Raw genomic sequence first — 85,776 nt, forward strand, 5'->3', positions numbered from 1 at the left:
ACATCTGGATGCTCTGCATATTTTTCAAGTATTGCTTCTGCAGTAGGGAGAATTGGAATATTACTCCTGGTGTCGGTTTTAGTTCTTTTGGTTTTTATCCATTGTTCGCCATCGATACCAATAACAACATCATTTTTTGAAAGTTTCTTTACATCTGCATATGCTAACCCGGTGAAACAACTAAAGATAAAAATGTCTTTTACTTGGTCTAGCCTTTTAATCGAAATCTCTTTTTCAATCATTTTTTGGATTTCTTCTTTTGATAAAAACTCTCAATCGACAGTTTTTAATCTTGCTTTCCAATTAAAGAAAGGGTCTTTACTAATCCAATCGTGAGCATATGCTATGCGAATGATTTTTTTTAAATTAGTAATATATTTAATTGCAGTATTATGACTGCAATTTCTTTCAGTTTTTAAATAGTATTCAAAACCATTGATGAATTTATGGTCTACATCTTTAACAGGAATATCATCTAGATTGTATTCTAGTTTAATGAAATTTTGGATATGCTTTTTAGCGGTTCTATATCTTTCTGTAGTACCAGGAGCAAAATCTTTACCTACTAATTTTTCAACTTGATCATTATGATCTTGGAAGATTTTAAGAAGCATTTTGTGCTTTTCTTCTTTTCCATTATAAATATCTCTGATTTTTAAGGCAGAAATCGTCTTATTTTCACCTACTAATCTTTGATGAATCTTATGGATTTTATTTGTTATAATATCTATATAACGATTTAGCTCTTGTGCTTCTTTGGAGAAACCTTTTGCTTTACCTGCAGAGGAATTCCATCGATCTATATTAATTTTCCTTCTTATACTTAATTCTGCGCGCTTACTATTTACCGTAACACGTAGATATACGTTGGCTTTACCATTACAATCAGCTTTACTACGTTTGATATAAAAAAGAAGTGAGAAATAATTTTGCATAGGTGTCAGTTGTATATAACACACTAAATATACAAAAAATGTATTAAAAAATAAAACATAAACCCTTTAAAATCAGTGGCTTTATGTTGATTCGGTGTCAGTTGGGTATTTTAAAAAGTGACACCGATTACGCCTCTTTTTATTTGGTTTTTGATGGTTTTATTTGAAAAGTGTAGAAAATTAAAAAGCTGATAAACATAGTGTTTATCAGCTTTTAGTGAGATTTGTGATTCTCTCAGCGGAGAAAGAGGGATTCGAACCCCCGGACCTGTTACAGTCAACAGTTTTCAAGACTGCCGCATTCGACCACTCTGCCATTTCTCCAGGTCTGCATTGGCTTCCCAATTGCGGATGCAAATATAAGAAGCTTTTTCTATTTCAAAAAATAATTACTAACTTTTTTAATCATTTTTTTACGCTGTTAACCTATGAAGTTTATAACACTTTTATAATCAATTGTTTTAAGGTTGAAAGATGAGTTTTAAATTGATTATTATTTTTTTAGATAAATAAAAATACATATAAATAAGTCTATTTATAATAGAGATGTTTGCAAAATTATTAGTAAACATGTAAAATGAATGAATAGTTTTTTATAATAATAATCGTTACTTTTATGTAGATAAAGCTTTGTTTTTTCTTCTAAATAATTAACTTCGTTTAAAAATTATTATTATGTTTAATTCCTTCGGAAATATATTAAAATTAACAACTTTTGGGGAATCTCACGGAACAGCAATTGGTGGAATTATTGATGGATTTCCAGCAGGTTTAGAAATTGATTTAGAAGCAATCCAAAAGGAATTAGATAGACGTAAGCCAGGGCAATCTAAAATTGTAACACAACGTAAAGAGCCAGATACTGTTGAGTTTTTATCTGGTATTTTTGAAGGAAAAACGACTGGTGCTTCTATTGGGTTTGTAATTAAAAATACAAATCAAAAAAGTAAAGACTATAATCATAATACAAATGTGTACAGACCTTCGCATGCAGATTACACCTATGATAAAAAATATGGAATTCGCGATTATCGTGGAGGAGGAAGAACTTCCGCTAGGGAAACTGCCAATTGGGTAGTAGCAGGAGCGTTAGCAAAACAATTGATTGCTCATATTAATATTAATGCATTTACTTCTTCTGTGGGAGATATCTTTATTGATAAGCCATATCAAGAGCTAGACTTCACAAAAACTGAAAGTAATATAGTTCGTTGTCCTGATGAGGTTTCCGCCGAAAAAATGATTGATAAAATCACTCAAATAAGAAAAGCAGGAGATACCATAGGGGGAACAATTACATGTGTTGCTCAAAACATTCCTGTAGGATTGGGAGAGCCAATTTTTCATAAGCTTCACGCAGAATTAGGAAAAGCAATGCTTTCAATAAATGCAGTAAAAGGCTTTGAATTTGGTAGCGGATTTTGTGGGGCTAAAATGCAGGGTTCTGAGCATAATGATATTTTTAATGAAGATGGTACAACTCAGTCTAACTTATCTGGAGGAATCCAAGGAGGAATATCGAATGGAATGGATATTTATTTTAGAGTAGCGTTTAAACCAGTGGCTACCATTATGCAAAATCAACAAACAATAAATTCGAAAGGAGAATTAACAGAGATTCAAGGAAAAGGACGTCATGATCCATGTGTAGTGCCTAGAGCAGTTCCTGTAGTCGAGGCATTAACCGCTTTAGTGCTGGCAGATTTTTGGTTATTGAATAGAACTAGAAGAATATAAAAAAAAGCTCGCCATTGGCGAGCTTTTTTATGTCTTATTTTAATTGAAAATTACGCAATCATCGTAACAGGGTTTTCAATAAACGTTTTTAATGTTTGCAGAAATTGAGCACCTACAGCACCATCAACCGTTCTGTGATCACAAGCCAATGTTAACATCATGGTGTTACCCACTACAATTTGTCCGTTTTTAACAACAGGTTTTTCAACAATAGCACCTACCGATAAAATTGCAGAGTTAGGTTGGTTGATAATCGAGGTAAAACTCTCGATTCCAAACATTCCTAAATTAGAAACAGTAAACGTACTTCCTTGCATTTCTGTTGGAGAAATTTTCTTGTTTCTTGCTTTTCCTGCTAAATCACGAACGGAAGCTCCGATTTGAGTTAAACTTAAAGCGTCTGTATGTTTTACAACAGGTACCACTAAGCCTTCATCTACAGCAACGGCAACACCAACATGTATGTGACTATGGAATTTTGTGGTATTATCAGTCCAGCTAGTATTTACCTGTGGATGCTTTCTTAGCGCCATTGCACACGCTTTAACCACCATGTCGTTAAAAGAAACTTTAGTGTCTGGAATTGCATTTATTGTTTTGCGTGAAGCCATTGCATTGTCCATGTCAACTTCAATATTTAAATAGAAGTGAGGTGCAGTAAACTTAGAGTTACCTAAAGATTTTGCAATTGCCTTACGCATTTGAGAATTCTTAACTTCTTCCGTTTTTTCTTCGCCAGCAATAGCAAAACTAGTTACTAGAGATGGAGTAGAAGCAGAAGTTGTTACTGGAGCTGTTACTTTAGCTGCAGGTGTATAATTTTCTACGTCTTTTTTAACAATACGGCCGTTTTCACCAGAACCTTTAACTTCTGATAAGTTAATTCCTTTGTCTTTAGCAATTTTCTTAGCTAAGGGTGATGCAAAAACTCTTCCGCTAGCACTAATTGATGAAGTTGATTCTTCAACTACTTGTACAGTTTCTGGTTTTGTAACTTTCTCTGAAGCTGCTTCTGTTTTTTCAGATGGAGTAGCGGTAGCTACACTTCCACTTTTATGTGCTTCAATAAGAGTAGAAACATCTGTTCCTGCTTTACCAATAATAGCAAGTAAGCTATCTACAGGAGCGCTTTCTCCTTCTTGAACACCAATATGTAACAGAGTACCTTCGTTAAAAGATTCAAACTCCATAGTAGCTTTATCCGTTTCTATCTCTGCTAAAATATCTCCTTCTTCAATTTTATCTCCAACTTTTTTTAACCAAGAAGCTACGGTACCTTCCTCCATAGTATCACTTAAACGTGGCATGCTAACCATAATAGTTCCTTCTGGCACATCAGCAGTTTTTGAAGGAGTCTTTTCAGAAGCAACTTCATTTACGTTAGCACTATTATCTTCTTTTTTTGGTGTTGTATTTCCATTTAACAAAGCAGAAAAATCTTCACCTTCTTCGCCAATAATGGCTAATAAAGTATCTACTGGTGCCGTTTCACCTTCTTGAACTCCAATATGTAATAAAGTTCCTTCATGAAAAGATTCGAATTCCATAGTAGCTTTATCTGTTTCGATTTCGGCTAAAATATCTCCTTCTTCAACTTTGTCTCCAACTTTTTTTAACCAAGAAGCTACTACTCCTTCTTCCATCGTATCGCTTAAGCGAGGCATATTTATAACTGTAGCCATTGTTTACTTAGATTTTATGAATGGATAATCTTCTTGTTCGTATACCATGTCGTATAATTGATTTAATTCTGGATATGGAGACTCTTCTGCAAATTTCTCACATTCTTTTACTAAATCTTTAACTTCTTTATCTATAGCTTTAATTTCATCATCAGAAGCATATTTTTTCTCTTTAATAATGTCTAAAACTTGTGTGATTGGATCTATTTTTTTGTATTCTTCAACTTCGTCTTTTGTACGATAATGTTGCGCATCTGACATAGAGTGACCTCTATAACGGTACGTTTTCATTTCTAAGAAAGTTGGTCCGTCACCACGACGTGCACGTTGAATAGCTTCATCAACTGCTTCAGCAACTTTAATAGGATTCATTCCATCAACGGGTCCACAAGGCATTTCATATCCTAAACCTAACTTCCAAATATCGGTATGGTTAGCAGTTCTTTCTACAGATGTTCCCATTGCATAACCGTTATTTTCAACGATAAAAACTACAGGTAACTTCCAAGTCATAGCCATGTTAAATGTTTCATGCAATGATCCTTGACGAGCAGCTCCATCACCAAAACAACATAAAGTTACAGCATCATTTCCTTTATATTTATCTCCAAAAGCAATACCAGCTCCTAAAGGAATTTGTCCTCCAACGATACCATGTCCACCATAAAAACCGTGTTTTTTAGAAAAAATATGCATAGAACCTCCCATTCCTTGAGATGTTCCAGTAACTTTACCATATAATTCTGCCATAACACGTTTAGGATCTTCTCCCATACCTATTGGTTGTACGTGGTTACGATATGCAGTAATCATTTTGTCTTTAGAAAGATCCATAGCGTGTAGCGAACCCGCTAAAACAGCTTCTTGTCCGTTATATAAGTGTAAAAATCCTCTTACTTTTTGTTGAATATAAACAGCAGCAAGTTTGTCTTCAAACTTTCTCCAAAATAGCATATCTCTATACCAGTTAATGTAGGTCTCTTTGGTTATTTTTTTCATTCTGAATTGTTGTTGTTTGTGGTTGCTTATTAAAAATGCAAGTACAAAAATAACTGTTTTATGTAGAATAAAAAAAGAGGAATTAAGGAATTATCGTAAACGTTTTCGTTTATTTATCTATTCTAACAATTTGCGCTATTACTTTTGCTCCTTTAGCTAAGTACCACATGTCAGAAGCGACAATTTCTTTGTTGTCATCATAAATTGTGAAAGCTCCCGTATTTGGTCTTAATTTTCCCTCGTCAACTGCTAAAATTTCTATTTTATTAAAACCAATATCGAGCGGAATTGTAAAGAGTTTTATATCGTTTTTTAGAACATAATTTTTTACAATCATAGTTCCATTTTTATAAATAGTGATAACATCTCCATCAAATTTACCAAAGTCATAACTACTGATATTTATATTTTTTGATTTTGTATGAAAACTTCCTAAATCCATATCAATCATAGGGATTTCATAACTGAATCTCTCAGCATTTTTGTTAAAGTGCTGCCTAGCTATCATTTCAGGAGTAATAATGCCTTTGTTTTTTAAATCTTCTTCAGATTGTTTTTTTTGTTGCTCTTTTTTTAATTCTTTATTAGCATTTTTAAAACCTTTATCATTATTAAAATCTAATGATTTAGGTTTGTTTATCTCTGTAGCAGGTGCTTTAATAATTCCAATAGAAGAACCGTTAAGATTCCCTCCGTTAGAACCGTCAACTTGAGCGAATGTTTGAAAAGAAACTACGCTAATTATAAAAACGAATATAAAATATATTAACTTTTGCATCATAGGTGTTAAGATTAGCAAATATAATGCCGTTTACGGGTATTTTTCTTTAAGAACTGTTAATTTCTTATTGAACAGGAAAATCGAAATATGTTTTAGGAAAAGGTTCGTTTCGTAAGGTAAAATGCCACCATTCGTTTGCATAAGGTCTAAAGCCGTTAGCTAACATTGTTTTGCGAAGCAATTGACGGTTATCTTTTTGTTGTTTAGTAAGTTTATTATAACTTACATGCGATGCAATACCAAAGAAATCGTATGGGCTTCCCATGTCTAGCTCTTCTCTTGTTTTAGCATTAACAATAGTTAAATCTACTGAACTTCCTCTTGAGTGTCCCGATTTTGTTGAAATATAGCCTAACTTAAATAAATTTCGTTTGTTTAAGTTCGGATAATATTGCTGTTTGGTAAGTGTATCATTAGCTACTCTTGCCCATTTTACAAAGTGATTTACTGCTGTTTGCGGACGATATGCGTCAAAAACCTTTAAACTCAACCCTTTTTTTAGCAATTCGTCTTGCACTTTTTTTAATGCTTTGGCAGTTAGAGTAGAAGTAATTAAAACGTTTTCTTCATATCCTTCTACTGGAATTCCTACAAAATTATTGTGCGAACAGTATCGTAATTCTTGCTGAATAGTAGGAGCAATGTCTTTTACATATGAAAATCCTTTAGGTAATTTTTGAGCATTTACTGATGAAATTATCAGTAGAAAATAGAAAGAATAAATACTAAAGTTCATTTTGTAAATGTATCGAAATTATTTTTTATTAAAGTTTATTATACTTCCATAAAATGTTGTGGTAAAAGGGTACTTTTTTATATATCACTACCTATATACATAGTTGCAGAATCTTCGATATAAACTATGGGATTAAATGAATTGTAAAAAGTACTTCGTACGTTTTTAAGAGACGATGATAAACTGGAAATTTTGGTGGTGAATTCTAACGGGTAACTAGGTTTGTTATAAACAGTTATTAAGTCATTATATTTATCAATATTTAATAACATTCTATTCGTGAGTTGTCCGAATCTCATTCTAATCGATTGTACTTTATACATATAAGTTTCAATATCTCCTAACCAAGAATCATCTTTATTTATTTCTAATTTTGCAATTTTAGTATTAATTGCTTTTCTACAATTTTCTTTATAATCATCTCTTTTATTTTCAAGGGTCTCAGTTAAATAACTGTTTAAGAATTCTTCATAAGATAAATCATAATATTTTAGTTGAGTTTTTAAAAGGTTTAAATTCTCTGACTTTAGTTGCTCCAATTCTTTGTTAATCAATTTCCATTCATAATCTATAATTGACTTTTGTTGTTCAAATTGACTAATCATATTTAACAAATTAATCATTTCTGGGGTCTTATTTTTTAGCTCTTTGTATCTATTGCCAATAGAACTAAATACAGAAGTTAATCCAGAAGTTATGGTCTGAGAAATTGAACCATAAATTGGCACTTTGTTTGAAATATCTGAAACAATATTTATAGAGTTATTTATTAAGGTAATAACTTCACTTGAACTCTTCTTTTTTTTATACCATTTATCATATTCTACTTTCCAACTTCTAAAAGCATTATATTTACTAACATCTCCAATTTCTCCAAGATTATTAAAAAAAGTTTGGGATTTTAAAAATAAATCTGCCGGTTTTATATCTCTTTGTATACTTAAGAGCTCAGTTAATGCCAGTTGCCCATTTAATCTGATTTTAGTTTTAGGTTTCTCTTCAAGTTTTTTTAGTCTTTGTTCTAAGGCTATTTGTAGTTTTTTTAGTCCATCAACTTTTTTTGTATTTCCACTTACATTACTAAGTTTTAACCTCAAACTATCTATAAACTTATCATTTGCATTTAATTCATTAGATATTTTACCAAGTTCTGTATCCCTTTCAATTTTAATTTGGTCAGATATTGATTTCTCTTCTTGACTAAATGAAGTAACGACATGTAAAGTAAAAAGGAGTAAAAAAAATAATTTAATTTTCATATGGATTAATTAAAGGTTTTTACTGTTTAGCATCAGCTATTATAAAAGTTTAAAAGAATAAAATATAGATTTTATGCTAACAACGAATTTAGAAGAAATTAATTTTAGAAACAAACTAAATCAAAAAGTGTAAGAATAATATAAAGTATAAAAGACTAAAGTTACTTTTAAAACTTTTATAAAGTAAGTTAAGACTTATAAAAAAACATTGTAATCAGTTTGTTAGATGATATTTATCATTTAAAATATAGAAATTAGTAATGATATTTGAATCAAATTCAAAAACATTATTGATATGACTACGAAAGACAATACTCAGTTTGCAGACAAAGTTATAGAAACACTTAGAAAAGCAGCTACTGAAATAGAAGAGTTTCAAGTACAAGCTGCGTTAGGAAAAGCAGAAGCAGAAGATAAGTATGAGGAACTTAAAAAGAAGTTTGATTTATTTATCCACGATAGTAAATTTAAAATGAAAGAAGGAAAAGAAAAAATGGATGGTGTTAATACTAAGTTAGATGAACTTCGTGTACAATTAGCTCTTGGAAAAGCAGAAAGTTTAGATGCTTTTAAAGCTCAAAAGAAAAAACTGCTTTTAAAACTTCATGAATTGGAAGTAGAAATAAAAACCAACGAAACATTAAATAGAATGTATGCGTTTGTGTTGTTAGAAATTGAAAAATTTAGAGTTAATCTGGAAGTTATAGAACAAAAATTTGGAGAAGGGAAAAAAGAATCTAAAACTTCTTTTGAAAAAGGAAAAAAAGAGTTCAATCAATTTATTGATAATTTTAAAAATAAATATGGAAAGAAAAAAGAAACTAAATGGGAACATTTTCAAGGTGAAATTTCTGAAGCATTTGATCATTTAAAACATGCTTTTACCAAACCTTAATGTTTAAAACCCATTTAAAAAAGCACAGTTAATTAACTGTGCTTTTTTAGTTGTCTTTAATTTAAAAAGACTCACACATAAAAAATAGGAGGGAGGTTTAATTTTTACATATTATCATAATCTCCTTTTCCAAGGTTTCTTATCATTCCATAAGCAAGTATAATGGTTATAATTATACAAAGAATGCCTATAAGAGAATAACCTTTCCATAAAGGTTCAATTTCTGAAATAATAAATAAAGCAGCACTTACGATTAAAGCAGCCATTATAAAAGCAGTAACAAGCTGTTTTGTTACACGTTGTAGTGTATGAACCATTGGATCTATGCCTTTGTGAGTAAGATCAACTTTTACTTCTCCACTATTAATTTTACGGATGGCATTTTTTAAATCTCTAGGAAACTCTTCCATGTAATTTCCTAATTCATAAAATGAATTAACTGTTTTCTCACCAATTTTAAGAGGATTGAATTTCTTAGCTACACTACTTAATAAGTATGGACGTACAAGCACAAGTTGATCTAGTTTTGGATCTAGTTTTTGGAGAACACCTTCGATAGTAACTAAAGATCTTGCAAAAAGATAAAAATGAGTTGGTACTTTTAAATTGTGAGCAATAATTATATCCTTTAGCTCTAGCATTAAAGTACTCAATTCATTTTTGTGAATTGATCTTACAGAGTGTTTTTCAACAAATTCATTAATATCAAATTCTAAATTCCGAATGTTATCGATAGCTTTATAATTAGATAATCGTTGTAAAGCTTTGATGATTTTATTTACATCCTTTCTAGTAATAGCTAAGAACAATTGACCGAATATTTCGATGTCTCTTGGTAAAATACTTCCCATCATACCAAAATCTAAATAACAAATATGTCCGTTAGATTGTACTAATAGATTACCAGGATGAGGATCTGCATGAAAAAAACCGTATTCAAAAATTTGTTTAAAAAAACTTTTAGCTAGTCTTTTTGCAATAACCTTAGTGTCAAAACCTTTTTCTTCTAATTTTTTTATGTTGTCAATTTTAATACCATCCATAAGTTCTAAAGCAAGTACTTTAGCAGTAGTGTAGTTTTGGTAAACTTTTGGAGCATTGGCAAATTGATCTATACTTTCATCTTGCTTAATATTGTTGTAAAAACGTTGAACGTTTACTGATTCGTGAATAAAATCGAGTTCTTTTAGTATAGAGTCTTCGAAATTTTTAACCAAACCAATTGGGTCAAAACTTTTTAAAGAAGGAATTCGTTTTTCTAAGACTTCAGCAATGCTATACATTACCTTTATGTCTTCAATAATGATTTCTTTAATTCCCGGACGCTGTATTTTTAAAGCAACACGTTTTCCTGATTTTAGAGTTACGACATGAACTTGAGCCATGGATGCTGAAGCGAAAGGGTTTGGGTCAAACCAAGCAAATAAATTTTCTGCGCTGTCTTTTAATTCAGTTTCTACCACATTTTTTGCATCACTATTAAGCATTGGAGGTACCTTGTCTTGTAGTTTTTCTAATTCAGCAACTAACTCGAGAGGAATTAAATCTGGATGACTACTTAAAATTTGTCCAAATTTTATGAAAGTAGGTCCGAGTTCTTCGCAAACCAAACGCATCTTTGCCCATTTGGAATGCATGGTAGCATGTTTTCTTGAAGCTTTGGGAATAAGATGTCTAAAAAAGGATACTCTTTTATTTTTTTCTAGATAATAAACCAAGTCTTCAAACCCGTATTTAACCAAAACTGCTAAAATTTGATTATATCTAGTAACCGATCTATATCTGCGCCCAACTTCAGAAAAAATACTCATATTATTTGTTGTTTTCTAGTTTGTTTAACCTAGCTTCTAATAAAGCAATAGCCATATCTGCTTTTTCTAATTTTTCATTTAGAGCTTTAATTTCATCTACATGAGCGATGTTTACTTTTTTGTAAAAAGTAATAACCATTTCCTCTATTTTTTGCTCTAGCTCATCTTTTACTTGACTTGTTTTAAGAATAAGTTTATCTATAAATTCTAGCTCATTACCATCTTCATTTACTATAGGATCTGAAGCAGCTTTATTTATGTTCTCTTTTCCTTTTTCGGCTAATTCATTAAATCGATCTATTAAATGAGAGTCTTTAGCGAAATAATAAAGACTAGAGGATAAGGTGAGTAGTTCTAATAACGTTTTAGTTTTCATACATAAAATATTTAGCTTTAAACAAATATATTGTTGAAGTGTCGTTTTTAATATGATATTAATCATGTTAACCTATTGGGTAGTTTTGGGTAAAAAAATGAATTAATATTTACAAAAAATAAAAAGTGAACTCAAATGAGTTCACTTTTTTGCTGGTTTTAGGATGTATTTCGCTATCTTCAATGATATGAGTTCGTTTTAATAACTTATATCAGGCGATAGCGAAGTTATTAGAATTTAATTTAAGAATCAAACTAAATTTATTGCACAAAAAAAAGCCAAAGTCGTAAAACGACTTTGACCAAGTAAACCAAGTATTAGTTTCATTAGAGTTAGCTAACTAATAAAAACTAATCTTTTCAAGTGTATTTCAACTTATATTTTAATGTAGACTAATCACTTTCGTTATTTTCCAATAAATATCTTGTTTTTTCCAAACCACAATAAATTTACTGGGAATTGATTTTGCATCGGGTTCTTGTTTGTTGTAAAATTTGTGGTATCCAATTTCTATTGCTCCGTACTCTTTTATTGGGTATACTTCAATACTTCCTTTAATTAAACTACGAGTAACTTTACCACAAATGTTCTTTTCTATAGATTTTAAAATGTCTTCTTTTGAAGTAAAAAGGCCTCCTTTATCATGAAAAAATTCTAAAGTATCGTCGTAAATTTCAGCTTGTGTTTTCATATCGCAATGGTTGTAAGCATTAAAATAAATGCTATCCATTTTTACAATTTCATTATACAGATTATTGTCTATTGGTTTGTAAGGTTGTATTTCTTCTACTTGCCCGTTCATAATCCAAGAAGTCAAAAGTGCGTACAGAAAGAGTAAGAACTTAAAGAAGAAATTACCTTTAAAGAATTCGAAAAATTCACTCATAGTTAGTTTTTTTAGTTGATCAATAATTGTTTTACCAAATTCTAAAGGCTACAGAGCCATCTTCGTTATAATTTCTTACAAATCCGTGTTCACCATTATTTATCGATATAATTTTCTCTGTTTTACCAGAAAAACCGTCATTACAATTTACCTTTAATAAGTAATTTTTAATTTTTCCATCATCATAAAATTCAGATTCAGAAAAATCGAGATCAATATTCTTTTTGTTTTTAAACCAGTTAGCTAGTTTTTGTAACTCTCTTTTAGTGGTGCTTTTATTAATAATTAACTCAGCTTTGGCATCGTTAATAGTACTGTTAAATAAAAAGCTAACGTCGTTATCATTGTTAGAATCATTATCATCGTTCGAATTCCAATCGTTATTATGGTCTTCTTTATCATCACAATCCATACATTCAAATCCTTTAGAAGTCATTTTAAAATGGTGGTTTGCCATGTTGCTATCATAAATATCTTCCGTATTATCGATGTGGTATAAAAACTTTTTTGAAGAATTTTCAAAGTATACAGTGGTACCTTCGGGAATAAAAACTGTTAAGCGTATTTCTTCATCTTTCCACATGTTCTTAATTTCACTTAAAAAGTAAGCATCGAAAAGAATTCTGTTCTCTCCTATTTTGAATTTGTATATTAGCTTTTCTGCATTTTCTACAGCATTAATTCGTTTTCTACCCTCAGCTTCTTTTTTAATTTCTAGATAAGCAGTACCAGTTTCACTCTTTTCAACATCAATTTTAATATCATTAGAGTATTTCATTTTTTGGTCATTCACTATTACTTCTACAGAATTGTCTCTACGTCTTAAATTATGTTGATAATAAATATCGTCATCATTTTTCACGGCAATTCTTAAAGGTTGTGCTGCATTATAAGTAATGGCCTCCTTTGTTACTTTCGTTCCGTCTTGTGCTCGAGATGTTGCGTATTCAATTCCAGAGAAAGCAACACCTAATAAGGCTACTAACCAAATTCCTAATAAACTTAAGGATGCTACTGTGCTTAATCGTTTAATACTTGGAGATAAAATTCGTAAACCAAGAATAAATAAAGCTAAAAACGGAATCCCGATCAGTATAAATAAAAAGGTTGTAAGTAGCCATGTTGGTACTGATGAACCGTAGAAAAATGGTGGGTAATGTATCATATCATTGTCAAAATTCAGGATTTCTAAACTTCCGACAGAGAATAACCCAAAGAGTAAAGAAATTAGTGTAACACCAGCTGCAAATACTAAAATTACCCCTATAAATTTCCCAAAAACTTTAAAGACTGCGGATAAAATTTTACCCAAAGTGTCCAAAAAATCTTGAAATCCTGATTTGGTTTGACTACGTAATTTTTCATAATCTGCACTCGAAATTTTCTCAGTTAGTTCATTTGCACCATCTTTTAGCTTTAAAGAGAGCGTTTCAAACTCGTTACGAATTTTTTTTTCAATGTTATCGATGTTTACCGGCTCGCCTTCCATCTGTAACTTTTCGGCTGTAGATTTGGCTTCGGGTAATAATATCCATAAAATGATATATGCTAAAGGAGAAAATCCACTTGCAGTTAACAGGATAAATGCTAAACGAATCCAAATAGCATCGATGCCTAAATAGTGACCTAATCCAGAGCAAACACCGCCTAAGAATTTATCATCACCATCTCTAAATAATTTTTTAGAAGTTGTTTTTCTTCTTGTGTAAGATGAACTAGTTTCTGCATAAGCTTCTTCTGCTTCTGCATAGTCTTCTGGTTGCCCCATAATAGCGATAACTTCATCAATATCAGCTTCATTTACAACTTGGCGTGCATCTTTAATTCTTTCAGATAATAATTCACTAATACGTGCTTCAATGTCGGCAATAATTTCATTTTTCCCTTGCGGATCGTCATTTAAGGAGCGAGAAATAGCATCGAGATATCGATTTAATTTCTGAAAAGCAGTTTCGTCTATATGAAAGAAAAATCCGCCTAAGTTTATGTTGATAGTTTTATTCATTTTTAGTTGATTTTAAGCTTGTTACTTGGTTTACTGAATTTACTAAATTATTCCAGGTTTTATCTAATTCTTTTAAAAAGAGTGTTCCATTTTCTGTTAAAACGTAATATTTACGTGGAGGTCCAGAGGTTGATTCTTCCCATCTATAGCTTAATAATCCCGCATTTTTTAAACGAGTTAATAAAGGGTAAATGGTGCCTTCAACTACAATCATATGAGCGCTTTTTAACGTATCGAGGATTTCAGAAGTGTAAGCATCTCCTTTTTGTAGAATTGATAAGATGCAATATTCTAAAACACCCTTTCGCATTTGAGCTTTTGTATTTTCTATTTTCATTGAGAGTGGTGTATTATTTTATAAAATTTATTGTAAACGGATATTCGTACTTCTCACCGTTATTTGCTTTCATTGCTGCTATAATTATTAAGGCAATTTTTATAAGGGTAACTACGCCTACTAATGAAGCGACACCAAAAAAACCGAATAGACCACCATATGAATGATCTCCTCCAAAATCTATGTCAACTCCATTAAATATATCGAAGATACTTCCGAAGAAAAATGAAAAAAATGAGGCACTTAATATAAATATGTACAGCGCAAAACTGATATTAAAGTTAACAGCTTCTTTTCCATGCTCGTCTAAAAATGTACTTCTATCTTTTTGAGTTTGCCATAACACTAAAGGAGTAATGATACTACCTAAAGGGAAAAGGTATCCTGCAAAAGAAGAAATATGCATTAAAAAAGCATTGGTATTTTCGTTGTTGGTTTTCATGATAATATTATTTATATACTACTTGATTATGCAAATATATTTCTTTTAAATAGTATTATGCAATACATAGTACTGTAATTAACATTTTTTTAACATTTTAAGAGGGCTAATATTATCCAATAAAAAGGTGTAAATTGCCAGCAAATACTGATAAAATGAAGTTTACACCACGAAAAATTAATGCTTTTTTATTTTTAAAATTACCTTCTGCTTTTTTAACAGGAGTGAGAGTTGAATCAATTTCTGATGAAAAATCAACAGTAAAAGTTACGCATAGATGGATAAATCAAAATCCTTTCAAATCTTTATTTTGGGCAGTTCAAGGAATTGCATCAGAATTAACAACAGGGATTTTAGTTATGAAAGCGATTGATGCTTCTGGTAAAAAAGTTTCGATGTTGGTAACTAATATGAGTGGTACGTTTACAAAAAAAGCAACAGGTAAGATTCGTTTTGAATGTAATGATGGTTTAGCAATTCAAAAAGCGATACAAAAATCGATAGAAACAGGGGAAGGACAAACAGTTTTAGTTACTTCTGAAGGGATAAATGAAGATGGAATTTCGGTATCAAAATTTGAATATGAATGGAGTTTAAAAGTTAAAAATTAATCTATTTAGATAAAGAAATGTAACAAACTTAGTTTTGTTTCTTCTAATAAATGGGTTAAACAAATAAATTAGACTAATTATTATGAATGCACATGAAATAGATTATCGAATTTTTGGTGAAGAAATGCAATATGTAGAAATAGAACTCGATCCACAAGAAGGCGTTGTAGCTGAAAGTGGAAGTTTTATGATGATGGATGCCGATATTAAAATGAATACTATTTTTGGTGACGGTTCTAATCAAGAAACCGGAATTTTAGGAAAGATTTTTTCAGCAGGAAAAAGAATTCTAACAGGAGAAGGGTTGTTTATGACTGTTTTTACAAATCAAGGGCAAGGTAAACATCAAGTTTCTTTTGCGTCTCCGTATCCAGGAAAAATTATACCAATCGATTTAACGGAATTTGGAGGGAAATTTATTTGCCAAAAAGATGCATTTTTATGTGCAGCGAAAGGAGTTTCTGTTGGTATTGAGTTTTCTAAAAAATTAGGAAGAGGTTTGTTTGGTGGAGAAGGCTTCATTATGCAAAAAATGGAAGGAGATGGTATGAGTTTTATTCATGCAGGAGGAACAATTGCTAAAAAAACATTGAGATCAGGAGAGTTACTAAAAGTAGATACGGGTTGTTTAGTGGGTTTTACAAAAGAAGTAGATTATGACATTGAGTTTGTAGGAGGAATTAAAAATACGGTATTTGGTGGAGAAGGATTGTTTTTTGCTACCTTACGTGGACCAGGAACTGTATATATTCAATCATTACCTTTTAGTAGGTTAGCGGGTAGAGTATTAGCAATGGCGCCAAGAAATGGAGGCGATAGAGGAGAAGGAAGTGTGTTAGGTGGTTTAGGTAATATTTTAGATGGCGATAATCGTTTTTAAATGAAACTTAAATTTTGGCATAAAAAAAGCCACTGAAAATTTTCAGCGGCTTTTTTGTGAATTTATTTTCGAAATTATATTCCTAAATCTTCAAACATTTCAACTAACTGATCACCATCACTTGGTCTTGGTGCATTAGCAGTTACTATTTTTCCTTCAGGATCTACTATGATGAATCTTGGTAAACCTTTAATTAAATAATCTTTAGCAAAATCTATATTATCCTGTTTGTCACCTGCAAATAATTGAACACCACCCATTTCTTTTTCTTCAATGGTTTCTCTCCATTTTTTCTTCTTGTCTTGAGTATCAACACTTATACTTACAAATTCAATATTCTTACCATGATATTGTTGTTCATATCTTTTTAATAAAGGAATTTCTTTTTTACAGTAACTACACCAAGTAGCCCAAACATCTATGTATAAGTATTTCCCTTTACCTATTAAATCATCAAAAGAAGTAGTGCCTCCAGTATAGTTTTCGTAATTTTCAAATTTAGGAGAAGGTTGTCCTTTTGCGGTTAATTTTAATTTATCATACAAGTTTGTAATCTCTCTTTTATTCTTATCACTTGTAGAATATCCCATATACTTTTTGTAGAACTCTGATAAGTTCATAGTATAAGTAATACTTTTTTGAGCGATTTGATGTATTAAATCGTTTTTTACTAGAGTATCAGTAACTTCTGTATGAACAGTTTCTAAAAGAGTTAAGTCAAAATCACCATCTTCTGGTTTTCTCTTGTTAGCCTGTTTATCTAAGGATTCTTTTAATAAATTTCTGTAAGAAAAAGAGTTGATATAATCTTCACTACTATTAAAATCAATTCCTGAAACTTCATCAGGGAAACTATCTGAAACAACAAACTCATCATCTCCATATAAAATTCTATGGTAAGCTTGGTAGTTATTTAAGTTTCTAGCAAACTCGTATTGGATATTTCTTTTTTCTTTAGTTAAGTAGTCTGCAGGTAATTGAGAAGCGTCAGCTAAATCTTCTAGAGAAGATTTATATTCATCCATTTTACTTAAAAATTCATCTTCGTTTAAAGCAAAAAGTTTATTAGCATTTCCTAAGATTAATCCAAACTTTTTTCTACGCTCACTCAAATAGTTATTAATATTTGCATTAGGTCCTTCAAAAATTGGATCTTCAGTTCTTTTCTTAGCATCTACAATTAATTTTAAATCTTCAGCAGAGCTTAAATAAATATCTACAGGTCTTTTACCTATAACGAGTGTATAATGACCTGGTACAATATTTAAAAGAGTATCGTTAAAAGTTTTTGTTTTTCTATCAAAACGGATGTCTTTTTCGTAGTTATAACCTTTAAGGGTCATTTTTCTACTTTTAAAGTTGTCAATTTTTCCAGAAAGGACTGCGTAATCTTTTTTAGGTTGTTCTTTGCTACAAGCTGTTAATATTGCTCCAGCTATAATTAAAAGTAACCATTTTTTCATAATGTTATATTTTTGGGGTAAATATAAAGATGTTAATAAGCGTCGAAAGTAGTTTTTTTTTATAATAACTCAAAATCTTTAACTAAAAAATTTGGAAAAATTGCTTTGTTTGTAGACTTTTGGCAACCAACAAACAAACAATAATGGAAGTACATCATATAGATTCTAATATTTTAGATCTAGAAAAAATAAATGAAATTTTAAATAATTTCAAAAAACTTAACCTATCAAATCATTCAAAAGAGAGAATACAAAAATGTCGTTTGTATTTAGATGAAAGAATGAAATTAGAAGCTAATCCTATTTATGGTATAAATACTGGTTTTGGTTCTCTTTGTGATGTAGAAATTAAAGGTGAAGATTTACAACAATTACAGGAAAACTTAGTAATGAGTCATGCTTGTGGTACAGGAGAAGCGGTTTCGCAAGAGATTGTTAAATTGATGTTATTACTCAAAATTCAATCGTTAAGTTATGGTCATTCAGGAGTTCAATTAGCAACTGTAGAACGATTAATTGATTTTTATAATAATAATGTTTTCCCCGTGGTTTATACTCAAGGTTCTTTAGGAGCGTCTGGAGATTTAGCCCCTTTAGCTCACTTATCATTACCTTTAATAGGTTTAGGAGAAGTAGTTGTTGATGGAGAAAGAATGTCTGGAGAAGTAATGCTTCAAAAATTTTCTTGGGAGAAGATAAATTTACAATCAAAAGAAGGTTTGGCCTTATTAAACGGAACACAGTTTATGAGTGCTTTCGGAATTCATAATTTACTAAAAGCATATAAATTATCGTATTTAGCGGATTTAGCAGGAACACTTTCTCTAGAAGCTTTCGATGGAAGGAAAGAACCTTTTAATCAGTTAATTCATTTAGTGCGTCCGCACAATGGACAATTAAAAACAGCAGAAAGAATTAATGATTTCTTAGAAGACAGTGAGTTGATCGCTCAACCCAAAAAACACGTACAAGACCCGTATTCGTTTCGTTGTATGCCCCAAGTTCATGGAGCAACAAAAGATACTCTAGCTTTTGTAACTAAGACATTTTTAACTGAAATTAATTCAGTAACAGACAATCCAAACATTTTTGTTGCTGAAAATGAAATTATTTCTGGCGGAAATTTTCACGGGCAACCTCTGGCTTTAGCTTTAGATTATTTAGCGATTGCAATGGCAGAACTAGGTAATATTTCTGAAAGAAGGACTTATCAATTAGTTTCAGGCTTACGCGGATTACCTGCTTTTTTGGTTTCTAATCCAGGATTAAATAGCGGTTTTATGATTCCGCAGTATACCGCAGCAAGTATTGTAAGTGCTAATAAACAATTATGTACGCCCTCAAGTGTAGATTCTATTGTGTCGTCTAACGGACAAGAAGATCATGTAAGTATGGGAGCAAATGGAGCTGTTAAAGCAAAAAAAGTAATCGATAATGTACAATCCGTTTTAGCAATCGAATTAATGAATGCTTCACAAGCATTATCGTTTAGAAAATATAAATCGTCTCCATTTATACAATCGTTTGTAGAAATGTTTAGAGAAGATGTTCCGTTGGTGAAAAATGATAGAGTGTTGCATGATGATATTAAATCTTCAGAACGTTTTATAGATAATTTAATGATAGAAGCTGGCGAGCTGTTTTAAAAACCTAAAAATATGTCTAAAGTTGTTTTAGTTACTGGTGCTTCTTCTGGAATTGGAAAAGCTATTGCCAGTTTTTTACATCAAAAAAACTATATAGTATATGGTACAAGTAGAAATCCACAGCATGTAACGGATGTCCCTTTTAAAATGGTGGCTCTAGATGTTTTAAATACGGTTTCTATAAAAAAAGCTGTTGAAGAAGTTATTACTTCGGAAGGACGGTTAGACGTGCTAATCAACAATGCTGGAAAAGGAATTACAGGTCCGATCGAAGATACGCCAACAGAAGAAATGAAATCTAATTTTGATACTAATTTTTTCGGTCCTATAGAGGTGATGAAAGCAGTTTTACCACAAATGCGTAAACAAAAATCAGGAAAAATTATTAATGTAACCTCTATTGCTGGGTATATGGGATTACCCTTTAGAGGTGTGTATTCTGCAAGTAAAGGAGCTTTAGAACTAATTACTGAAGCGACAAACATGGAGGTAAAGAAGTTAGGAATTGATGTGGTAAGCGTAGCTCCGGGTGATTTTGCTACAAATATAGCTTCAGGTCGTTATCATACTCCGGTTTTTGAAGAATCAGCTTACAAAGAAAAATATGCTGAAAATTTAGCGTTAATGGATAATCACGTTGATGCAGGAATGGATCCAAAAGTTATGGCTAAGGCAATTTATAAAATTATCAAAACTAAAAATCCTAAAATCCATTATAAAATTGGTGGATTTATGGAGAAATTTTCAATTGTGTTAAAACGAATTTTACCAGATACTTGGTATGAAAAACTATTAATGAATCATTATAAATTGTAAATTCGCATAAAATATAACACAACTAAAAAAATAAAAAAACATGAAATTTTTCATAGATACTGCAAACTTAGATCAAATTAAAGAAGCGCAAGCTTTAGGTATTTTAGATGGGGTAACAACCAATCCGTCTTTAATGGCAAAAGAAGGAATAACAGGAGAAGTAAATATCATCAATCATTACAAAGCGATTTGTGAGATTGTAGATGGTCATGTTTCTGCAGAAGTGATTGCAACAGATTTTGCAGGAATGGTAAAAGAAGGAGAAGCTTTAGCAGCTTTAAACCCACAGATTGTGGTAAAATTACCAATGATTAAAGATGGTGTAAAAGCATGTAAATATTTTTCAGATAAAGGAATAAAAACAAACGTAACTTTAGTATTTTCTGCAGGACAAGCATTGTTAGCAGCAAAGGCAGGAGCAACGTATGTTTCTCCATTCATTGGTCGCCTAGATGATATTTCTACAGACGGTTTAAATTTAATATCTGAAATCCGTCAGATTTATGATAATTACATGTTCGAAACTCAAATTTTAGCAGCTTCTGTACGTCATACGATGCATATTATTGATTGTGCAAAATTAGGTTCTGATGTTATGACAGGTCCTTTAAGTGCAATTGAAGGATTGTTAAAGCATCCTTTAACAGATATTGGTTTGGCTAAATTTTTAGCGGATTATAAAAAAGGAAATTAACCGACTAAATTGGTTTTAAAATATTGTCATTCCCGCGAAAGCGGGAATCTCATTTTAAAGATAAATGTATCCAAAAAAACAACTAGCACAATTAGTAATTTCTGCCTGTCAACAATTCGATGTTGATACGGTTGTAATTTCTCCAGGTTCACGTAATGCGCCTTTAACTGTTGGTTTTTCTAACCATAAAAAAATAAAAACGTTAAGTGTTGTTGATGAGCGTTGTGCTGCATTTTTTGCAATGGGAATTGCGCAACAAACGCAAAATCCAGTTGCAATTTGTTGTACTTCGGGTTCAGCATTATTAAATTACTATCCTGCAATAGCAGAAGCTTTTTATAGTAAAATTCCACTTATTGTCATTTCTGCGGATAGACCAAAACATCTTATAGATATTGGGGATGGACAAACCATTCGTCAAGAAAATGTGTTTGAAAATCATATTTTATTTTCAGCCAATTTAGTAGATGGTGAGTTAAATAATAATTCTCGATTAATAGCAGAAGCGATACAAACTTCAATTGTTAAAAAAGGGCCGGTACATATTAATGTTCCGTTCAATGAACCTTTGTATGAAACGGTTGATGAAATCGATAGCGTCATTGTGAACAAAGTAAAGCAATCTTTTAGTGCTTTAAATGTTATTTCGAGCACAGTCGATAAATCTTATACTGATTATCAAAAATTCTCATCAATCTGGAATTCAGCAAAACGAAAACTCATTTTAGTTGGAGTTCATTTTCCTTCGGATGAATTACAGCATGTTTTAGATAAAATTGTGGATGATGAATCAGTTTTGATAATGACCGAAACAACTTCAAATTTATGTAATGAGAAATTTATCAATTCGATAGATAAGTTGATTACGAAGTTGGATGATGCCAAATTTAAACAACTTCAACCAGAAGTATTACTAACTTTAGGCGGAATGGTGGTTTCTAAACGTATTAAACAATTTTTAAGAAAATATCAACCAGAACATCATTGGCACGTTGATGAGAACACAAAATTAGATACCTATTTTTGTTTATCGCAATTTGTACAAGAAGATCCAACGAAATTTTTATCAGAATTGAATTCACGTGTCACCTCGAGTAGCGTAAAGAGATCACAATCTACATATCAAAATTATTGGCTTTCAGAAAAAGGTAGTAGAAATAAACAACATCAACAATTTTTAGAAAATTCACTGTATTCAGATTTAAAAGTTTTTAATACTATTTTACAATCAATACCAGATAATTCTCAAGTTCAGATTAGTAATAGCTCAATCATTCGTTATGCTCAATTGTTTGACATAAATCCAACTTTAAAGGTGTTTTGTAATCGTGGTACCAGCGGAATTGACGGAAGCACAAGTACAGCCATTGGAGCGGCATATGCAACCCAAAGTCAATCGCTTTTTATAACAGGAGATATTAGTTTTTTTTATGATAGTAACGCTTTGTGGAACAATAATATTCCGAAGAGCTTTAGAGTTATTTTAATTAATAATTCAGGTGGAGGGATTTTTAAAATTATTCCAGGGCCAAAATCAACTAACGCAATCAACTATTTTGAAACTCCACATAGTTTAACAGCTGAACATTTGGCTAAAATGTTTGCGTTTGAATATCAATCTGCAAATACATTAGACGAAGTTGAAAACAAACTAATGTCTTTTTATGCGGAATCACATCAGCCAAAAATTTTAGAAATTTTCACTCCGTCCGATATAAACGACGTAGTTTTGCAACAATATTTTAAGAGTTTATAATGGATTTAAAAGAAGGAGATAAGGTAGATTTAGTAATAGGTGTTAAATCGATGCTAGGCTACTCAGTTTTAATTGATGAAACGTATGAAGGATTGTTATACAATGATGATGTTTTTTCTGATATAGAAGAAGGAATGAAAATGGTTGGTTATATCAAGAAAATACGTGAAGACGAAAAGATAGATGTGTCTTTGCGTCCGCAAGGTTTTAGAAATGTAATCGATAGTGATACAGAAGTGATTTTAAATAAACTTGAAGAAAAAGGCTTTTTATTATTAACAGATAAAAGCTCTCCCGAAGCGATTAAATTTCACTTACAAATGAGTAAAAAAGCGTTTAAGAGAGCAATTGGCAGTTTGTATAAAGACAAAAAAATTATACTAAAAGAAGATAGGATAGAGTTGGTACAATAAATTACTCACCATCATCTTCATCTTCAGTATCTTCATCGTCTGGCTCTAAAGGAGTTTCTTCAGGATTGCTTTGTTCGTTTTCTATCTTAGTTTTTTCGTATGCTTTTTGCACACGTAAAAGATTTTCATAGAAGGCTTCAGCGTTTGGGTCGGAAGGCTTCATTTTTCCATAAGCTTCTTTGTAGAAAAACAAAGCCTTTTCGTAATCTTTACCAAGCTCATGAAATTTACCAACATAATAATCTCCTATATGTGAATTAGGATGTTTGATCATTACAAAATCACCTAAAACACGAAGGTAATCACCATCTTGTCTGTCAATAACAATACCTTCTATGGCAAAAATGTCTTCTAAACGAACATTCATATTAGTACCAAAAATATATTCAATATCTAGATATTTAGTTTCCACATATTTAATAGCATCCAACGGATCTAAATCTTTAATTTTTGTTTCAAACTCTTCTTTAGATATTCTTGGGTATAGCTCAAAAACTTGTGTTAAGGCATTTGGTATTGCAGCACTAATTGCTGTTGGTACGTTTGGAGATTTTTCAAAATTATCAAAGGTTGTATGTAGTTTTTGATTATCTAAGGCTTGTAATCCTTTCTCTAGTAGGGAATAAATTCTTTTTTCCTCTCTGCTATCTTGTCTGTTATTACTTATATATAAATAAAACTGATTATCAATATCATCTAAACGTTTAAGATTATAGGCGGCAAAAAAGTTAGGAGTATTTTGATTAAAAATAGGAGAAATAGCAATATAAGCGTTAAAAATTGGTTTTTCCTCCTTTAAAAAGTGTGTTACAAAATTACCTGCGCTACCTTCACCAGCAATGGTTAAGAAAGGAGAAGTTTTTAAATTGGTTTCTAAATATGGTAAAACTTCTTTTTTTATGTAGTCATAGAATTTTTTCCCATTCTCAGTTAAATCACCATTTGCTTCAATTGTAGAAACATCTTTATTCACACTATTGTCAACATCTAATCCAACAATTATTTGCTTAGGAGCTAAATCTGCAGCAGCAAAAACTGTCGAATTCCCAACATATAGATCAAACAAATATCCATTATTTAATACAATTGCTAAAGGATACTTTTGAACGGTATCTGTTTCATATCCCTCTGGTAGATGAATTTTAAGAGTACGTTCTTTATTAAATTCTAATGAATTTATTTTTTTTTCGATGATTGTTTGCGAGTAACTCAACGTGAATATTAAAATGGCAATCAGTGTATGTATTTTTTTCATAGGAAAAGGGGAATAAGATTAACTTGTCAAATATAAAAAGATAAAATAAAGTTATTATAGTATTTTTGTTCTTTTAAATAACGATAATTTTTTGAGATTATGATAAAACCAGAGTGGAAAACCGCAAAAGTTTACGAAGATATAACCTATAAGAAATCTAACGGAGTTGCTAGAATCGCTTTTAACCGACCAAATGTAAGAAATGCCTTTCGGCCAAAAACCACTAAAGAATTATATGATGCTTTTTACGATGCAGGAGAAGACACTTCTATCGGAGTCGTTTTATTGTCTGCAGAAGGACCTTCAACAAAAGACGGAATTTGGAGTTTTTGCTCTGGAGGAGATCAAAAAGCTCGTGGTCATCAAGGGTATGTAGGTGAAGATGGTTATCACCGTTTAAATATTTTAGAAGTACAACGTTTAATCCGTTTTATGCCAAAAGCAGTTATTTGCGTGGTTCCAGGATGGGCAGTTGGTGGTGGACATAGTTTACACGTGGTTTGTGATTTAACCTTGGCGAGTAAAGAGCACGCTATTTTTAAACAAACGGATGCGGATGTAACTTCGTTTGATGGGGGTTACGGTTCTGCGTATTTGGCAAAAATGGTTGGACAAAAGAAGGCACGTGAGATTTTCTTCTTAGGTAGAAATTATTCAGCGCAAGATGCTTATGAAATGGGGATGGTAAATGCGGTAATTCCACATGACGAGTTAGAAGATACTGCTTACGAATGGGCGCAAGAGATTTTAGAAAAATCACCAACTTCTATTAAAATGTTGAAGTTTGCCATGAACTTAACGGATGACGGAATGGTTGGTCAGCAAGTATTTGCAGGAGAAGCAACTCGTTTAGCCTATATGACTGATGAAGCCAAAGAAGGTCGTGATGCATTTCTTGAAAAAAGAAAACCAAACTTCCCAAAAAGATGGATTCCGTAGTTATTAACTTCAATAAAAATAATTAATAATCAATTATCATTACGAGAAAGAAATGACCAAGTAATCAGTTTTAAAGAAAAGGATTGCTTCATTTTATTCGCAATGACGTTTTAATTAAGTGAAATGAAAATAATCTGCATAGGTCGTAATTACGCCAAACATATAGAGGAATTAGCAAACGAAAAACCAGATAATCCGGTAGTATTCTTAAAACCAGATTCGGCAATTCTTCCGAAGAAAATGCCATTTTTTATTCCTCCATTTTCAAATGATGTGCATTATGAGGTAGAAGTGTTAGTGAAAATAAATAAAGTAGGGAAACACATTTCTCCAAAGTTTGCACATAAATATTACGACACTATTGGTTTAGGTATCGATTTTACGGCACGTGATGTACAAGCGAAATGCAAAGAAAAAGGATTACCGTGGGAAAAAGCCAAAGCCTTTGATGGAAGTGCAGTTGTAGGAGAGTTTTATTCGAAAGAAGATTTTAATTTAGACAATTTGTCATTTCAATTATTAAAGAATGATGAGGTTGTACAAGATGGAAATACCAATTCTATGCTTTGGAAGATCGATGAACTTATTAGTTATGTTTCACAATATTTCACCTTAAAAAAAGGAGATATTATTTTTACAGGTACACCAGCAGGTGTTGGAAAAGTAGAGGAGAATGATATTTTAACAGGGACTATTGAAGGGAAACAAGCGTTTCAAATTAAAGTTAAATAATGAACGCAGAAATTATAACGATTGGCGATGAAATTCTGATCGGTCAAATTGTAGACACAAATTCACAATGGATCGCTCAAGAACTGAATAAAATAGGGGTTTCCATACATCAAATTTCATCCATTCAAGATGATAAACAACATATATTAGAAGCGTTAAAAGAAGCCGAAAATAGAGCAGACATTGTTATTGTTACGGGAGGATTAGGTCCAACCAAAGACGATATCACCAAAAAAACGATTGCAGAATATTTTAACGATGAAAGAGTAGTTGAGTATCCTGAAGTAATTGATAATATTAAAGGACTGTTCGAAAAAATAAATCACCCTTTTAACGAAGCTCAAAGATATCAAGCACAATTACCGTCAAAAGCTACATTGTTAATGAATAAACTTGGTACGGCACCAGGTATGTGGTTTTTTGAAAACGAAACTGTTTTTGTTTCACTTCCGGGAGTTCCTTACGAGATGAAAGGATTGATGAAATATGAGGTTTTACCAAGAATTCAAAAACAATTTCAACTGCCTTATATTATCCATAAGACTATTTTAACATATGGACAAGGAGAAAGCTTAATCGCTGAAAGAATTGAAGATTTAGAAAACAATTTACCAGACTTTATAAGGTTAGCATATTTACCTTCATTTGGGAGTGTGCGTTTACGATTATCAGCAAAAGGAACAAACAAAGAAGTTTTAGAAAAAGCGTTGTCAGAAACAATTTCTGTATTAAAAACGTTAATTAGCGATGTAATTACAGGTTTTGATGAAGGGGAAACTTTAGAAAAGCAAATAGGTAATTTGCTTTTAGAAAAGCAAAAAACAATTTGTACAGCAGAAAGTTTAACAGGAGGTAAAATAGCTTCAACGATTGTTTCAGTTCCAGGTGCCTCAAACTATTTTAAAGGAAGTTTTGTAACCTATACTGCAGAGATAAAGCAAGAGCTTTTAGGGGTTTCTCCTGAAATTATAAAAAAATATACTGTTGTTAGTAAAGAAGTGGCAGGAGCAATGGCTTTATCTGCTAGAAAAAAAATGCATACCGATTACGCAATTGCTGTTACAGGAAATGCAGGCCCAACAACAGATCATAACAATAAAGATGTTGGATTGGTTTTTATTGCTGTGGCCTCAGAAAAAGGAGTAGAGGTACATGAGTTTAATTTCGGTCAACCAAGAGAAAAAGTGATAAATAGAACTGTAAACAAAGCTTTAGAGTTGATTAAAAGCCAACTTGTTTAATTGTAAAAAGTAACAATAAAAATAATTTCAAAAAAATAATACAAATTGTTTTGTTGAATGTCTAAAAAATTCATAAATTTGCACCTCGTTTAGAAATAACACTAAAAACTGTCAACAAGATGTCTAGAGTTTGTGAATTAACAGGAAAGAAAGCGATGGTTGGTAACAATGTATCACACGCTTTAAATAGAACAAAGAGAAAATTTAACGCTAATTTAATGACAAAGCGTTTCTATATTCCAGAAGAGGATAAGTGGGTAACATTAAAAGTATCAGCTTCTGCATTAAAAAACATTAATAAGAAAGGAATTTCTGCAGTTATTAAAGAAGCTAGAGAGAAAGGTTTCTTAACGAAATAATTCCTTACTAGATAAAATTTTAGAGAGATGGCAAAAAAAGGAAACAGAGTTCAGGTAATATTAGAATGTACTGAACACAAAGCATCTGGTCAACCAGGTACTTCTCGTTATATTACAACAAAAAACAAAAAGAACACTCCGGATAGAATGGAAATAAAGAAATTTAATCCAATCTTGAAGAAAGTGACAGTTCATAAAGAGATAAAATAATTAGGTCATGGCAAAGAAATCAGTAGCATCATTACAAACAGGTTCGAAAAGATTAACCAAGGCTATCAAAATGGTAAAGTCTCCTAAATCAGGAGCTTATACATTCGTGGAAGCCATCATGGACCCAACACAAGTGAATGACTTTTTAGCAAAAAAGTAATTCTTGTATACAGTTTAAAGAAAAGCTACTTTCGTTAGAAAGTAGCTTTTTTTATGTATTAAAAAACTGTATTTTTGGACGTTACCCTTCGGGTCGGGCTTTACGCTATATTTTTTTAAAACTTGTCATTGCGAAACAAATAATCAATATGTTGTGGCAATCTCATATAAAATAAAAATAGAGATTACTTCATTTCACTCGTAATGATGTTTTTTTATAAGTTTAAAAAGGATGTCGCTACAATCCCTAACGCGAAATGTAATCGTTAAATGACAATTTGGCTACAATATAAAGTGTGGTACAATTTTTAACGTAAACCAAACCGATTATAACATTTACACATGAGTTTTTTTAAAAATATATTCTCTAAAGAGAAAAAAGAAACCTTAGACAAAGGTTTAGAAAAAACAAAAACGACTTTTTTAAATAAATTATCAAAAGCAGTTGCAGGTAAAGCAAAAGTAGATGATGATGTTTTAGATAATTTAGAAGAAGTTTTAGTTTCTTCGGATGTGGGTGTAGATACTACCTTAAAAATTATTGATAGAATTGAAGAAAGAGTTGCTCGCGATAAGTATTTAGGAACAGAAGAATTAAATCAAATTCTTAGAGAAGAAATTGCCGCATTACTTTCAGAAACCAATTCAGGAGATGAAACAGAGTTTACGATTCCAGAAAACAAAAAACCCTACGTATTAATGGTAGTTGGAGTAAACGGAGTTGGTAAAACAACTACGATAGGTAAATTAGCAAGTCAATTCAAAAAGAAAGGTTTAAAAGTTGTTTTAGGAGCAGCAGATACATTTAGGGCTGCAGCAATAGATCAGTTACAAGTTTGGGCAGATAGAGTAGAGGTGCCAATTGTAAGACAAGAAATGGGATCAGATCCTGCTTCTGTAGCGTATGATACGCTTAAATCTGGCGTAAATCAAAATGCAGATGTTATTATCATCGACACTGCGGGGCGTTTACATAACAAGGTTAATTTAATGAATGAGTTAACCAAGATTAAACGTGTAATGCAAAAAGTAGTGGGAGATGCGCCGCATGATGTATTGTTGGTGTTAGATGGTTCTACAGGTCAAAATGCCTTTGAGCAAGCTAAACAATTTACCAAAGCAACCGAAGTAACTTCGTTAGCAGTAACTAAGTTAGACGGAACTGCCAAAGGTGGTGTAGTTATTGGTATTTCTGATCAATTTCAAATACCCGTAAAATATATTGGAGTAGGAGAAGGAATAGACGACTTACAGGTGTTTAACAAATACGAGTTTGTAGATTCATTTTTTAAGTAAAAAACTATGTCATTCCCGTGAATGCAGGAATCTGAGAATAAATAAAAAGACTCCCAATTTTGGGAGTTTTTTTATGTTTTATTTTGAAAATGTTTCGCTATCGTGTTTGTTTAAGTACTAAACCGCAATTATTTTTATACGGTGTTGTACTTTCGTTATTTTTTCATTAATCCAATCCATTTTTTAATTCCGATTGTCGCTGGAAATTCAGTTTCCATTGGTGATATTTTTTCTCCAAGATGATTCTCAATATTTAAAATCAAACTATTCAATTCAATTTTTTCATTCAAATGCTTTTCGTAAATATTATACCCAAAGTCGGTTTTTAATTTTTCAAAATGTTTTTCTTCCATTTGAAATAACTTTTTAAAATCCAAAACCTCTTTTAGTTTTCTGACATGAATATTTATATATTCTATCATATTATCACTATCAGTTAAACTTAAAGTTTCTCCGCAATCACATTTGATAAATCCAACTTGACCATATCGTGAACCATTATGTTCGTAAATTTTAGTCAAATAATTTCTACAAGAAGGACAGAATAAAGGAAATTTAGTAACATTCAATTGAATTCCATATTCATTTCCTCGTACTATTAATTCAAATTCCATTTTTCTAAATTATTTCCATTTTGACTGCGTCTCGATTAATGAAGCACAACGAATTAAGATATCCATCATTTCATGATAGATATCATCCACTAACGAAGTTAGTTGTTTAAAAGTTAAGAATCAAACCAAATTTAGTTAATCAAGTTATTAATCTCACCCCACAATTCATTATCAAAACTAGATAGGGCAAAATTTTCTTCATCGGCTACATCACCCATACGTATTACTACCAGTTTTTTACTAGGCACTACATAAATTTTTTGGTCATTTTTACCCAAAGCAGCAAACATGTCTTGAGGAGCGTTCGGTATCAATTCTCCTGGAAATTCTAACTGACTTTGCGGTAAATGATAACTACTTTTTCCGTTTAACCACCATAAGTAACCATAAGCCTCATTAATATTTTGAGAAGCATTAGTAGCTTCATTTAAAAAACTTTCAGAAACAATTTGAGTATCATTCCATTTTCCATTGGCAGAGATTAATAATCCGAAACGAGCCATACTACGTGTATTACTAAAATACACGCGTAAATCACCCAAATTAGTCCAAAGCCCACTCATACCAATTCTATCTTTTAGTTTGGTGTTAAAATAACTGTCGTAAGTACTATTACTGGCTTTAGCAATCACATCTTGTAGTTTTACATACACATTATCGTATGCCCAACGTGTACCAGCATCTGCCAAATATTGTAAATCTTGTGGTTCAACACTTTCTCCTAAAGAATCGTCTAATCCGGAATTCATAGATAACAAATGTTTACAGGTTATCAGGTTTTCTTTTTCCAAAGGAGCACTCGTCCAACCCGTACCTAAATAATCAGAAACTTTGTTGTTAATGTTTAGTAAACCTTCATCTTGCGCAATTCCTGTTAAAGTTGAAGTTAATGTTTTACCTGCACTTGCCCAGTACCAAGAATCTGTTGCGGTGTGACCGTTCATATACGCTTCAACAACAATTTTTCCGTTATGAAGTATCATAAAACTTTTAGTGTTTTTCTCTTCTAAAAAGTCTAACAAAGGTAGTAATTGACTTTCGTTCCAGCCAAGTTCAGCAATAGTTTTAGTTTCCCAACTATTGGAATTGATAGGAGGAAAGTAGAGTTCTTCAGGTGTTTCTTCTTCTAGGATAGGATTTTCATTAGGAGTTGATGAGCAATTATAAAAGAATAATAAAATAAAGCTTAAAAAAAATATTAATGAATTTTTCATCTGGTTTAGTTTTATTTTAAGACTACAAAATACAAGAAAGGTTTAATTAAAATGTATCTTTGCAGTCCAAAATTTAGATATGCGTACAAAATCACTTAAAAAGAACAAAATCAATGTGGTAACGTTGGGTTGTAGCAAGAATGTATATGACTCAGAAGTGTTAATGGGGCAATTAAAAGCCAATGGTAAAGATGTTGTTCATGAAGATGAGAATGATGAAGGAAATATTGTGGTTATTAATACTTGCGGATTTATTGGTAAAGCTAAAGAAGAATCGATAGATACTATTTTACACTACGCACAAAAAAAAGAAAGAGGAGAAGTTGATAAGGTTTTTGTATCAGGTTGTTTAAGTGAGCGTTACAAACCCGATTTAGAGGCTGAAATTACCAATGTAGATCAATATTTTGGTACGCATGATTTACCGAATTTATTAAAAGTTTTAGAGGCAGATTATAAGCATGAATTGATTGGTGAGCGTTTAACTACAACACCAGATCATTATGCGTATTTAAAAATTGCCGAAGGATGTGATCGTCCGTGTTCGTTTTGTGCTATTCCATTAATGCGTGGAAAACACAAGTCTACCCCGATTGAAGAAATAGTTATTGAAGCGACTAAGCTAGCAGAAAAAGGGATTAAAGAGCTAATGTTAATCGCACAAGATTTAACCTATTACGGATTAGATATCTATAAAAAGCGCGCATTAGCAGATTTGTTAAAAGAATTGGTTAAGGTTGATGGAATAGAGTGGATTCGTTTGCACTATGCATTTCCATCTGGTTTTCCAATGGATGTGTTAGAGGTAATGAAAAACGAACCTAAAGTTTGTAATTACTTAGATATTCCGCTACAGCACATCAATACAGAGATTTTGAAATCGATGAAACGTGGTACAACGCATGAAAAAACAACAGCGTTAATTCATAAATTTCGTGAAGCGGTACCTAATATGGCAATTAGAACAACGTTAATTGTTGGTTACCCTGGAGAAACCGAAGCGCAATTTGAAGAGTTAAAAGATTGGGTAGAGGAGATGCGTTTTGAGCGTTTAGGAGCTTTTGAGTACTCGCACGAAGAAAATACAGGAGCTTATGTTTTAGAAGATGATGTTCCTGCGGACGTAAAGTTTAGAAGAGTGAATGAAATCATGGAAGTTCAAAGTCAGATTTCATGGGAATTAAATCAGGAGAAAATTGGTAAAACTTTCCGTTGTTTGTTTGATAGAAAAGATGGAGAGTTTTACTACGGAAGAACTGAATTTGACTCACCAGATGTAGATAACGATGTAATTGTAGATGCAACTAAGTATTATATTAAACTAGGTGAATTTATAGATATTAAAATTCATGATGCCGGTGATTTTGATTTACATGGAACTCCGGTTGTGAAACAAGAAAGACCTGTTCCTTTAAATCAAAAAAAGAAAATAACACAAAATTAAGTTAACGTTATTACGAAGATTACTGAAGTAATCTGTTATTGATTATTAAGTTTGTTTTACTTTATTTGCAATGACGAAATAAAATAAAAATCCTGTTTTATACAGGATTTTTTTATGCAATTTTGTTGCTATGAAAAAAGCCTATTTTAACTGGAGTTCTGGAAAAGATTCTTCTCTAGCACTGTATAAAATTTTACTAGAAAAAGAATATGAAGTTCAAAAGTTAATAACCAATGTTAACAAAGATTTCCAGCGTGTTTCTATGCACGGTTTACATGAAAGTTTGTTAGATGCTCAAGCTAAAAGTATTGGTATTCCTTTAGAGAAAATAGAGTTTCCTGCCAATGTAACTATGGATTTGTACAATAAAAAAATGAAGGAGAAAACTTCTGAATTAAAAGAAAACGGACTTGTAAACGGAATTTTTGGAGATATTTTTTTAGAAGATTTAAGAAATTATAGAGATACTAAACTACAAGAAGTAGGCATTAAAGGAGTGTATCCACTTTGGAAGCAAGATACCAAAGCACTATTGCAAGAGTTTTTGTCTTTAGGTTTTAAAACAATTACGGTTTGTGTAAATGCTAAAAAGTTAGGAAAAGAGTTTGTAGGAAGAATTATAGATGAAGATTTTATAAACGAGTTACCAGAAGATGTTGATGTATGTGGAGAAAATGGTGAGTTTCATACGTTTTGTTATGACGGACCTATCTTTAAAAAGCCAATTGACTTTGAAATAGGTGATAAGTTGTTGAAATCATACACATTGCATGATAATGATTCAGATAATTGTCATCAATCTTCGTCTAAAGAGGAAGTTAAAAATTATGATACTAGTTTTTGGTATTGTGATTTAATAGCAAAATAAAACCTCCCGAATATCGAGAGGTTTTATTTTTTAATATTTAGCAGCGCCAATACTTTCAGAGCTCTTTTTTATGAACTGACGCAAATCTTCATTAGCTTTTTTAAGGTCTTCCTTTCGTAGGTACATCATATGTCCACTTCTATATCCTTTAAAACTCATTCGATCTTTCATTTTTCCACTTGGGTCAATTTTTCTCATGGTATATTTAGCAACCGAATAAGTAGTAGCACCATCATAATAACCCGACTGAACTAATACTTGTAAATACGGATTTTGAGCCATGGCTTTACGTAGATTTTCACGCGCGTTTTCATTCTCAAAACTCCAAGGATGAACTGCGCCAAACATATTATACTTAACGTCTGTTTTAAAGTTTAAAACATTTTGTGTATAATAGTTAATTGCAGGTGTAAAAGAGTGTAACCAAGAATTTAACTCTGGGTTGTAGTCTGGTCTTGTGCCTACTTCTTGACGGTCTATACCTAAATAACGACTGTCTAAACGGCCAATGGTTTTTCCGTTAACATCACGTAATAATTCTTTCCAAAAAAAACTTGGAGGCATTTCTAAATTTTGTCGTAAAATAATTTCCTTTTTAATTCCAGAATAACGAGCCATTTTTTCTGCGATACGATTTTTTTCATCTTCGGAAATAAAACCACCTTTAGATATGGCTGGCAATAATTCATTAACAGCAAAAAGTTCAGCTTCAGGTAAAATTTGTTCTAAATCTTTTTCTTGAAGATCTTTAGGTAGCATTTTGTGATACCAAGCTGTAGCTGTAAAGTAAGGTAAATTTAGAGCTAAATCTTCCGATCCGCCTGTTCGAATAATTTTATAATCGGCTGGAGAAACCATAATTACACCATTTAAATACATCCATTGTCGGCTTTGTAATTCGTGAGACAATTGCATAACACGCGTTCCGCCATAGCTTTCGCCAATAATATATTTGGGAGATAACCAACGGTTGTTACGTGTCATAAATGTAGTTAACCAATCGGCTAGGTATTTGGCATCAGCATTTACGCCAAAGAAATATTTTTTGTCAACCTTTTCGTCTTTTTTTACCACAGGACGCGAATACCCAGTATTAACAGGATTAATAAAAACAATATCAGCCATATCTAATACTGAATAATCATTGTCTTTAATTCCGTAAGGTTGAATAGGATTTCCTTCGTCATCAATCTTTAAAATTTTTGGTCCTGTATAGGCAATATGCATCCAAACAGAAGCTGATCCTGGACCGCCGTTAAACGACATAATTAACGGACGATTTATTCTATTCGGAACATCGGTTCTGTAATAATACGTATAGTATAAAGTAGCTTTGGTATTTCCATTATCGTCAAATACAGGTTGCATTCCTGTTTGTGCATTGTAGTTTATACGTTTTCCTTTTATAATTACCGAGCCTTGAGTTACTACGGTGGTATCTATAGGAATTCTTACGTCTTGGGCAAAAATGGATACAGAAAAGCATATAAAGAATGCAAAAAGTAGTTTTTTCATTGGTTTTTAATTAATTAAAGATTACTAAAGTAGGTAAAAAGAAGGTTAAAAAGCTGTTAAAACTTTTCAAAAACACCAAGTCCAAATAAGGCGAAATCATATTTAACAGGGTCTTTTTTGTCGAATTCTCGTAAGGTTATATCCAGTTCTTGGATCGCTTTCCAATCGTTTTGTTTTCGATTAAGAATGGTTAACTTTCGGGCTACATTTCCTGTGTGCACATCTAACGGACAATGTAAATGTGCTGTATTATGGGTTTTCCAAATTCCGAAATCTACTCCTTTTTTATTGTTGCGAACCATCCAACGTAAATACATATTAATACGTTTTGATGCAGATCCTTTTACTGGGTCGGAAACATGTTTTTGTGTTCTTGGTGAATGCGGAATTTCAAAAAATACTTTTTTAAAGTTATGGATGGAAGTTTTGTAGTTATCAGAACCATCTTTGATTTGTAGTAACTCTTCCAATCCACTATGATTTTGATAGATGTTTTTTAGAGATTGTATAAAGAATTTAAAATCATCAGTATTAAAAGTTCTGTGTACAAATCCTTCAAAATTGGCTAAATCATCTTCTGAATGATTTAAAACAAAATCATAAGGAGAATTACCCATTAACGCCATCATTTTTGAAGCATTGTTAATAATCATTCCTCTTTTTCCCCAAGCAATCGTTGCAGCTAAAAAACCTGCAATTTCAATGTCTTCTTTTAAACTAAATTGATGCGGAATTTGAATAGGGTCACTCTCTATAAACTTCGAGTTTTCATATAATGAAGCCTTTTTATCTAGGAATTCCTTAAGTTCTTCTTTTTTCATTAATCAACAATTACCCCGTCTTTCATCGTTAATGTTCTGTCTGCCATTTCTGCAAGTTCTTTGTTATGAGTTACCAATACAAATGTTTGACCAAATTCATCACGAAGTTTAAAAAACAATTCATGCAAATTTTTTGCAGAAGCAGAATCTAAATTTCCAGAAGGTTCATCCGCAAAAATAACTGAAGGTTTGTTAATTAATGCTCTTGCAACAGCAACACGTTGTTGTTCCCCACCAGAAAGTTCATTGGGTTTATGATTAATTCTGTGTGACAATCCAAGAAAGTCTAATAATTCTTTAGCTCTTGTTTCGGTTTCCGATTTACCTTTTCCTCCAATAAAAGCAGGAATACATACATTTTCCAAAGCGGTAAATTCTGGTAATAATTGATGAAATTGAAAGATGAATCCGATATGTTGATTACGAAAGGCAGAAACTTCTTTATCGGATAAATTTTTGATTGAAATTCCATCTACATACAATTCGTAGTTTTGTTCTTTTTGAGGTTTATCTAACGTTCCAAGAATTTGTAGTAAAGTTGTTTTTCCTGCTCCTGACGGACCAACAATAGCTACAATTTCTCCTTTTTTAATATGAAGATTAACGCCTTTTAAAATTTCAACTTCTCCGTAATATTTGTGGATGTTTTTTGCAACAATCATAATTTCATTTGAGTAAGGCGAAAGTATAAAAAAGAAATCAGATTAATTTTAGTTAATCTGATTTCTAGGGTAAATAGTAGTTAGTAATGATTAAAAAACATTTTTTAATCGGTTGTAATCTATAAAGTAGACTACGCGTAATGAAAACGTATGTTCCATTTCTTCTTTAAAAAGTTTATCTAAATTTTCAGCATAGCTAATATCTGCCGGAGCATAATCAGAATCTGGATTTATAGAATTTCTGTAAAAAGCAATTAATTGGCTGCCAGGAGCAAACTGCCAAACATAATTTAAATCTAAATTCCAGCTATTAAAATTAACGTTGTCAGTTCCACTATAATTAAAGTCAGCTAAACTTCCATTGTTTTGTAACCTATAATATTGGTCATCATATAAAACTTTAGTCCAGTTATGGCGAAAAGTTAGTGATAAAGATGATTTTATGCTGAAACTATATTTTCCAGAAACAGTGTTGTTGTATGATGTTCTGTCTCGTTCACCAAAAACAATATAGTCTAAGTAAGGAGCTAGAGCAGCATTATCAGCTATATCATCTTCATCGATTTCATCTATATACCCTTGATCATTATTGTTTTTACCATAGTTAAAGCCATATACTAAAGAAAATTGATTGCTAAAACGATATCTAGGTGATACACCAAAACCATAACCTTCTAAAGGATGATTTTTGTAAAAGTTATAATACCAATCATAATCGATAGCAAATTTTTTACGATAATCGGTAGAACCCCAATGATTTACATTTACTCTCATTGGTCTTTCAAAATAAATACCACTTGTAGTTCCTTGACGAGGTTCAAAAAAGTCTTTTCTTTCTGAAGAGTAATTTAAGTTAGCCCCGAACCCAAATCGTTTTTTGGTTTGTGACCAAAAAGACAAACCCGAGTTAGTTCCAGTATAAATACCAGATTTGTGTTGAAAGTTTACATTGTAATACCAGTCTATCCCATAGTTATTAAAAATTCCTTTTGGCTTTAGTAATCTATATCCAACAAAACCATAAATAGTTTGTTCATTATTACTGAATAAAATACCCATATCATTTGGGTTATAATCTTTATTTTCAAAATTATATCCTATTTCGCCTCTCCAATTTCCACCGTGTTTTCCAATACTTGTATCGAAGGCATAACCAGGTGTTGGGTTGTCTATGTCATCTCGAATATGAGTGGTTTTAAATGAGCCATCTATATTATAGGTGCTTTTTTTATCTTCTACATGCCATAATAAACCTGTTGTATTGGCATCTCTAAAATGGCCATCTCTGGTAACATTAGTATTGATTAAAGTAAGGGCTGAATTTTGGTTGAATTGTTGGTCTAAAACTAAAATGTTATAGTTAGAAAATGGATTTGTAACAAGCTTTCTAGTACTTTTTGTAATTGTATCTGTAATGGTAGCTTCAGTTTCTTCTGTAATAGCATTAAAAAAACCAATACCTAAACCACTTTTAGTTCGGCCAGAAATTTTAACGGCATTAATCATATTAACTTTTTCAGGATATTCCGAAATCTCTTCATCTGTGGTTAATTGACTTTCAACATCAAATTGATCGACAGGATAACCACCAATTCTTCGAGAATAAAATAAGTTTCCTTTAGTAAATAACTCTGTTCCTTCTGTAAAAAACTGACGTTGTTCTGAAAACTGTTGTTCGAAAGGACCTAAGTTTAATTCGACATTATCAAAACCTGCTTGACTAAAATCTGGAATTAAAGTAGCATCTAACGTGAAGTTTTCTGATAAACCATACTTAACATCCATACCTGCACTCCAAGCGAAATCTGTTTCTCCATTATAAGTTTTGGTTGTTGCAGAAGCATAAGGGTATAAATTTAAACGAGTAGGAGGAGAAATGTTTCTGAAATTTTCAATTAGACCGTCGTATTGGGTCCAGTTACCTTTGGTGTTATCAATATTATTCCAAGTGTATTGAGAATTTAAATTGTTTAATTTTCTATGAAAATTGAATCCCCAAGATTGTACATCTTCATTTGCAAAACGTAATGCTCTATACGGTATTTTCATTTCAACAGACCAACCTTTATCGGTTACTTTAACCCCACTATCCCAAACAGCACTCCAGTTAAAATCTTCATTTCCGTTAGACACTTTAGCATCGGCTTGGTTTCCTGTGCTTTGCACTATAAATTCAAAAGGGTTTTGACCATCGTCATTTGGGTTTATAGTGACTAAGAAAAAATCTGCTTGACCAATATTATCCCTGTTAGAAAATTCCATCGGAATTTTATTAGGATGCGGATCAGACAACATAGCGCTTATGTATATAGCATCATCATCATATACTACCTTTACTTCGGTTTTGTAATCTTTATTAGCTGGTTTACCATTATCGGGTCTCATTTCAAAAAAATTAGTAGCTATTTCAGCATTTTTCCACGCTTCGTCGGTAAGATTTCCGTCAATTTTTGGTGCTTTTGTTACTCTTGTAGTTGAAATTTTTTTTCTGTTTTTGTTTAATTGGGCAAAAATATTGCTGCTAAACAAAGCTGAAACGAGTAGTAATAAAACAGGTTTTCGCATTTTTTGGTTGTTTGATGGTGCTAAATTATCTATCAAATAAATAGATAAGTCTTAAAATCGTGTTAATTAATGTAAAGACCTCTTAAAATATTTTTTGTGACGACTGTTAACATTTTTTTAACGCGTTAAGAATAAAAGTAATTGTTTGAGTTCCTCATGGAGAGTGAGTGTTAATAGTCAGTTTTTTTAATGTTTTTTAATGAAATCTAAAAAATATTGAAAAAGAACGTTCAAAATAATGATATTTTAATGTGCAAAAAGGTTATAGTTTGGTTTGAATTTGTATTTTTGTTCGACTTTAAAAATTCATATCGAATGAACTTACACGAATATCAAGGTAAAGAAATTTTAAGCAGTTTTGGTGTTAGAATTCAACGCGGAATTGTTGCAAATACTCCAGAAGAAGCTGTAGCAGCAGCAAAAAAATTAACTAAAGAAACGGGTACAGGTTGGCACGTAATTAAAGCACAAGTTCACGCAGGTGGTCGTGGTAAAGGTGGTGGTGTTAAATTGGCTAAAAACTTAGATGAGGTAAAAAGCATTTCTAATGATATTTTAGGAATGATGTTAATTACGCCTCAAACTTCAGCAGAAGGAAAATTAGTAAATCAGGTTTTAATTGCTGAGGATGTATATTATCCAGGTGAAAATGAGCCAGACGAATATTATATGTCGGTTTTATTAAACCGTGCAACAGGTAGAAACATGGTTATGTATTCTACTGAAGGAGGAATGGATATTGAAACAGTAGCAGAAGAAACTCCACATTTAATTTTTACAGAAGAGATTGATCCTACTTTAGGATTATTACCTTTTCAAGCTCGTAAGATTGCCTTTAATTTAGGATTGTCTGGTGGAGCATTAAAAGAAATGGTAAAGTTTGTTACTGCTTTATATACAGCATACATCAAATCAGATTCTTCAATGTTTGAAATTAACCCAGTGTTAAAAACTTCAGACGATAAGATTATGGCAGTAGATGCTAAAGTTACCTTAGATGACAACGCATTATTTCGTCATAAAGATTATGCAGCAATGCGTGATTTACGTGAGGAAAACCCAATTGAAGTAGAAGCTAATGAAGCTGGCTTAAACTATGTTGATTTAGACGGTAATGTAGGATGTATGGTAAACGGAGCTGGTTTAGCAATGGGAACTATGGATTTAATTAAACAGGCAGGTGGAGAGCCAGCTAACTTTTTAGATGTTGGTGGTACTGCAGATGCACAGCGTGTAGAAACGGCTTTCGGGATTATTTTAAAAGACCCAAATGTAAAAGCAATTTTAGTAAATATTTTTGGAGGAATTGTTCGTTGTGATCGTGTTGCTCAAGGTATTGTAGATGCTTATAAAAATATGGGTGATAAAATTAATGTGCCAATTATTGCACGTTTACAAGGAACAAACGCTAAAGAAGCAAAAGAATTAATTGACAACAGCGGAATGGAAATTATCTCAGCAACTGAGTTCCAAGAAGCAGCTGATAAAGTAGCAGAAGTTTTAAAAGCTTAAAGAGTACAATTAATTTTTAGTTAGATATATTAAAAACGTCTCACAATTGTGGGGCGTTTTTGGTTAGTTAAAGAATAAAAAAAATCTGAAGAGTATAACTCTCCAGATTTTTAAATATATTTAACGAAACCTTAAAAAGAGGTTTGTTTTTTTATTAAAACATTTCTCTACCAGAAAAATGGAAAGCTCCTTCGATAGCAGCATTTTCATCAGAATCTGAACCATGTACTGCGTTTTCACCGATAGAAGTAGCAAACATTTTACGAATAGTTCCTTCAGCAGCCTCAGCTGGATTTGTAGCACCAATTAATGTTCTAAAATCTTCAACAGCATTGTCTTTTTCTAAAATTGCAGAAATAATAGGTCCACGAGTCATAAACTCAACTAACTCACCAAAAAACGGACGCTCGCTATGAACACCATAAAAAGATTCAGCATCACGCTTCGTCATTTGAGTTTTTTTCATTGCTACAATTCTAAATCCTGCAGCGTTAATTTTTTCTAAAATAGCACCAGTATGTCCGTTTTCTACAGCATCTGGTTTAATCATTGTAAAAGTTCTATTTGTTGCCATTACTTTGTATTTTCTATATTTACATTTTCTTGTGTAGCTTCTTACACAAAATCGGCGCGAAATTACACATTTTTTTAATTATATTGTATATTCGCCACTTATGATTTTAAAAAACATTGAAGACTTAAAGGTTTATTTAAATGTACCAAGAAATATTGTAGTGATTGGGCATAGAAATCCCGATGGAGATGCAATAGGTTCTACTTTAGGTTTAAAACATTATTTAGATAAAAAAGGGCATACTACGCAAGTGTTAATGCCTAACGAATACCCAGATTTTTTACATTGGGTTCCAGGTTCGGAAACTGTATACCGATTTGATCGTCAGAATAATCAATGTATAAAAGCATTAGAGAAGTCAGAAATTATCTTTTTACTAGATTTTAATGCATTGCATAGAGTAGGAGGAGATATGCAAAATACCTTAGAAAAATATGAGAATGATTTTGCGTTGATAGATCATCATCAACAACCAGATGATTTTAAATATATGTATTCAGACACCACAATGTCTTCAACCTGTGAAATGGTCTATAATTTTATAAAAATGATGGGAGATGTTGATCTAATTGATGAAAACATTGCAACCTGTTTGTATGTAGGAATTATGACAGATACAGGTTCGTTCCGCTTTAGATCTACAACCAGTAAAACCCACAAAATCATTGCCGATTTAATAGATAAAGGAGCAAAAAATGATAGAATTCATAGTAATATATATGATGCAAACTCGTATAACCGATTGTTGTTATTAGGACAAGCATTAAGTAATATGAAAGTGCTGCCTGAGTATAAAACAGCTTTTATAACTTTGTCTAACGAAGAGAAAGAGAAGTTTAATTACGAAAAAGGAGATACAGAAGGTGTTGTAAATTATGCACTTTCACTTAAAAATATTGTTTTTGCTGCTATTTTTATTGAAGATAAAGAGCAAGGTATTATTAAAATATCGTTCCGATCTAAAGGTAAATTCTCTGTAAATCAATTTGCACGTAATTATTTTCACGGAGGAGGTCATGATAATGCTGCTGGAGGAAAATCAGAAGAGACGATGGAAAATACTATTCAAAAGTTTGTATCGTTATTATCTAATTATCAACAAGAATTAGAGACCTCGTATGAAGCGTAGTATATATATATTAACAGGATTAGTATTGTTGTTTTCTTGCAAAGAACCCAAAGTAAGAAAACCTAAGCAACATTCTACAACCAATTTTTATAAAGAGGTTTTAGACCAAAATAAAAAACTAAACGAGTTAGAAAACAAACGAATTGAGTATTTAATTTCTCAAGATACTCTTCATCAGTATAAAAGTTCTTCTAACGGATTTTGGTATACCTTTATCCAAAAAGATACTATAAATCATGTTGTGCCAAAAGAGAATGATTTGGTAACCATTCAATACACCATTCAAGATGTAAATGGAAACCCTATTTACGCAAAACAAGAAAGAACTTATAAAGTAGATAAAGAAGATTTTATCCCTGGTTTACAAGACGGAATAAAATTAATGAAAGAAGGAGAAACAGTTACTTTTATCGTTCCGTCGTATAGAGCTTATGGTGTAGTAGGAGATGGTAATAAAATCGGAATCAATCAACCCTTAAAAAGTACTTTAACATTAATAAAAATAAAACAAAAAACAAATGAAAATAAGTAAATTAATAGCTGTAGCGGCTTTAGGATTAACAGTAGTATCATGTAACAGTCAATTAAAAACAAAAAGCTCTTTAGCTACAGAAATAGATTCTGTAAGCTATGCTTTAGGTTTAAACATGGCAGAACAAATGAAGGTAAATGCAGAAGAAGTAGATGCTGATTTATTTGTACAAGGTTATTTAAATGGTCAAGACTCTTCAAACTTATTAATTCCATCAAAAGATGTTAAGAAAGTATTAGATACTTACTTCCAAAAAAAGCGTCAAGAAATGATGAAGAAGAAGCAAGAGGAAATGGCAAAGCAAGCTGAGGAAAAATTTGGAGAGAATAAAAAAGCAGGAGAAGATTTCTTAGCTGAAAATAAAATAAAACCAGGAGTTCAAACAACGGAAAGTGGTTTGCAATACATTGTTTTAAAAGAAGGTAAAGGAGCATCGCCAAAAGCGACTGATAAAGTTAAAGTTCATTACCACGGTACACTATTAGACGGTACCGTTTTTGATAGTTCTGTAGATAGAAAAGAACCAGCAGAATTTGGAGTATCTCAAGTTATTAAAGGTTGGACAGAAGGGTTACAGTTAATGAATCCAGGAGCAAAATATAAATTTTTTATACCTCAAGATTTAGCATATGGAGCTCAACAAAGAGGAGCACAAATCAAGCCTTTTTCTGCTTTAGTTTTTGAAGTAGAATTATTAGAAGTGAAATAAAGTATGATGAAATCAATTAAATTATTAATTGTTTTTACACTTGTATTGTCTGCATGCAAAACATTAAAATATCCTGATTTAGGAAATGGTTTGTATGCAGATATACAAACCAATCGTGGAGACATTTTAGTTAAACTACACGATGTTGAGGTTCCTATGACGGTAGCAAATTTTGTTTCTTTAGCTGAGGGAGACAATCCGAAGTTAGCTGATTCATTGCAAGGTAAACCTTTCTACGACGGTACAAAATTTCACCGTGTAATTAAAAATTTTATGATTCAAGGGGGTGATCCTACAGGAACTGGAAGAGGAAATGCAGGTTACCAATTTGATGATGAATTCCCTTTAAATAATGAAGGTAAATTGATATATAAACATGATGGAGCAGGAGTATTGTCGATGGCGAATTCTGGACCATCAACAAATTCTAGCCAGTTTTTTATTACACATAAAGAAACACCATGGTTAGATGGTAAACACTCAGTTTTTGGTAAAGTTCATCTAGGCCAATCGGTTGTTGATAGCATCAGACAAAATGATTATATCAAAAAAGTAGCTATAATTAGAATTGGTGATGAAGCAGAAAACTTTGATGCTCCTAGTGTTTTCTTAAAGGAAATAGCGAACAGTAAAGAGCGCAAAATTGAGCGTGAAAAAAAGCTGGAAATAGCAAAAGAGTTGTTTAAACAGAAAATGGGAATTGATAATGCTATCAAAACAAATTCGGGTTTAAAAATTCTTCAACTACAAAAAGGAGAAGGCAAAAAAGTTAATCCAGCTTTACCAACTACTGTACACTATACATTGTACGACACAAATGGTAATAAGATAAACTCTTCTATAGATAAAGGAGAGCCTTTTACGTTTACCTTAAATAAAGATCCTCTAATAGCAGGGTGGAAAGAAGGAGCAAAAATGATGAGAGAAGGGGAGAAATCAAGACTATTTATTCCTAGTTATTTGGGATATGGAAGTATTGGAAGACCACCATTAATAGAGCCAAATACAGAATTAATTTTTGAAATAGAAGTAATAAAAGTTGGAAAATAGTTTTTTAGAAAATATTATATCAAAAGATAAAGAAGTACTTATTTATCTTAACAACCTAGGAAGTGAACATTGGGATGCAATGTGGTTAGGTATCACTAATCAATTTAATTGGGTTCCGTTATTTGTCGTTGTTTTAGTGTTGATTGGGTTAAAATTTGGAGTAAAAAAAACCTTATTTATAATGTTATTTATAACTGTTTTAGTTGCTTTTTCAGATCAGTTTACTAATTTAGTTAAAGGTCTTGTAGCAAGACCACGTCCTTGTAATGCACCTGAAATTAGAGCGTATTTAAGACAGCTTTCTTATAAGCCTAGGGGGTATAGCTTTTGGTCTGGGCATGCTTTTTCATCTACCGCCTTTACTACGTTTACTATTTTATTTCTGCATAGGTATTACAAGTTTATTTTTTTTATGATTTTATTTCCGTTAGTATTTGGTTTTAGTAGAATCTACTTAGGAGTACATTATCCGTTAGATGTTTTTTCTGGTTATTTATTTGGAGTTTTGACAGGATTTTTATTTTATAAAATATTCAAATTTTTTCACCAGAAAATATTCAAAGAAAAGCTAGCTTAGAAAAAAGAGGGACAGTTTTTAAGATTTATTATTCGTTCTTAAAATTGCAGTTTACGATTGAACTCATTCTTACAGGCTTTGTTTCCTTATTCGCTTTTCCAATAATTTGAATAAATTCAGGGGTAAATTTATTTTCAAAATTAGGTAACAAAAAGTTAATAGAACCATTAAATAATTCTGCTTTAATAGCTTCTGCTTTTCTAGGGTTATCATTTTTATCAGCAGTCTTCAGAGTTATTTTATTTTTATCTTTCAAAATAATATAAAAGTCTACTGTGTTCAAATCTATGTGATTAGGGTTTTGAACCACTACTTTAAAATGATTAAGTTGATTTTTCTTGATTATTGGAGTCTCAACAATTTCTAATAAAATATTCTCTTTTTTATAATTTTTTATTTTTGATAAAAAAAGTTTGCCTTTGTTTCTTTTAATCAGTGAGTCTGTGGTGTATCTTTCTTTTGAATATTCAATTTTAATCATTTCGTCAAAAGCAAAACCATTATTGTAATCTAGCAAATCATACTGATTTTTTCGACTACTCCAAGAATTGTATTGGTATGATTTTTTACCTGAATAAAACCAATAGATTGATGTGTTTTGATAAGAATTTAAAAATAAAGGTTTTTTACCATCTAATTTTTTATCTAGTTTGGCAACCCATTTTTTATTTCCATGCATATCAAACTGACGAGGAAGCATCCCATCATTAGCCATTGCAAAGCGTAAAAAAGTAGTTATAACTAAGGTAACACCCGCTAACCATAAAAATGATTTTCTACTTCTAGGATTTTCTATAAGATAATTAAAAGGAATTATAATTAAGGAAATAGAAATAGGAACTACCCATTGAGCTTGTGTGCTTCCTTTAAAGGAGGATATAAAGAAAAAAATAATAAATCCCATTACAATAAAATTCAATGCTCTTTGAAAATAATCTTTGGTTTTAAGGTTTTTAAATAACGCTTTATAAACGATAGGAAATGTAAATCCTATTATAGCAATCATGTTTATAAAATGCATATAGGTATAACGAAAATGATAAATAGAGTTTTCTTTTCTTTCCAATAAATGATATTTAAACGATGGATAATCGTTAGCGTATTGCCAATACAAGTGTGGAGAAAAAAGTAGAATGGCAACCAGCGTAGTTATCCATAATTTGTAATCTTTTAATAATTTTAAATTAGATAAAATTACAAAGATTATGATTAACGCAGCTTGGTATTTACTATACATCATGCCAGCCATTGATAGGGCTAAAACACTATAGCTTAATAATGATTTATCTTTCAAGTATTTTTGATATCCTATTAAAAAAATTGCCATAAAAAACAACAAAGGAGCATCGGGTACAGTAATAAAACCATATACATTAAACAAAGAAGTAGTTAATACAATAAGGATAAACAACCACGTGTATTCTTTTTTCTTTGGATGTTGAATTAAGAACCAAACTAAATAAAATGTAACAGATAATGTTATTGCAGAAAAAAAACGAACGCTTAATTCTCCACTAGAAAAGAATAGTTTTGAAATGGTTATCCAAACAGCAACCATAGGAGGATGATCAAAATAGCCCCAATCTAAAAAGTTACTATACACCCAATAATAAGCTTCATCGGCTATAAGATCTGTGGTATACCCTTGTATTATATTTACCACAAATAAAATAATAAGAAAAATTATAAGTAGTTTGTTTGCGTTTTGTATGATTTTCATTCTCGCAAAGCTAAAAAATAACTAGCAATAAAAAGATGTTTATTTGTTTTAAGACTTAACTTCTCGGTTACGATACGTTTCGTAAAATGTTCATCTTACTTTTCTGTCTTAGCGTAAAGTTGTTGAATAAGAGAGAAGTACAGCTTATAAAATCTACTGTAATAGATTACAAGTAGTATTGTAGGTAGTTGGTTTTATTTTTTTAGTTCAGTTATTTGCTGTTTTGCAAAAAACTTTAGCTTGTTCATTGCCAAATTCAACAGTCTTTTCGTAATATTCAATAGCTTTTTTCTTGTCACCTTTTAATTTGTAACCTTGAGCAATATTTGAAAGAACTATACAATCTTTTGGGTTTAATTTTTCAGCTTTTAATAAATATTCAATTGCCTTGTCATATTTACCTGATAGTAAATATGTGATCGAAATATTAGATAAACTTGGAATGTGTTTTGGATAATATTTTAAAATTTCACTAGCAATTTCTCTCATATTCTCAAGTAAGTCATCATTTCTAGTATTATATAATTGTAATTGATAATCTTGGATGTCAAGTAGAAAGTTATCATCTACTACGTCTCTTTTTTTATTATTTGTCCAAGTCCAATTATTTTTATTCACTGAGGAATATTTAATTGTTTTAATTATTTCAGAAGTAAAATTATCCCAATCTTTTACTTGTCCTAAAGCATATATTTTTCCAAATCTCATATCAAGTCTATTCGGAAAAAGCTCAATTCCTTTGTCAATTTTTTCAAAACTTTTTTTTAATTCTGTTTGGTCATAGTAGATTTGACTTCCTAAAAAACCTGCTGTTTGGTTTAAACTATCTTTTAAAACAAGACTTTCACCATAAGGTTTGTCTGTAGACAATGAAACAATTTCTTGTCTTGATTTCATAAAATGATAATTAAAGTAGCTAGTGAAAAGTTCAGCATCTTTTGGGTTAACTGATTCCCATTTGGTTAAAACTTTCAATTGGTTAATTGTATCATTAGTATGATAGTAATTTTTAAATTCAGATTGATAGTCTTGACTAAGCCCTATTTGGGATATTAAAATTATAATTAATAATGTTCCTATTATTTTTATACGGTGTTGTAACACGTTACTTTCGGCTTTTTTCATTAATGTTTTTTAAAATCCAATTAATTTCTTTTAGGAAAGACTCTCGATTTTCATTTACTAATATTTTACTATCTGAATTTAGGTTTTCAGGGTTTAATATTAGTCGTTTCCAAAGCTCATATTGTGAAATTTTATTTTGCAGAAAAAAACCTATGTCCGATTTCGATTCCACATATTGTTTGTCATTCAGAACATATATTTTGTCAAAATCAAAAGCAGCAGATAGTTCAATATTCAAGAAACCAATTGCAGTTGATTCTATTCGATTGTTAGATTCAATAATTTCATAAATTCCGTCTTTATCAAGGTCTTTAATCGAATATGAATTTAAAATTGCACCTTCGTGATTCGGTGATTCAGATTTTAATTCCGAAATAGTTTTTTCAATCAGTTTCCAGTCGTTTTGTGCAGAACAACTAAAAGTCAAAATGAGAGTAATTATTAAAATTCCAATCGTGTTTTTCATAATGTGTTACAACGGTCTTGTATATGGCTCGTAGCGTGCAAATTAGAAAAATATTTTCGAATTAAGCACAAGCCAGATTTTTAAATTTCACTATTTATCTTTTTTCTTTGAAATCGTCAAATTTAAAAATTTGGAGACTTCCCAAAAATGCCTTAACTTTGATTAAGCAACTAATTAGCTATGAGCTATATACGTTGTTAGGCAACGTTTTTTATTATGTTTCTTTCAACTTATTTCTTTCATATTCAAGGAAATCTGAATTCTCATATAACCTATTTTTTCTAATCGATTTAATTACATCATCTTGTAGCATATTTTCTGGTATTAACTTCTCTAATTTACGAATTGCAGAACTTGGAATTCCAAATTCCGATAAAATAGTGAGGTTTTCTCTTAGAAATTCATTTTCAATTAGATTAGTGTAGAAACTATAATTTCCTGCTCTAATGCCTTTTTCATTACATACAAATTCTTGAATCGAATTTATTACAGATAACCATTTTGGTATTTTATACTGAAACCAGTGCTTTTGAATTTGGAAGTTCGTCATTATAACTTCTTCCATAATTTCTAATTCGAATTTATCATTATATCGTTTACCAAAAGAAAATTTATTCTTAATTACTTCATCAGTAATATTTTCTTTGTGTTGATTGTAATATTCTACACACTCAATTATGTATCCAATATCTGAATTTATTAAGCGACCAAGACTTTGATGAAGGCCATAATTAAATGTTTTATTAACTAATCTTCCAATGCCAAGAGATTTTGATTCCCCTTTTTTCATTAAGAATTTCCATCCAAGGTTTAGACAATAATTGAGTTGTGCATAATTTGGGTTTCTCGTCCAAGTTATTAGGTCATATTTGGTATTGATATCTTCTCTAATGGTTTCTATTATATTTCTTTGGCCATTAACTTGAACGCCATTTCTTTTAATTATTTCTTTTTCAACAGTTGGAATTTGTTTGATTCTTTCATATTGTTCCGAATCAAGGTTTTTAACTTCATCCTCCTCCAAGTTTATCAATACTTCATCAGAGATTGGATTTTGTTCATAAAAAGGAATATCAATAATTACTTGTTCATTAGGGGGAACAGGATTAAAATTGAAAATCGTTCCAGTATAATGTATCATTAATCTACCTGCACGTCCTTTAATGTTAGAATAGTCAAAATAATCAATGAGCGTATTAAGTCCTTTTGTTTTATCGAAAAATATTATGTTTTTAGCGCTCGTGTTTACACCTTCAATAATTGTTGTAGTGCAAAAAAGATAGTTCAATTCTCCTTTATTAAAGTAATCAATAATTGTAGATGTTATATGTTTTTGTAACGCACCATCGTGAATTCCAATTTTGTTTTGAAGCAATTTAATTAAACTCCAATCTTTTGAAATATTTTCATTTATCCATTGGATAATGTCAAAATCATTATTCTGATTATCTTGAAGTTTGTCGGTTAAATATGAGCAGAATTCGTTCGATAAATATCTTACTCTATTTGGGGATGAACAATAAATAATAGATTGATTGTTTTTGTGCTCTAGAAGCAAATCAAAAAGAATTTTTTCTTTATATTCTTTAAATTTTCGAGGCTTGTCAAACTTCTCTTTATGTTTTGAATATATATCTATCGTTTTGACATCAACAAGCGAAGATTTAGTTTTGTAAAAAACAGCATTATATTTCTCGACAAAGCCCTCTGAAATATTATCGATATTTGGACCTAATAAATAAAATTTGCTATTAAAAGTCTTTAATATATAGTGTAGTGCATTGTTTAATGAATCAGCTCTTTCATCATCTCTTTGTGAGCTAAGTTTATAAAACTCATCTATAATAATAAAATCTATATGCGGAAACTCCTTGTATTCATTAACTCTCTCGGCTGTAAATAAATAGATGTTTCCTTTTTCTGATGATGGCTCTTGTGAGGTGCGAACAATTATTTTGTATTTCTCATCGTATTTTTTCAATTTACGTCTGGTCTCATCAAGTAAAGCTAGTGTAGGTTGAATTATTATTATATTTTTGAATTTATCTGATGCTACAAATTCTTCGATTAATAGACTTTTACCAAAACTTGTAGGCGCACTAACTACAACATTTTTTTCTGAATTTAAAAGTGATAAAAGATGCTTTTGGTCTTCGTGTAGAAATTTATCCAAGTTGTCGGAATGGTGATAAACCTGACGTATGAGTGAATCTGTAGAATCTAGCTGTAAATTTTCTTTAGCCAAATATGGGTAAAACCCGACCGCTTCGATTAAGTCTGTAAGTACATTGTTTAATGCAGGTTCAAATTTTTCTTTCTCTTCAAGAATATTCACTATTATTTTTTGAGCAGAAGTTTCGTCGTCAATAATTAATCGAGAACATTCTTTATAAACCTCGAAAGTTTCCTCAAAATCAAATTTTTCTTTGTTCTGAATTTCTAAAAGTAGTTCTTCAATCATTCTCCTAATTTTTGAAGTAGAGACAACTTATTGTGTAGTCCTTTTACTAATTCCACTTTATTTTGAACAGGAAACAGAATTAAAATAATATTTAATTTTGTTTTTAAAGGATGCTTATTATTATCATCAAAATATTGTTTTAATTCATTCATTTCTGCTAAATATTCTTTTATGAAATCTTGACAATTTTCATCTGAATATTTATTGAAGAGGTCACAGTCATACGTGCACAATAGAGGTATGTTAATCGAATCAAGTTGGTCAATAAGTTTTGATGATTTACTCATTAAGTCTAACCAATATTCCTTTTCTGGAATGTTGTCAAAATGTTTGAGTTTTTTAGAAACTATTAGAAATTCTGAATTTAAATAGTCACTTTTAAAATGCTCGTCAATATCCTGAATTAACGCTTTAATTCCAGCTTTTCCATTTTTATATAATTTTGACTCTCCTAACCACAATGTTTTAGAATCTTTTTCAATATGAATCGCATCAAACCCGTGTACTGTATGACCAAAAGAATCTTTGAAATAAATTTTCGATAGTAATGGTATGGAATTATGAAAATCCCTTAAAAGTAGATGCAAAATTAGTTCTCCAAATTCTCCTCTCCTTAAATATTTATCTTCGAGGTCATCATCTATTGAGCCATCATTGTCGTAGATATCTTTTACCTTTTGAAAAGCATCTATTTTATAAATTGATTTTGCCGCTTCTGTTAACTTGCTTAGAATTTCATTATTTTCAGTTACTTCTCCATCGTGAAATCCAAAAGCGAATTCATAAATTACGTGAGATAATTTCTCAATCAATGGTTTAGAACGGTATTCAATTTCTCCGTTATCATTAATATCAAAACCGACTAAAAAAGTACTTAATTCAGCTTCATTTATTTTATGTGTTATTATTTTTTCAGAGCTAAAAGGTGTACTCATAGGCTTTTTAAATTCTATTCTTTCTCAAAGTTACTTAATTTCAGTTTATTATCATTTTTTTTACAAGTCTAAAAGAAATGAAGTTTGTTTAAATATTACTAAAATTTCCTTGTGTTGGGAAATGTTGCCTAACTGGTTATATGCTAACAAATATATTGTTTTATCGGCTTATATTCCCGGATATGAGAACATTTTGGTTATTTTACCCACTTTTTATAGCTTAAAAAGCTAATGAAATTAAAAACCCTCACCAGAGGTGAGGGTTCAATAAATTATTTTTGTTTTCGTTTCAGTACGAAACAATTATTTTTTTTCTGCTACAGGTTTATCAACCACTAAACGAGCATCTCTGTTTGCAATTTCCCAAGCAGTATAAAACACCAAACGACTTCTGTTTTCTAACAAATCGTAGTTAATTTTATCTGGTGTATCCGTTGGTTGGTGATAATCGGCATGCGTTCCGTTAAAATAGAAAATAATAGGAATGTTATGCTTTGCAAAGTTATAATGGTCTGAACGGTAGTAAAAACGGTTTGGGTCGTTCTCATCGTTGTATTTATAGTCTAAATCGATGTTCATGTACTTCTTGTTTACCGCTTCCGATAAGTTGTGCAACTCTGTACTTAATTTGTCAGCTCCAATTAAATATACATAATTAGGATTTTCTTTATGACGATCGTCTATACGACCCACCATATCAATGTTCAAATCAGTAACCGTATTTGCTAATGGGAAAATAGGGTTTTCGGTATAATATTTAGACCCTAATAATCCTTTTTCTTCTCCTGTTACGTGTAAGAATAAAATAGAACGTTTTGGTCCTTTACCGGCATCTGTAGCTTTTTTAAATGCCTCTGCAATTTCTAAAATAGCCACAGTACCAGAACCATCATCATCAGCACCATTATAAATTTTTCCATCTTTAATTCCTTCGTGATCTAAATGGGCAGAAATAACCACAATTTCATCTGGCTTTTCACTTCCTTTAATGAAAGCAACTACGTTTTCAGAATCTTTTAGCTTCATACCACGACGGTTGTTACTTAAGTACTCTGAAGGAACTTCTTGAAAATAATCATTTCCTCCTAATGGTGAAGCAATACCTTGACTTATGTAAAAATTCTTTAAATATTCTACTGCTTTTTTCTGACCAGGTTCACCTGTATTTCTTCCTTCAAATTCATCTGAAGCATACGTAAATAAGTGTTTTCCTAAATCTTTCGCAGTAATTGTTTCTGCGTATTTTTTAGCTTGATCTACATTTGCATCGTTTTCTTTAGATGCATCTTTGCTTGATCCGCAGGCGATAAAAGCCAATGCACAAGCCGAGTATAATAATTTTTTCATTAAGGGCTGTTTATTTTTAAGTATTCAAAAGTAACGAAAAGTTACACGAAGTCAAATTTAAATTTTATTGATGATAAATTGTTGCAAGTTTTTGTTAAAACTGATGAGTTCTTTAGGGAAAAGCGTAGAAAATGCATCTTGATTGATCAATTCTTCGGAAGTACCATTGTAAACTGTATCATCATCTGACAATAAAATAAATTCATCGGCTAATTGAATAGCTAAATTTACTTCATGTGTAGAAATGACGATGGTTTTTCCAGTAGTTTCCACTAAGTTTTTCAATAACGAAAACACTTTAAAAGTATGATGAATGTCTAAATGAGCTGTAGGTTCATCTAAAATAATAATTTCGGTATCTTGCGCCAATGCGCGAGCAATGAGAACACGTTGTAATTGTCCGTCACTTAATTCATAAAATCGACGATCTTTTAAATGTTCAATTTCGGTAAGTTGAATTGCCCAATGTATTTTCTCGATGTCTTTTTCAGATAATGTATCGATCCAGTTGGTATAAGGCTGTCTTCCTAGAGCGATGAGTTCAAAAACAGTTAACTGACTTACAGGTAAACGCTCTGTAAGAACCAAGCTGAGTAAAGTTGCTAATTCCTGATTCGTATAAGTAGATAATTTTTTCTTATTGATGTAAACACTACCACTTATAGGTTTTTGAACTTTGGATAAGGTTCGTAACAAAGTAGATTTACCCACACCATTTTTACCTAACAGCGCAACAAATTTTCCTTTTTCAATGGATACATTGATGTTTTTAGCAACAACTTTATCTTGCTTCTTTTGCTGATAACCTACTGAAAGGTTTTCGGTTTTTAAAACGATATGTTTTTTAAAGTTACTCAAACTATACGTAAATTTTCTTTTTTCTTACCAATAACCAAATCACAATAGGGGCGCCAAACAATGAAGTTATAGCATTAATAGGTAAGGTGAATTCGCTGGTTGGTAACTGTGCAATAAGATCACATATTAATAACACAATAGCCCCAATAATTGCGGTTGCAGGTAATAAAATCTTATGATTAGAGGTCGTAAAAACAAGTTTAGCAATATGCGGAACCGCTAAGCCAATAAAAGCAATAGGACCTGCAAAAGCAGTAATAACACCTGTTAATAAACTTGTAATTAACAAGATGATATTTCTACTTCGTTTAATGTTTATACCTAAACTCTTTGCGTAATTTTCACCTAACAAAAAGCTGTTTAAAGGTTTGATGATGAGGAAAGTTCCGATAATTCCCAGAGCATAGATAATAGAAAAAACAGATAATTCATTCCAACTTAAGTTTCCTAAGCTACCAAAACTCCAAAAGACATATTGTTTGATTTGTTCGGAACTACTAAAATACGATAAAACACTTATAACTGATGAAGTTAAAGAGCCAAACATTAATCCGATGATTAAAATAGACATGGTGTCTCTAACTCTGTTTGCAGTAATAATTACTGCGGATAAGACTAAAAAAGCTCCCAAACTCGCAGCGATTGCCAGTCCCCAATTTGAAAAACCAACAGATAAAAAAACACCACCAAATAGGCCAGAACCTAAAATTAACAAAGCAACCCCTAAACTGGCTCCCGATGAAATACCCAATACAAAAGGACCTGCAAGCGGATTTCTAAATAAGGTTTGCATTAACAAACCGCTTATCGATAATCCCGAACCTACTAGAACTGCAGTTAATGCTTTTGGCAAACGATAATTTAAAATGATGGTTTCCCAACTTTCTTTGGAGGCAATGCATCCTGATAGAATATTTAAAATTTCTTTAATAGGAATCGTTACAGAACCCAAACTGATATTTACAAACCAAAAAACAATCAGTAAGGCTGATAAAAGGATAAAGTGTTTGGTGTATGGTTTGGTTGCGTTCAATTAACGGATAGAAGTTAAAAATTCTACTAATTTATTTATCGCAAGCCCACGGTGACTAATTTTATTTTTCTCTTCGGAAGACATTTCGGCAAATGATTTATCAAAACCTTCTGGTTGAAAAATAGGATCGTAGCCAAAACCTTTTTCACCATGTTTTTCGGTCAAGATTTCTCCTTTGCAAATTCCGTCGAACAAAAACTGATTGTTATCTAAATTTAAACAAATAGACGTTCTGAATTGCGCTTTTCTATTAGGTTTGTTTTCTAGCTCGCTCAATAATTTTTGCATATTGTTTTCTGCGTTTGTGGGTTCTCCTGCATAACGAGCAGAATACACTCCAGGGTCACCGTTTAAAGCATCAACCTCTAAACCTGTATCATCAGCAAAACAATTATATCCAAATTTCTCTTTAATATAATTGGCTTTAATTTGAGCATTTCCTTCTAAAGTAGCGGCTGTTTCTTCAATGTCATCAAAACAATTGATGTCTTTTAAAGAAAGTAATTCAATGGAAGAGGGAAGCATTTTTTGTACTTCTGCTAATTTATTCAAATTATTTGTTGCGAAAACGAGTTTCATTTTATCTATTATTTAAAAACAAAAGTAACCAAAATACTTAAGGCAATGCAGTTACTTATTCGTGATGATAAGGTTCGTTTTTTAAGATTGTAAATCCGCGATACAATTGTTCAATAATAAACAAGCGAATCATTTGGTGGGAAAATGTCATCTTAGATAAAGATAGTTTTCCACTTGCTTTTTTATATACTGTTTCTGAAAATCCGTAAGGTCCCCCAATAACCAATACCAGTTGTTTAAGACCTGAATTCATTTTCTTTTGAAGATATTGTGAGAATTCCATCGAGGTAAAATGCTTTCCTTTGTCATCTAACAAAATTAATTGGTCGGTGTTTTGGAGTTTAGATAAAATTAATTCTCCTTCTTTTTCTTTTTGTTGATCTTCCGACAGATTTTTTACATTTTTAATATCTGGAATAATTTCTAGTTCAAATTTTATGTAATGTTTTAAACGATTTTGATAATTATTCATTAATTGAATGAGATTTTTATCATCCGTTTTTCCAATGGCAAGTAATTTGATTTTCATTTTTATGTCAGGTCGAGCGCAGTCGAGACCTATTTATAACCTCTCGACTGCGCTCGAGGAGACAAACTCATAATTAATAAAAAACAAATTTATTGTTTTCAAATTAAACTCGATAAAATAAAATCAATCCGTATTTTTACATCAAGATTAAGAAAGTTATGATATCACAAGAACAGTTTAATAAAGAATTAGAGTTAATAATAACCAATGCCATTCGTGAAGATATTGGAGAAGGAGATCATACCTCATTATCGTGTATTCCTGCGAATGCTGAAGGTAAGGCAAAGTTATTAGTTAAAGACGAAGGAATTATTGCAGGAGTTGAATTCGCAAAAATGGTTTTTGCACACGTTGATAAAGATTTGAAAATTGAAACGTTAATGAATGATGGAGATAAGGTGAAGTACGGAGATGTTGTTTTTTATGTTTCAGGAAAATCACAATCTATTTTACAAGCCGAACGTTTGGTATTAAATGCAATGCAGCGTATGAGTGCTATTGCCACGAAAACAGGTTTTTTTGTTGATTTGTTAGAAGGAACTCAAACAAAAGTTTTAGACACACGTAAAACAACTCCAGGAATTCGAGCTATTGAAAAATGGGCAGTAAAAATAGGAGGAGGCGTAAATCACCGATTTGCATTGTACGATATGGTGATGATAAAAGACAACCACATCGATTTTGCAGGAGGAATTACTCAAGCAATTACAAAAACCAAGAATTATCTAGCTGAAAAAGGTTTAGATATTAAAATTATTGTAGAGGCGCGTGATTTAGATGAGATTAAAGAAATATTGTCTAATGAAGGGGTTTATAGAATTTTAATAGACAATTTTAATTATGAAGATACACGTAAAGCAGTAGCGTTAATAGGAGATAAATGTTTAACGGAAAGCTCGGGAGGAATCAACGAGAAAACGATTAGAAAATATGCAGAATGTGGTGTTGATTTTATTTCGTCTGGAGCCTTAACACACTCAGTGTATAATTTAGATTTAAGCTTAAAAGCAGTGGATTAATGATTGATAATTATATTGATAGCGAAGCGTTTATTAAGGTTGATTTTACCAAGACAAAAATCGAAAAAGCAGAATATGATAATTGTACTTTCGAGCATTGTAACTTCGAAGGAATTTATGCATCAAATATTCAGTTTGTAGAGTGTGAGTTTATTGATTGTAATTTTAGTAATACCATTGTAAGTAATACTGCTTTTAGAGAGGTGTCGTTTGTTGATTGTAAAATGATCGGAGTGAAGTTTAATGAATGCGATAACTTTTTATTAAGTATGAATTTTACAAACTGTCAGCTAAATTTCTCATCATTTTATCAGTTGAAAATTATACAGACTAAATTTTTGGATTGTAAACTACAAGAAGTAGATTTTACGGAAGCAGATATGTCGAAATCACTTTTTAAAGAATGTGATTTAAGTGGAAGTATTTTTGAACAATCAAATTTAGAAAAAGTAGATTTTCAAACATCTTCTGGATTTAACATCGACCCAGAAGTAAACAAGCTAAAAGGAGCAAAGTTTAGTAAAGAAAATGTAGTAGGGTTGTTACATAAATATCAAATAATTATTGAATAATTTTTTATACAATAAAAAATAACAAGCTATTTTGAGACTTTGTAGTCTTAGCAACTTTAAAAAAATGACAAAACACGTAGAAGACAACCTAGAAAAAATTCCAGTAATTAATTTATTAGTTGCTTTCGGAAAAAAAATAAAAATTCCCGGGTTAGAAGGAATGTCTTTGTACGATGTATTAGAAATGTACATAATAGGTATTGTTAAAGGAGCTCTAACTACACGTGCAAGTGGTATTGCGTTCAGTTTTTTTATGGCAATATTTCCGTTTTTATTATTCATTTTAACACTCATTCCATATATTCCTATCGATGGTTTTCAAGAGGGATTGTTCTCTTTAATTCGTGATGTTTTACCGCCCAAAACGTTTAGTGCGGTTGATAATGTAATTAATGATATTATTAATAATCAATATGGAGGATTACTATCCTTTGGTTTTTTAGCCTCTATTTTTTTAATGACCAACGGGGTGAATGCTATTTTCGGTGGGTTTGAATATTCGTATCATATTCAAGAGTATAGAAATATTATTAGAGCGTATATTATATCCTTAGGAGTTTCATTGTTAATGTCATTTTTCCTTATTATTACTGTTATAGTGGTAATTTTATACCAAATAGCTCTAGCTAAGTTTGATGAAATAGGATGGATAGATACCACAGATTTAAATCTTTTTTATTACGGAAGAGGTTTGTTCTTTTTAATTATGATTTTTACCATTGTTTCTATATTGTTTCGTTTCGGTACCAAACAAGGAAAAGAAGTAAAGTTCTTTTCTCCAGGCGCTATTTTAACGACGTTAGTTTCGTTATTTACTTTTTATCTGTTTGGTATTTATATCGTTAAGTTCTCAACATACAACCAATTATATGGTTCTATTGGTACTTTATTGATTTTAATGTTGTTTGTTTGGTTAAATGCGATTATCCTTTTGTTAGGTTTTGAATTAAATGCTTCTATTTATCGATTAAAACGCATAAATAAAGCCTAATTTTCATACCTCTTTTCTTCATATTTTTTCAGATATTTGCAAACTAATTTTGTCATTCCAGCAAAGGCAGGAATTTCAAAGAGGATTATTAAATAGTTTAATAAAACATTCTTGCTTTCGCAGGAATGATACTAAATCAAAAAAATGAAACCAAGCATCCCAAAAGGAACAAGAGATTTTTCATCAACTGAAGTAGCCAGAAGAAATTTTATTTTTAATACCATAAAACATTCTTTTGAGTTATTCGGATTTCAACCTATTGAAACGCCAACTTTTGAAAACTCTGAAACCTTAATGGGAAAATATGGAGAAGAAGGAGACCGATTAATCTTTAAGATTTTAAATTCTGGAGATTATTTAAAAAAGGTTGATGAAGAGTTGTTATCAGCAAAAAACAGTTCAAAAGTAACGTCAAAAATTTCGGAGAAAGCGTTACGTTACGATTTAACAGTGCCGTTTGCACGTTATGTGGTACAACACCAAAATGATATTACGTTTCCGTTTAAACGTTATCAAATTCAACCCGTTTGGAGAGCAGATCGTCCGCAAAAAGGGCGTTTTAGAGAGTTTTATCAATGTGATGCAGATGTCGTAGGGAGTGATTCTTTATGGCAAGAAGTAGAGTTTGTACAATTATACGATTCGGTTTTTAGTAAGTTACAGTTAAAAGGAACGACCATTAAAATTAATAATCGTAAAATTTTATCAGGAATCGCTGAGGTAATTGGCGCAAAAGACAAGTTGATAGATTTTACGGTTGCTTTAGATAAGTTAGATAAAATAGGAAAAGAAGGTGTGGTTAAAGAAATGCTAGAAAAAGGAATTTCTAACACTGCGATTGAAAAAGTACAACCCTTATTTGATTTTTCAGGATCTAATAATGATAAATTAGATTCGTTGGCAGCAATGTTAAGCACTTCGGAAGAAGGAACAAAAGGAGTAGAGGAGTTGCAATTTGTAGTCGATTCAATTTCAGCATTAGGTTTAGAGTCTGCTTCGTTAGAATTGGATGTTACATTGGCTCGTGGATTAAATTATTACACAGGAGCTATTTTTGAAGTAGCTGCACCAGAAGGCGTAAAAATGGGATCGATTGGTGGTGGAGGTCGTTACGACGATTTAACTGGTATCTTCGGATTAAAAGATGTAAGCGGTGTAGGTATTTCTTTTGGATTAGATCGTATCTATTTGGTAATGGAAGAACTTGGACTGTTTGAAGCGGTTGAGCTGCCAAAACCTAAAGTATTGTTTTTAAATTTTGAGGAAAACGAAAGTTTATCAAAAATAAAAGCAATTAGAGAATTAAGAGAAAATGGAATTAAAGCAGAATTGTATCCTGATGTTGCAATGAGTAATAAACAGGAAAAGAAGCAATTTAAATACGCAGATAAACGAGAAATTGAATTTGTTGTTACTTCTTTAGAAGAAGACCAAATGTTCAATATTAAAGATCGCAAAACCGGTGAGCAGAAAGTGCTTACAATAAACGAAATAATTACCTTTGTAAAATAAAAAGAATTTTTGTTTTATCTTTTAAACAATAATGAAAATGTTCGAGATTAATAACAATATGAAAGACGAGAGAATAGACGAAATAGGAGAGAACCACGTAGGTACATCTGCAACAACACCATTGCGTGCTGATGCTTTTGATATTTCGGACAGTGAGAAAATTGAAAAAATTCAAGAAAGCGTTAAAGATATTCTAGAAACGTTAGGAATGGATTTAACCGACGATAGTTTACAAGGTACACCAAAACGTGTAGCAAAAGCTTTTGTTAATGAAATTTTTATGGGATTAAATCCTAAGAATATGCCAAAGGCTTCTACTTTCGATAATAACTATAAATATGGTGAAATGTTAGTAGAAAAGAATATCGTTGTATATTCTACTTGCGAACATCATTTATTACCAATTGTTGGGCGTGCACATGTTGCTTATATTTCTAGTGGAAAAGTAATCGGCTTGTCTAAAATGAACCGTATTGTAGAATATTTTGCTAAAAGACCACAGGTACAAGAACGTTTAACCATGCAAGTTGTACAAGCAATGCAAGAAGCTTTAGGTACTCAAGATGTTGCTTGTGTTATTGACGCGAAGCATTTATGTGTTAATTCTAGAGGAGTTAAAGATATAGAAAGCAGCACGGTAACTGCAGAGTTTGGTGGGAAATTTAAAGAGAAAGACACCAAACGTGAGTTCTTGGATTATATAAAAATGGATACTGATTTCGATTAATGAAAAGAAAATCAATTATTTAATCGTTTATTCATTTTTTGGCATTATCTTTGCCACCAATAAAAGTGTTGCACGTAATTAAGCAAGCAACGTATTAAACAAATTATAATGAATAAAGGTACAGTTAAATTTTTCAATGAATCTAAAGGATTCGGATTCATCACTGAAGAAGGAACAAACAAAGAACATTTTGTACATGTGTCAGGATTAATTGACGAAATTCGTGAAAACGATGAAGTTGAATTCGAATTACAAGATGGTAGAAAAGGATTAAACGCGGTTAACGTAAGAGTATTATAATATATATTACGAATTAATTTTTTTAAAGCAAAGCCTATCAAATGATAGGCTTTCTTTTTTATAAAATATTATGATAATGTTAGACGGTAGAAATAGAAAAAATATTCAAATAGGTAGTGAGGTTGAGGTAGTACAAAAACATCATCAACGTTCAGGTGAATTAACTGAAGGAAAAGTAGCATCAATTTTAACAAATTCTTCCAATCACCCTCACGGAATTAAGGTTAAATTAACTACTGGTATTGTTGGAAGAGTAAAAAATGTGATAGAATAAAACGAAGCGCTATTCTTTTAATTTTTTCAATCCGTTAATTCCTCCAACAAAAAAGATACAAGCAAATAATATTTTTATCAGGATAAATAGATATTTACTTTCTGTGGTCCAAGAAAAAATAATTAGATATAACTCCTTGTCTTGAAAATATTGAAGAAATCCTTCAACAAGAATATACAAACCGAATAGAATATATAAATAAGGGAATAGTTTTTTCATTAATGAATAGGTATTTTAATAGTATACTTTTTACCGCTACGATTATTTAGTCTGGTTTCTCGTAACCATGGATTTTCGATTTTCAATTCTTTATAAGTAATTCCGTTTTCTTTGGCAAAATCGGCTAAATCTGGAATAGGCTTAGTTACTTCTATATCATAAGTTTGTATCGTTTGGTATAAATCTTCTTGACCATATATAAAACCATATTTTTTTGGATGTGTCATGATTTCTTTTAAAGCCAGAATTCTAAAAACGTATCTACCAGTTTCATCATTTAACAACAAGTCATAGTAATTGTCTACTTTTTGTTCTTTTAACCGTCTTAAAATTCTCCCTCTTCCAGCATTATAAGCAGCGGCAGCTAGTGTCCAAGATCCAAATTTTTCTTTAGCGCTTTTTAAGTATTCCGCAGCTACTCGAGTAGATTTTTCTAAGTTGTAACGCTCATCAACATTTCTGTTAACTTCTAACCCATATTCACGACCTGTAGAAGGTAAGAAATGCCAGTATCCAGCTGCTCCTGCACTCGAAGGTATGTTAATTAAAGCACTCTCAGCAACACATAAGTACTTAAAGTCATCTGGTAAACCATATTCAACTAATAAAGGTTCTATAATTGGAAAAAACTTATTGGCTCTTTTAATTAATAACAATCCGTTAGATTGCCAATACGTATTCACCAAAAGCTCTCTATCCATTCTTTCTTTAATATCTGCTTTTTCCAACGGTACACGTTCTCCTGCTAATTCCAAGTACTCAGGAATCTTTAAGGCTTTAACTTCATATAACTTACTTACATTTTTTGCTGGTACTGTTGCTAGCGTATCAGTTGGTGTTGTTCTTATAGTATGAGCTCTAGTTTGTGTACTTTGAGCTGCATTCATTAAAAATAATGCCAATGCAACAAAAGCAATAATCGATATAAGACGAGTAATCTTTTTCATTTTAATATGTTTTATGATTAAAGCTGATTAAGTACTAGGCATTCCTTTTCGATAATTTTAGAAATGGTTTTAGCTTTGTTTAAAATCATTACATGAGTTCCTTTATCAACTTCAATCGCGTTTTTAATATGTTTAATAGGAAATATTTCATCTTTATTTCCATGAATGTGCAGTACATAATCTAGCGCTGTTTTTTGTTGCCAGTTTAATACATTATGAATTGCCCATTCTAAATAATCTGCATTTCTTACAGATAAGTACTTTTTGTACAGTTCTGCGCGTTTTTTAAGAAAATCCCCTAAAAAATAAGATTCGTAATCTTCAATATTTTGTGCAATTTTAGAGGGGAATAACTTATATGCTTTTGTTTTTTGCGCAATTTTTAATCTGTTAGGTAATTCTTTTCTGCTTTTAATACTCGATATAATAATTACCTTTTTAAAATTAATGAGTTTACTCATTTCTTGCACCATAACACCACCAAATGATACGCCAATTAAAATTGGGTTTTCATGTTTAATTTTGTCACACATTCGTTGTGCATAACTTTCAATAGATTCATGTATTGAAAGTGGTATGTTCCACTCTAAAAAGTGGAGTTCGAATGCTTCTTTTGATAATGAAATACGCTCAAATATTTTCGTGTTTGCGGCTAAACCAGGAACGAAATATACGTGAGTTTTTTCCATTTTTAATCAAAGAATTTCTTGTCTATTAAAAGACCTTGCAGGTATTCGTGTACATCGATTAATTCCGCAGGAACTTCATCACTCCATAAACGAATTTGAACTTGTTTTCCTTTATGAGTAATAAATGTACTAGGCAAGTCCATTATTTTAGGATTGTCATAGACCTCTTTATAGCTAGAAAAATCGTTTTTATTTAATTTTTCCTTTAAAGCTGAAAATTCTTTATCTGTTAATTTAAATTCTCTAGTACCTTCTTCGACTACATATTTTTTTCCGTTGTAGGTTACATTTCCTTCTTTGTCAACTGAAACGTCATAAACTGGGCAATCTCCAAAACATTCAGTCTTACGAAAGCTTAAAAAAGTACTTTCTTCTCTTTTGATGACGTCTTGAGTTTTCATGATGCCGTTTAACTCAACAGATTTAAACTCGCCAGATTCTTGTAATCTTTTTAGCCAAAAATCACGTTTATCAGCAGGTACTTTAATCAAAGCTATTTTAGTAGTTTCACTATCAAATAGCATTTTATCCCAAGTTAATCCGCTATTGGTAATTAATGCTTTTGCATTAGCTACATTTTTCGGATTTTTCAAAACTACTATTAACTCATCTTCAACTGCTAAAGGAGCTTCCACATTTTCTTCTGTTCGAGTTTCCTCTTTTGGAGTTGATGTTTTTTTAGGAGACCCACAACTAAGCGCTAATAAAATTATAGATAAGTATACGTATTTCATTGAAATTTGTTTTTTAGGGATTGTACAATTTTAGTGCCAATTTACGCAATAACTTCGGCTTTTACAAAGTTAAAACGTACCAATCCGTCTTCGTCAATAGTTGTTAAAGTAACGTCGTGTAACGTATTTACCAATTCAGGATTCCAAGGAGCTTTTACTTTTACGTAATTCTCTGTAAACCCATGAATGTAGCCTTCTTTATTTTCGCTTTCGAATAAAACTGTTGAGGTGTTCCCTAACTGACTTTCGTAAAAAGAACGACGTTTTTTAACCGATAAACCACGTAACATTTTACTTCGTTTTGCACGTGTTTTTTTGGGTACAACTCCATTCATTTCAGCAGCTTCTGTATTAGGTCTTTCAGAATACGTAAATACGTGTAAATAAGAAATATCCAAATCGGACAAGTAATTGTAGGTTTCTAAAAATAATTCATCTGTTTCACCAGGGAAACCAACAATTACATCCACACCAATACAAGCGTTTGGCATTACTTCTTTGATCTTAGCAACTCTGTCGGTATATACTTTGCGTAAATAACGGCGCTTCATTTTCTTTAATAACACATCGCTACCCGATTGTAACGGAATATGAAAATGTGGAACAAACGTTTCTGAGTTGGAAACAAAATCGATGGTTTCGTCTTTTAATAAATTGGGTTCAATAGACGAAATTCGTAAACGATGAATTCCTTCTACTTTATCTAATTCCTGAACCAATTCTAAGAACGTATGTTCATGTCGTTTGTTACCAAATTCACCTTTTCCGTAGTCACCAATATTTACTCCTGTTAATACAATTTCTTTAATCCCTTTTTCAGAGATCTCTTTAGCGTTTTTTAATACATTTTCTAAGGTGTCACTACGTGAAATTCCACGAGCTAACGGAATGGTACAATAAGTGCATTTGTAATCGCAACCGTCTTGTACTTTTAAAAACGCACGCGTTCTATCACCAATAGAGTAAGAGCCTACATAAAAATCAGCTTCTTCAATTTCGCAGGAATGCACTTCCCCAATATCGTTTTTGGTTAAGTCGTTAATATAGCTAGTAACATTGAATTTTTCAGTAGCACCTAATACCAAATCCACACCATCAACAGCTGCTAATTCTTCCGGTTTTAATTGTGCATAACAACCCACACCAATAATAAAAGCTTCGTCATTTTGCTTTAAAGCAGACTTTACAATGGTTTTGAAACGTTTATCAGCATTATCAGTTACCGAGCATGTGTTAATTACATATACATCTGCTTTTTCTTCAAACTCCACACGTTCAAAACCTTCGTTAACAAAGTTACGAGCTATGGTTGATGTTTCTGAAAAATTAAGTTTACACCCAAGTGTGTAAAAAGCTACTTTTTTATCTGCATTCATTCCTGTACATTTACAAACCGCAAAGTTACTCATTTTATGATTGCCAACACACCCCAAACACCATATTACGCTGTGATTTTTACAAGTTTACGAACCGAAGGTGATAATGATTATTCGGTTACTGCTGAAAAAATGGAAGAACTTGCTCAACAACAAGATGGCTATTTAGGTATTGAAAGTGCTCGAAACGAATTAGGAATTACGGTTTCGTACTGGAAAAGTTTAGAGGCCATAAAAAATTGGAAACTGAATATTCATCATATAGAAGTGAGACAAAAGGGGAGAGCTACTTGGTACAAACAATTTAAGGTAAGAATTTGTAAAGTTGAAAGAGATTATGAATTTGAAAAGTAGCACCAAGAAGCAAGAATTAAGAACCAAGTTATTGTCAGTTCGAGTGTTTTTACAGGGTAAAAATGTATCGAGAACTGCATTTTTGTTCTCTTTTGTCTTACTGATTTCCTGCGGAAAAAAACCGTCAAAATTTACCGACGCTCAGGTGTTTCGCTATAACGAACACTCAAACATTACCTCGTTAGACCCTGCATTTGCCAAAGATCAGCGTAATATATGGGCGGTAAACCAATTGTATAACGGATTGGTACAACTGGATGACAGCTTACACGTACAACCGGATATTGCCAAAGAGTGGACAATCTCTGAAGACGGAAAATTATATCAATTTACATTGAGAAATGATGTTTTCTTTCATAAACATAGTGTCTTCGGAAAAGATTCTACAAGAACTGTTATTGCGCAAGATTTTGAATATTCGTTTCATCGATTGCTAGATAAAAATGTGGCTTCACCTGGAGGTTGGGTGTTGCAAAATGTAGCTGATTTTAAAGCGGAGAACGATTCTATTTTTACCATAAATTTGAAACAACCATTCCCGCCATTTTTAGGTTTGTTGGCTATGAAATACTGTTCGGTAGTGTCGAAAGAAGCAGTAGAGACTTTTGGTAACGAGTTTAGAGCAAACCCGATTGGTACAGGACCTTTTCAACATAAATTATGGGTAGAAAATACCAAGTTGGTATTGCGTAAAAATCCACTGTATTTTGAAACCGATGTAAAAGGGGAGCAATTACCCTATTTAGAAGCTGTGGCGGTTACTTTTTTACCCGATAAACAAAGTGAATTCCTGCAATTTATACAAGGGAATTTAGACTTTATGAAAAGCTTAGATGCCTCGTATAAAGATGAGATTTTAGCTACAGACGGAAAATTACAAGCTAAATACAGCGATAAAATCAACATGCAAACGGGTTCTTATTTAAACACCGAATATTTAGGTATTTATTTAGATGTTGAGCAAGAGTACCCCACAAAATCAAAACTAATTCGACAAGCCATTAATTACGGATTTGATCGTGAAAAGATGATCAAATTTCTACGTAACGGAATTGGAACCCCTGCAATTAACGGATTTATACCCAAAGGATTGCCTTCGTTTAATGCTCAAACAGGATATTCGTATCAGCCAGAAAAATCAAAACAACTTTTAGAGCGGTTCAAAGTAGAAACAGGAAATACTACCCCAGAAATAACGATTACTACGAATGGTAATTATTTAGACTTGTGCGAATTTATACAACGAGAATTACAAAAAATAGGTTTAGAAACGAAAGTAGATGTAATTCCGCCTTCAACCTTACGACAAGGAAAAGCCAATGGTAAACTACCTATTTTTAGAGCGAGTTGGATTGCCGATTACCCAGATGCAGAAAACTATCTATCACTTTTTTACAGTAAGAACTTTACACCGAACGGACCTAATTATACGCATTTTAAAAACGAGGTGTTTGATAGTTTGTACGTACAATCGATAAAAGAAACAGATAACGCTAAACGTTACCGATTGTACCAACAAATGGACAGTCTTATTATAGATGAAGCACCTGTTGTACCGCTATATTACGATGAAGTAATACGTTTCTCACAAAAAAATGTACATGGTTTGGGTATTAACCCTATTGATTTGTTGAATTTGAAACGAGTGAGGAAGGGCTAATGAAAACAACTTTAATTGCGGTTATATATTATTGTACCTTAATCTTATTCTTTTTTATCTTTATTATCAAATAATTTTAATTGTTGTTTTTCAGCTTCTTTTTCTTTTCTATATTTTTTTCCTTGTGGTGTTTCCTCAACAATGTTTTCATAGTGTTTTTTTAGAACAGTCAAAACAGAATAACTTGAAGTGTATATTTCTCCGACCTCATTTATTTTTCTATTTTTTTCTAAAATACAATCTATAAATGTTCCATTTTTAAATTCAACCCCTTCTGCTATTATTGATTTTTTAAAGATTTTATCTTTCATATAAAAATCGACTGCTTCTCCAATTTTACCATAGATACCTTTCCATTTGTACTTTCCTTTTTTTAGAACAGGTGAAATAATTTCTATAGTAGCATTTTCATCAATTTCAGATTCTAATTCATTACTTTCAATTACAAATTTGTCAAAGTCAGTTCTTGAAATGAATTTTGGATCCTCAATTTTTTCCTTATTTTTAGATAATTTTGTTGTAGATATTTTTTTGACTTTTGGATAATTATAAAGTTGTTTATAATAATTTGATAAGTGTTTAAGTATTTTTGGATTACTATCAATTATTAAATTCAAATTTTGAATTGTAATTTGTTCAGGCTCTTTTTCTTTAATTTCTTTTTTTAAAACTTTTATATTTAACTTTCTTTCCTCTGTGCTTAATTTTAAATCCTTTTTCTCAAGTTTAGTTTTTCTTATAGGAACTCTCGATAAAACTTGTGATAAACCAGTAAGAAGTAAAGTTATTTGAACGGAGTTTTCAGCAAGAAAAGTCCACAATTCAGTTAGCCCACCTTCTTCAAAAGCTTCAGTTTCTACTCGAACATCTAGCTCTAATTCTTTTTGAAGTTCAGTATATATTTGCAGAAGCTCAAATTCACAACGATTTCTTACAAAAGCATTCATTGTATGAGAATCATCACTATCATCAAAATAATAGTGTAATTCTAATTTATTTGCTTGTGATTGTTCTTTCATCTAGAGTTCTTTTGCCTTGTGTACAACTTATTTATATGTGTGCAAAAAGTACGCTTAACATTATTAAGCAGGAAAATAAATGGAAGTGTATAGCAATTTACATCCAATATTATCCATAGCAATTTTACTGTTAGCAATTTAGATAAAAAAAACTGGTATTTAAAATACCAATTCTTTAATTTTTTGTTTAATTGTTTTCTTAATGTCTTTTGGGTAAGTTCTTTTACCATGAAAAACATCTGCCATAGCCTCACTAAAACGTTGTCCGTATTTTTTTAAGAGCACGTTTCTAATCGTTTTTTGTTCGTAAAACCATTTAGCAAGCCATAAACCTGTTCTAATTTCTGGTAATAAATTTTCTTCTAGTTTTTCTACATATAGTTTCTCTGCCAATTCTGGGTTTTGGTCAGCTTCAATAATGGCTTCTGCAGCTAGCTTACCACTGTAAATCGCATTCGAAATCCCTTCTGCAGTAATAGGATCAGCAAAACCTGCAGCATCACCAATTAAAAACACGTTGTTTTTTACAAAACCATCGGTTCTTGGAGCTACGGGAATTTGAAATCCGTGTTGTGTTTCGCTAATTACTTCTTTTATCCCCAACATTTCTACATACTCTTTGTAAAATTTTTTGAGATTAATTTTGGTTCTTCTTGCAGAGGCAACACCCAAGGAAAGGTGATTTTTCTTTGGAAAGCTCCAAGCATAGCCAAAAGGGATGGCATCAATATCGAAACGTACTTCATTTTTAAGGCGGTTAAAATCTTCTTCAGAAACTTCTACTTCATATTCCAATGCAGGGATTAATTTACGAGTATCTTCTTTCCAACCCGCCATTTTTGCTGTAGGACTTAAAGCGCCATCTGCAGCAATTACAAATTTTGCGGTGATAGTTTCTTTAGAAGTTTTTAACTGGATAAGATCGTCTGTAAATTCTAAAGATTCTAGTTTATGATCTTGAAGTAAAACAACACCTAATTCTTTGGCTTTTTCAACAAGTAGGTTGTCAAACGAATCGCGCATTACCATTGAAATAGTGGGTTTTTCTCGATGTGTTTGAAAATGGAGTTTTTTACCTAAATAAATATCTACTGTATTAAATTCAGCAGCTACGACACTGCTAATATCGAAGGGTAAATCTTTACGTCCTCTATATACAAATCCGCCACCACAGGTTTTATAACGTGGTAAAGTTTCTTTTTCAATAATTACAGTTGAAATCCCTTTTTTAGCAAGGTGAAAGGCAGTGGAGGCCCCTGATGGCCCACCGCCAATAATAGCAATATCAAAGTGTTTCATTGTTAGTTTGTTAGTGTAGCTAATATAGGGATTCCTTTTAATTTATAGGAGCTATAATAGGGAAGTAATATTCTAATTGGTAATTAATACGGTTTAGATTGCTTCGTTCCTCGCAATGACTTTCTATTTGTTACTACGAGGGAGCACATGAACGAAGTAATCTTTTTATAGTGCTGTTATTGTTTTCAAAGAAAAGGCAATATATAATCAGTATGTTGAGATTGCTTTGTTCCTCGCAATGACATTTTGCTCGTCATTACGAGAGAGTTTACGACTGAAGTAATCTTTTCATTGGTAACCAATATAGTTTAGATTGCTTCACGCAATGACAAAAAAAGGAGGCTAAAAGCCTCCTCATTATTATAATTCATTTACAAAATCTAAAAACACTTTTTTATGGCGTTCTAGATCCATGTTTGCAGATAGTGCTACGCGTGCAATATAGTCTTTGTCACCTTCTTTAGTGGTTCCTTGAGTTGAGGTGGCTGGTATGGTCCAATAACATCCTTTTAATTGTCCGTAACTCACACAGTATTTACTTTCCTCAGGAATTTCAGTGATCATTAAATTGATCAACTTTAAATTTAAAGCGCGCTTATAGGTTTCTCTTTCTTCTTCTGTATTTCCTTTGGTAGGTAGGTCTAATGAAAATACCGATGGCGTAAATCCTTGTGCGGCTAATTCTTCCGATACAAAATTGATTTTAGCCGTAGGCAACACTTCTTCAATAAAACTTACAAACTCACGCGTGTTTTTGTATGCTCCTTCAATGCGTTGTAACATAGAAGGTAATTGGGTTGCTAATATGTCTAGTTGCAAACCGGTAGCTTCGTTATCACACAATTTTATATGTATATCGATCTTATGCATTAACGAAGCTGCTTTGGTGTTGGCAACACAATAACCGGCAGTACATTTACCGCCACTCGGGAATTTAGATCCGCTTACATACGCAATGGTTCTTACCGATGAAAGTATTTCATCATCGCCTAAAAAGTGTACGTTCGGACAAAAAGTTTGGTCTAACACAAACACAGGATCTACCGCAATATTTCCTGTTGCCGTTTTGCGTGATGCGCTCAACACTTCTTTTAATTTAATAAGATCTGGAACTTCTACTCTTGGGTTGGTAGGTATTTCTGCAATGATATACGGAACTGCATCTTCTTTGGCAATTTCATTTAATACCATGTCTATACTTTTTACCATGTCGTTACCACCATCTACCGGTAAGTCCATCACTTCAACATTGTCTAAACAAGCCGCTACACGACGTGCTTGATCGTTGGTACCTCCGTAACAGTTTGGTGGCACTACAATTTTAATGGCTTTTCCTTTATGGTTTTCAAAGGCATGGTCTATTAAGCCCATGACAATGGCATATTGTATAGAAAGTCCACTTGAACCCACAATTGCATTGGTGCTTGCTTCAGTAATTTTTTTAACTGAATTTATAACCGCTGCTTTGTTGGCTTGAGTATCATAAACTACACTATTATAAGGAAGCCCTGTTAACTGTTGCAAAGCCACTAAAGTATTTGCCGGAGTCATGGCAATAGTTTCTCTTCTTCTTACATGTTGAATTTCTGAGATATAATTTTCGTTATGTTTTCCGTTAACCAATACAATGCTTCCTAAGTTAGCGTTTGTATTAATAAAGAAATCAACCTTAGGAGATAGTATAAAATCGCAAACATTTTCTTTTTCTGAAACTAATATGGTGCTACCGTCAAAATCAGTAATATCGTCTACACTATTTATCTTTTTAACCTCAAATTTATATCCGTACACATTTTTAACGACGTCAACATCAAAATGTGCCGGTAATTGATTGATGTATACAATTTGAGTGTTTTTATTTGCTAATAAGTTTTTTCTTAACACCGCTAAAATTGGCGTTGTTTTAGAAGAGAAACTAATGACGTTATCTGATTTTAAGTTGTGTAACTTAGCAATAGTCCATTCTAATACAGAAGATAACGGGTGTCCTAATCGGATATAATCATAAGCAGTAGGTAATTCACTTAGTGCTAATGTTTCAGCATTATTGTTGTTGAATAAGTTTTCAAACTGTTCTAAAAACTCGGTTTTAGCCAATTCTTCATTATAAATATCCAATCGGTGTGTTGTTAAATTTAACCAAGCGTCTGGCATGTTTTTAACAACATTTTTAATATAATTTAGTAGTGTGTTACTGTGCATAATTTTAACCTTAAAATAGGCTTGCAAGATACGTTAAATAGAATTTTTCTAAATATAGAATTTGATATAATTACCAATTTATACGTGTCATAATAGGGTAGTGGTCGGAATACTTTTTATTGAATGTTTGAAAACGATTTATCTCGGTTGAAGTGTCTGTTAAGATAAAATCTATTCGCATAGGAAAAAAGTAATTAAAAGATTTTCCTAAACCCGAACCAGCTTCTGAAAAAGCATCTTTTTTATGGGTCGAAATTTTTTTATAAACCCAAGAATAAGCAGTGTTGTTAAAATCTCCACAAACAACTTCTTTTCCTTTCCATTGTTTTTCATGGGCTAAAAATTGCTCGGTTTGGGTAGCTTGTTTCTGGAAACCATTCTCTAAACGTTTTATTAATTTTTCTGAGTTTTCTTCTCCAAAATTTTCTTTAGCGGGATTAATTTTTAACGATTGTAAATGCAAATTATATACTCGTATTGTATCTTTTCCTCTTAAAATATCAATAAAAATGGCATTGTTGGCACTCTCTTTAAAATTTAAAGAACCTTTATTGATGATGGGGAATTTTGAAAATATAGCCAATCCAAAATTTTTGTGTTTTGACTTCGGAACAAAGTATGAATATCTGAAATCTAATTTCCTCTTATCTGAGTGATGGTATTCTTGTATGGCTAAAATATCGGGTGATTTTTCATTGATAAAAGAAACGATTTTTTGATCTATAGCATCGTCTTTTATCCATTTGTAAAAGTTAAACATTCTTACATTGTAGCTCATCACTTTTATGTCGTCATTCAGCATTATTTTTTTAGGGGAGATTTTTAAAAAAGGCGGGCAAAAAAGCCAACCAATTACTAAAATTAACCCAGATAGAATCAAATGCTTTTTCAGTTTGATTAACCAGTACACAAAAAACAAGGCATTGATAATGATTAAAAAAGGTACCGCTAAACTTAAAACAGAGAATAGAGGAACTGTTTTTGGTGAAATAAAAGGTAAAAAATAGGAGAGTAGCAGACCTGCTGCAAAAATCGAATTAACGAAATACAACAATTTGCTATATAATGAAATCTTATATTGTTTTTTAGCCACTAATTTTTCCCTTGTTTAAATAAAAAATCTTTTTCAGCTTTGGTTAGTGTATCATACCCCGATTTGCTAATTTTATCTAAAATAGCGTCAATCTGTTGCTGGTTTTCTTTTTTAGGGGATTGTGTTCTCGTTCGTTTTTTACCCGAATTATGAACCGTTTTTAATGGTTTTTGTTTCTTTTTAAAGAGGTCTTTTATAGGTTTAAAGATATTAATTTCTTTGTTGCTAGCTCTGCTTACATATAAAAATCCGAATAAGGCACCTCCTAGGTGTGCAAAATGTCCGCCTGCGTTTCCTGCAGGAATTTGAATAACATCCAGCGCTACCCAAATTGCGGCTAATATCCAGAGTTTTACAAAACCAATGAGAGGGATTTTTACATGATAGTTAGGCAAATAAGTAGCAATACCGATAAAAATGGCAGAAATACCTGCGGAAGCCCCTAATAAGACGTTATTGTTTTTATGGTCTGCGAAAGCAGGGAAGTAGTTATAGCTCAATATGAATAAAAGCCCTCCGAAAATAGTTCCGTAGAGATAAAAATTCAATAATTGTTTGCCTGTAAAATATTGTTTGAATAAATGCCCTATGTAAAAGAGGGCAATTAAATTCATCAGAATATGTAAAAAACTAGCGTGTAAAAATCCGTAGGTAACAATCGTCCAAGGTTTTAATATAAATTCATCAAAACTTGCAGGTAACGCAAACCAGTTTACTAAAAAATTACTATTAGATTTAAATAAAAACCCGAACGTATTAAATACAAAAACTAATAAAAACACACCCAGATTTATGTAGATGAGTTGTTCTACAATACCTGCATTTTTAAAACGATACTTTATGTTATTAATAATACTATTCATTTAATTAATTCTAAACTGATTTTTTTTCCAATACCAGGCAATTAAAAACCCAATTAATGCTCCACCAATGTGTGCAAAATGTGCCACATTACCAATAGAGTATTTTGTTACTCCAAAAAATAAATCAGCAGCAATCATCAACGGGATAAAATACTTAGCAGCAATTGGAACTGGGAAAAAGATCAACGCTAATTTTGCATTTGGAAAAGCAATTCCGAAGGCAACTAATATCCCATAAATAGCTCCAGAAGCTCCTACAGCAGGTGAATGATATAGAGAGTAAAACTGACTCATATCTTTGTTAGAAAGCGTTATAATTGCTTCGTTATACTTACCTGTTTCTAATATATTCTGAATTTCAGTAGGAGTAACCCCCAAATGAATCAACTGATCGTAAATTCCGTTAAACTGATAGTAATTAACAAGGGTATAAATAATCCCTGCACCAATCCCTGCAGAAAAATAGAAAAATAAAAATTTATTTTTCCCCCACATTTGTTCAAGTGGTGATCCGAAAGCCCATAAACCATACATGTTAAAAAGGATATGGTAAAACCCACCATGCATGAATATATGTGTAACATATTGCCAAACACCAAAGTGTTCATTTTTAGGAAAATGTAACGCTAAAATATTCGTTAAATCCATTTGTAATAACTGTGGAATAATGAACATTATTACATTAATAATGATAAGGTGTTTTATAACATCTGTAAGTTTTCCCATAAGTATATTTTTTTTCCTCTAGAAAAAATAAAGAGGATTTAATATCGATTTTTATTTATTAAAAATAGTATCAATCTCATTTAAGGTTAGCGTTTTAAAAGTAGCTTTACCAAACGGAGAGGTACTTGGTTCTTTACACGAAAATAAGTTATTTACTAAATTTTCTTGTTCTTTTACCGATAAACTTGTTCCTGTTTTAATAGCGAGTGATTTAGCAAATGATTTGGCCATCACATCAAAATGACTAAAACTAGCATCAGGAACTTCAATTTTCATATCGTCTAACAACTGTTCTAAAATTAACGTGATTTTACTTTCAGTTATGGAAGTAGGAATTCCTCCAATTACCACACTTTCTTTTGTAAATTCGTTAAAGACAAATCCTGTACTTTCTAAATCTGATTTAATACTGTAAATCATTTCGATATCTGCGGATGAAAATCCTATAGTGACAGGAAATAATAATTGCTGACTACTCGCTTCTTTTACTGTAATATTTTCTAAAAACTCTTCGTACAGAATACGTTGGTGCGCTAAGGATTGATGGATTAAAACTACTCCAGATTTTATAGAGCTTAATAAATATTTTTTCTGAATTTGAAACGTTTTTCCTGTTTCCGTTTCTTGTTGTTGTTCAAAAAGTTGTTCTTGGGTAGACTGTTCTATTGGTTCAATATTGGCATATAAACTTTCCCAGCTACCAGTTTCTTTTTTATAATTAGATTGATAATTTTTGGTTGATGAACCGCTCGAAGAATTTGATGTCATTTGTTGATCGTTAACATCATTTTTAAACGGATTAAAGGTTGGATCTACTATAATTTTAGGTGTTGAAACCGTTTTTTTATCCTTAAAATCATAAGGAGTATCTAAGTTTGAATCACGGTTAAAATCAAGTACAGGGGCAACGTTGTATTGACCCAAACTATGTTTTACAGTAGCACGTAAAATTGCATACAACGCTTTTTCGTTGTCGAACTTAATTTCCGTCTTTGTAGGATGAATATTAATGTCAATGCTATTTGGAGGCACGTCTAAATATAAAAAATAAGAGGGATGTGCCCCATATTCTAGCAAGCCATCAAAAGCATTAACTACGGCATGATTTAAATACGAACTTTTAATAAAACGGTCATTTACAAAAAAGAATTGTTCACCTCTTTTTTTCTTAGAAAATTCAGGTTTTGCTACAAAACCAGTAATCGTTAAAATATCTGTTTGCTCATTAATAGGAACTAATTTTTCATTCATTTTTGATCCAAAAATAGAAACAATACGTTTACGCAAGTTACTTTCCTTTAAATGATAAATTTCGTTATCATTATGATGCAATAAAAATGAAATAGCAGGATGAGCTAACGCTACTCGTTGAAATTCATCAATAATATGACGTGTTTCAATAGTATCTGATTTTAAAAAATTACGGCGTGCAGGAATGTTGTAAAATAAATTTTTAACAGCAATACTTGTTCCTTTAGCTGTAGATGCTGGTTCTTGAGAAACAATAGTACTTCCTTCAATTTTTATAGCGGTACCTAATTCGTCGTTGTCTTGTTTGGTTTTTAACTCAACATGAGCAATAGCGGCAATAGAAGCTAAAGCTTCGCCACGAAATCCTTTGGTCTTTAAATTGAATAAATCTTGAGCATTCCTAATTTTTGAGGTAGCATGACGATCAAAGCACAAACGAGCATCGGTAGTACTCATTCCTTTACCATTATCAATTATTTGTATTAACGTTTTACCAGCATTCTTTAGTAATAGAGTGATGGATGTAGCATCCGCATCAATCGAATTTTCTAACAATTCTTTTACTACAGAAGCAGGACGTTGTACGACTTCACCTGCCGCAATTTGATTGGCAACGTGGTCGGGGAGTAATTGAATGATATCTGACATTAATCTTTTGGTAAAAATATTGAGAGATCGAAATCAATAATAAATAAAAAAACAAGTATAAGAATAATAACAATGATTAAAATAGTTGAGTTTATTCCTCCATTTTCTGAGTTTTTAAACTCATCAAAAGCAGCATTAAATTTTCCTTTTAATCCCTTGTTTTTACCTACAGAAGTGCGATGTTCATCAAACCTGTGTTTAAATTCATACGGATTGCCATCGCCTTTGTAATAACGAGGTTTGTATTCGAATTTTTTATTTTCTCTTTTAATAAATCCCATAAAATAGTAGTTATTGTTAGAAGAAGTTGGTTACAAAAACCGAACCAAAAACAATAGCTCAAATTTACTGAATTAAAGAGAGGTGGTCAAGCATTGTTGATAAAATAAGTCTTAGTAACATAAAATACAAAAAGCCAAAAGAAATTTCTTTTGACTTTTTGTGTTTAAAGTTTTGTATCTAACTTAAAACCCTAAAGAGTTTGGTTTTCTTCCAATATTTTTGATAGCAGCCATTTTAATTGCCGCTACAGCACATTCAATACCTTTATTACCTAATTTACCACCAGAACGATCGATTGATTGTTGTTTGGTATTATCTGTCAAAACACAGTAAATTACAGGAACATCGTATTTAACATTTAAATCTACAATTCCTTGGGTAACGCCTTCACATACGAAATCGAAATGTTTTGTTTCACCTTGTATTACATTTCCTATAGCGATGATTGCATCTAGCTTTTCAGTTTCAATCATTTTTTTACATCCGTAGACTAACTCAAAACTGCCAGGTACTTCCCAAGAAACAATATTTTCTTGTAAAGCGCCACAGTCTATTAAAGTCTCGATTGCTCCTTTTTGCATGTTTCCTGTAATTTCAGGATTCCATTCAGAAACAACAATCCCAAATCGAAATTGCTTCGCATTTGGGATTGTGTTTTTATCGTAATAAGATAAATTTGTTGTTGCCATTATTGTGCATATTTTGCACTATTAATATACTTTTCAATATCTCTTCCTTGCTCTGTAGTAGGATATTTTTCTTTAATAGTGGTAAATAATTTTTCAGCTTTATTGTACTCTTTTAAACCCATAGCAGTTTGTGCTGCTTTAAATAAGAATAACGGAGATGTAAATTCGTTGTCTTTTTTATTTGCTGCTTTTTCGTAATAATCTAACGCATCTTCTGGTTGGTTAATGTCAGCAAACGCATCACCAATAGCGCCTAAAGCAGTAGGACCTAATAACTCATCATCAGAATCAAATTTGCTTAAATAATCGATAGCTTCTTCGTACTTGTTCATTTTTAAATATGAAATACCTGCATAATAGTTAGCGATATTACCAGCTTTTGTTCCACTATAAGAATCAGCAATGTCGATAAATCCATATTTACCATCGCCACCTTCTAAGGCTAAAGTGTATAAGCTATCTGCGGCTTTACCTGTAGAAGTTGCAGCTTTATCAAAAAATGTTCTAGGGTATGCTAATTCATTAGATGCTTCTGTTTGTGTTGGTTCAGAAACATATTTATTGTAAGCTAAAAAAACTAAAATTAAAGCGGCAATAGCAATTAAACCATAAAATAAAGGTTTGCTATTTTTCTCTATCCATTGCTCAGATTTATTGGCAGTTTCATCTAGTGTGTTAAAAGCTTCTGCTACTGCACTTTGAGATTCGTCAAATGTTTCTTCGTTAACGTTATCTACAACCTTTTCTTTCTTAGGTTTATACCCTCTTTTCTTGTATGATGCCATAATTGCTTAAAAATTAGTGGCGACAAAAATAGTTTTTTTAATTGGATTTTAAAAGCTGATTTTTCGTTATTTTGCGCTTCCTTTCTCAAAAGAACAAACATCTATGTATTTGCAAAAAATATCGCTAGTTAATTTTAAAAACATAGAAACCCAAACTTTTAGTTTTGAAAAGAAAATTAATTGTTTTGTAGGTAATAATGGAGTGGGTAAAACAAATGTTTTAGATGCCATTTATTATTTATCATTTGCGAAAAGTTATTTTAATCCTATAGCAGGACAAAACATTCGTCATGGACAAGATTTTTTTATGATTGAAGGAGATTATTTGCTAAATGAAAGAAGTGAAAAGATTATTTGTTCGTTAAAACGTGGCTCTAAAAAGGTATTAAAACGTAACGGAAAAGCTTATGAAAAGTTTTCTGAACATATTGGGCAATTACCTTTGGTTATTATTTCACCAGCAGACAGAGATTTGATTGTTGAAGGAAGTGAAACGAGACGAAAATTTTTAGATGGAGTTATTTCTCAGCAAGATAAAGAGTATTTAAATGCATTAATTTCATATAATAAGACTATAAATCAGCGTAATGCGTTGTTAAAATACTTTGCGGCAAATAGAACGTTTGATGCTTTAAATTTAAAAGTATACGATGAGCAATTAATTACATATGGAACGATTGTGTATGAGAAAAGAAAAAGGTTTTTAGAAGATTTTGTTCCTATTTTTAATGAAAAATATCAAATAATATCAGGGGGTAAAGAATTTGTTAATTTGCTGTATAAAAGTCAGTTGCAAGAGCAGTCGTTTGTAGATTTATTGCGAGTGTCTTTAGAAAAAGATAGAATGTTGCAATATACATCTGTAGGAATACATAAAGATGATTTGAGCTTTGAAATAGACGAATATCCAATTAAAAAATTTGGATCTCAAGGTCAACAAAAATCCTATTTAATAGCTTTAAAATTAGCACAATTTGAATTTATTAAACAACAATCTAAAATAACTCCAATTTTGTTGTTGGATGATATTTTTGATAAATTAGATGAAAATAGAGTTGCCCAAATTATCCGTTTAGTGAATAATGATGAGTTTGGACAAATTTTTATTACAGATACCCATTCTGAAAGAACAGAAAATGTGTTAAAACAAAGTAATAAACCGTATCAAATATTTAACTTGTAAAATTTAAAAGGGGAAGTAAAATGGCAAAAAGAGAGAATGGTAGTTTTTTAATAAAAGATTTACTAGGTACTTATATTAATGAAGGTAAATTAAAAAAAGGTTTTCAGAAAATTCATATTGAAGAAGCATGGGAAAAATTGATGGGTGCAGGAGTAGCTTCGTATACTAGTGAAGTTAAAATTCAAAACGGAACTTTAATTGTTCGGTTATCATCTTCTGTTTTAAGAGAAGAATTGAGTTATGGGAAAGAGAAAATTGTAAAGATGATTAACGAAGAAATGGGCGAGGAGTTGGTAAAAAAATTGATGTTGGCTTAGGTTGTATTAAGTAAGAAATAGTTTTTTTAAAATCTCTAAAGAATAATTACTAGCAATTTTAGAAACGAAACGAGGGAAGTCTATTAAAGAATCATCGTTAGCTTTGTCAGAAATTATTCTGAAAATTGAAAAAGGAATTTCATATTCATAACAAACTTGAGCAACAGCTGCACCTTCCATTTCTACACATAAAACTGAATTTAAGTTTGAAGTTATAAAATTTACTTGAGTTTGTTTACTTACAAATTGGTCTCCGCTGGCAATATCTCCAATAAATATTTTAGGGTTTATAATATTTAATTTTGTTGCTTCTTCTTCAGAGATACACTTTGTGTAATTATTAATAAATTCTTGACTAGCATTAATTAGTTGTTCTCTTTTAATATGATTAGTTTCAAAAAAGGTTTTATGTAGAAGTGGTATTTCGAAAGTTTTATAAAGGGGAGATGTATTCATGTCGTGTTGTACTAATTGTTTTCCAATAACGATATCACCAATATTTACTTCGTTAACTAAAGAGCCAGCAACACCTGTAAAAATAAGTTCATCTAAATCAAAATCATTAATTAACTGAGTAGCTGTTGTGGCTGAAGCTACTTTTCCCCAACGAGAAAACACTAAAATAACTTCTTTTCCAAAAAGAGTTCCAGTGTAGTAATTTCTCTTTCCTTTGGTATAGTTTTTAATATTTTGTGTTTGGTTTAACAATGCTTGAATTTCTTCTTGCATTGCACTCATAATTCCGATCATTTTTTGTGATTTAGGTTTTAAAGGTTCTTTATGAAATTACAAATTTTCTTTTAAAACAGCTATTTCATCACGTAATTGTGCGGCTAGCATAAAATCTAATCCTTTAGCCGCTTCTTCCATTTGCTTTCGTTTTTGACGTATCCTTTTCTCAATTTCTTGTTTAGGTAAATATTCTAGGTCTTGCTCCGCTGCTTTTTGTATTGCATTGTCATAATGATAAGAACTAACAGCACTTTTAGAAAGGGTGTTGTCAATCTTTTTATTAATTTGAGTGGGCGTGATTCCGTTTGCAGTATTGTAATTTACCTGTTTTTCTCGACGTCGGTTAGTTTCATCAATAGTCATTTGCATACTATTGGTAATTTTATCTGCATACATAATAGCGCGTCCATTTACGTTACGTGCAGCTCTACCTACAGTTTGAGTTAACGAACGATGCGAACGTAAAAAACCTTCTTTGTCAGCATCTAAAATAGCGACTAGAGAAACTTCTGGCAAGTCTAAACCTTCACGTAATAAGTTTACTCCGATAAGTACATCAAACAATCCTTTACGTAGGTCTTGCATAATTTCTACACGTTCCAAAGTATCAACATCTGAATGGATATAACGACAGCGTACTTGAATACGGGTTAAATATTTTGCTAATTCTTCTGCCATTCGTTTGGTTAAGGTGGTAACGAGTGTGCGTTCATCCTTTTCAACACGAATTTGTATTTCTTCAATTAAATCATCAATTTGATTGAGACTTGGTCGGACTTCAATTTCAGGGTCTAACAATCCTGTAGGGCGAATCACTTGTTCAATAAATAATCCTTCTGTTTTTTGTAGTTCATAATCTGCAGGAGTTGCAGAAACATAAATTACTTGATTTTGTAAAGTTTCAAATTCTTCAAATTTCAACGGACGGTTATCCATTGCCGCAGGTAATCGGAATCCATATTCAACTAAGTTTTCTTTTCTGCTTCGATCACCTCCGTACATAGCATGAACTTGTGGAATGGTTACATGACTTTCATCTATCACCATTAAATAATCATCAGGAAAATAATCTAACAAACAGAAAGGGCGTGTTCCGGGTTCTCGTCCATCTAGATAGCGAGAGTAATTCTCAATACCAGAACAATAGCCTAATTCACGAATCATTTCTAAGTCAAACTCAGTACGTTCTTTGAGTCGTTTTGCTTCTAAATGCTTGCCAATTTCTTTGAAGTAATCTACCTGTTTAACCATATCATCTTGAATTTGATGAATAGCATTTTGTAATACATCAGGAGAAGTAACGAATAAATTTGCAGGATAGATAGTTAACTGATCTAGTTTTTCGATTATTTGATTACTTTCAATATTAAAGGTTTCAATTTCTTCAATTTCATCACCAAAGAAATGCACACGATACCCGCTATCCCCATACGATGGGTAAATGGTAACTACATCTCCTTTTACTTTAAACATTCCACTTTTTATTTCAACTTCTGTACGAGAATATAAACTTGTCACAAGAAGATGCAAGAATTTAGTACGTGAAATTTGTTGATCCACTTCAATAGGAATCACGTTTTTCTTGAACTCAGTAGGATTTCCAATACCATACAAACAAGAAACAGAAGCAACTACTAAAACATCTCGACGCCCTGAAAGTAGGGAAGAAGAGGTGCTAATTCGCAAACGTTCAATATCTTCATTAATGGATAAATCTTTTTCAATATACGTTCCAGTTACAGGAATGTATGCTTCGGGTTGATAGTAATCATAATAAGAAACAAAATATTCAACTGCATTATTTGGAAAGAATTGTTTGAATTCAGAATATAATTGTGCTGCTAAAGTTTTATTGTGAGCAAGTACTAAAGTTGGTCGATTTACTTCAGCGACTACATTGGCAACGGAAAAAGTTTTACCGGAACCTGTTACACCTAAAAGTGTTTGATATCTTTCTTCGGAAAGAAGTCCGTTAACTAATTGTTTAATGGCTTGGGGTTGGTCACCAGTCGGTTTAAATTCTGAAACAAGTTGAAAATCCATGAAAACAAAAATACGGATAGTTTTATTTAAAAACTATCCGTATCGATTTCAATTTTATTTTATGAATCTATTTTCTGAGTAAAGAGAAATGGCCTTTTCTATTTCTGGTAATACCATTTCTATCGGTTATTTGGATGTTAAACCAATAATCGCTAGAAGGTAGGGCTTTACTTTTGTAAAGTCCGTTCCATCCTTCCCCATCCAAAGGTATTTCGGCAACTACTTTACCAAAACGGTTAAAAATATGGATTTTACTTTGTGGGTAAAATGTTGAATTAGCACCTTTAATTGTCCAAGTATCATTATAGCCGTCGTTGTTGGGGGTAAAGAACTTAGGGAATTCAATAATAGAGATGTCTATTTGAGCAACCCCACAGTCGTTTTTGTCGCGGACAAGAATTGTATAAACGCCACCTTCTAAGCCTTCGAAATTTGGTTCATCTTGGTAATTTCTAACAATAAAACCTTCTTCATTTAATAAAGCAAATTCATAGTTGCCAATGCCTAAATTATTGTCTTGATTGTTGATCGTGATAGTATTATTTTCAGAATCGTCTACTATGCTAATATCCTCTTCAATAATGGTTGCGATAATAGATTCTTCTACTATAATAGTTCTTGTACGAGTACACAAAGTGGTTGTATTTGTTGCGGTAACATGATAGTTTCCTCCTTGACTTACAATTAATTCAGATGTATTGCTTACCACTGTAGGATTAGTATCTTTTGTCCATTGGTAAGTATATACGCCATCTGGATTTTCAACTTCGAGAGTTATAGGGTCTAAATTTAAACATAGAATTTGAGGAGATGTTACTTGAAAACCAGGTAATGGGTTAATGATGATATCAAAGTACGTATCGTCATTTATACATCCTGTATCCTTGTTTTCTACACGAACAAAAATTCGTTGAGGGTTATTGATGTTTGTATAAGCCATTTTTTCAGTATCAGAAATAATATCAGTATTATTGATAGCTCCGTTTTGCGTAGTATGATAGGTGATGGTAAAATCATCATGTTGAGCAGCGGGATAATTGGTTAAAATATCAGGTTCTTGAATGGTAAGATCAATAGTTTGGATGATTCCATTAGTATCATCACTATCATCATCATTATCACAAGCAGATAAATTAGAGATATCAGTAACTAAGATATTAGGTTCTGGGTGAATTCTAATTAATAAGCTATTTAATCCGTATCTACATCCTGTAGTAGTATTTAACAGGCTAATCCATAAAGTTTCTTCTCCTAGGTTGTTTATAATTGTTGTTGTTGCAGGATTGTTGTCGTAACTAGTTTTATTAACAGCATTTACACCATCTAATGCGTCTTGTTGAGTTCTATGATAGCTTACTTCGAATTGAGCAGGATCTCTACTGTCTAAAATTTCGGCATCTTTCACACTTAAATCAATTTGTTGTTCGAGTCCGTTACGAGTATCATTATCTACCGCACCAGTATCGCAAACTTCTAAAGGCTCAATAGTATTGTTTATTATAGGTAATGGATTTATGACAACATTGAAAGATAAATGATCATTAAAACATGAAGTTGTGTTATTTTCAACGCGAACATAAATGGTTTGTGTACTTACATCTCCAGTGGTAAAACCAGATTGTGCAGTGTTTCTAAAATTAGTGTCGTTGGTAATTGGATTTGTACCTGCGTTAGCACCAGCAGCAGATGTGTAAAAAGTAACGGAATAGTCTGCTGGATTTTGAGTTCCCAAAATAGTTGGATTTTGAGTTGTTAAATCGATATTTAGATTCTCTCCATCCGTAAAACTGCCACTATCAAAATCATCACATAAAGTTATATCAGTAACCGTATTGGCTTCGGGTACTGTTTGTGTTAAAATATATAATTGTCCGATACCAGAACAATCGTTATTAATAGTATTAATAATTTTAATGTAAATAGGTTGTTGGGTAGTTGCAGGAACGTTCGTATTTCTATAGTTAACTAAATCTGTTATTTGATTGGTTACTGCATCTCTATCGGCCAATGTTTCAAAGAATAAAACATCTAAGTTAGGGCGAACCGCAATAGGAAACAATGCTTTTACTTCATCTTCAGCGTCACTAACATCAAAATTAGCAATGCCGTCGGTATCGTTATTATTAGCTGTGTCATTACCATCAGCATCAAGGAAATCATCACAGGTTTCAAACAATCGATCATAAGCAACATCTCCTGCAAAGGAAATAATAATATCTAATTGAGAAATACGGTAGCATCCTTTAGAAGAAATGGTTCTTACCCAAACAGAATCACCATCAGCGGCAGGATGGGAAATGGTATTGGTAATTTCATTAGTATCAGCAGTAGCATCTGCTAGAGTAGGGTAGTATTGAAATGTTTCGTTAGCATTATTTGCAGAGATATTGATTTCAGCTTGAGTTAAGTTAATATTTGTGTTAAGATCCGCATCGGTATCACATTGTGTTAACTGTGCAGGATTGTTAGAGATAATAGGTAGTGGGTTAACAATTAGGTTAAAGGGTTCAAAATTGGTTCCGTTTTCAGAAACAGCATTACAATCAACATTATCAACATTTTCAACACGAATGTAAATGGTTTGTTGATTTGCAATTGCGTTACGATAAGGGTTGTTTTTATCAATTACATCGGTAAGAGCATCTGTTTGTGCACCAGCCAGTGTGGTGTGATAGGATACGGAATATTGCGTAGGCGATAAGTTTCCTAAAATTTCATTGTCTTTACTTGATAAAATAAAGTTATTAAAAAAACCATCTGTATCTCCTCCACTAACAGTGTCATCACATTCAGGGTAATCTAATGGTTGAGAAGGTTCAGGAAACCCTGTTATAGAAAGTTTAAATTGAGTAGTGTCGAAACAAGCATTTGGTGCATCAATATTATGAATACGAACAAAAATGTCTTGTGAACTAAAGGCTGTTGGATTGGTATATGGATTTGATAAAGCGTTTGCGGTAGTATTATTATCAGCATCCGCTTGCGTTAAGAAATATACCACTTCAAACTGAGTAGGATCTTGAGTTCCTAATACTTGTGGGGTAACATCGGCTTGTAGATCGAAACTGTTGAAACCGTCT

General features: G+C 31.6%; 85 protein-coding genes and 1 tRNA gene (1 of these 86 cut by a window edge). 35 read left to right on the forward strand and 51 right to left on the reverse strand.

The genetic code is table 11. From position 1 onward, the window contains the following. The 3 genes from C7447_RS15060 to C7447_RS10825 form a co-directional block, all read right to left on the reverse strand. Positions 1–242 carry the 5' portion of a site-specific integrase gene (locus C7447_RS15060; protein WP_317128805.1) on the reverse strand. The gene continues 31 nt to the left of window position 1, outside the view, so only the first 242 of its 273 coding nucleotides appear in the window; its start codon is at positions 240–242; its stop codon lies off the left edge, out of view. A gap of 30 nt (positions 243–272) precedes the next feature. Then, on the reverse strand, positions 273–935 hold the full coding sequence (locus tag C7447_RS15065; RefSeq protein ID WP_317128806.1) for a phage integrase SAM-like domain and Arm DNA-binding domain-containing protein: 663 nt from the start codon (positions 933–935) through the stop codon (positions 273–275). 239 nt (positions 936–1,174) lie between these two features. Then, positions 1,175–1,259, reverse strand: a tRNA-Ser gene (locus tag C7447_RS10825). 348 nt (positions 1,260–1,607) lie between these two features. Between C7447_RS10825 and aroC the strand changes: the two genes are divergently transcribed. Next, positions 1,608–2,672, forward strand: a complete 1,065-nt coding sequence (aroC, locus tag C7447_RS10830; protein ID WP_148870527.1) for a chorismate synthase — start codon at positions 1,608–1,610, stop codon at positions 2,670–2,672. 50 nt (positions 2,673–2,722) lie between these two features. Here aroC and C7447_RS10835 read toward each other — a convergent pair whose 3' ends face one another. The 5 genes from C7447_RS10835 to C7447_RS10855 form a co-directional block, all read right to left on the reverse strand. Beyond that, a complete protein-coding gene (locus C7447_RS10835) occupies positions 2,723–4,354 on the reverse strand; it encodes a pyruvate dehydrogenase complex dihydrolipoamide acetyltransferase (RefSeq protein WP_148870528.1) in 1,632 nt (543 codons plus the stop codon). 3 nt (positions 4,355–4,357) lie between these two features. After that, on the reverse strand, positions 4,358–5,353 hold the full coding sequence (gene pdhA, locus C7447_RS10840; RefSeq protein WP_148870529.1) for a pyruvate dehydrogenase (acetyl-transferring) E1 component subunit alpha: 996 nt from the start codon (positions 5,351–5,353) through the stop codon (positions 4,358–4,360). Between the two features lie 109 nt (positions 5,354–5,462). Further along, positions 5,463–6,134 (reverse strand): hypothetical protein, encoded by a 672-nt coding sequence (locus tag C7447_RS10845; RefSeq protein ID WP_148870530.1) that lies wholly within the window; start codon positions 6,132–6,134, stop codon positions 5,463–5,465. A 64-nt stretch (positions 6,135–6,198) separates the two neighbouring features. Further along, positions 6,199–6,870 (reverse strand): M15 family metallopeptidase, encoded by a 672-nt coding sequence (locus C7447_RS10850; protein WP_148870531.1) that lies wholly within the window; start codon positions 6,868–6,870, stop codon positions 6,199–6,201. Between the two features lie 77 nt (positions 6,871–6,947). Then, entirely contained in the window at positions 6,948–8,129 is a 1,182-nt protein-coding gene (locus C7447_RS10855; RefSeq protein ID WP_148870532.1) for a hypothetical protein, read from the reverse strand. A 295-nt stretch (positions 8,130–8,424) separates the two neighbouring features. On the opposite strand from C7447_RS10855, the gene C7447_RS10860 reads away from it, so the two are divergent. After that, the gene (locus C7447_RS10860; protein ID WP_148870533.1) at positions 8,425–9,024 is read left to right on the forward strand and encodes a hypothetical protein; all 600 of its coding nucleotides are present in this window, start codon (positions 8,425–8,427) and stop codon (positions 9,022–9,024) included. A 104-nt stretch (positions 9,025–9,128) separates the two neighbouring features. On the opposite strand, the gene C7447_RS10865 is transcribed toward C7447_RS10860, so the two are convergent. The 6 genes from C7447_RS10865 to C7447_RS10890 form a co-directional block, all read right to left on the reverse strand. After that, positions 9,129–10,835 (reverse strand): ABC1 kinase family protein, encoded by a 1,707-nt coding sequence (locus C7447_RS10865; protein WP_148870534.1) that lies wholly within the window; start codon positions 10,833–10,835, stop codon positions 9,129–9,131. 1 nt (position 10,836) lies between these two features. Next, positions 10,837–11,211 carry a hypothetical protein gene (locus C7447_RS10870; protein ID WP_148870535.1) on the reverse strand — a complete coding sequence of 125 codons (375 nt, stop codon included), beginning with the start codon at positions 11,209–11,211 and terminating at the stop codon, positions 10,837–10,839. A 382-nt stretch (positions 11,212–11,593) separates the two neighbouring features. Continuing rightward, on the reverse strand, positions 11,594–12,097 hold the full coding sequence (locus tag C7447_RS10875; RefSeq protein ID WP_246143061.1) for a nuclear transport factor 2 family protein: 504 nt from the start codon (positions 12,095–12,097) through the stop codon (positions 11,594–11,596). Between the two features lie 31 nt (positions 12,098–12,128). Then, complete coding sequence (locus tag C7447_RS10880) at positions 12,129–14,102, reverse strand: PspC domain-containing protein (RefSeq protein WP_148870536.1); 1,974 nt, start codon at positions 14,100–14,102, stop codon at positions 12,129–12,131. Then, positions 14,095–14,439, reverse strand: coding sequence for a PadR family transcriptional regulator (locus C7447_RS10885; protein ID WP_148870537.1), 345 nt, complete (start codon positions 14,437–14,439; stop codon positions 14,095–14,097). The genes C7447_RS10880 and C7447_RS10885 overlap by 8 nt, the downstream gene beginning before the upstream one ends. A gap of 13 nt (positions 14,440–14,452) precedes the next feature. After that, positions 14,453–14,881 carry a DUF4870 domain-containing protein gene (locus C7447_RS10890; protein ID WP_148870538.1) on the reverse strand — a complete coding sequence of 143 codons (429 nt, stop codon included), beginning with the start codon at positions 14,879–14,881 and terminating at the stop codon, positions 14,453–14,455. A 155-nt stretch (positions 14,882–15,036) separates the two neighbouring features. Between C7447_RS10890 and C7447_RS10895 the strand changes: the two genes are divergently transcribed. Both C7447_RS10895 and C7447_RS10900 read left to right on the forward strand, forming a co-directional pair. Then, complete coding sequence (locus C7447_RS10895) at positions 15,037–15,492, forward strand: DUF4442 domain-containing protein (RefSeq protein WP_148870539.1); 456 nt, start codon at positions 15,037–15,039, stop codon at positions 15,490–15,492. Positions 15,493–15,574: 82 nt separating this feature from the next. Continuing rightward, on the forward strand, positions 15,575–16,372 hold the full coding sequence (locus C7447_RS10900) for a TIGR00266 family protein (RefSeq protein ID WP_148870540.1): 798 nt from the start codon (positions 15,575–15,577) through the stop codon (positions 16,370–16,372). Positions 16,373–16,446: 74 nt separating this feature from the next. Here the strand turns inward: C7447_RS10900 and C7447_RS10905 are convergent, their stop codons facing one another. Then, complete coding sequence (locus C7447_RS10905) at positions 16,447–17,835, reverse strand: TlpA family protein disulfide reductase (protein WP_148870541.1); 1,389 nt, start codon at positions 17,833–17,835, stop codon at positions 16,447–16,449. 140 nt (positions 17,836–17,975) lie between these two features. On the opposite strand from C7447_RS10905, the gene hutH reads away from it, so the two are divergent. The 5 genes from hutH (at position 17,976) to C7447_RS10930 (ending at position 23,160) form a co-directional block, all read left to right on the forward strand. Then, on the forward strand, positions 17,976–19,481 hold the full coding sequence (hutH, locus tag C7447_RS10910; RefSeq protein WP_394343761.1) for a histidine ammonia-lyase: 1,506 nt from the start codon (positions 17,976–17,978) through the stop codon (positions 19,479–19,481). A gap of 12 nt (positions 19,482–19,493) precedes the next feature. Beyond that, a complete protein-coding gene (locus C7447_RS10915) occupies positions 19,494–20,297 on the forward strand; it encodes an SDR family oxidoreductase (RefSeq protein WP_148870543.1) in 804 nt (267 codons plus the stop codon). A gap of 40 nt (positions 20,298–20,337) precedes the next feature. Beyond that, entirely contained in the window at positions 20,338–20,991 is a 654-nt protein-coding gene (gene fsa, locus C7447_RS10920) for a fructose-6-phosphate aldolase (protein ID WP_148870544.1), read from the forward strand. A 64-nt stretch (positions 20,992–21,055) separates the two neighbouring features. Then, positions 21,056–22,747: a 2-succinyl-5-enolpyruvyl-6-hydroxy-3-cyclohexene-1-carboxylic-acid synthase gene (gene menD, locus C7447_RS10925; protein WP_148870545.1), complete on the forward strand. Its 1,692-nt coding sequence runs from the start codon at positions 21,056–21,058 to the stop codon at positions 22,745–22,747. Further along, positions 22,747–23,160, forward strand: a complete 414-nt coding sequence (locus C7447_RS10930; RefSeq protein ID WP_148870546.1) for a S1 RNA-binding domain-containing protein — start codon at positions 22,747–22,749, stop codon at positions 23,158–23,160. The genes menD and C7447_RS10930 overlap by 1 nt, the downstream gene beginning before the upstream one ends. Before the next feature lies 1 nt (position 23,161). Here the strand turns inward: C7447_RS10930 and C7447_RS10935 are convergent, their stop codons facing one another. Then, on the reverse strand, positions 23,162–24,415 hold the full coding sequence (locus C7447_RS10935) for an alpha/beta hydrolase (RefSeq protein ID WP_148870547.1): 1,254 nt from the start codon (positions 24,413–24,415) through the stop codon (positions 23,162–23,164). 99 nt (positions 24,416–24,514) lie between these two features. Between C7447_RS10935 and C7447_RS10940 the strand changes: the two genes are divergently transcribed. From C7447_RS10940 to ftsY, 7 genes are all read left to right on the forward strand, one after another. Continuing rightward, the gene (locus C7447_RS10940) at positions 24,515–25,354 is read left to right on the forward strand and encodes a 1,4-dihydroxy-2-naphthoyl-CoA synthase (RefSeq protein ID WP_148870548.1); all 840 of its coding nucleotides are present in this window, start codon (positions 24,515–24,517) and stop codon (positions 25,352–25,354) included. A gap of 123 nt (positions 25,355–25,477) precedes the next feature. Beyond that, positions 25,478–26,086 carry a fumarylacetoacetate hydrolase family protein gene (locus C7447_RS10945; RefSeq protein ID WP_148870549.1) on the forward strand — a complete coding sequence of 203 codons (609 nt, stop codon included), beginning with the start codon at positions 25,478–25,480 and terminating at the stop codon, positions 26,084–26,086. Next, on the forward strand, positions 26,086–27,327 hold the full coding sequence (locus C7447_RS10950) for a competence/damage-inducible protein A (RefSeq protein ID WP_148870550.1): 1,242 nt from the start codon (positions 26,086–26,088) through the stop codon (positions 27,325–27,327). Before C7447_RS10945 ends, C7447_RS10950 begins: the two co-directional genes overlap by 1 nt. Before the next feature lie 119 nt (positions 27,328–27,446). Further along, entirely contained in the window at positions 27,447–27,686 is a 240-nt protein-coding gene (gene rpmB, locus C7447_RS10955; protein WP_020082122.1) for a 50S ribosomal protein L28, read from the forward strand. 27 nt (positions 27,687–27,713) lie between these two features. Beyond that, entirely contained in the window at positions 27,714–27,896 is a 183-nt protein-coding gene (gene rpmG, locus C7447_RS10960; protein WP_105045129.1) for a 50S ribosomal protein L33, read from the forward strand. 7 nt (positions 27,897–27,903) lie between these two features. Continuing rightward, positions 27,904–28,056 carry a DUF4295 domain-containing protein gene (locus C7447_RS10965; RefSeq protein ID WP_125068173.1) on the forward strand — a complete coding sequence of 51 codons (153 nt, stop codon included), beginning with the start codon at positions 27,904–27,906 and terminating at the stop codon, positions 28,054–28,056. Positions 28,057–28,397: 341 nt separating this feature from the next. Then, a complete protein-coding gene (gene ftsY / locus C7447_RS10970) occupies positions 28,398–29,351 on the forward strand; it encodes a signal recognition particle-docking protein FtsY (protein ID WP_148870551.1) in 954 nt (317 codons plus the stop codon). Between the two features lie 155 nt (positions 29,352–29,506). On the opposite strand, the gene C7447_RS10975 is transcribed toward ftsY, so the two are convergent. Both C7447_RS10975 and C7447_RS10980 read right to left on the reverse strand, forming a co-directional pair. Next, entirely contained in the window at positions 29,507–29,965 is a 459-nt protein-coding gene (locus tag C7447_RS10975; protein ID WP_148870552.1) for a hypothetical protein, read from the reverse strand. Positions 29,966–30,096: 131 nt separating this feature from the next. Then, the gene (locus tag C7447_RS10980; RefSeq protein WP_148870553.1) at positions 30,097–31,179 is read right to left on the reverse strand and encodes a serine hydrolase domain-containing protein; all 1,083 of its coding nucleotides are present in this window, start codon (positions 31,177–31,179) and stop codon (positions 30,097–30,099) included. A gap of 79 nt (positions 31,180–31,258) precedes the next feature. On the opposite strand from C7447_RS10980, the gene rimO reads away from it, so the two are divergent. Then, positions 31,259–32,623, forward strand: coding sequence for a 30S ribosomal protein S12 methylthiotransferase RimO (gene rimO / locus C7447_RS10985; protein ID WP_148870554.1), 1,365 nt, complete (start codon positions 31,259–31,261; stop codon positions 32,621–32,623). Positions 32,624–32,753: 130 nt separating this feature from the next. Then, positions 32,754–33,491, forward strand: a complete 738-nt coding sequence (locus C7447_RS10990) for a Dph6-related ATP pyrophosphatase (protein WP_148870555.1) — start codon at positions 32,754–32,756, stop codon at positions 33,489–33,491. 30 nt (positions 33,492–33,521) lie between these two features. On the opposite strand, the gene C7447_RS10995 is transcribed toward C7447_RS10990, so the two are convergent. From C7447_RS10995 to C7447_RS11010, 4 genes are all read right to left on the reverse strand, one after another. Next, complete coding sequence (locus C7447_RS10995) at positions 33,522–35,006, reverse strand: S10 family peptidase (RefSeq protein ID WP_148870556.1); 1,485 nt, start codon at positions 35,004–35,006, stop codon at positions 33,522–33,524. A 56-nt stretch (positions 35,007–35,062) separates the two neighbouring features. After that, entirely contained in the window at positions 35,063–35,827 is a 765-nt protein-coding gene (locus C7447_RS11000) for a TIGR02757 family protein (RefSeq protein WP_148870557.1), read from the reverse strand. Then, positions 35,827–36,489, reverse strand: coding sequence for an ABC transporter ATP-binding protein (locus C7447_RS11005; RefSeq protein WP_148870558.1), 663 nt, complete (start codon positions 36,487–36,489; stop codon positions 35,827–35,829). The genes C7447_RS11000 and C7447_RS11005 overlap by 1 nt, the downstream gene beginning before the upstream one ends. A gap of 90 nt (positions 36,490–36,579) precedes the next feature. Further along, the gene (locus tag C7447_RS11010; protein WP_148870559.1) at positions 36,580–39,054 is read right to left on the reverse strand and encodes a DUF5916 domain-containing protein; all 2,475 of its coding nucleotides are present in this window, start codon (positions 39,052–39,054) and stop codon (positions 36,580–36,582) included. 315 nt (positions 39,055–39,369) lie between these two features. Between C7447_RS11010 and sucC the strand changes: the two genes are divergently transcribed. Continuing rightward, positions 39,370–40,566 carry an ADP-forming succinate--CoA ligase subunit beta gene (gene sucC, locus C7447_RS11015; RefSeq protein WP_148870560.1) on the forward strand — a complete coding sequence of 399 codons (1,197 nt, stop codon included), beginning with the start codon at positions 39,370–39,372 and terminating at the stop codon, positions 40,564–40,566. A 154-nt stretch (positions 40,567–40,720) separates the two neighbouring features. On the opposite strand, the gene C7447_RS11020 is transcribed toward sucC, so the two are convergent. Next, a complete protein-coding gene (locus C7447_RS11020; protein ID WP_148870561.1) occupies positions 40,721–41,140 on the reverse strand; it encodes a nucleoside-diphosphate kinase in 420 nt (139 codons plus the stop codon). A 100-nt stretch (positions 41,141–41,240) separates the two neighbouring features. Between C7447_RS11020 and C7447_RS11025 the strand changes: the two genes are divergently transcribed. The 5 genes from C7447_RS11025 to C7447_RS11045 are packed head-to-tail and all read left to right on the forward strand — an operon-like array spanning position 41,241 to position 45,137. Further along, positions 41,241–42,269, forward strand: coding sequence for a DHH family phosphoesterase (locus tag C7447_RS11025; protein ID WP_148870562.1), 1,029 nt, complete (start codon positions 41,241–41,243; stop codon positions 42,267–42,269). Next, positions 42,259–42,801, forward strand: a complete 543-nt coding sequence (gene gldI / locus C7447_RS11030; RefSeq protein WP_148870563.1) for a gliding motility-associated peptidyl-prolyl isomerase GldI — start codon at positions 42,259–42,261, stop codon at positions 42,799–42,801. The genes C7447_RS11025 and gldI overlap by 11 nt, the downstream gene beginning before the upstream one ends. Continuing rightward, on the forward strand, positions 42,788–43,510 hold the full coding sequence (locus tag C7447_RS11035; RefSeq protein WP_148870564.1) for an FKBP-type peptidyl-prolyl cis-trans isomerase: 723 nt from the start codon (positions 42,788–42,790) through the stop codon (positions 43,508–43,510). Before gldI ends, C7447_RS11035 begins: the two co-directional genes overlap by 14 nt. Positions 43,511–43,516: 6 nt before the next feature. Then, positions 43,517–44,560 carry a peptidylprolyl isomerase gene (locus C7447_RS11040; protein WP_148870667.1) on the forward strand — a complete coding sequence of 348 codons (1,044 nt, stop codon included), beginning with the start codon at positions 43,517–43,519 and terminating at the stop codon, positions 44,558–44,560. Beyond that, positions 44,550–45,137, forward strand: a complete 588-nt coding sequence (locus C7447_RS11045; RefSeq protein WP_246143062.1) for a phosphatase PAP2 family protein — start codon at positions 44,550–44,552, stop codon at positions 45,135–45,137. The genes C7447_RS11040 and C7447_RS11045 overlap by 11 nt, the downstream gene beginning before the upstream one ends. Positions 45,138–45,165: 28 nt before the next feature. On the opposite strand, the gene C7447_RS11050 is transcribed toward C7447_RS11045, so the two are convergent. The 10 genes from C7447_RS11050 to rlmH form a co-directional block, all read right to left on the reverse strand. After that, entirely contained in the window at positions 45,166–46,857 is a 1,692-nt protein-coding gene (locus C7447_RS11050; RefSeq protein ID WP_148870565.1) for an ArnT family glycosyltransferase, read from the reverse strand. Positions 46,858–47,064: 207 nt separating this feature from the next. Next, entirely contained in the window at positions 47,065–47,982 is a 918-nt protein-coding gene (locus tag C7447_RS11055; RefSeq protein ID WP_148870566.1) for a tetratricopeptide repeat protein, read from the reverse strand. After that, positions 47,963–48,448 (reverse strand): hypothetical protein, encoded by a 486-nt coding sequence (locus tag C7447_RS11060; protein ID WP_148870567.1) that lies wholly within the window; start codon positions 48,446–48,448, stop codon positions 47,963–47,965. Before C7447_RS11060 ends, C7447_RS11055 begins: the two co-directional genes overlap by 20 nt. Positions 48,449–48,662: 214 nt before the next feature. After that, the gene (locus C7447_RS11065; protein ID WP_148870568.1) at positions 48,663–50,909 is read right to left on the reverse strand and encodes a DEAD/DEAH box helicase; all 2,247 of its coding nucleotides are present in this window, start codon (positions 50,907–50,909) and stop codon (positions 48,663–48,665) included. Next, positions 50,906–51,844, reverse strand: coding sequence for a HamA C-terminal domain-containing protein (locus C7447_RS11070; protein WP_148870569.1), 939 nt, complete (start codon positions 51,842–51,844; stop codon positions 50,906–50,908). Before C7447_RS11070 ends, C7447_RS11065 begins: the two co-directional genes overlap by 4 nt. A gap of 303 nt (positions 51,845–52,147) precedes the next feature. Continuing rightward, the gene (locus C7447_RS11075; RefSeq protein WP_148870570.1) at positions 52,148–53,191 is read right to left on the reverse strand and encodes a M28 family metallopeptidase; all 1,044 of its coding nucleotides are present in this window, start codon (positions 53,189–53,191) and stop codon (positions 52,148–52,150) included. Between the two features lie 57 nt (positions 53,192–53,248). Then, the gene (locus C7447_RS11080) at positions 53,249–54,049 is read right to left on the reverse strand and encodes an ABC transporter ATP-binding protein (protein WP_148870571.1); all 801 of its coding nucleotides are present in this window, start codon (positions 54,047–54,049) and stop codon (positions 53,249–53,251) included. Position 54,050: 1 nt separating this feature from the next. Then, complete coding sequence (locus C7447_RS11085) at positions 54,051–55,082, reverse strand: FecCD family ABC transporter permease (RefSeq protein WP_148870572.1); 1,032 nt, start codon at positions 55,080–55,082, stop codon at positions 54,051–54,053. Beyond that, positions 55,083–55,661 (reverse strand): non-canonical purine NTP diphosphatase, encoded by a 579-nt coding sequence (locus C7447_RS11090; protein WP_148870573.1) that lies wholly within the window; start codon positions 55,659–55,661, stop codon positions 55,083–55,085. Positions 55,662–55,716: 55 nt separating this feature from the next. Further along, the gene (rlmH, locus tag C7447_RS11095; protein WP_148870574.1) at positions 55,717–56,190 is read right to left on the reverse strand and encodes a 23S rRNA (pseudouridine(1915)-N(3))-methyltransferase RlmH; all 474 of its coding nucleotides are present in this window, start codon (positions 56,188–56,190) and stop codon (positions 55,717–55,719) included. Positions 56,191–56,348: 158 nt separating this feature from the next. Between rlmH and nadC the strand changes: the two genes are divergently transcribed. The 7 genes from nadC to C7447_RS11130 all read left to right on the forward strand — a co-directional run bounded on the left by nadC (position 56,349) and on the right by C7447_RS11130 (position 61,585). Then, positions 56,349–57,209 (forward strand): carboxylating nicotinate-nucleotide diphosphorylase, encoded by an 861-nt coding sequence (gene nadC, locus C7447_RS11100; RefSeq protein ID WP_148870575.1) that lies wholly within the window; start codon positions 56,349–56,351, stop codon positions 57,207–57,209. Beyond that, on the forward strand, positions 57,209–57,781 hold the full coding sequence (locus C7447_RS11105; protein ID WP_148870576.1) for a pentapeptide repeat-containing protein: 573 nt from the start codon (positions 57,209–57,211) through the stop codon (positions 57,779–57,781). The genes nadC and C7447_RS11105 overlap by 1 nt, the downstream gene beginning before the upstream one ends. 64 nt (positions 57,782–57,845) lie before the next feature. Next, the gene (locus tag C7447_RS11110; RefSeq protein WP_148870577.1) at positions 57,846–58,772 is read left to right on the forward strand and encodes a YihY/virulence factor BrkB family protein; all 927 of its coding nucleotides are present in this window, start codon (positions 57,846–57,848) and stop codon (positions 58,770–58,772) included. A gap of 144 nt (positions 58,773–58,916) precedes the next feature. After that, complete coding sequence (gene hisS / locus C7447_RS11115) at positions 58,917–60,284, forward strand: histidine--tRNA ligase (RefSeq protein ID WP_148870578.1); 1,368 nt, start codon at positions 58,917–58,919, stop codon at positions 60,282–60,284. A gap of 37 nt (positions 60,285–60,321) precedes the next feature. Next, positions 60,322–61,011, forward strand: a complete 690-nt coding sequence (gene folE / locus C7447_RS11120; RefSeq protein WP_246143063.1) for a GTP cyclohydrolase I FolE — start codon at positions 60,322–60,324, stop codon at positions 61,009–61,011. A 108-nt stretch (positions 61,012–61,119) separates the two neighbouring features. Continuing rightward, complete coding sequence (locus C7447_RS11125) at positions 61,120–61,311, forward strand: cold-shock protein (protein ID WP_148870579.1); 192 nt, start codon at positions 61,120–61,122, stop codon at positions 61,309–61,311. A gap of 76 nt (positions 61,312–61,387) precedes the next feature. Then, positions 61,388–61,585 (forward strand): YwbE family protein, encoded by a 198-nt coding sequence (locus C7447_RS11130; RefSeq protein WP_148870580.1) that lies wholly within the window; start codon positions 61,388–61,390, stop codon positions 61,583–61,585. A gap of 9 nt (positions 61,586–61,594) precedes the next feature. Here the strand turns inward: C7447_RS11130 and C7447_RS11135 are convergent, their stop codons facing one another. From C7447_RS11135 to mtaB, 5 genes are read right to left on the reverse strand one after another with little or no spacing between them, the layout of a single operon-like run. Continuing rightward, positions 61,595–61,804 carry a hypothetical protein gene (locus C7447_RS11135; RefSeq protein WP_148870581.1) on the reverse strand — a complete coding sequence of 70 codons (210 nt, stop codon included), beginning with the start codon at positions 61,802–61,804 and terminating at the stop codon, positions 61,595–61,597. Beyond that, positions 61,804–62,751, reverse strand: a complete 948-nt coding sequence (locus C7447_RS11140; protein ID WP_148870582.1) for a lytic transglycosylase domain-containing protein — start codon at positions 62,749–62,751, stop codon at positions 61,804–61,806. The genes C7447_RS11135 and C7447_RS11140 overlap by 1 nt, the downstream gene beginning before the upstream one ends. A 17-nt stretch (positions 62,752–62,768) precedes the next feature. After that, on the reverse strand, positions 62,769–63,440 hold the full coding sequence (locus C7447_RS11145) for an alpha/beta hydrolase family protein (protein ID WP_148870583.1): 672 nt from the start codon (positions 63,438–63,440) through the stop codon (positions 62,769–62,771). Positions 63,441–63,442: 2 nt separating this feature from the next. Next, positions 63,443–64,174: a DUF6438 domain-containing protein gene (locus C7447_RS11150; protein WP_148870584.1), complete on the reverse strand. Its 732-nt coding sequence runs from the start codon at positions 64,172–64,174 to the stop codon at positions 63,443–63,445. A 41-nt stretch (positions 64,175–64,215) separates the two neighbouring features. Next, positions 64,216–65,550 carry a tRNA (N(6)-L-threonylcarbamoyladenosine(37)-C(2))-methylthiotransferase MtaB gene (gene mtaB, locus C7447_RS11155; RefSeq protein ID WP_148870669.1) on the reverse strand — a complete coding sequence of 445 codons (1,335 nt, stop codon included), beginning with the start codon at positions 65,548–65,550 and terminating at the stop codon, positions 64,216–64,218. Between the two features lie 36 nt (positions 65,551–65,586). Between mtaB and C7447_RS11160 the strand changes: the two genes are divergently transcribed. Further along, on the forward strand, positions 65,587–65,904 hold the full coding sequence (locus tag C7447_RS11160; protein WP_148870585.1) for an antibiotic biosynthesis monooxygenase family protein: 318 nt from the start codon (positions 65,587–65,589) through the stop codon (positions 65,902–65,904). Continuing rightward, entirely contained in the window at positions 65,888–67,564 is a 1,677-nt protein-coding gene (locus C7447_RS11165) for an ABC transporter substrate-binding protein (RefSeq protein ID WP_148870586.1), read from the forward strand. The genes C7447_RS11160 and C7447_RS11165 overlap by 17 nt, the downstream gene beginning before the upstream one ends. 44 nt (positions 67,565–67,608) lie before the next feature. Here the strand turns inward: C7447_RS11165 and C7447_RS11170 are convergent, their stop codons facing one another. The 10 genes from C7447_RS11170 to C7447_RS11215 form a co-directional block, all read right to left on the reverse strand. Then, positions 67,609–68,583, reverse strand: a complete 975-nt coding sequence (locus C7447_RS11170) for a hypothetical protein (RefSeq protein ID WP_148870587.1) — start codon at positions 68,581–68,583, stop codon at positions 67,609–67,611. Between the two features lie 159 nt (positions 68,584–68,742). Next, the gene (locus C7447_RS11175; protein ID WP_148870588.1) at positions 68,743–69,882 is read right to left on the reverse strand and encodes a geranylgeranyl reductase family protein; all 1,140 of its coding nucleotides are present in this window, start codon (positions 69,880–69,882) and stop codon (positions 68,743–68,745) included. A gap of 360 nt (positions 69,883–70,242) precedes the next feature. Then, entirely contained in the window at positions 70,243–72,084 is a 1,842-nt protein-coding gene (locus tag C7447_RS11180; RefSeq protein WP_148870589.1) for a PLP-dependent aminotransferase family protein, read from the reverse strand. Positions 72,085–72,154: 70 nt separating this feature from the next. Further along, on the reverse strand, positions 72,155–72,886 hold the full coding sequence (locus tag C7447_RS11185; RefSeq protein ID WP_246143064.1) for an endonuclease/exonuclease/phosphatase family protein: 732 nt from the start codon (positions 72,884–72,886) through the stop codon (positions 72,155–72,157). Positions 72,887–73,176: 290 nt separating this feature from the next. Continuing rightward, a complete protein-coding gene (locus tag C7447_RS11190; protein WP_148870590.1) occupies positions 73,177–74,040 on the reverse strand; it encodes a rhomboid family intramembrane serine protease in 864 nt (287 codons plus the stop codon). Beyond that, positions 74,041–74,766, reverse strand: a complete 726-nt coding sequence (locus tag C7447_RS11195) for a rhomboid family intramembrane serine protease (protein WP_148870591.1) — start codon at positions 74,764–74,766, stop codon at positions 74,041–74,043. It abuts the gene before it with no gap. A 51-nt stretch (positions 74,767–74,817) separates the two neighbouring features. Next, entirely contained in the window at positions 74,818–76,665 is a 1,848-nt protein-coding gene (gene mutL, locus C7447_RS11200; protein ID WP_148870592.1) for a DNA mismatch repair endonuclease MutL, read from the reverse strand. Further along, positions 76,665–76,946, reverse strand: a complete 282-nt coding sequence (locus tag C7447_RS11205) for a riboflavin synthase subunit beta (protein WP_148870593.1) — start codon at positions 76,944–76,946, stop codon at positions 76,665–76,667. Before C7447_RS11205 ends, mutL begins: the two co-directional genes overlap by 1 nt. Before the next feature lie 183 nt (positions 76,947–77,129). Then, positions 77,130–77,636, reverse strand: a complete 507-nt coding sequence (gene ribH, locus C7447_RS11210) for a 6,7-dimethyl-8-ribityllumazine synthase (protein WP_148870594.1) — start codon at positions 77,634–77,636, stop codon at positions 77,130–77,132. Further along, on the reverse strand, positions 77,636–78,421 hold the full coding sequence (locus C7447_RS11215; protein ID WP_148870595.1) for a tetratricopeptide repeat protein: 786 nt from the start codon (positions 78,419–78,421) through the stop codon (positions 77,636–77,638). The genes ribH and C7447_RS11215 overlap by 1 nt, the downstream gene beginning before the upstream one ends. A gap of 103 nt (positions 78,422–78,524) precedes the next feature. On the opposite strand from C7447_RS11215, the gene recF reads away from it, so the two are divergent. Further along, the gene (recF, locus tag C7447_RS11220) at positions 78,525–79,604 is read left to right on the forward strand and encodes a DNA replication/repair protein RecF (protein ID WP_148870596.1); all 1,080 of its coding nucleotides are present in this window, start codon (positions 78,525–78,527) and stop codon (positions 79,602–79,604) included. A 20-nt stretch (positions 79,605–79,624) separates the two neighbouring features. Beyond that, positions 79,625–79,921, forward strand: coding sequence for a DUF721 domain-containing protein (locus C7447_RS11225; protein WP_148870597.1), 297 nt, complete (start codon positions 79,625–79,627; stop codon positions 79,919–79,921). 6 nt (positions 79,922–79,927) lie between these two features. On the opposite strand, the gene C7447_RS11230 is transcribed toward C7447_RS11225, so the two are convergent. From C7447_RS11230 to C7447_RS11240, 3 genes are all read right to left on the reverse strand, one after another. Beyond that, a complete protein-coding gene (locus tag C7447_RS11230) occupies positions 79,928–80,671 on the reverse strand; it encodes a 5'-methylthioadenosine/adenosylhomocysteine nucleosidase (protein ID WP_148870598.1) in 744 nt (247 codons plus the stop codon). 36 nt (positions 80,672–80,707) lie between these two features. Further along, on the reverse strand, positions 80,708–82,696 hold the full coding sequence (uvrB, locus tag C7447_RS11235) for an excinuclease ABC subunit UvrB (RefSeq protein WP_148870599.1): 1,989 nt from the start codon (positions 82,694–82,696) through the stop codon (positions 80,708–80,710). A gap of 67 nt (positions 82,697–82,763) precedes the next feature. After that, positions 82,764–85,776: T9SS type B sorting domain-containing protein (locus C7447_RS11240; protein ID WP_148870600.1), on the reverse strand; the 3,013-nt coding region annotated here is incomplete at its 5' end.

Source organism: Tenacibaculum adriaticum (genome assembly GCF_008124875.1).
Taxonomy (GTDB): Bacteria; Bacteroidota; Bacteroidia; order Flavobacteriales; family Flavobacteriaceae; genus Polaribacter; species Polaribacter adriaticus.

Excerpts from the sequence above, each read along its gene's own strand:
- C7447_RS10845 (WP_148870530.1), bottom strand. The coding sequence starts at position 6,134 with ATGATGCAAAAGTTAATATATTTTATATTCGTTTTTATAATTAGCGTA.
- folE (WP_246143063.1), top strand. The coding sequence starts at position 60,322 with ATGTTCGAGATTAATAACAATATGAAAGACGAGAGAATAGACGAAATA.
- C7447_RS11215 (WP_148870595.1), bottom strand. The coding sequence starts at position 78,421 with ATGGCATCATACAAGAAAAGAGGGTATAAACCTAAGAAAGAAAAGGTT.
- C7447_RS11040 (WP_148870667.1), top strand. The coding sequence starts at position 43,517 with ATGAAATCAATTAAATTATTAATTGTTTTTACACTTGTATTGTCTGCA.
- C7447_RS10875 (WP_246143061.1), bottom strand. The coding sequence starts at position 12,097 with ATGAGTGAATTTTTCGAATTCTTTAAAGGTAATTTCTTCTTTAAGTTC.
- C7447_RS11225 (WP_148870597.1), top strand. The coding sequence starts at position 79,625 with ATGGCAAAAAGAGAGAATGGTAGTTTTTTAATAAAAGATTTACTAGGT.
- C7447_RS10905 (WP_148870541.1), bottom strand. The coding sequence starts at position 17,835 with ATGAAAAAATGGTTACTTTTAATTATAGCTGGAGCAATATTAACAGCT.
- C7447_RS11135 (WP_148870581.1), bottom strand. The coding sequence starts at position 61,804 with ATGAAAAAACTATTCCCTTATTTATATATTCTATTCGGTTTGTATATT.
- menD (WP_148870545.1), top strand. The coding sequence starts at position 21,056 with ATGTATCCAAAAAAACAACTAGCACAATTAGTAATTTCTGCCTGTCAA.
- fsa (WP_148870544.1), top strand. The coding sequence starts at position 20,338 with ATGAAATTTTTCATAGATACTGCAAACTTAGATCAAATTAAAGAAGCG.
- C7447_RS11160 (WP_148870585.1), top strand. The coding sequence starts at position 65,587 with ATGATTGCCAACACACCCCAAACACCATATTACGCTGTGATTTTTACA.
- C7447_RS11170 (WP_148870587.1), bottom strand. The coding sequence starts at position 68,583 with ATGAAAGAACAATCACAAGCAAATAAATTAGAATTACACTATTATTTT.
- C7447_RS11000 (WP_148870557.1), bottom strand. The coding sequence starts at position 35,827 with ATGAAAAAAGAAGAACTTAAGGAATTCCTAGATAAAAAGGCTTCATTA.
- C7447_RS11195 (WP_148870591.1), bottom strand. The coding sequence starts at position 74,766 with ATGGGAAAACTTACAGATGTTATAAAACACCTTATCATTATTAATGTA.
- nadC (WP_148870575.1), top strand. The coding sequence starts at position 56,349 with ATGATATCACAAGAACAGTTTAATAAAGAATTAGAGTTAATAATAACC.
- C7447_RS10890 (WP_148870538.1), bottom strand. The coding sequence starts at position 14,881 with ATGAAAACCAACAACGAAAATACCAATGCTTTTTTAATGCATATTTCT.
- C7447_RS11010 (WP_148870559.1), bottom strand. The coding sequence starts at position 39,054 with ATGCGAAAACCTGTTTTATTACTACTCGTTTCAGCTTTGTTTAGCAGC.
- ribH (WP_148870594.1), bottom strand. The coding sequence starts at position 77,636 with ATGGCAACAACAAATTTATCTTATTACGATAAAAACACAATCCCAAAT.
- C7447_RS10940 (WP_148870548.1), top strand. The coding sequence starts at position 24,515 with ATGATAAAACCAGAGTGGAAAACCGCAAAAGTTTACGAAGATATAACC.
- C7447_RS10895 (WP_148870539.1), top strand. The coding sequence starts at position 15,037 with ATGAAGTTTACACCACGAAAAATTAATGCTTTTTTATTTTTAAAATTA.
- C7447_RS11150 (WP_148870584.1), bottom strand. The coding sequence starts at position 64,174 with ATGAAATACGTATACTTATCTATAATTTTATTAGCGCTTAGTTGTGGG.
- mutL (WP_148870592.1), bottom strand. The coding sequence starts at position 76,665 with ATGTCAGATATCATTCAATTACTCCCCGACCACGTTGCCAATCAAATT.
- C7447_RS11060 (WP_148870567.1), bottom strand. The coding sequence starts at position 48,448 with ATGAAAAACACGATTGGAATTTTAATAATTACTCTCATTTTGACTTTT.
- C7447_RS10885 (WP_148870537.1), bottom strand. The coding sequence starts at position 14,439 with ATGAAAATAGAAAATACAAAAGCTCAAATGCGAAAGGGTGTTTTAGAA.
- C7447_RS11050 (WP_148870565.1), bottom strand. The coding sequence starts at position 46,857 with ATGAAAATCATACAAAACGCAAACAAACTACTTATAATTTTTCTTATT.
- C7447_RS10850 (WP_148870531.1), bottom strand. The coding sequence starts at position 6,870 with ATGAACTTTAGTATTTATTCTTTCTATTTTCTACTGATAATTTCATCA.
- C7447_RS10930 (WP_148870546.1), top strand. The coding sequence starts at position 22,747 with ATGGATTTAAAAGAAGGAGATAAGGTAGATTTAGTAATAGGTGTTAAA.
- C7447_RS11020 (WP_148870561.1), bottom strand. The coding sequence starts at position 41,140 with ATGGCAACAAATAGAACTTTTACAATGATTAAACCAGATGCTGTAGAA.
- C7447_RS11035 (WP_148870564.1), top strand. The coding sequence starts at position 42,788 with ATGAAAATAAGTAAATTAATAGCTGTAGCGGCTTTAGGATTAACAGTA.
- C7447_RS10975 (WP_148870552.1), bottom strand. The coding sequence starts at position 29,965 with ATGGAATTTGAATTAATAGTACGAGGAAATGAATATGGAATTCAATTG.
- C7447_RS11190 (WP_148870590.1), bottom strand. The coding sequence starts at position 74,040 with ATGAATAGTATTATTAATAACATAAAGTATCGTTTTAAAAATGCAGGT.
- C7447_RS10990 (WP_148870555.1), top strand. The coding sequence starts at position 32,754 with ATGAAAAAAGCCTATTTTAACTGGAGTTCTGGAAAAGATTCTTCTCTA.
- C7447_RS10980 (WP_148870553.1), bottom strand. The coding sequence starts at position 31,179 with ATGAAAAATTCATTAATATTTTTTTTAAGCTTTATTTTATTATTCTTT.
- C7447_RS11005 (WP_148870558.1), bottom strand. The coding sequence starts at position 36,489 with ATGATTGTTGCAAAAAACATCCACAAATATTACGGAGAAGTTGAAATT.
- C7447_RS10900 (WP_148870540.1), top strand. The coding sequence starts at position 15,575 with ATGAATGCACATGAAATAGATTATCGAATTTTTGGTGAAGAAATGCAA.
- C7447_RS11110 (WP_148870577.1), top strand. The coding sequence starts at position 57,846 with ATGACAAAACACGTAGAAGACAACCTAGAAAAAATTCCAGTAATTAAT.
- C7447_RS10915 (WP_148870543.1), top strand. The coding sequence starts at position 19,494 with ATGTCTAAAGTTGTTTTAGTTACTGGTGCTTCTTCTGGAATTGGAAAA.
- C7447_RS11205 (WP_148870593.1), bottom strand. The coding sequence starts at position 76,946 with ATGGGATTTATTAAAAGAGAAAATAAAAAATTCGAATACAAACCTCGT.
- C7447_RS10935 (WP_148870547.1), bottom strand. The coding sequence starts at position 24,415 with ATGAAAAAAATACATACACTGATTGCCATTTTAATATTCACGTTGAGT.
- rpmG (WP_105045129.1), top strand. The coding sequence starts at position 27,714 with ATGGCAAAAAAAGGAAACAGAGTTCAGGTAATATTAGAATGTACTGAA.
- pdhA (WP_148870529.1), bottom strand. The coding sequence starts at position 5,353 with ATGAAAAAAATAACCAAAGAGACCTACATTAACTGGTATAGAGATATG.
- C7447_RS11140 (WP_148870582.1), bottom strand. The coding sequence starts at position 62,751 with ATGAAAAAGATTACTCGTCTTATATCGATTATTGCTTTTGTTGCATTG.
- C7447_RS15065 (WP_317128806.1), bottom strand. The coding sequence starts at position 935 with ATGCAAAATTATTTCTCACTTCTTTTTTATATCAAACGTAGTAAAGCT.
- C7447_RS10855 (WP_148870532.1), bottom strand. The coding sequence starts at position 8,129 with ATGAAAATTAAATTATTTTTTTTACTCCTTTTTACTTTACATGTCGTT.
- rlmH (WP_148870574.1), bottom strand. The coding sequence starts at position 56,190 with ATGAAAATCAAATTACTTGCCATTGGAAAAACGGATGATAAAAATCTC.
- mtaB (WP_148870669.1), bottom strand. The coding sequence starts at position 65,550 with ATGAATGCAGATAAAAAAGTAGCTTTTTACACACTTGGGTGTAAACTT.
- C7447_RS10945 (WP_148870549.1), top strand. The coding sequence starts at position 25,478 with ATGAAAATAATCTGCATAGGTCGTAATTACGCCAAACATATAGAGGAA.
- C7447_RS11130 (WP_148870580.1), top strand. The coding sequence starts at position 61,388 with ATGTTAGACGGTAGAAATAGAAAAAATATTCAAATAGGTAGTGAGGTT.
- hisS (WP_148870578.1), top strand. The coding sequence starts at position 58,917 with ATGAAACCAAGCATCCCAAAAGGAACAAGAGATTTTTCATCAACTGAA.
- C7447_RS11230 (WP_148870598.1), bottom strand. The coding sequence starts at position 80,671 with ATGATCGGAATTATGAGTGCAATGCAAGAAGAAATTCAAGCATTGTTA.
- C7447_RS11070 (WP_148870569.1), bottom strand. The coding sequence starts at position 51,844 with ATGAGTACACCTTTTAGCTCTGAAAAAATAATAACACATAAAATAAAT.
- C7447_RS10995 (WP_148870556.1), bottom strand. The coding sequence starts at position 35,006 with ATGAAAAAACTACTTTTTGCATTCTTTATATGCTTTTCTGTATCCATT.
- rimO (WP_148870554.1), top strand. The coding sequence starts at position 31,259 with ATGCGTACAAAATCACTTAAAAAGAACAAAATCAATGTGGTAACGTTG.
- C7447_RS10950 (WP_148870550.1), top strand. The coding sequence starts at position 26,086 with ATGAACGCAGAAATTATAACGATTGGCGATGAAATTCTGATCGGTCAA.
- C7447_RS10880 (WP_148870536.1), bottom strand. The coding sequence starts at position 14,102 with ATGAATAAAACTATCAACATAAACTTAGGCGGATTTTTCTTTCATATA.
- C7447_RS10835 (WP_148870528.1), bottom strand. The coding sequence starts at position 4,354 with ATGGCTACAGTTATAAATATGCCTCGCTTAAGCGATACGATGGAAGAA.
- C7447_RS11075 (WP_148870570.1), bottom strand. The coding sequence starts at position 53,191 with ATGAAAAAATTATTATACTCGGCTTGTGCATTGGCTTTTATCGCCTGC.
- C7447_RS11175 (WP_148870588.1), bottom strand. The coding sequence starts at position 69,882 with ATGAAACACTTTGATATTGCTATTATTGGCGGTGGGCCATCAGGGGCC.
- C7447_RS11125 (WP_148870579.1), top strand. The coding sequence starts at position 61,120 with ATGAATAAAGGTACAGTTAAATTTTTCAATGAATCTAAAGGATTCGGA.
- C7447_RS11055 (WP_148870566.1), bottom strand. The coding sequence starts at position 47,982 with ATGAAAAAAGCCGAAAGTAACGTGTTACAACACCGTATAAAAATAATA.
- C7447_RS11185 (WP_246143064.1), bottom strand. The coding sequence starts at position 72,886 with ATGCTGAATGACGACATAAAAGTGATGAGCTACAATGTAAGAATGTTT.
- C7447_RS11025 (WP_148870562.1), top strand. The coding sequence starts at position 41,241 with ATGATTTTAAAAAACATTGAAGACTTAAAGGTTTATTTAAATGTACCA.
- C7447_RS11105 (WP_148870576.1), top strand. The coding sequence starts at position 57,209 with ATGATTGATAATTATATTGATAGCGAAGCGTTTATTAAGGTTGATTTT.
- uvrB (WP_148870599.1), bottom strand. The coding sequence starts at position 82,696 with ATGGATTTTCAACTTGTTTCAGAATTTAAACCGACTGGTGACCAACCC.
- C7447_RS11145 (WP_148870583.1), bottom strand. The coding sequence starts at position 63,440 with ATGGAAAAAACTCACGTATATTTCGTTCCTGGTTTAGCCGCAAACACG.
- C7447_RS10860 (WP_148870533.1), top strand. The coding sequence starts at position 8,425 with ATGACTACGAAAGACAATACTCAGTTTGCAGACAAAGTTATAGAAACA.
- sucC (WP_148870560.1), top strand. The coding sequence starts at position 39,370 with ATGAACTTACACGAATATCAAGGTAAAGAAATTTTAAGCAGTTTTGGT.
- recF (WP_148870596.1), top strand. The coding sequence starts at position 78,525 with ATGTATTTGCAAAAAATATCGCTAGTTAATTTTAAAAACATAGAAACC.
- C7447_RS10870 (WP_148870535.1), bottom strand. The coding sequence starts at position 11,211 with ATGAAAACTAAAACGTTATTAGAACTACTCACCTTATCCTCTAGTCTT.
- C7447_RS10965 (WP_125068173.1), top strand. The coding sequence starts at position 27,904 with ATGGCAAAGAAATCAGTAGCATCATTACAAACAGGTTCGAAAAGATTA.
- C7447_RS11090 (WP_148870573.1), bottom strand. The coding sequence starts at position 55,661 with ATGAAACTCGTTTTCGCAACAAATAATTTGAATAAATTAGCAGAAGTA.
- gldI (WP_148870563.1), top strand. The coding sequence starts at position 42,259 with ATGAAGCGTAGTATATATATATTAACAGGATTAGTATTGTTGTTTTCT.
- C7447_RS10865 (WP_148870534.1), bottom strand. The coding sequence starts at position 10,835 with ATGAGTATTTTTTCTGAAGTTGGGCGCAGATATAGATCGGTTACTAGA.
- C7447_RS11165 (WP_148870586.1), top strand. The coding sequence starts at position 65,888 with ATGAATTTGAAAAGTAGCACCAAGAAGCAAGAATTAAGAACCAAGTTA.
- C7447_RS11065 (WP_148870568.1), bottom strand. The coding sequence starts at position 50,909 with ATGATTGAAGAACTACTTTTAGAAATTCAGAACAAAGAAAAATTTGAT.
- ftsY (WP_148870551.1), top strand. The coding sequence starts at position 28,398 with ATGAGTTTTTTTAAAAATATATTCTCTAAAGAGAAAAAAGAAACCTTA.
- rpmB (WP_020082122.1), top strand. The coding sequence starts at position 27,447 with ATGTCTAGAGTTTGTGAATTAACAGGAAAGAAAGCGATGGTTGGTAAC.
- C7447_RS11180 (WP_148870589.1), bottom strand. The coding sequence starts at position 72,084 with ATGCACAGTAACACACTACTAAATTATATTAAAAATGTTGTTAAAAAC.